Genomic DNA, 83,911 nt, shown 5'->3' with positions numbered 1-83,911 from the left:
GCAGCGTCAGATGTGTATAAGAGACAGATCCTGAAACTCGCGCCCGAGTGCAAGTTCAACAACTGCCTGCACCTTCGCGAACCTGGCTGCGCAGTGCTCGCCGCCGTGGCCGAGAACACTCTCTCGGCGCGTCGTTATGAAAGTTATAAACGCCTGCTCAACATCATGCGTGGGCTCGCGCCGGAATACGAACGCCGGCGCTAACCCGCTTCTGTCTCGGACGCTTACTGCCACGCGCTCGCTTTGGTGTCCCCGTTGAGGAACGGCAGTGCCGTGGTCACCAGCTCCGGCGCCAGGAAGATGTCGTAGTGCGTGTGATTGGGAAGAATCGCCAGACGATTCTGCGACAGGTTCTCCCGCATCCAGCCGGCATCCTTCAAACCACCGCCGAGCAGCTGATAGAACTTGATGACGTGCTCGGGGCGATACATGTCCGAGTCGCCGAACACCAGCATCACCGGCATCTTCAGCTTCGCGACATCGGCGGAATAGTCATAGTCCTTGCGCATGAAATCCCCGATCTCGGCGAGCAAGCGCGGGAAGTCATCCGGCTTCGGCGCGACCGCGACGTAACCCTTGTACATGGGCGTGTCCTTCATGAACTGGAAGGCGTCGGCGTTCATCTGCACCTGTTGCGCTTTGATCTCCGGATAGAAGCCGTCCGATGAATATCCCGCGGACACCAGCACCAAACGACGCACCCTTTCCGGATGCTGCACGGCCAGCTTGAAGCCGACGCCACCGCCGAAGGAGTAACCGAACACGTCGATCTGCTGGTACCCGAGCTTTTGCAGCAGCCCGTTCATGTCATCGCCCATGGCGTCGAGATTGAACTTGCGAGTGCCCAGCTCGGTGCGGCCATGACCCTGTAGATCAACCAGCACGACCTGTCGCTGCTTGGTGAGGGTCGGCAACAGCGGCGCGAACATGTCGCTGGAACCCAGTCCGCCGTGCAGGAGCAACACCGGCTCGCCCTTGCCGCGAATCTCGTAGTAATAGTTGATGCCATTGACGGCGATGCGGCCCGATTTGTCGGGCGCGGAGATCGCCTGCTGCGGGCTCGCAGGAGCCGGGCTGTCGGCCAGCGGGGCCGCGGCCGGGGCGATCAGTGCCGTGGCAGCGAGGGTCTTGGTCAGTAAGCGCTTCATTGCTCTTGCTCCAGGGATGTTGTGTGCGTTCTGACCCAAGGACGAGCGTCCCCGGGCGCACCCGACATCACTGAAGCAAGAATCTCGTGGCCGACTCAGGCGCCGCGATCACTGCGGGGAAAGTGCAACCTGTTCGCGTCGCTGCCACAGGCGCCAGACGCCATACGTCAGCAGCGGCAACACGTAGACCGCGATCAACAGATACGCGAGGCCGCGGTAGCCACGCGCGATCAGCGTGACGAGACCGAAGCGCTCGGCGAGCAGCATCGCGATCACGAGCAACACGCCGGCCGCGATGAATCGCGCCCTGGCCGACAAATCCCGCCCGAGCTTCGCGCGCCACACCTGCTCGATGCGCTGATTCACCGCATGCACGCTGCCCGTGCCGCTTTCGAGCAGCGCCGCGAAAATCATCAGCTGGAACGCGCCATGAAACACGGGTGCATCCAATCGCTGCAACAGGAAGTCCGACGGCAACGCCTGCTCGGCGATCTCCGGGTAGTAAGCGACCATGCAGACGAAAAACAGGAACGCCGGAATCATCGCAAGCGGCCCGGACAAGGCCCCGGCGATGATGGCGTCGCGATTGCTGGTCAGATGCCGCAGCACGGGCAAGATCACGACCGCACCGACGATGTTGTAACCGGCGTAAGTCACCCCCGCGAGCAGCCAACCATCCGTCGGCACGTCCAACGCGAAGTTGGCTGAGATTCGATCGCCGAATTTGCCCAGCGACAGCACGACGAACAACGCGTAGACGCCGTACAGGAAGAACGAAACCCACTTGAATAGTTGCTCGACCGAGGTGTTGCCAAACGCCACGAACAACGCGATGCCCAGCATCAAACAAAGCGTGCCCGCCAGCGGCGGCCAGCCGAACAACGCCGCCCCAATGGCGCCCGAGGCTGCGCCGAACACGGCCAGGATCAGGACGATGAATAAACAGTAGGCGACCTCGAAGACCATCCAGCCCCGGCCGAGCAGATGCCGGAAGAAGGTGCGATAGTCGGCGCTCTGCGTGGCTCGCGCGAACAGGAACGTCGCGATACACACGACGCTCCAGATCACGGCGGCGAACACCATCGCGAACAACCCGCCGCGCGGCCCGCTCGGCAGGAAGAACTCGACCAGCTCGCGGCCCGTCGCATAGCCGCCGCCGATGACGACCGCCTTGAAGGCGAAGCCAGGCAACAGATAGCGTTGAAACCAGGACGCTTGCATCAGGCGCGCAAACAGTGATCGAGCAGCCGTTCGAACTCGTCGCCGCCGCGCATCGGATCGGCGACCGGCACGCCCAGTCGCTTGCTCTCGGCGGCCATCAACTCGCGCGCCTCGCGCTCTGACAACTTCGAGGTATTGAGACTCACGCCGCCGCAGCGAATCGCGGGATTGGTGCGCCGACCGAGCCGCAGATTCAGATCGATGGTCTCTTCCAGACTGGGCAAGGGATAGTCGGGCATGCCCATCACATGGGTGCGGCCCGCCTCATGGCACACGATGATGACATCGGGCTGACTGCCATGTAACAAGCCGAGCGATACGGCGGCATAGGAAGGATGGAACAACGAGCCCTGCCCTTCGATCACATCCCAGTGATCCGGCGCTGCATCCGGTGAGAGCACCTCCGCGGCGCCCGCCTCGAAATCCGACACCACGGCATCCATCGGCATGCCGCTACCGGCGATCATGATTCCGGTCTGCCCCGTGGCACGAAAGTCAGCACTCACGCCGCGTCGCTTGAATTCTCTTGCGATCGCAAGCGCGGTGTATTTCTTGCCCAGGGCGCAATCCGTTCCGACCGCCAGTAGTCGCTTGCCACTGCGTTTGCGACCACTGGCGGTCGGAATCCCGGGCGGTGGCGTGCGGACGTCGATCAGACGACGCCCATGACGCTCGGCGGCTGCAACCAACGCCGGCGCGTCGACGAGTCGAGTGTGCATTCCCCCAATCAAATCCAGACCAGCCTCCAGCGCTTCGATCAGCGACGGCATCCAGCTGTCGAGAATGCGCCCGCCCATGTTGGCCACGCCGATGACCATCGAACGTGCGCCTTTGGCGCGGGCCTGCGCCGGGGTGAGCTTGGGCAGACCCAGCGTGACCGCGTCGGGCGAGCACGCCAGCTCGCCGACGCACTGCTCAGGCGCCCAGTCCCTGAGACCAAAGGCGGTTTTCGCGAAGCCCGCCTCGGTGGTATCGCCAAGAAACAGCAGATACGGTTGCGGCAGATCCAGGGAGGTCGAGAGGTTTGCTGTGGTCACGTTCGATCAACTTATCACTTAGAACTGGAAATCTATACTGAGGCCCACGGTTCGCGGCTGCAGCACGGCCAGATCCAGACGCACCGGCTGATTCAATCCGTCCGGGGTCACACCGCCGCCCGTGAACGCGCGCTCGTCGGTCAGATTCTTCACGAATAGCCGCAGCGTCAGCTTATCGAATTGCACGTCGGCGTTGAGGTCCAGCACGTCATAGGCGGGCAGCGCGTACGCAAGATTCTCTTCCGTCTTGACCACTTCGGAATAGCGCTCATCGACATAGCGCCAGCCGCCGCCAATGTTGGCCTCGTGGCCGCCGAACGCGGTGAACGAATAATTCGCGGTGATCGCGCCGCTCCACTTCGGCACGCCCGGCAGCTGCACGCCGAGCGCGTTCGGCAGATCCGGCGGGCTCGACTTCAAGGTTGCGTCCGTATACGACAGGTTGAATCCGAGCTGCAGACCCGGGGTGACCGAGAACAACGATTCGAGCTCGATGCCCTGGCTCTCCGCGTCGCCGGCATTGTCCAGGCCGCTCACGCCGCCGAAGGAACGGCTCTGCTGGATGTCCTGCCAATCGATGTAGAACACCGAAGCATTCAGCAGCGCGCGACCGTCCATGAAGATGCTCTTGAAGCCCAGCTCATAGTTGGTCAGCTCGTCGGCCTCCACCGCCGGCGGCATGCCAGGCACGATGGTGTTCGGACCGCCGGGGCGATAACCCGTTGCGACACGCGCATAGAGCATGGTGTTGTCGGTCAGATGCCAGCGCGGACTGACGGCATATGTGAACACGTCTTCATCGGACTCACCCGGCTGGTTCGCAGTCGCCACGATGGCGCCGCTGCTGATCTGCCGGAACTTCTGATCGTTCGCGGCCCAGCGCAGACCGGTGATGACGTCGAAGCGGTCGTTGATCTTGAAAGTCACATCGCCGAATACGGCGAGCTCCTTGTACTGCGAAGGCAGCTGCGCGAACGCAAAGTACGGCAGGAATCCCTGGATCGGCACGCCATTGATATCGGTCGCATCGACCACCTGCCGGTTCTTGCTGTCTTCCTCGGTATAGAACGCGCCGGCGCGCCACTGGATCGCCCCGTCGCCGCTGGATGCGATCCGGAATTCCTGCGTCCACTTCTCATGATCGAGCTGGATGTTGAACTTGCTCAAGCCTTCATCGAAGGGCGCACCGGGCAACTCAAACACCAGGCTCAGCAGAGGAAACAATGAGCCGTACGTGACGCTTCCGTCCTGCGTTTGCACCGTGTGCGTCTTGGAGTAGCTGGTTGCGGACACGAAGTCGCCCCAGCCCAGGTCCCAGTTGAGGGTCGCCGAGTAGTAATCCACTTCCTTGCTGAACGGCTGTGAGTTCGGCATCGAAGTCGTGAGATCGGGAAGGTCGCGACGGGCGCGTATCGGATCGGTACCGGCCAGCGACAGAGTCACCGTCGAATTCTCATCCGAATCCAGTCGCTGCCACAGACCGTTCACCTTGAGCGTGGCCGTATCGCTGATCTGCCACAGCAGCGAAGCGCGTCCGCCGCTCTGCTCCAGCCCGTTGACGTCTCGTTTGCCCGTGTAGGCGTTGGTGATGTAGCCCGGCGTATCTTGCTGGAAGTAGCTGGCGCGCAGCGCGACCGAGCTGCCCAATGGAACATTCACTCCCGCACGCGCGCCCCAACCCGGATCGTCGGCGCCGCTCACATTGGAGCCTTCCAGACCCGCACGGAATTCCAATGCGTCGGTGCTGGGTTCCTTCAAAACGTACTTGAGCAAGCCGCCCATCGAGCCGGCGCCATACAGCGTGCCTTGCGGGCCACGCAGCACTTCGACGCGTCCGATATCGTACGGCATCAGATCGAGCGCGAAGCTCGTGGCCCGAGCATAGTTGTTGCTTGCACCGAGCGGTGTTTCGTCCACATAGGTGCCAACGACCGAACCCGGTCCCACCGCGGCGACACCGCGCAGCGTAATGCTCGTCTGGCCGGGACTGCCGCCGCCCGTGATATTGATGCCGGGCATGTATGCCGCGTAATCCTGCAGCTGCGTGGCGTGCACGCGGGTCAGCTGCTCCTCAGCGAACGCGCTCACCGAGACCGGCACGTCCTGCACGCTCTCGTTGCGTTTCTGTGCGGTCACGATGATTTCATCGATGACGCCGCTCTGGCCTTCCGCCGCCCGTACGTTGGTCGCACTCATCAACAGCGCCAGTGCGCTGGTCGAAACGCCGATCGTCATCCCACGCGACAGATCAAAGACATCGCTCATGGTCGCTCCCCGTATTGTTGTTGATGACCGCGCCGTTGCGGATTCCTAGCCGTTGCCCCACACACTGCTTGCGCAATGCACGCTGCCATCCTGGTACGTGATGCTGGGGTGGCGGTCCTCTGCCAGAAAAATCGGTCCGTCGAGATCCACGTAATCGCACAGCTGCGCGACCACGAACGCCGGCGCCATGGCCAGGCTGGTGCCCACCATGTTGCCGACCATGACTTGCATGCCGAGGCGTCGCGCCTCATGCGCCATCGCGAGGGCTTCGGTCAGCCCGCCGCATTTATCGAGCTTGATGTTTACGACCTGGAAGCGACCCCGCAGGCCGCGCACGTCGGCCAGGCCCTGCACGCTTTCATCCGCTGCGAGCGGAATGGGACTCTTGAAGCCTTCCAGGTCAGCCTCGCGACCGCGGGGCAGCGGCTGCTCGACGAGCTGCACGCCGGACTCGACGAAGGCCGGCATGATGGCTTTGAGCTTTTCGATGGAATAACCCTGGTTGGCATCGACACCGATCCAGGCATCGGGACGCAGCCGGCGCACCGCACGCACTCGTTCCTTGTCCATCTGCAAATCGCCATCGAGCTTCAGTTTGAGCGCCTTGGCACGCGGCAGCGCTTCTGCCGCACTCACCACAGCAGGCGGACCATCGGCGCTCAACGTGAACGTCGTAACACACGGCCCGACGGCATCCAGACCGGCAAGCCGCCACACCGGCGCGCCAACATGCTTGGCTTCGAGGTCCCACAGCGCGCAATCCAACGCATTGCGAGCACCGCCCGGAGGCAGCAGCTCCAACAACTGCTCACGCGTGATGCCGCTTTCGATGATGGCCCGATGTTTCTCCAGCGCCTCGACGATGCTCTCGGGCGTATCCTTCAAGTAATAAACACCCGCCGCTTCGCCGCGACCTCGCCCCTGCTCGCTTTCCAACGTGACCACCGCAACGGGGACTTCGGTGAACGTGTAGCCCGAGATCCGGAATGGATTGCGCAAACGCAACCGCTCGATCTCGACCTGCATCTGCATGGGAACCGCCGTGCTCATCGTCGCCTCAGTAGTTCACATCGAACGCGATGAGATGGAAGGTCAGCGCGATGTACAGCAGCAGCAACAGCGACAACGCGAGCACGACTGCCCAGACCTTCGCGTACCACTTGCGCTGGCTGCGCACGACGATCCAGGCGTTCCAGCCACCGAAGACCGCGCCGCCGATGAACACGACCAGCGACAGCAACTGCATCAGCCACAGCCACGCATCGGAGCTTTCCGAGAGCAGGCTGAAATCACCCATCATCTTGCCGATCGCGATCGCCCAGCCAATGCAGATCGCGAGCGCTGCAAGTGCTGCGATTCGCACCCAGCGATGCGCCTTGGCATCATCACCGGTCAAACCGTAAGCAACACCGTAGTGCCGACGCACGAGCGCGGAGACCGGCCACGCAAGAGCGGTCAGCAGCAATGAGACCAGCCCAACGATGGCCATCGGCAACAACCAGCCTGGCGAGCGTGAGGCCGGCGTGCGCTCGAACATCATGAACGGCGATACACCGTCGAAGCTGAACCGCACGACCTGCCCATCCTTTACCTGCGCGGACAGCAGGTACTTGCCCTCGACGTCGCGGTAGACGAACGGCTCGATCTCGCGCCATTTGATCGGCACGCCGGCCAGGTTCTGGGCCATCGAGACGCTGATGGTGTGGTCCGGATTCGGGATGACTTTGATCGGGCCTGCGAGGCCCAGCAGGCTGAAGAAGCTCGAGTCCATGCGACGCGAGCTCTCATAAACGCCAGCCATCATGCCGGCGTGTTCAGCGGCAGTTTTCTCATCGACCTTGCCATCCAGGGTCTGGCCCGGCAGATAACGATCGGCGAACTGATCGAACAAGGTGCTGCGGATCTGGTGAGCGGCCGGCCCCTTGCCGCCGCTGTTCAAGGAAACGTACATGCCGACGCCGTCGTCGATGAACAGATGCAGATCGCTGTGGAACCAGTTGGTGTCGCCGCCATGGCCGAGTGCGCGATGACCGTTGTAGTTCTGCTCATAAAAACCCAGCAGCATGCGATGCACGCGCGGCAGGATGGTCAGCGCCGTCGAATGCATCTGTTTCGCGGTGTCCTCTTGAAGGATGCGCGTCGTGCCGAAGGCGCCGTTTTGCAGATGAGCGATCATGAACTTCGCCATGTCCGCACCGGATGCGGCGAGACTGCCCGCCGGCGACACGCCGACGATTTCGTAGGGCTTGGCTTCACCCGAGGACGCCAGCGCATAGCCGCTCGACATGAGCGGTTTCAGCGCCTCGGGCAGCGGCTGACGAAACGTCGAGTGCTGCATGCCCAGCGGCGCGAAGATGTTTTGATCGATGTAGTCGTCGAAGTGCACGCCCGAGACGCGCTGCACGATGTAGCCGGCGAGCGCGGTGGCGTAGTTGGAATAAGCCGGCGTCGTGCCCGGCGCGAAGATGCGCTCCGGCACCCAATTCTTCAGCCGCTCATCGAAGGACAGCACCGAGGCGCCGCCCTCCTCGCCCATCAGGCCCTTCACCTGCTCTTCGAAGCCCGCCGTGTGGGTCATGATGTTCCGTAGCGTCACGGGCTGCCCGTCGCGCGGCGGAATCTTGAAATCCAGATAGTTGTTGACGTCGGCGTCCAGATCGAGCTTGCCCTGCTCGACCTGTTGCATCACCGCCGTCCAGGTGAACAGCTTGGAGATCGACCCGGGACGAAACAACGTGAGCTCGGGATCGACCGGCTTGCGCGATTTGACGTCGGCGTAGCCGTAACCTTTCTGCACCAGGACCTGGCCGTCCTTCACGACCACCACGACGGCGCCGGCGATATCACCGGTCTGCAACGCGTACGGCAGATAACCGTCGAGCCAGGCTTCGACGTTCTCGCGCGTCAGTGGAGCCGCTCCTGGCGGTTCTGCCTGCGGCACGGTTGTTTCGGTCGCAGGGCCCGGTGGCGGCAGCTGCGCCCCTTCCTGTGCCCATCCTAGACTCACCCAGGAAAACAGGGCGGCCAACCACATCACTGCTACGCGTGTACGCATCGCATCCTCACCTGGCTCAGGGGCCGCTTCTTGGGCGGCGGTATTTTCTCCTATTGGCAATAATAGTCCTGATTAGAGAATCGTCAACCCAATCGTGCAAAACAGTGCCGGCGCGAGCCCGAGCCGGCTTCCGGTAGAATTGGCTCGATGAAACCCTCCAAACCCGCCGAAAAGTCCGCCGTACAGCAGCGCACCGAGCGTTCCGCCGACAAGCCGACCCTCGGCCGCGTGCTGCGCGCCCTGCGCTCCCGCAACGATTGGACACTCAAGGAGATGAGCGATCGCACCGGCATTCCGTTGTCGACGCTCGCGAAGGTGGAGCACGACCGGCTCACCCTCACCTACGACAAGCTGTTGCAGCTCAGTGAGCGCTTGAAGATCCGGATGTCGGATTTGTTTGCTGAGCCGAGCGAAGCGTCGGCCCAGCCCGTCACCGCCCGACGCAGCATCGGCAAAATGGAGCGCGCCATCCGCGTCAACACGCCGAACTACGATTATTTCTATTTATGCGCGGAGCTGCGGCGTAAACGGATGATTCCGATCCTGACGCGCATCCGCGCCAAGAGCGTCGAGGAGTTCGGCGAGCTGGTGCATCACTCGGGCGAGGAATATATCTACGTGCTCGAAGGCAAGGTCGAGATCCACACCGAGTTCTACGATCCCATCGTGCTGTCGGCGGGTGAATCCATCTATATCGATTCGAACATGGGTCACGCCTACGTCGCCGCCGAAGGTTGTGACGAGGCGACGGTGCTGGGCATCTGCTCCAGCGCCGAGGAAGAGGATTTGATGGAGTCGCTGATGGAGTTGCACGGCGACGATCAGGTTCGCCTGTCCCCGCCCGAAGAATCGCCGCATGCAGCGCCTGCCGCCAAACCCAAAGCACGCGCCAAAAAGACGGCGGCTTAGCTCTACTTTGAGCCCACTCGGGCGGCGTCCCCGGTAGCCACCGATTCGACTTTTTTCGTATTGCTGACGGGCGGTGCCGGAGGCCACTTGCCCTCCTGCATCATTCTGTACGTCCCCAGAATCTGCGTCTTGTAGAACACGGGAGCGGCCATCGCCACCACCAGTGGATCTTCGATGGACGTGTTGGGGCGAACGCGGTCGGCGATGAAACGATCGATAACCGCTCTGCCGTCGGCACTCAGCGCATCCAATGTCGCGCGATAGCGCGCCGCGGCGACCGCTTCGATACGACGGCTCGATTGCTTCAGCTCCGTGGCGATTTCGACGGCGCTCATCGGCTCGGCACGAGCAGCAACTTCCTGCCATTCGCGCAGTTGCCGATCTGCGTCCTGCTTTTGGAACGCACCATGAGCGCTCGCGTATCGTTGCAGCTGATCGAAGTCTGCCTTTATCAACTGTGACCGGAACTGTGGCGCGTAGTCAGAGAAACTCTCGAAAAAAGCCGCCATGCGCACGTGGTACGGAATCAGTTCCGGCGTTGCTCGCCCATTGATGCTGGTGTAGCTCGATTGCAGCAGCGCATCAACTTCCGCCGGGTTCGTTGGCTCCTGGGCGCGCGCGGTGACCGACGAGAGGGCCATCGCCATCGCTGCTGCGAGAATCAACTCAGCGGGTGCTGGCACGTTGCTTCCCTCCTCCTGGTTGCAGACCGGGCAGGACGAGGATCGATAGTTCCCTATCGAACGGGCGGACTCAAGTCAGCGTTCGTCGCCCGGCGAGTGCGTGAGCGAGCGTGCCGCCATCGACGTATTCGAGCTCGCCGCCGATGGGCACGCCGTGGGCGATGCGGCTCGATTTCACTTTGTGACGAGCGGCGATTTCGGCGATCACATGCGCAGTGGCATCGCCCTCGACGGTCGTGTTGGTCGCAAGAATGGCCTCGGTGACCGAGCCTTCGGCGAGCAGTGTTTCCAATTGGGCGAAGCCCAGCTCGTCAGGACCGATGCCGTCGAGCGGTGACAGATGGCCCATCAGCACGAAATACGTGCCTCGATAACTGCCCGATTGCTCGATCGCTGCGACATCGGCCGGCGACTCCACCACGCACAGCGTGCCGCGATCCCGTGAGGCATTGGCGCAGATCGGACACAGATCCGCATCGGCAAACATTCGGCAGCGCTGGCAGCGCCCTACGCCGACGACCGCCTTCTGCAAGGCGTCGGCCAGCAGGCCGGCGGCGTTGCGATCTTTTTCCAGCAAATGAAACGCCATGCGCTGCGCCGACTTCGGCCCGACGCCGGGCAGGCAACGCAGCGCCTCGATCAGGCGGATGAGAGAAGGTGGGTAGATCATTCGAAATCAAAGGCGCCGGCCAAACGCTGCGGCCGGCGCGCGGCAACAGTTCCGTTAGAACGGCATCTTGAACCCGGGCGGCAGATTCAGGCCACCCATCAGGCTCGACATTCTTTCCTGCGTGGTGCGATCGACTTTCTGCACGGCATCGTTGATGGCAGCGGCGATCAGGTCTTCCAGCATGTCCTTGTCGTCGCTGCTCACGATCGAAGCATCGAGCGTGACCCGGCGCACTTCATGCTTGCCAGTCATCACCACCTTGGCCATGCCGCCGCCCGCCTCGCCCGTGACTTCGAGCTGGGCGATCTCGGCTTGCGCGCGCTGCATGTTCGCTTGCAGCTGCTGCGCCTGTTTCATCATGTTGCCGATATTGCCTTTCATAACTGAACCACTCCGTCATTGATTGTCGGTCGGCCGGATCGACTCGGGCGTCACCGTCGCGCCGAACATTTCTTTCATGGCGCGAATATTGGGATCGTTCTCGATGGAAGAGCGGGCGTTCTGCAGACGATCGTCCGCCGCAGCCTTGAGCTGACGAGCCGGCGTATTCATCGTCGCACTGCCGCCGCCTGCGGTGAATTCCAGCACCACCGGCTCACCGAAGTAAGTGCTCAACGCCTGGCGGAGCTTGTCCTCCATCATGGCCGTGCGGTAATGCGCGCCCTCGGGATCGAGCGACAGGCGCACCTTGCTCCCTTCCTTGCCAAGGAGCGCACAGTTCACCGCGAGCTGACGCGTAATGCCGCCCAGATTCATCTGCGCGACGATCGCATTCCAATCGCTGTCGCCAGTGGCTGCAGCGGCCCGAGCCGGAGGCGCCGATGGCGCCGCATTCGTCGCAGGCGCGACGTTGGCAGCCGGCGCCGCTGAGGGCGCAGGAGCCATCGCAGCTGCACGCACCGCAGCCGGCACACCGCCACCGGCAGCCGATCGAGCCGGCGCAGGCGTCGGCGCACTGCCCGCAGACGCAGTCACGTCCTGGACGCTGAACGCCAACATGCGTAACAACACCATCTCGAAGCCGCCACGCACATCGGGCGCAAGCTCCAGGTCGCGACGACCGACGATGGCGATTTGATAAAACAGCTGCGCATCTTCGGGCGTGATCGCGGCCGCAAGATTCTTATAAGCCTCGACGTCATCCGCTTCGTCGATCTGCAAATCGGGAACGGCCTGCATCAGCGCGAGCTTCTGCAACAGCCCGGCGAGCTCAGCGAGCACTTCGCGATAGTCCGGCGCGTGCTCGTCCAATTCATTGACGCGATCGAGCACCTTGCGCGCATCGCGAGCGATCAACGCTTCGACGATGCCGAACACCTGCGCACGATCCAACGTGCCGAGCATGGTGCGGGTGTCATCGGCGGTCAGCTTGCCACCGCCGAAGGCGATGACTTGATCGAGCAGACTGAGCGCATCGCGCATGCTGCCTTCAGCGGCGCGTGCGACCATGCGCAGCGCGTCCGTTTCGAATTCGATGTTCTCCTGCTCGCAAATGAACTTGAGCCGATTGAGAATCATCGCCGGCGGAAAGCGCTTCAGGTTGAACTGCAAGCAGCGCGACAGCACCGTCACCGGCAGCTTCTGCGGATCGGTGGTCGCGAGCAGGAACTTCACGTGCGGCGGCGGCTCTTCGAGCGTCTTCAGCAACGCATTGAATGAATGCGTCGAGAGCATGTGCACTTCGTCGATCAGGTAGACCTTGTAGCGGCCGCGAGCGGGTGCGTACTGCACGTTGTCGAGCAGCTCGCGCGTGTCATCGACTTTGGTGCGCGAGGCAGCGTCGACTTCGATCAGGTCGACGAAGCGGCCTTCATCGATCTCACGACACGCGCTGCAAACGCCGCAGGGGGTCGGCGTCATGCCGGTTTCGCAATTCAGCGACTTGGCGAGAATGCGCGCGATGGTGGTTTTGCCTACACCGCGCGTGCCGGTGAACAGGAACGCGTGGTGCACTCGGCCGGTCTGCAGCGCGTTCACGAGCGCGCGCATGACGTGATCCTGGCCAGCCAGCTCAGTAAAACTGCGCGGCCGCCATTTGCGGGCGAGAGCTAGATAGGACATGCGGGAACCTTGATGGAGACGGCCCGCGCCGGCGCTTCTCCGGCGCCCGATATCACCGTTACCGTTGCTCCCTTCCGGGCCTGGCGGGGTTCGCGGCTGATCGTCGCGGAGAAACCGACGCGAGCCGCCATAGAAGCCCACGAGAATCGGCAGTTGAAGGCGGCGGAATATAGCAGAAGTATGTACGTACGTACGTACCTGAGCCGCTGAAAGTTTCAGCCTCTGCCCCGATACCCCGGAACGCCCTGATCCGGCAGCCAGAGCCCCTTGGGGGGCTCGCTCGTCTGCCAGAACACGTCTATGGGGATGCCGCCGCGCGGATACCAGTACCCGCCGATGCGCAGCCAGCGCGGTTTCAGCACGTCCACCAGGCGTGCGCCGATGGCGACAGTGCAATCCTCGTGAAAGGCACCATGGTTGCGGAACGAGCCCAGGTACAGCTTGAGCGACTTGCTCTCCACCAGCCACTGCTTGGGCACATAGTCGATCACGATGTGCGCGAAATCGGGCTGACCCGTCACCGGGCACAACGAGGTGAACTCCGGCGCCGTGAAGCGCGCCAGATACTGCTTGTCCGGATGCGGATTCGGCACGCGCTCGAGCTTCGCGTCCTCCGGCGACGTCGGCCAGACAACATTGGACCCGAGCTGCGAGACGTGCTGAGCAATATCAGCGCCGCGCTTCCCTTTTGATGCCTTCGCCAAATCCACTCCTCTCGCTCGAACTCGCCGGCCCGAAGGGCCCGGCAGGAGCTCATCAAAGAATCTCGGACGCGTAATCCGCCAGGCGCGAACGCTCACCGCGGATCAGCGTGATGTGGCCGGCGTGCGACCAATCGCGGAACCGGTTCACGACATAGGTGAGGCCCGAGGTGGTCTCCGTCAAGTACGGCGTATCGATCTGCGCAATGTTGCCGAGGCAGACCACTTTCGTACCCGGGCCGGAGCGCGTCACCAGCGCCTTCATCTGCTTCGCGGTCAGATTCTGCGCCTCGTCCAGAATCAAGAACCGATTGAGGAACGTGCGGCCGCGCATGAAATTCAGCGAGCGGATCTTGATGCGATTGCGCAGCAGATCGTTGGTCGCGGCGCGGCCCCAATTGCCGCCCTCCTGGCTCTGCGTCAGCACTTCGAGGTTGTCCATCAGCGCGCCCATCCACGGCTCCATCTTTTCCTCTTCCGTGCCGGGCAGGAAGCCGATGTCTTCGCCGAGCGGAATGGTCACGCGCGTCATGATGATCTCGCTGTAGCGATTGCTTTCCAGCGTCTGCGCCAGACCGGCCGCGAGCGTGAGCAGCGTCTTGCCGGTACCGGCCGGGCCGAGAATGGTCACGAAGTCGATCTCGGGATCGAGCAGCAGGTTCAACGCGAAATTCTGTTCACGATTGCGCGCGTTGATGCCCCAGATGCTGTGCCGCTCGTTGCGAAAGTCACGAATCAGCTCGAGCACCGCCTCATTGCCGTCGATCTTGCGCACGATGGCTTCGAGCGCGTTCGCATCCTGCTGATACAGGAACTGATTGACGTGCCAGTCGCGCACCATCGGCCCATGCACGCGATAGTAGGTGCGCGTCTGCTCCTGCCAGGAGTGCATGTTCTTGCCATGCTTCTCCCAGAAGTTGGCCGGCAGCTCCTGCAGGCCGGTGTACAGCAGGTCCGCATCTTCGATGGTCTTGTCGTTGTAATAGTCCTCGGCATACACGCCGATGATCGACGCCTTGATGCGCAGGTTGATGTCCTTGGACACCAGCGTGACGCGTGCTTCGGGAAATTCCTTTTGCAGCGCCAGCGCCTGACCGAGGATGGCGTTGTCGGCGCCGTGCCCGGGCAGGTTGTCGGGCAAACCGGCGCTGAGAATCTTGGTCTGGAAGAACAACCGGCCGGCGACTGCCTTCTTGTGGCCGTTGATGTATTTGCCGGTCGGCAGCTCGAGGCCCGCGTCGATCCCCGTCTTGTCCACCCCGACCATGAGCTCATCGAGAAAGCGGCTCACCTGCCGCACGTTGCGTGCCGCTTCCGACAAGCCCTTCTTACCGGCGTCGAGCTCTTCCAGCACGATCATCGGGATATAGATGTCGTGCTCGTCGAAGCGAAAAATCGCGGTCGGGTCGTGCATCAGGACGTTGGTGTCCAGCACGAAGATGCGTCGCTGACCGCGCTTGCCCGGACGACTGCGCTTGTCGCCAGCCTTGGATTCGCTCGTTTCGGCTCTGACCATATGAGGTGTCGTCACTCCTATGAAAGGGATGAGAGCAGAGTAAGGCGGCGCTGTTACAGTGCTTTGGCAGCGGCCAGCACCGCGTCGGCGTGACCCGGCACTTTCACCTTGCGCCATTCCTGACGCAGCACCCCGGCGGCGTCGATCAGGAACGTACTGCGCTCCACGCCCATGAACTTGCGGCCGTACATGCTTTTTTCCTTGATCACGTCGAACAGCTGGCACAGCGCCTGGCTCTCATCGGAGAGCAGCTCGAACGGGAACTGGTACTTGGCCTTGAACTTCTCGTGCGACGCGATGCTGTCGGTGGAGACACCGAGGATCATCGTGTTCGCCTTTTTGAAGGCCGGCGCAAGATCGCGGAACGCTTCGCCTTCGGCCGTGCACCCGGTGGTGTTGTCCCGAGGGTAGAAGTAAACGACCAGATTCTTGCCGGCCGCTTCGCTGGACTTCCACGAGCCGCCGCCAGTGATCGCACTGGAGAACGCGGGGACTTTCTTGCCTACCGCGAGCTTGCCCGAGCCGCCGCTGCTTTTGACCGGCGCGCTCTTGGCTACCGGTGCTGGCCTGGCGGGCGTTTTCTTGACGGTTTTTTTCGCGGCGGGAGACGCTTTTTTTGCCGGCATCAGGTCTCTCTTACCAACTTTAGTGTTGATCCTCGGCCAATACGGCTCGATCGAGTTGGTCTCGCGATCATCGGGATCATTTCGCTCAGGGTAGTCGACACGCTCGGTTGCAGGTTTATCGCCTAAGACTTCACGGGTTCGAGAATGGCGTCGAGGTTGAGCTGGTCGCACAAATCCATGAATTCCTCGCGCAATGCCGCGATGTGAATCTTGCCCGGGATATGGACGATCATCTGTACGGAAAACATTGGCGCTCCGGTGTGAGCGGCGGCGTAGCTGCGCGTGTTCAGCTCGGCGATGTCGATGCCGCGCGCGCTGAAGAAACCGGCCAGGTTGTGCACGATGCCCGGCTGGTCCAGGCACACCACGTCGACCGAATACGTGACCACATCCTTGCGCGGCGGACGCTGATCGGTGCGCCGCAGGCTGACGGTGATGCCGGAGGAATCGCTGAGCTTCTTCAGCTCCGTTTCCAGCTTGGCGAGCGTGTGCCAATTGCCGGAGACCAGCAACAGCATGGCGAACTCGCTGCCGAACGAGCTCATGCGGCTGTCGATGATGTTGCCGGCACAGTCGAGGACCACGCGCGTCAGATCGTAGACCAGACCGGTGCGATCGCTGCCGAGAGCGGAAATGACGATGAACTGCATCGAAAGCCTGACGGAAGGGGTGGGCCGTCAGTTTACACGCAACCTTGCGCCAGTCAGAACGCGAATTCCGCCGCTGGCGTCCGCCCGCTACCCGGCCCCGGCCTCACGTGCGTAACTGCCGTTAGGTTTGGTAGGATCTCGCCCCTCCCCCTTTGAGGATGACCATGTTTAGCGGCAGCATCGTGGCGCTCGTAACGCCGATGCAGGCGGATGGCACTGTGGACAACAGCGCCCTGGACCGTCTGGTCGACTTCCACGTCTCCAATGGCACCAACGCCATCGTCGCCGTCGGTACCACCGGCGAATCGCCGACGCTGAGCGTCGACGAGCACATCGGCGTGGTCAAACGCGTGGTCGAGCGCTCTGCCAAGCGCATCCCCGTGATGGCCGGCACCGGCGCCAACTCGACCCGCGAGGCCATCGAGCTGACCCGCCTGGCGAAGGACGCCGGCGTGGATGCCTGCCTCTCGGTCGTGCCCTACTACAACAAGCCGACCCAGGAAGGCCTGTACCAGCACTTCAAGGCCATCGCCCAGGCGGTGGACGTGCCGATCTTCTTGTACAACGTGCCCGGTCGCACCGTCGTCGACATGAAGCCGGAGACGGTGGCGCGGCTGACCGAATTTCCGAACATCGTCGGGCTGAAAGAGGCCTGCTCGCTGGAGCGCAATCGCGAGTTGCTGAACCGCGTCGGCGGCCGGCTGGCGCTGTTCTCCGGCGACGACGACCTGGCCTGCGAGGCAGTGCTGGCAGGCTTCAATGGGGTCATCTCGGTGACCGCCAACATCGCGCCGCGACAGGTGCGGGCAGTGATCGACGCCGCCCTGGCCGGCAAGCGCGATGAAGCGCGCAAGCTCGACATGAAGCTGCAGCCGCTACACAAGGCGATGTTCCTGGAAAGCAACCCCATCCCGGTGAAATGGGCCGCCGCCCGCCTCGGCCTGATCACGGACACCGTGCGCCTGCCGCTGGTGCCGCTGTCCCGCCAACACCAGGGCCCGATCCTGGAAGCCATGCAGTCGGCGGGAATTGCGTTCGCCTGAACAAGCGTTACTTGGGAACCGGCGCGACGTAGTGTAATCTTCGCGCCCTGACGGAGAGATGGCCGAGCGGTCGAAGGCGCTGGACTGGAATTCCAGTAACATCCTCACAGGTGTTCCAGGGTTCGAATCCCTGTCTCTCCGCCAATTCAACAGCTTGCGCTCGGTCCCCCGAGCGCGGCAATTCGACCTTCCCCTCCGCTGTTTCCATTTTGTTTCCACTCCGGGCATGAGTTTGGCCATCTGATCGCTCGTCCCTCGCCTGGTCTTCGGTATGGCGTGGGCATGGATCTTCAGCGTGATGTAGACGTTGGCGTGTCCCAGATCCCTGGAAACATCCGCGCTGTTGAGCAGATTGCTCGCCCACCGATGGACACGCGGGGTTGCTTTCGCTCTTAGGGCACACCTCGCGCCATCGCTTCTACTCAGCAATCAGCGGCGCCGGCAACTCGATCGTGCGCCGACCTGCCTTCGATCTCGGTTGAGAACGCCCCTCGCCTTTGCGTTCAGATGTTCTCTTCGATGACGCCATCTTCTCCAACCTCCGATGTGCAGCAGATGTACTCACGTGCACAACTTGGACGCCGATGACCGCGCGTGACGAGGCGTGTTACTGGCGAGTTTCGCAAGAAACAGTTGGTTCACCCGGGGGCACGCGCAAGCGATCGGGAGTCTTTGCCAGCACAACGGCAATCTGCAATGTTCAATGTCATCGTTCGTTGTCGTGTCCGGCGGTTTGACGCCTAGTCTTATATACGTTCGAGGCGCGCTTGTTGGAAACCGTCAGCACCGCTGCTTGCGAACATCGCCAGTGTCGGCGACCATCAACCCATTGTGCGTGGAAATTGGGTAGACGGAATGCGATCGACCTGGGCGGTTACGCTAGCGCTGCTGCTGCAATTCCTTCATGTCGACGCGACCGCGCAGTCGGCAAACTCAAATCTCTCCCGACTCCTCGAAGCCGAGCTGTCGCGACTTCCCACCCGATCTGGCATCTACGTCAAGCATCTGAGCACGGGCGAAACGGCCAGCGTTCGCGGCACCGATGAGTTCGAAAGCGCCAGCACCATCAAGCTCGCCACCATGGTGCTCGCCTACCGCCTGGCCGATGAGCGCAAGCTCGATCTGAATCAGCGCTACGTCATCAAACAGGCTGATTATCGCGGCGGCTCCGGCATCTTCAGGCACCACGATCCCGGCATGAATCCCACGCTCCGGGACCTCATTACTCAAATGGTCATCACCAGCGACAACACCGCTACCGACATCATGATCGCCAAGGTCGGCGGCAAGGAAGCCGTCAACCGATTTCTGCGCGATGCGGGTTATCAGGTCTTGCGCCAGAACAACACCACGCTCGAGTTCTTCCGGATGCGTTACGAAGCACTGGATCCCAAGTACAAAGCGCTGAAGCCCGAAGACATATTCGCACTCAACACCGACCTGCCATTGTTCGTCGAGCCGCGACGCGCGTTGCTCCAAGAAGTCACGCAGCGCTCTGCCGAGAAAGACGCCGCTCAGCGCATGCGCGCCGTGTGGAACGACAAAGCGAACTGGTTCGGCTGGGCCACGCCTCAGGAGATGGGCCGGCTGCTCGAAAGCATCGAGCTCGGTACCGCGGCGTCCGAACAAAGCTGCGAAGAAATGAAACGCATCCTGCTCGCGCAGCAGTCCGGCGTCATCAAACTCCCCCACTACCTGACGGTTCCCATCGCCCACAAAACCGGTGAGACCGGCACCGTGACCAACGATGTCGGCATGATCTACGCCCGGTCGGGCACCATCATCATTTCGTTCTACAACGTCGAACTGTCCGGCCCTCGCGCCGAAACAGAAGACGGCATGGGCCGCGTCGCGCGCACCGTGGTTGATTATTTCGATGGTGTGCAGCGCTGAGGCCGATACCAATTAGCTCGCGTCGTATCGAGGATCTGATCTTTGCAAGTTATGCCAAATCTTTGAGGATGCGGCAAACCGCACTCGATTTCGGGTCCAGAGCGGCGCTCTGGATGCTTGCGGATGCGTCGTGGACATGTAACGCTGGATAGCGCGTTATACGCAAGGTGGCAGGCGGCCACGCACACACACCTAACCGCTGATCCTTGACCCTCAGCCGCCGACGGGAACGCCACAAGGCGGAAAGCGGCATGAGCGAACTAGAGAACCGTCGGAAATTGCTGGTCGTTGACGACGATCGTGACCTGGCCCATCTGCTGTGCCAATCGCTGCGCGATCATGGTCATGAGGTAGTCGCGGCAGAGAACGCCGACGAAGCACTGGCGGCCGTGGTTGCGACCCTGCCTGACCTCGCGATCCTCGACATCAGGATGCAGGGCAAGTCCGGCTTGCAGTTGGCTCGGTTGCTACGGGAGCAGTTCCAAGTGCCGTTTGTATTCCTGACGGCAGTGGAGGATGACCACACGGTCCGAGAAGCAACCGCGACCGGCGCGCTCGCGTACTTGGTCAAGCGTCACGATGTGTCCGAATACTTTCCCACCATCGACGCCGCGCTCGCACGCGCAGCCGAGTTCACCCGACTGCGGCGGAGCGAGTCACAGCTATCTAGCGCGCTGCAACACAACCGGCACATCAGTCTGGCAACTGGGGTGCTGATGGAACGGCTGCGGTTGGATCGCGAATCCGCTTTTACTTTGCTTCGCGACGAAGCGCGCGCACGCCGACAGCGATTGCACGAGTTCGCAGAGGAGTTGCTGCGGGCCATAGAAACTATCAATGCACTGAAGCCGGGGAGCAACTCTCGTCACCCGCGTTGACCTGTGAAGCAGATCATTGCCTGGCAGTCCGTGCAGTGCCACCATATGCTGACCTGACGAACCCTATCCTCGTTCGTCCGGTCGGCCGCAAACAGCGCGGCCATCACCGCCTCACACCCGCGGCAATATCATTCGGGGCCCAGCATCTCGCCCTGTAGTACGGCTTCGTGCAATTTCGCGAAGCGCATGTGAGCGAGATTGAATCTTGGAAACCTCTCGTATCCGAAGGCTGCAGCACCCCAGGCGCGCGCACGCCTTGCTTGAATCGCTGTCGTACCGGGACGAACTGGCACCGCCACACGCCATCCGGATTAGCGATTCGACGAATCTGCCCGAGCCACTGCGCGCCCTGATCCTCAACCACCAGGAGCCAGAAACCGCCTGGCTAGCGCTGGCCGATGCGCCGCGAATCTGGTTCCTCACGGCGTCGCCATCGGTTGCACAGTCGCGCGAGCGTCAGAAGCCGGTGCTCAACGTTCGACTCTACAACGAGCGTGGTCTGTTCCTCGAGGCATCGCACTGGGTCTTCACCCAGGCTGCGGGTTGGCAGAGATGCGATTGAGCAAGCCTATGCATATGCACCCACAGCTGTACACAGTGCTCAGCCGGCGAGACGAACACGAGGAGGTGTTCGATGTACTGCCCGATATGCGCCTGACGGCGATCACCAAGACGGTCTTCGATCTGCGTCAGCAGTTGCGGCTATGGTCGATTGGCCTCGACGAACAGCGCGTGCGTGAGCGGATCGGCCTGTTGCGCGAGACGCTCCATCGGCTGCTCTGCGAAACGCGACTCGCCGGTTTCGAGGCCCATGGCAGCGCGGTGCTACTCGTCCTTGAGCAGTTGCCTCCGCTGCAACGCTTGGGATTTCTGCCCGGCGGCATGCTGCAAGCTCTCTATGAATGGTCGCGCCTGTTTCTCGCGTCATTGGCTGATCGCACGGATGCTCGACATGCCGCGATGTTGATCCGGCATCTGGGCGATCGTCGCTGGGATCGACCGGCAAGCCTGGCGGAGCGTCGGAACTTGCTGGCCAGCATGGTTCTCGAAGCGTTTGCCGATGAGCTTTAGCCAGCCCGCTTGAACCCGGTAGTCCAGCACCCTATTGAGGCCGCATGACGATTTCACCCCGAACCACGACACCGTGGCAGCGGCACGTACTCGATGCACTGGGCCCTGATCTGTTTGTCGGCCTCCTCTCGCCTACCGGCATCCTGCTCGAAGCCAATGAGCCGGTACTGTCAGCCACCGGTCTGGATTCGTGCACGGCGCTGGGCCGGCGCTTCGACGAACTGGAATGCTGGTCTTACTGCGTCGAAGTGCAACAGCAACTACGCGAGGCCTTGCAGCTTGCAGCTGCCGGCATCGCGAGCAGATACGACGTGCAACTGCGCGCCGCAGACGGCCAGTTGCTTTGGATCGATTTCTCGCTGCGGCCGGTCCGCGACGAGACTGGCGCTGTCGTTCACCTGGTACCCTCAGCAGTCCTCATCGACGAGCGCAAACGCGCGGAACAGGCGCTCCAAGAAAGCGAGTTTCGCTTTCGCCAACTCGCGGCGAGCGTCGAGGAAGTGTTCTTCCTGACCGATGTGACGTGTAGCGAAATCCTCTACATGAGCCCGGCCTATGAAACGATCTGGGGCCGGAAGTGCGAGGACCTGTACCGCTCACCACTGCAATGGCTTGAAGCGATACACGAGGACGACCGTCCACGCATGGCCGCGCGAGTTGCCGCAACGGTGATAGACGCTTTTCACGAAGAGTATCGCGTTATCCGCCCGGATGGATCGATGCGCTGGGTTCATGTGCATGCGTTCCCCATTCGCGATGATGCGGATCGCGTGTATCGAGTGGCCGGTGTCGCTCGCGATATCACCACGCAGAAGCTCGCTGCCGAAGAACAGGCGCGATTCGAAGCCCGCCTGCATCAGACCCAAAAGCTGCGCGCGTTAGGCACGCTCTCCGGCGGCATCGCGCACGATTTCAACAATATATTGGCCGTCGTGCACGGCTATAGCGGACTGGCCTCCCGCGAGCTGGCAGCCGAACACCCCGTCCAGGATCGATTGGCAACGATCGATCGGGCCGCCCGTCGTGGCACCGATCTCGTGCAACAGATCATGACATTCAGCCGTCCGGAGGAGCGCAACCGGCGCATCGTCGGCCAGCTGCGCTCGGTGCTGGAGGATGCATTGAAGCTGATTCGTTCGGCACTGCCGCCATTGATCGAGCTACACACCGAGTTCGACATCCCCGCGCCCACCGTGGAAATGGACGTAGGCCAGATCAACCAGATAGTGATGAATCTATGTACCAATGCGTCCCATGCCATTGGCAACCATTTCGGGCAGATCAAGCTCGCGCTCGAAACAATGGAACTGACTCAGCAGCAAGCCAGCGCCCTTGCGCCCGAGCTATCGGCGGGACCACACGTGCGGCTGTCGGTCAGCGACACCGGCTGCGGCATGGATGAGAGCACGCTCGCCCGCATCTTCGAACCATTTTTCAGCACCAAGCAACCCGACAAGGGCACGGGACTCGGACTGTCCGTCGTGTACGGCATCGTGAAGGGCCATCGGGGAGCCATCACCGTATGCAGCCGCCCCGACGAGGGAACGACATTTCATATTTACCTTCCGGCCACGCAACGCATTCCAGCCAAGAGCCCGATAACATCTGCCGCAACCGATGCGCCGCGCGGCTCAGGCGAGCATGTTCTATATGTGGACCCCGATGAGTCCATGCTGATGTTGATGAAAGAATTGCTCGAGGCACGCGGCTACCGTGTGTCCGCGTTCAACGATCCAACCCGGGCCCTCGCGTCGTTCCGTGAGCGGCACTCCAGGTATGACTTGGCCGTCACCGACCTGGCAACCCCGACCATGACGGGCATCGATTTCGCAACCGAGCTGCGCCGCATTCGTCCCGGATTTCCAGTGGTGATCACTTCCGGATTCCTGCAACAGGAGCAGGAGCAGGCGGCCCGCTCGGCGGGGCTGGAGGAGCTTCTTCAGAAACCAAGCAGCGTCGATGAGCTGGCCAATTCACTTCATCGCCTGTGCATGCAGCGCCGTCAGCTGATACATACGCGCCTTTCGAAGTCAAAGCCGACCGCGAGCCGAGACGGGTAGGCGCAAATCGGCAGCGTAGTCGCCGGCGATCATGGAATTCCAGTAGCACCCTCACAGGTGTTTTGCCCGTCAGTTCTCTTCCGCGGCCAACCGTCTATTCTCGCCAGTGATCACACTGCGCGCGCGGCCATAGATCAGATAACAGGCCACGCCGATCACATTCCACATCACGAAGCGGACCAGCGTGTGATTGGGAAGACTGATGAGCAGATACACGCAGCCCAGGATCGCAAGTGAGCCGACGACATAGGGCTGCGGGCACCGGAACACGCGAGGCAGCTCCGGCGAACGCTTTCTCAGGATCATCATGCAAGCGGCCACCGCGATGAATGCGATCAATGTGCCCGCATTGGCGAGCTCGGCGATTTCGTCCAGCCGGAAGAAACCGGCCACCGTCGCCACGCAGACGCCAGTGATCGCAGTGATGAGGACTGGAGCACCCGTGCGCGGCGAGACCGCACTGAGCTTGCGCGGCAGCAGGCCATCGCGTGCCATCACGAAAAAGATACGACTTTGGCCATACATCATGACCAGGATCACCGAAGGCAACGCGATGAGCGCGGCCATACCCACCGCCCACGCGGCCATCGGGTGCTGCAATGTACGCAGCACGAACGCGAGCGGCTCATCGGAACCGGCCACCTGCCTGTGATCGACCGCGCCGACGGCAGAGACGGCGACCAGCATGTAGATGAGCGTGCACACGGCCATCGAGCCGATGATGCCGATCTTGAGATCGCGGCCGGGATTCTTCGCCTCTTCCGCTGAAGTCGCCACCGCATCGAAGCCGTAGAACGCGAAGAAGACAATCGCAGCCGCAGCCATTACACCGCGCGTGACGCCGCTCTCATCGACCGAGCTGCCCAGTCCATACGGTGCGAACGGAGTCATGTTGTCCGCGTTGAAGAACGGCAGCGCCAGCAGCACGAACGCAGCCAGCGCGGTGAGCTTGATGACGACGAGCACGATGTTGAGCGTGGCGCTCTCGCGCGTGCCCGCCATGAGCAGCCCCGCAACGGCCAATGCCACGATCACCGCCGGCAGATTGATCAGGCCGCCGGCGTGCGGCCCAGATAACAAGGCTGCGGGCAATTCAACGCCGGCCGACTGAATCCAGCCGACGAGATAACCGGACCATCCCACCGCCACGGTACTGCACGCGAGCGAATATTCGAGAATCAGGCTCCAGCCCACGATCCACGCGGCGGCTTCACCAATGACTGAATATGTATAGGTGTACGCGCTGCCGGCAGTGGGAATGAGCGTTGCCAACTCGGCGTACGCCAGCGCGGCACAAGCACAGACTGCGCCGGCTATCGCGAACGCGAGAATGACGGCGGGCCCTGCTCGGTCCGCGCCAACACCAGTGAGCGTGTAGATACCAGTGCCGACGATGGCACCGACGCCTAGCGCGATCAGGTGAGGCCAACTCAGTGTTTTGCGCAGCGTGTGGCCGCGCTCCAGGGCGTGGCCGGTCGCGATCGGCTTACGCGGGCCAAGGATGTTTCGTGACACTAGACTCTTCTCCTCCCCTGACTGCATCCCTCAAAAACCCGCTGCGCCGCCATCGTCTAACGTTCGGCGGCTAATTGTCTGCGCAGGTCGTCGAGGGTCTGACTGATGTGTTTTGCCGTGAGCTCGGCCACTTTGCGGCCGTCCCGGGCCAACCATGCTTCAAGCAAGCGACGGTGTTCCTCGTTGGCGCGCTCATCGCGCCCCAACGGCTCCAGATGTTTCTTGACGTAGCGCTGCGACAGTACGTGCAGGCGCTCGAGAAAATTCGCGGTCAGCGTGAGCCCGCACGGATGGATGATTGCCAAATGGAATGCGCGATTGAACGCGCCGACATCCACGCTGTGCTGGTCGGTTACCACGTCGAGCTTCGCGAGTGAATCGACAGCGACCTTGCGCTCTTGCTCATTAGCGCGCTCCGCCGCGAGCGCAACCGCCTCGGGCTCGAGCTTCAGACGCAGGGCATATACTTCCTCCGCTTCCGTTGCGGTCAACGCGCGTACGAAGAAGCCGCGGTTGGCCTGCGAACGCAGCAGCCCTTCCTGCTCCAACCGTGTGAGTGCCTCGCGCAAAGGAATCTTGCTGACACCCAGTTCGGCTGCGAGCGCGTCCTGGCGGATCGGCTGGTCCGCGGGGACCAGGCCGGAGAGGATGCGCTCACGGACCAGCTCAACGAGCTGATCGGACAGGTTGCGGATGACTATGCTGCTCATGCGGCGATCATAGCGGTTTCTGATACACGGTCCTGATCGCAGTATAGAAGGTGCGTGCCGCCCGGCCCTGTTCGCGCGGCCCGTAGCTCGACGCCGCCGTCCCGCCGAATGGCGCATGATAATCCACGCCCGCCGTGGGCAGATTCACCATGAGCATGCCTGCGCGAGCGCGGCGCTTGAACTGTTCGGTATACAACAGCGAGCGCGTGCAAATCCCCGCGGACAGTCCAAAGCGGTTTCCATTCAGCGCCTGCAACGCCTCTTCGAATCCGCCGACACGATATACGCCGGCCACTGGCCCGAAGATCTCCTCGTGCGTGAGCTGGCTGTCCACAGGCACGTGATCGAACAAGGTAGGCGCGTAAAAACAGTGATCCAGCGGCTGAGCAGCGCCGCCAAACAGCGGCTTCATGCCATTGTTTTCGAGACCTGCCACTTGGCGGGCGATGAGTTCTTTCTGCCGAGGCGCAGCCAGCGGTCCGATGTGTACTGCCGGATCGCGCGGATCACCCACCTTCAGCGCGCTCACGCGTGCGCGCACGGCGTCGATGAAACGATCCGCGATCGAATGCTCGACGATGATTCTCGACGTGGCCGTGCAGCGCTGGCCGGCAGCGAAGAACGCGCCATTCACGGTGCACTCCACGGCATTGTCCAGGTCGGCATCACCCATCACGATCAAGCCGTTGACGCCACCCATCTCGAGCTGAACGCGACGCGAGCGAGCCGCCGCACCGGCGCGGATGAGATCACCCGTCGCCTGCGAGCCCGTGAAGCTGATCGCATCGATGTCGTCCGCGTCCAGCATGGCTTTGCCGGCCGGGCCGGCACCCAGCAGCATATTGACGGCGCCGTCCGGCAGACCGCTATCAGCGATGATTTCCATCAACGCCGCGGCTGTGGCCGATGAAATCTCGGAGGGCTTCCAGACAACCGCATTACCGAACGCCAGCGCAGGCGCGATCTTCCAGGCCGGAATGGCAATGGGGAAATTCCAAGGCGTAATGGCCGCAACGACGCCCACGGGCGCGTAGTCCACTTCCACCGTGGCGCCCGGGCGCGTGGAATCGTAGCGCTCGCCGACATTGCGCAGCGTCTCACCAGCGAAGAAGTCAAAGATGCGCGCGGCGCGCATCGTTTCACCCCTGGAATCACCCAGTGTCTTACCGGTCTCGCGCGCGATGAGCAGCGCCAAACGATCGACATTGGCGACCAGCGTTCGGCCAATGCGCGCCAGAGCATCTGCACGCGCTTCGATACCTGCAGCTTCAAGTGTAGCGACGGCGCCGCGCGCCGACGTAACAGCTTCGGCTGCGAGCGCGGTGTCGGCCTGTGGCCCGCGAATCAGCAGATCGTCCGGAGCGGCGGGATTGCGCTGCTCGAAGCCAACGGCACCGGCGCGTTCGCGACCGGCGATGTGATGCGTAAGAGTGATCGTTTCAGTCATCGACAAATGCTTCGCTTTCAAACGACGGTGAAACCGGCCCAGAACGGATCGCGGCGGTCGATCCAGAGCGTGTTGAAACCGGTGGAAATTGCCGAACCTTCGATGGACGGAATGATGGCCGGCTGACCTGCAATCGAGGTCAGTTCCTCGACACGTCCGATGAAGCGGCTGCCAATATAACTTTCGTGTACGAAGCGATCGCCCGCACCGAGCCGTCCTGTCGCGACCAGATGCGCAAGGCGCGCCGACGTGCCCGTGCCACACGGGCTGCGATCGATCGCGCGTTCGCCGTAGAACACAGCGTTGCGGCCATCCGCGCCCTCACCTTTCGGCTTGTCGGCCCACAGTACATGACTGACGCCGCGAATCGTTGCTTCGAGCGGATGCACAGGCTCGTATGCAGCACGCACCAGCTGGCGCACGGTGCGGCTCAACTCGACGATGCGCGCAGCACCGAGATCATCGAGTCCCTTGTAAGCGCCTTGCGGCTCGATGATCGCGTAATAATTGCCGCCATACGCGACGTCGATCGACAGCGGGCCGAAGCCGGGCACGTCGATGGCGATGTTACGTTGTGCCAGATACGCGGGGACGTTGCGGATCTTGACGCTCGTCACCTTGAAGCCAACGCCATCGGATGCGGTTTGGTACTCGATGTCGATGACGCCCGCAGGAACCTCGACGCGCAACCGCCCTGGCTTGCGCGGTGTGATGAGGCCGTTCTCCAGACCGAAGGTGAGGATGCCCATCGTTCCGTGACCACACATCGGCAGACAGCCGCTGGTCTCGATGAAAAGCACGCCGCAATCTGCATCCTCGCGCGTGGGCGGATACAGAAAGCCGCCGGACATCATGTCATGTCCGCGCGGCTCGAAGCACAGGCCCGTCCGGATCCAGTCGAAGCGCGCCATGAAATCCTGTCGACGCTGTTCCATCGTCGCCCCCCGCAGCAGAGGCGCTCCGCCCGCGACCAGTCGCACGGGGTTACCCGCGGTATGGCCGTCGATGCAGAAGAACGTATGGCGCATCATTCGACAGGATCCATTACATATATATAACGCTGCAGCTTCAGGCCTTCAGCGTAGGCTGCGTGGCGGCGCATTTCTCCACCATCGCAGTCACCTCTGCACGTCGCTGCCCGCTCAAGGGCAGTCGGGGCATGCGCACGCGCTCGGAACCGCGGCCCATGATCTGCTCGGCGAGCTTGATCGACTGCACGAGGTCATGCTCGGCATCCAAATGTAACAGCGGCATGAACCAGCGATAGATGCGTCGTGCCTGCTCCCAGTCGCCGCGATCCACCGCACGCACGAGCTCGACTGATTCGCGCGGGAAGGCGCTCGTCAAACCGGAGATCCAGCCGCTCGCACCGAGCAGCAATCCTTCCAGGGCAACGTCATCCAGACCGGCCAGCAGTTTGTAGCGGTCGCCAAGGCGGTTGATGATGTCGGTGAAACGGCGCGGATCGGGCGCGCTTTCCTTCACCGCCACGATGTTCTTCAGCGGCGCCAGGCGTTCGAGCGTGTCCAGATCGATCGTCACTCGATAGGCAGGCGGGTTGTTGTACAGCATGATGGGCAGCGAAGTCGCCTCGGCGATCGCCTTGAAGTGCGCGTACAGTTCTTCGGGCTTGGGCACATAGACCATGGCCGGCAGCACCATCAGCGCATCGACGCCGATCTTCTCGGCATCCTGCGCGAACTGGACGGCGCGATCCGTGCTCAGCTCGGACACGCCAGTCACCAGGACTGTGCGCCCTCGCAGGGCCTCGACAGCCGTGCGCAGCACGGCGCGCTTTTCATCGGGAAGCAGCGAGTTGTTCTCACCAACCGTTCCCAGCAAAACCAGACCATCCACGCCATCGTCGACCAGGGCGGTCTGCACTCGCTGGCAAGCCGGCAGATCCAGCGACAGATCTTCGGCAAACTGGGTCGTCACGGCCGGATACACGCCGTGCCACATCGGTTTAGACAAGCTCACTGAACTCCTCCGTTGAAGCTGCATACCGTATACTGTATATGGTCTTCATGACAACTGCAAAAAAGCCAACTCCGAAAACCGCAGTCGTAATCGGCGGAGGCATCGTTGGTCTGGCGTGCGCCGTGAATCTGCAGAATTCCGGTGTCCAGACGACTCTTATTGATCCGCAACGCCCTCACCCAGCCTCCTGGGGCAATGCCGGGCACATCGCGGTGGAACAGGTCGAACCACTGGCGAACCCCGCCACGCTGCGCACTTTTCACAAGCGTCTGTTCTGGCGCGGCGGCGCCCTGTCCCTACCCCCGGCCGACATCGGCACCTGGCTGCCCTTCGCTCTGCGCTTCGTCCAGGCGAGCCGGCCCGCGCAGCATCGAGCCGGTAAAGTGGCCCTCGGCGCAGCGCTATCGGCGGCCTGGCCTGCGTGGCGAAAGCTGGTCACTCTCGCCGATGTTCCTTCGCTCTTGCTGGAAGACGGACACTACGTCGTTTGGGAAACTCCGAAAGGAGCCGCTGCCGGACGTGCCGCGTGGGAGCGCGCCGATATCGGCAGTACAAGCATCCGGGATGTGACAACCCAAGAAATGGACAGCCTTGCTGCACGCATGGCTCGACCGCCCGCAGGCGCCATCCGCTTCAGCGGCTCCGGGCAAATTCTCGATCTGGGCGAACTCGCCAACTCGGTCAGGACACGCTTCAACACGCTCGGCGGTACGCTCTTGCGAGAGAAGGTGCATCAGATACAGACAAGCTCGAACGAGGCGGTGCTGGTTACCGAGACCGGACAGCGACATAGCGCCGATGCAGTCGTCGTATCCGCTGGTGTGGCCTCTGCACCGCTGCTTTCTGGGCTCGGTTATCGTGTTCCGATCATCGCGGAGCGCGGCTATCACATCCACTCGGCCCTGACCGACTGGCCGCTCGGCTCCCCACCCGTAGTGTTCGAGGAACGCTCGATGATCGTGACGCGATTTGCCAGCGGGCTACGCGCCGCCAGCTTCGTCGAGTTCGCGCGCGCCGACAGCTCGCCGGATCCTCGCAAATGGCGGCGACTACGCAAGCACGTCATCGAACTCGGGTTGTCGTTGCACGATCCGCTCTCCGAGTGGATGGGTGCGCGGCCGACGCTGCCGGACTATCTGCCCGCCATCGGCCGCAGTCGTCGCAGCTCAAATCTGTACTACGCGTTCGGCCATCAACACTTGGGGCTGACGCTGGCCGCAGCGACCGGCGAAGCCATGGGCGCGCTGGTACGCGGCGATCACCCTCAATTCGACCTTGCACCTTTCGACATCGAGCGCTTCAGCTGACGAACGGAGAAACATCCATGACACGCGGAATTGGTGGTTCGAACGCTGCGGCTCAATTGGCCGACCTGGCGCGCTGGTCGACACCGGCAGCGCCCATCACGCGCGAGGAGCGGCTCGCCCGCCTCGACCGTGCACGCGAACTGATGGCTGCAAACGCGGTCGATGCGTTGCTCGTCTGCGCTGGTGGCAGTCTGCGTTATTTCGCTGGCGTTCCCTGGGGCGCGAGCGAACGGCTCGTGGCCATGCTGCTCCCCCGCGAAGGCAATCCCATCGTTGTCTGCCCCACGTTCGAGCTGGGCACACTGCGCGCGGATCTTGCCGTGGACGCGGAGGTGCGTCTGTGGGAAGAGGATGAAAATCCTTCGCTGCTGATCGCCGATGCGCTTCGCCAACTCGGAGCGATGCGCCTTGCGGTCGACCCCGCGATGGCGTTCACGATGGTCGAGCATATCCGCAAGGTGGCGGGCTCAGTCCAGCTCGTCGACGGATCCGCGATCGTCGATGGCTGCCGCAGCATCAAATCGTCCGCCGAGCTGGCACTCATGAGGCAGGCAAAAGCGATGACGCTGGAAGTGCAGCGCCGCGCCGCACTCATCCTGCGCGAAGGGATCACAGCAACGGAAGTGCGACGGTTCATCGATGAAGCCCACCGCGCGCTGGGCGCGAGCGGCAGCAGCTTCTGCATCGTGCAATTTGGCCGCTCCACCGCGTTCCCGCACGGGCTTCCTGGCGAATGTTTCCTGCGTGAAGGTGATGTTGTCTTGATCGACACGGGCTGCACGGTTCAGGGATACAACAGCGACATCACGCGCACGTATATTTATGGCCACGCGAATGACGAACAGCGTCGGATCTGGGAGATCGAACACGCCGCGCAGCAGGCAGCATTCGACGCAGTGTCTCCGGGCGCGCCCTGCGAATCCGTCGACGCCGCCGCACGCAAGGTGCTGGAGCGGGCGGGCCTCGGACCGGACTACAAGCTGCCTGGCCTGCCCCATCGCACGGGGCACGGGATCGGGCTATCGGTCCACGAAGCGCCTTATCTAGTGCGCGGTGAGCGCACACCGCTGGCACCGGGGATGTGCTTCTCCAACGAGCCCATGATCGTCGTGCCCGACCGCTTCGGTGTACGACTGGAAGATCACTTCCACGTGACCGAGCACGGCGCGCAGTGGTTCACGCAGCCTTCGCCTTCCATCGATGCGCCTTTCGGCTGACTCAGGTGAGTGCTAAACCCATGTCCCAGACATTCACTACCCGCTCGCGGGTGACTCGTGCGGCACGCTTGGCGGGCATCGGACTCGCATTGCTGATGTTGGCCGCAATACCCACTCAAGCCGAGTCGCCCGCGCATGAAGCCAAGGCCGCTGCCGACGATAAGGCCGCGATCCTGCAAGTCATCGCGCGCATGGAAGATGCCTGGAATCGCGGCGACTTCCGCGGCTACATGGAAGGATTCGCCAACCCGGACGTTGTCTTTGTCTCTCGCGGAGAGTTTCAGAAGGATTGGCAAGGCACACTCGATCACTACATCCGTGACTACGGCGAGTCAGCCGACACGCGCGGCAAGCTGCACTTTTACGACATCAAGATCGAGATGCTCGCCCCCGATGCCGCGCAACTGATCAGCCGCTATCGGTTGGAACGGCCGCGCAACACGCTCGATGGGATCAACACGCGCCTGATGCGTAAGCGCGATGGTCGCTGGGTGATCGCGCTCAACCACGTGTCGGCCAAGCAGGATCGCTAACACGGAGCGGCGCGCAACGCGCGCCACCTCCTCAGCTCGTAGTCACTCTGTCCCCGACTCCGTACGACGAATCAGATCGACGAGGTCGTGCCGCCAGAACTTCGCCCACGTGTGCGTACTGTGGCCGCGAGTATCCGTGCTCGCTTTGATCAGCACGTAACGTCCTTTCGGCATGCGCGCAGCCGCACGCTCGGCAAAGCCATAGTCCGCAGGATTGATGAAATCGTCGCTGGAGTTGATCCAGGTCAGTGGCGTAACGATCTTCTCCAGATCGGGCGACGGATCATAGTTGCGCGATGAATCGATCTGATAGATGACGTCGTTGGCGTCGCGCGTCCCGATGTCCTTTGCGATCCGCTCCAGAATGTATGTATCCGCCTTCTCGCGCGTGTCGTACTGGTTGTGAAGATACAACGGCGCGAAGCCCGCAACCTGCAGCAGACTCACTGCAGTGCGCAGGCCCTGCACGGGCTGCTTCTTATACTTGCCACCCTGCCACGCCGGATCCTGCGTGATCCCCTCGATCGCCGCTCGACGCCACATGCGGTTGTGACCGGCGATCTGCATGGGCATGCAAGCCATCGGCAGCATCGCCTGCACGAAATCGGGATGCTTCACGCCCCAGACGAAGCCGTGCATGCAGCCCATCGAGGTGCCCATCAGCAAGCGCAAGCGATCGACCTTCAGCCCTTCGACGAGCATGCGACGCTGCGCTTCGACCATATCGTCGTAGTCGTACTTCGGGAAGCTCATGCGCATGCCATCGCTCGGCTTCGACGAGCCGCCATGGCCGATGTTGTCGGGAAGAATCACGAACCAGTGCGCGATGTCGAGCGGCTGGCCGGGCCCGAACAGTTCCTGAGCGAACTGCGGCTGCAGAAATTGCCGCCCGCTCCCGCCGGTGCCGTGCAGTACCATCACGGCATTGAGCACCTTGCCATCGGCACCACGCCGCGGCTTACCCAGCGTTGCGTAATGCATTCGCAGCTGTTCGAGCGTCTCGCCGGAGCCGAAGCGGAAATCGCGCAGCTCGACGTTACCTTCGGCGAGCTGAGCCGCATAGTCGATGTCCGCGCTCAACGCCGACGTCGAACACAGCGCCGTGGCCACGAAACCCAGGATCGCTTTCAGGCTCATCTTCATAGATACGCAAACCTCAGTCGAGCAGTGCCCGGATATCCTCGAACAGCTTCCGGGGCACACTGACCCCGTCTTTCAGGCTGCGCGGTCGCGCTTCGTAGCGCCGTTGCGAAGGCAACCTCGCTCCCTGGCGAATGACGCCATCGAACAGTTGCTCGGCTCGCCGCAGATGATCGGCAGCTGCCTCGCCCAGGAATCCGGCCGGATCGATGACGAGGATCAGCTCGCCACCCAGCGGAGAGCACTTCGCGCCGTCGTCCGCAGCCAACGATTCGGCACTCGTAAGATCGCCGATCAAGGGCCCGGCGATCAACTCCACCATCAACGACAATGCCGAGCCCTTGTGCCCGCCGAACGTCAGCATGGCGCCGGCCAGCGCTGCGGTGGCATCGGTCGTCGGCTCGCCGTCGGGACCGACCGCCCATCCCAGCGGAATTGGCTTGTCGGCGCGCCGGTGCAACTCAATCTCACCGCGGGCAACGGCGCTCGTGGCGAAATCGAACACGAACGGGTACGTGCCAGGCCGGGGCCAACCGAACGCAATGGGATTGGTCCCGAACAGCGGCGCCTTGCCACCTGCAGGCGCCACCCATGCGTGACTGGGCGTGAACGCAAAAGCCACCAGCCCCTCATTCGCCAACGCCTCGACTTCGGGCCACAGGGCCGAGAAGTGAACGCAGTTGTTGATGGCAAGGGCAGCAATACCGCTGCGACGTGCCTTCTGCACGAGCAGCGGCCGGCCACGCTCGAAGGCGAGCTGTGCAAAGCCGCCTCGTGCATCCACCCGCACGGTGGCGGGCGCGAAGTCGTGGACTTCGGGAACAGCATCGGGAACGACCTTGCCGAGCTGAATGCTGCGCACGGCGACGAGCAAGCGATAGACGCCATGCGAATCGCAGGCATCGCGCTGACCGGCCACGATCGTCTCGGCGACCACCTCGACGTGCGGTTCCGCCAGCCCGTGTCGACGCAGCACGGAGCGCGCCAGCTCGCGCACTTCATCCAGCGTCAATCTCACTTGATCACTCACGTTCTACACATCCCGTATTCAGTCGCCTATGACCCAGAACAATTGCAGGGCTCACCCTGCGGCGCATTCTCGCCACCATCGGCGATGAACTGCTTCATGCGCTCTTCGAGCACCGGCAACGGCACGGCGCCGATGGCGAGGATTGCATCATGGAACTTGCGCTGGTCGAACTTCGACCCGAGCGCCTCTTCTGCTTCGCGCCGGTGGCGTCGGATCTGCAACTCACCGAGCTTGTACGCCGCGGCCTGACCTGGCCAGGCGATATAGCGATCCACTTCCGTGGTGATCTCGTGCTCGGAGAGCGCCACGTGCTGCTTCATGTAGTCGAGCGCCTGATCGCGGTTCCAGCTGTAGTGATGAATGCCGGTGTCGACCACGAGGCGCACTGCGCGCCACATCTCATAGGTGAGGCGGCCGAAGTTCTCGTACGGCGTTTCATAGATGTCCATGACGGTGCCCAGCCATTCCGTGTACAACCCCCAGCCCTCGCCGTAACCGGAGAAATACACAGCATTGCGGAAGGCAGGACGCTTCGGTCCCTCCAGCGCGAGTGCGCCTTGAAAACTATGGCCGGGCGTACACTCGTGCAGTGCCAGCGACGGCAGCGTGTAGAGCGGCCGTGCAGGCAGGTTGTATGTATTGAACAGGCAGCTCTCGAGACCACCGCGTCCACCGGTGTAAATCGGCGCGAGCGCTTCAGGCACCGGCTGCACGCCATGGCGGAAGCGCGGCAGGAAGCCGATCGTATCCTTCAGCTTCATGTCCGCCTTCTTCACGATGTACGCCGCTCTGCCGAGCAACTCCGCAGGCGTCTTCGCATAGAACTGCGGGTCCGTGCGCAGGAACTCCATGAACTCAGGCAACGAGCCCTCGAAGCCCGTTTCCTTCATCGTAGCGATCATCTCCGCCTGGATGCGCGCGACTTCGCTCTGCCCGATCTGATGGATCTCTTCGGGCGTGAGCTTGAGCGTGGTGAACTTCTCGATCATCGCCTGGTAATAGGCCGATGCATTCGGCAGCTTGGATGCGCTGACCGAGGTGCGCGCTTTGGGAATGTAGTCCTCGCGGACGAACTTGAGCAGCTTGCCGTATGCAGGGGCGACCTGCGAGGAGATCACTTCACGAGCCTGTGCCTGCAACTGCGCCTTTTCGGCGGCTGGGATCGACACCGGCATCATCTTGAAGGGCGCATATAGCGGATTCGTTTCGTCCGCCTTCACGTACGGCTCGATGGTCTTGTCGCGTCCGGTCGCCGACACCTTCGGCACCGTGAATCCTCGCTTCAACCCCGCACGCATGTTCGCAATGTGCTCATCGAAGTACCGCGGCACATCCTTCAGACGACCCAGGTAACGCCGGTACTCGTCCGCCGAGGCATAGCCCTCACGAGGCGTGAACGCGGTCCAGAAGAACGTGTCGGCATTGAACGGCGCTTCATAGTTCTTGAAGCGGATGTCGACGACGAACTCCTCGATGACGGTGCGAAACACCTGCGCGTTGATCCGCTCTTCGGACGAGAGGTCCGCGAGCGGGATCTCCTCCAGCTGCGCAAGGACGTTCGTCCAGTACTTCAAGCGCTCCTGCTGGGTCGCTGCGTCTTCGCGCGGCAGATGATCGCCAGTCGCCTGCCGGCCGCTATCGCCCGGCTCGCGCGCGAACTGTTCCTGACGCCACTCCCATTCGGCGTTGTACAGCGCCTGCAATTTTGCGTCGGCGACACCGACGGCCGTGGAAGATTGTTCGCTGGCGCTAACAGATGTTACCGGCGCAGCAGACACCACGGCCAACGCAAGCGAAGCTGCAATGGCGCGCACGAGATCAATGTTCATGAGATTGCCCTCCGGCAGTGGGTTGTGACGCGTCGGCGGTCTCGATCTTCATGGGGCCGGGCGGAACCTTCCCCTCGGATTTCTGCCGCAAGACCATGTCGCGGATCTCTGCACGCAATGCGCGTGCATCGTAGATGATGCCGTCTTTGACCGTGTATTTGATCCCGCCTACCCGCTCGACCGCGCCGGTCTGATCGTTCAGCCGGATCGTTCCGGTGCCGAACAGCAGCTTGAGGTTGGCGATTGGATTGCCGTCGACGATCACCAGATCCGCCTTGCGCCCGACGCGGACCACGCCGAGCTCCTTGTCACGTCCCAATACCTTGGCGCCCGACTGCGTGGCAGCGCGAATCACTTCGAGCGCGTCGAAGCCAGCCTCGCGCAGCAACTCCATCTCCTGGGCATAGCCGAAGCCGTAGAGATTGTAGATGTAGCCACTGTCGCTACCCACCGTGACCAGTCCGCCGCGATTCTTGTACTCGTTCACGAACTGCATCCACAGGCGGTAATTCTCTTTCCACGCCATCTCTTTCTCGGTGGTCCAGTCGAACCAGTACGAGCCGTGATTGACTCGGCTCGGCCGATACCAGTCCCACAGCGACGGCAGCGTATATTCCTCGTGCCAGCTCGCGCGGCTCATCCGCATGAAGTCGCGGCTGGTGAGGTAGGCGGTGAACGTGGGGCTGAGCGCAAAATTGCGCTCGAGCAGCGTGTCCATCACTTCGTTCCACTTCTTCGAGCCCGGCGGCGAGGTCTGCTGCCACAGGCGCCCCGACTCGGCGAAGCGCATCTGCTCGTCCGTGTTCACATAGTCGACCGGCCAGCGCTGCAAGGCTCGGTCAGGGAACATGGCTTCGGGCAGACCATACCAATGCTCCATGGAGTCCAGTCCATGAGCGGAGGTCTGCAACACATTGGCGTAAGCAACCATGTGCTGGGCGTGATGCATCGTCGTGGGCAGGCCGATCTTCTCGGCCTCATCGAGCGCTGCGTACAGCACGTCCTCTTCGGCCGAGATGAACTTGACCCCGTCCGCGCCGCGACGCTTGGCATCTCGTATCGCACGCCGCGCAGTCTCCACATCGTTCACGGGTTGATCGAGGATTTTGTGGAAGAACGGATACACATCGATTCGCGGTGCGACGATCTCGTTGCGCGCACTGCGCTTCTTGATATCCACGAGCCATTCGATCGGACGGTCGCTGCCGAGGTCGCGGATCTGCGTGATGCCACTGGACAGCCACAGCTTCAGCACGTAGTCGGAGGGTACGTTCTGTCCATCGTTCAGGCTGTGCAGATGACCGTGGGTGTCGACGAATCCGGGCAGCACGTAGTGCCCGGTGAGATCCAGCTCGTAATCGCCCGGTGCGGCGCGCAGCTTCGGATCGATGGCACCGGGCGCACCGATGGAACGGATCTCAGCGATGCGATCGCCGGAGAGCACCAGGTCGAAGGGGCCCTGAGCAGGAGCGCCCGTTCCGTTGACGATTGTGACATTGCGCAGAACGATGCGCGGGTGTGGCCCCGCTCCCTGGGTACGCGGCGGAATCGGATCCGCGACGAGCTCCTTTTTTACATCCGCCGCACCCCATGCAGCGGAAAACAAAACTGTAGACAGAATCAGGCCGCTCAAGGCGGCGAAGGTTTTTTTCATTCCGGCGTTCTCGAGGGATTCTGATAGAAGGGCCGCGCGGAACCAGTCCGCGCGGCCCTGCATGCGCTACGGATTAGAACTTCATCCTCGCGCCGATGAAGTAGCGTCGACCGATGACGTCGTACAAGGACGGATCCGTGTTCGTGTCGCCGGCCAATGCCGTGCCCAGGATCGGCGGCTGATTGTCCAGCACGTTATTCACGCCGCCGATCAGCTCGACACCGCCAGGCATCTCGACCGCGCTGGTGAGATCCACGTACCACTCTTCCGATGCCTTGCGGACCGGCGAGTTCACGCCCGGATACAGCTGCATGCCACCCAACATGCGAGTGTTCATGCGCACCATCAGAGGACCGCTGGCGTAAGTCGCACTCAGGTTGAGCTTGAAGTCCGGCGTGCCGAACACGCCGTTGCCCGTACAACCGCCGCCGAAACGGCCCGCGCAATCCACCGGCTGCTGCCCGGCGAACAATGCGGTGGACCGCTCGAACAGCCAGCCCGCAAGAGCGCTCACATTGAGCCGCGCGGGAGAGCCGCCGAGATGAGCGAACGGCAGATCGAAACCATAGTCGACCTGGGCATCGACACCCTCGACCTTCAGCAGGCCGATGTTGTTGAGCTGCGTGGAGATGAAGCTGATCTGACCGTTCGAGAAGCGGTCGATCGAACGGCACGTCGCCGCGTTCGGGTCCAGACGCGCGAAGCAATCGTTCAGCGTCTGATCGGCGTTGATGCGCGCAATCGCGTCCTCCACCTTCACGGAGAAATAGTCCACGGCGATGTTCAAGCCAGGCACGAAGTGCGGCGTGAGCACGACACCGAAAGTGAAAGTCTCGGACTCCTCCTCTTTCAGGTTCGGGTTGCCGCCCGTGAATGCTTCGAAGCCGACGTTGGCTTGCGTGAAGGTCGGCAGATCCGCCGCTGGCACGCCCTGCGCGATACAAAGCTGCTGCTGCGCCGGCGTCGGATTACGCGAGGCAATACACGGATCCACACCCGTGGCGAAGCCCGTGTTCACGGGGCTCTTCAGCTCGTTGATCGTAGGCGCACGGATCGCCTGGTTCAAAGCGGTGCGGAAGCGCACCCAATCGACGGGAGCGTACTCGAGCCCCGCCTTCCAGGTGACCACGCCGCCAACGGTGCTGTTGTCGCCACCGTAATCGGAGTAACGCGCCGCACCTTCGAATGCCAGCGTATCGGCCCACGGCATGCGCGAGAGAATCGGCACGCGGAACTCAGTGAACACTTCGGCGACATCGAAAGAACCCGCCATCCCGGCAAGCGACACGGAGCCATACTCGTTGGCTACATCGAGCGGGCTTGGATTGAACTCGAAGCCATCCTCACGGTACTCAACGCCAACGGCCACGGCGACCGGGCCCGCAGGCAGATTGAACAGCTCGCCGCTCAACGTCGCACCCGCCACTTTGCGAGTGAACTCTTCATCGCTCGCACGCACCGGCGCGATGAACCCCGCCGCTTCCGCAGAGATCGAGCCGAGGCCGAAGATATTGACGGGAACGCAACCGAGCACCTGCGAACGGCACACCACATTGCCGTTGCCATCGAACGTGGTGTCGAGGCCCAGGCTGAGCCGGGAGCCGGAGATCATGTTAGTGGTGCGGTTGTCGGCACGATTGCGCTGGTACTGGAAGAACGAGTCCCAGTTCCAGTTCGTGCTCAACATCTCGAAGTCGCCACGCAGGCCCGTGGTAAAGCTGAGCGAGTTGCGCTCGTAGGAGTGCACGCGGGGGCCCAACTCGTCATAGCGCCGGCCGGCGCCCTGGATCGAGGCTGTTCCCGTGCCATTGGGATCGAAGATGTTGGCGTTGTTCACGAAGAAGTCGCGCACGCCCGGCAGCAAGCCGGGATTGGTCGCGTAGTTGGGTACGAGCAGGATGCCCGCGCCTGCGCCCGGCGTCACTGGCGTGGCCGAATCCGGCGCTTGCTGGAAGGCGTTGCGCGAGTTGACGAGAAAAGCCTCGCCGTACATCTCGACGCGATCGTTCAGTTGATAACGACCCAGCGCCGTGGCCTGCGTGCGCTCGAGGGGCCGCAGCAAATAGTTCAGATCGGCGTAGTTGTATGCGTCCTGCGGATTGCAGTAAGGCTCGACCATGCCGTTCTCACCGAAGCGCACACCGTTGACGCTGGTGCACGCGCCGCCGGGTGTGAGATCCACGCCGACGAGTTGACCGAGCTGCGAACTGCTCAGACCGATGCGCGTCCCCGGAATGGCGCTCGAGCCGCCGGGCAGCAACTCGTTGCCGACAGTGTCCAACGGCACGCGGGAGAATCTGCGAGCGGACTGATAAACCGGATCGCGCTTGGTGTACGACAGCGAGAACGCTGCGTTGCCCCGCCCTTCGGCAAAATTACCGCCGAACGTCAGGTCGACCTTCTGCGACCCACCGTCACCCTCGAATGTCTCACCGAACTGGTAGTTGACCTCCACACCCTCGAAGTCATTGCGCAGCATGAAGTTCACCGCGCCGGCAATCGCATCCGAACCGTACACCGCCGATGCACCGCCCGTGATGACCTCGACACGCTCGACCAGCGCATCGGGAATGGACGCGAGATCGACCTGACCGTCGGAGTTCGCGGGAATGAAACGCCGGCCGTTGACCAGCGTCAGCGTGCGCGTCGCGCCGAGACCGCGCAGATTGGCTGTGAGCACGCCCGAGCCGCCACCGCTGTTGACGCTGGAGGTATTGCCCGAGGCGAGCTGAGGAAATTCGTTGAGAGTGTTCTCCATCGTCACGTTGCCGGACAGCTTGACTACGTCCTCGCCGATGACGGTGAGCGGGCTCGGTGCGGCCAGATCGCTGCGGATCAGGCGCGAGCCGGTCACGAGAACTTGTTCCACTTCGGCAACCGCCGTATTGGTGGTTTGCGCTTCCTGTCCTATCGCCGCAAGCGGCGCCACCAGACTCGCTCCACACAATACGCTGACGCCAATGGGCAAGATGCGTCGCTTCGAAATCGCTTTGGGTCGTGTGTTTGGCACGAAGATCACCCCTTTCTTGTTGGTCCCCAGGTTCGCTGACGTTTGGGTGCACTCCCCCGTGTCAGCCCGTGGGCGCGCTGAAAGAAACGGTGCAAGGGAACCCCTGCCCCATCAAGTATACGGAATACGATATACTGACTATGACCCGGGCTTGTCAAACGGATTGGCGCAAATGCGCGACCAGTGATCCGCTTGCCGCCAAAACGAAAAAGCCCCCTGGCGGGGGCTTTTCTGGTGTGGGTGTGGGTGACGGATCGCGGTCAGCTCGGCTCCTCCACGAAGTACCCTGCCGCGCGCAAACTCGACACCACGCCGTTGTCTCGCCAGACGAGGTGAATTGGCAGCACCACGAGTGTCGTCTCATTTCGGTTCAGCGCCCGTTCGAGTGCGCTGAGCAGTTTGTTCTCGGCCTCCCGCTGCAGTCGTACGACGTCCTCTGGCCCGAGGAACGGCCAGCTGTAAGCCAACGACTGGGCGTAGGAAGCATCCGCCTCCACCAATGTTTGCAACACGGGCATGTCGCCGGTGGCCCACGCGTTCGCGCGAGCCCGCGCCTGCGTCATGTCGACCTCCAGGCGGTCCATCGTTTCGACCAGATACTTGACCGCATTCTCGCGAGAGCGGCGCGAACTGCTCTTGTCTGGCGCCACAGGTCCCATTTCATACTCCAGCCGCCGAATCGGCACTGTATGGGAGCCTGCAACTTGATAGATCCTGCGCCACACGTCGTCTGCATAGCTCAGGCCAATCCGCTCATAGGCTCGGGCGCGCAACAACAACGCCGCCGCCGTTGGCAGCAGCTTCTCCGTCTCCGGATCCTCGCCGATATATTTGTCTCGCAGCGATAGCCACCGGGCATGGACTCGCCGCGGCAGCACGTCTTTCAATTTGGCTCGCTGAGACTGATAGGGCTTATCGTCCTTGACCCGCAACGAAGCCGAGTACGGCCCGAGCACTTCGTTCGATGCTGCGATCACCGCCTCCACCTGCTTCGATCGCCACACCATGCCCTGTGGGGTAGGCACATACGTGCCAAGAATCCATAACGTATGCGCCCCCTTTGAAACTTTCCAAAGCCCCGGCCCGGGCTGCTCGCCCAGCACCAGCACTTCTTCGGGCACCCCGACGGCAGTACGCGCGTCATCGCCCTCGACCGCATACGCATTTAACAGCACCGTCTGCAGCAAACAGACGAATGCGATGTAGCGAACTGCGATCCTTACGATCCTTCTCTCGGTGCGCATGCAGGACACCATCCAGCCGTTCCTGCGGAAATGATAGCCGAGCTCGTGAGGTGCCGCTCCAGCCATTCTACGATCAGATGCAACCGCGCGATTCTCTGACGCGGCGTGCCATCCCGACTCATGCCGTGATTGGAATCGGGAAAGACAGCGAGCTTGGCCGGCTTGTTCAGCATCCGTAATGCCGTGTAGTACGCGAGCCCCTGCCCAAGCGGTGTGCGATAGTCCTGTTCGTTGTGAATGACGAGCACAGGCGTAGTCACATTGCCAACCAGCGACAGCGGTGAGCGCGAGTGGAACGCTGCCGGATCCAGCCAGGGCATGGTCGAGAACTGCGTGCTCAGCAGGGTCGACGCGTAGTCACTCGTCACGTTCAATGAATACCAGTCGGTGACTGCGCGCTCGACGATGGCTGCTGCGAACCGATCGGTGTGACCGATAGCCCAGCCAGCCAGTAGACCGCCGCCACTACCGCCTGCGATGGCAAGGCGCTGTGGATCGGCGTACCCGGCCGCGACCAAGTCATCGACGATGGCCATCAGATCGCGATGGTCCTCGCCTGGATACGCGTTCTGAATCGAGTTACCGAACTTCGCGCCATAGCCGGTGCTGCCGCGGGGATTGCCGAACGCAACCGCAAAGCCGCGCGATGCGAGCACCTGGAACTCATGGAAGAAACCGGTGCCGTACATCGCATGCGGTCCGCCATGCACATAGAGCACCGTCGGGTAGCGACGACCGGGTTCGAAGCCCGGCGGCATCATCAGCCAGTACTGAATCTTCTGCCCGTCGGGCGACACACTCTCACGCTCCATCAACCCCGCAAACGGCAACGATGGCGCCAACGTGTTCTCATGCGAGGTTACGATCCGCGGCAACGATTGCGCCTTGCCTCGTTCGGCAATGAGAGCAATCTGAGCCGGCTGCGTGGGCGTGGCGAACGTCGCCGCCACGAGGCCAGAACGACCCACCGTAAACTCCGACAGATCCCCCATCGTGTGCGCCGAGCGCCGCTCCACTTGTCGACGCTGTGGGTTGACCCGATACAAATGCGTGGCACCGCGGTCCGCTGAAATGAAATACAACCAGCGACTGTCGGCCGACCAGGCCAAGCGCTCGCCAAGAACGCCGGGCGCGGCGCTGTCGCTGATCATGCCCTCAGTCACACCGCGTGGATGCTCGATTCGAATCGGCTGCGCATCAGGCTCGACCAAAGAAAGCAGATACAGCGAGTAAGGCGTGTAGCTGCGCGGCGTGTCTCCTTCGTCGTAACCGACATAGGCAAGCCAGCGCCCATCGGGTGAGACTCGCGGCGATGTCGCAGGCCCGCGTCGTTCGACGACAGCAACAGGCGGTGCCGATCCGTCGACAGCGACGCTGTAGATATCGGTATCGTCCGGGCGTGCGTCGGCGTCGGGTCGATTGTTCGCCACGAAGTACAGCCGACTGCCATCCGGCGACCAGACCGGCGAGGCGTGATCGTAATCACCTTGGGTGATTCGGCGGCCGCGATGTGGCGTGCTGCTCGTGGCATCGGCGGTCCACAGTTGCACTGCGCGATCCGGACGAAAGCCGAACTCGCCTTCCCGGCGATATAACAATCTCTCGGAGACTCGAACGACTGGCTCTGAGGCTTCCGCTCTCGCCTCGCGTGCGGTGTAAGCAATGCGCGACCCATCGGGCGACCATTCGAAACTGCTGACGCTCTCGTCGCTGGCGGTCAGTTGGCGCGGCTCGCCACCCGACATGTCGAGCGCGAAGACCTGAAAAGCACCGTTGCGATTCGACAGAAACCCGAGACGCTTGCCATCCGGAGACCATCTCGGCGAGCGATCCGCAGCAGTGTGCGCAGTCAACGCGCGATCCTCGCCGGTCGGCGTCACGACGTGGACGTTGTAATCGTAGCCCCGGCCCTCGGCGTTCGCCCGAGCGAGCACATAGGCGATCGAGCGCTCATCCGGTGCAATGCGCGGATCAGCGACGAAGGACCATTGCATCAGGCTGTCCGCGCCCAAGCCGGGAACTCGCGACACTTGCGGCGGTACATCCGCCGCTGCCGTCCACGCTCCGCCGACCAGCAGCACCAGCGCTGCCAGTCGTGCACAAGATCGACTCATAGTTTTCTATTCTCGATGAAGATCGACCGCGACGGCCTCAGTCGAAGCGGAATTGCACTTCGACACCGTAGGTACGCGGCGCACCGAAGGCGGCCACGCCCGATCCAACCAGCGCCCGCAGGTTGTAACCGGCAGTGATATAGCGCTCATCCGTGAGATTCTTGCCGTAGAGCGACACTTCCATACGATCAAATGCGGTGGCGTACGTCACTCGGCCGCTCAGCAACCCGAAGCCGCCCTGCGCCAGATCGGCGTGGTTGGTGACATCGAGGAAATGCTTGGAGCGATAGTCGTAGCCGCTGGCAAACCTGAGCGTACCCTCGCCCACATCATGCGAGTACTGCGCGGCCAGGCTGTATGTGGTCTCCGGTGTCTGCGCAAATTTTCGGCCGGCAAGATCGTTGCCTGACACGTCGTGATACTCGGTGAACTCGGCATCGACCAATCCAAGGGTTGCCTGCAGCGTGAGATTTCTGAGCGGCTGTGCGATCAGCTCCAGCTCCACGCCGCGCACCTCGCCTCGCGGCGCATTGCTCGAGATGAAGTCGATGTTGTTGGGCTGCGCCACGAATGTTTGCAACTGGATGTCTTTGTAGTCGGAGAAGAACGCCGAGCCGTTCAACTGCAGTCGATCCTCCAACCAGCGGCTTTTGACACCGAGCTCGTAGGCCCAGACGGTTTCCGGCTCCAGCGCGCGAAACTCCGGCAGCCGCGAGGCACGCGCATTGAACTGCCCGGACTTGAAGCCCTGCGAGGCGGTCGCATACGCCAGCAGCGAATCGGTCGCCTGGAATGCCAACGACAGCCGCGGCGTCAGCTTGCTCCAGCTATTGTCGATGGCGGGCGGCACAAAGGTGCCGTTGACCAAGGTCATCTCACGCTCGTCGTAGGTGTACCGCAGTCCCGCAGTCGCCGTCAGCCGCGGCGTCAGCTGGTAATCGAACTGACCGAAAGCAGCATAGGAGGCGTTCTTCGGCGCCGTGCCGAAGTCCAGCACCAGGGTGCCGTCGAACACGTCAGTCACCTCGGTGTAACGAGCACGCTCGCGAAAGCCATAGAGGCCGACGATCCATTTCAAGCGCTCATCCGCGGTCTCTCCGAGGAGCTGGAACTCCTGCGACAGCTGCTGCTGATGAAAGGATGAGCTCTGTACGACCAGCCGCGTCGGCCCACCGTCCAGATCGGTGATGAGCTCCTCGTCGATCTCTCGATAAGCCGAGATCGACACGAACGTGAAATTGTCCGTGGTGTAGCGTACATGCCCTGCGATGCCCACGCCGTCGCTGTCGGCACGCCCTTGCAGATCGTACGCACCGGTGAACGGATTGCTGCTGCCTTCGACGAGGGTCGGCCCAGGTCCTACCCGCCGCAATCCCGGCTGACCATCGCGCACGCGATAACCATCGACGCTGAGCTGCAGATCCAGCGAGTCCGTCGGCGTATAGCGCAACTGCAGCCTGCCCGTCGCCGTCTCATGATCGTCGATCTCGCCGCCGGTCAGGGTGTTCCTGGTATAGCCATCGCGCTTCGTACCCGAAGCGGACGTGCGCAGGAATACGTCAGAGCTCAGCGGCACGTTGAGATACGCACCCGCAGAACGCTCGTTGTAGTTACCGACGCTCGCCTTGCCACCCGCGGCGAACTCATCGCTCGGGCGCTTCGAGACGACGCTGATGGCGCCGCCGATCGTGTTCTCTTTCCATACAGCGTGCCTTGCGGTCCACGCAGCACCTCGACGCGCTCGATGTCCAACAGATCGAACTGGCTGCCGTTCATGCGACCGAGATACACGCCGTCGACATAGACGCCGACGCCCGGATCGGCGCTGACGAGCCCATCGTTCTGACCGATGCCGCGAATGAAGATCGGGCCGCCCGGGCGCGTGCCAGAGCGAGTCATGCGCACGTTCGGAGAGAAGCCGCCCACTTCCTGCAGGTTGACGACCTGACGCTGTTCGAGCGCGCGCGAATCGAGCGCGGTGATGGAGATCGGGACGCGTTGCTGCGACTCTTCGCGCCGCTGCGCCGTCACGACAATCTCATGGATGACCGGTTCGGACGTCGTCTGTTGTGCCTGCGCTGGCAACGAGACGCTGAGACCTGTAACAACGGCGCCTGCAATCATCGAATGTCTGGCAGCAGGGTGGAGAATGTGGCCGATGGTCATGAAAGCTCCTGGCAATGGACAGCTTGCTTCGTGTTTGTTTTGGTTGGGGTCGCCGTCGCTCACGGCAGGCTGAGGCGCAGCGTCTGACTGCCCGCCCACAACACCTCGTGACCGATCTTCGCCAGCGACTGCCCATCGTCGATCAACGTAATGACGTGGTTACCGGCGAGCGCGCCGGCCTTGCTGGCGAATGCAGCCGCCCCATAGGGCACGAGAATCTCCGGCTCGCTGACGCCACCGCCGTAAATCAGGATCTGTCCTGGGCGCGGATAGCAGGTGCAATTCTCCGGCGGCAGTGTCTGCGTCGATGGAAACGGCGACCACATGGCCTCGCCGCTCCAGCGCGCGTGGATGATCGGTCGTTCCAGCGGCAACAAACTTTCGAGAAAAGCGACGCTGCGAGGCGCTGCGTCTCGCTCCAGCCGGCCGAGGAATCGACGCGTGCCGATCTGCACGTGAATGGTCATGGGACTCTCTATTGTTTTCTGGGGGTCAACTCGGCGCAGCCGAAGCGGCGCGATGCCAGCTTGCGGTACTCGATCCAATCCGCGAGCAGCTCGAAGTAGCCGGGCGAGTGCTGATCCAGCTCCTTCGGGCCCTGAGGCGTGCTCTCCACTTCGATCATTCCGTGATCGGCATGCGGAAACACAGCGAGATCGATCGGCGCGCCCTGCGACTGCAAGTCGCGGATGATCTGCTGCGTCGACTCGCTCGGCGCCTCGGTATCGTTGCCCGCCAGCACCCACATCAGCGGCACGTTCACCTGGCGCAGCGTCGGCAGCGGGTCGTAATCAAGGTCATAGTCGAAGCTGAACATCGCCTTGACTGCAGGCATGTCCGCGTCGGAGGTATTGGCGAGCTCCTTGGTGTAGTCGCCCGTCAGCGAGTCGAGACTTAAGTCCCGGTACCACTGTTCATGGCCGTAGGCTTCGCGTAGTCGTCGCAGATCATCGAGGCCATCCTCGAACCGCGAGACCATGATGCGGTCCGTTGCCGCCACAACCTCTTGCGCCCGCGCCTGCACGTCTGCACCGTAACCGCGCATTTGCAGCCCCTGCATCACTTCCATGCGATTCTCTTCGCGCAGACTGACTGCCAGTCCGTAGCTGACGATGACGAAGTCGACAGGTGTTCGAGTCGCGGCGAGCGGCACCACCCAGCCCCCTTGGCTCTCCCCCATCAGGCCCAACGGCAGATCAGCCATCTTGGGCATGGAACGAACCTGGCGTACTGCTGCGCCGACATCGTCCGCCAGCGCACCAAATTCGACGGTGAAACGACCGGTCGAGCGTCCGGTGCCACGCTTGTCGAATACAAATACCGCGATATCGCTCAGCGGCAGCAGATGCTGGACATAGTTGTAAACCACCGCGGATCGCGCGCTGCCGCCTGCCTGAAGGACTACGACCGCATGCGGCTTTCGCGATGCCGGCAAATGTAATTCGCCGTACAGCTGCGCATCGCCGCTTGCGAAATGCACTGGCAACACGGAGTGGTCGATCCGCTTCGCCTTCTCATGCGGCCGCGTTCCCCGCTGCACCAGCAGCGACTTCGCGCGGCAGCCAGCGACAGTCACTCGCATTGGCGGCGGCTCGTCCTGCGACCAACCTGGAGCGGACTGGAACTGCGTCGCGCTGATCGCTTTTAGATAACCCGTGCGCCCATCGCGAAGCCGATAGCGCAAACCCGATTCGTCACTCGGCGTGAGGATGAACTGCGTTCCATCCGCAAGCGCATACGCTCCGGCATGACACGCATTGGATGGAATGGTGGGCGCGGCACCGGCGGTTGCGATGCCGAGCGTGAGCATCACGCCGACGGCAACGAGGAATCTCGACATCAGACCTGCGCCCCATTTGCACTATTTGCATTGCTTTTAGGCTAACAGCTGCACTAGCCTTTTTCCGGCGCAGTTGAATCCTCAAACGCCGGATTCAGGCGTGATGCTGGTTGAAATTGCGATTCACTGTGCCGCCGACGCTCAATTATTTCGAACGAGACCCTCGATGACAGACGCAACGCTCGACAACCTCGATCGACGGATCCTGATCGCGCTCCAGGAAAACAATCAACTCTCTGCAGACGAGCTCGGCGAGCGCGTCGGTTTGTCCGCCTCGGCCGCGCAGCGACGGGCCAAACGATTGCGCAGCGAGAAAGTCATTCTGAACGACGTAGCGATCGTCGATCCCAAGGCGGTGGGACAAAGCGCCACCTTCATCGTGGAAGTGTGCCTGGAACGCGAGAACACTGAGGTGGTGGCGAATTTCAACCAACGAATGCGGCGCGCGCCGGAAGTGCAGCAGTGCTACTACACTACCGGCGATGCCGATTTCATCGTGGTCGTGGTGGGCAGAACGCTGGAGGACTACAGCGAGCTCATCGACCAGCTGTTCGTGCGCGATGAGAACATTCGCAAATTCAAGACCAGCGTGGTGCTCTCGCGCGTGAAGGCGACGCTGGCGGTCCCGATCGCGGAGAGTTGATCGGGACCGCGCGCAGCGAGTACGGACATGCGCCGGACTCGCTGCTCAACGTTTGAACAGGATGTTCAAACGTTGACATCGGATCATTAGCGACGACGCTTGCCCGGACCGGCCAGCTCCTTGAGCATGCGATCCCAGTGATCCAGGTTCGAGTAGAACGCGTCTACTGACATGCGCTCGTCCTTGCCGTGCAGTCGCAGATCATCCGGCACGACCACCCAAGTGCCATCCACGCCGTAGGTCGGAATGCCCACTGCGCGAAACTCGGCGCCGTCGGTCATTCCGCTGAGCATGCGAGGAATGATGGGCGAACCCGGAAACCGCGCACGAACGGCATTCGTATATGCGTTCAGCACATCCTTGCGCAGCGGCGATCCTGGCGCGACGGTCTTCACATCGGTGGCGACGATTTCCACTTCCGGATCGTTGACGACGGAAGTGAGGATGCTCCGTACCTCTTCGGCCGACGTGCCAGGAAAGACGCGACAGTTGATGGTCGCCGTGGCCGTCTGCGGAAGCGCGTTGAATGCATGCCCACCCGTGAGCATGGTGGCAACGCAAGTGGTTCGGGTCGTTCCAAGCTCACCCATCTGCGTCTCGATCAGATCCGCCGCGGCCCGATCGGATGAATCGCGCGAGAAGCGACGCATCGCCTCGGCCACTTCACCCGAGTACTGCTTCGAGACTTCGGCGAAGTAAGCGCTGGTAGTCTCGGTGACCAACGGCTCGAACTTGTACGCGCCCACCTTCTGCAACGCCGCCGCGAGCTGATAAATGGCATTGTCCGGTCGCGGCCGTGCCGAATGGCCGCCGATATTGCGCACCGTCATCTCATACGTCATGGACGTCTTTTCGGCGGTCTGGAACGCGAAGCCCAGATTGCGACCGCTGGTATCGAAAGCGCCGTAGCCCGCATCGGTGTTGAGCGCGAATTCAGCGTCGATGAGCTCTCGATGCTGGGTTGCCAGCATGTGCGCCGTGCCGAGCGTGGTCTCCTCATCGCCGGTGAATGCGATGATGAGATCGCGATTGGGGACGAACCCTTCCGCCTTGAATCTCAGGAACGCCGTCGCCAGTGCCGCGACGCCGGCCTTGTTGTCATTGGTGCCGCGACCGTAGAAGTAACCATCCTCTTCGATGAGTTTGAACGGGTCCTTGCTCCAATCCTCGGGGCGCGCGCCGACCACATCCATGTGCGCGATCAGCAGAATGGGCTTCTTGCCGGAGGAGCCATCGCCGCGATAGCGAACCACCAGCGTCACGGTTTCGCCCAGCGGCAGCACGTGCAGGTCCGACTGCGGGAAACCGGCTTGCTTGAAGCGCTCCTCGAGGTACGACGCCAGCACCGGCACCTGCCCCTCACCCGCCACCGACTTCACGCCGACCACGCGCGCATATATTTCTCGAGCTTCGGCGCGATGATCGAAAGCCGCAGCGGCCTTCTTGCCAGCGGCGCTTGCCTGCTCAGGTGCACCGATCAGCACACTGCCCATCGCCAGCGCCGTCGCTGCCAGCGCGATTGTTCGGAAATTCGATTTCAAAGAGTTTCTCCCGTTCTTCTACTGCGCCGGCGGTCCGGCTTCGGTCGCGAGCACCAATACACGAGCGCTGGCATCGAGGCCCAGTTTGCCCGCAACTGCTGGCTGCCGCCGCATCAACTCGAGCAGTCCCGCAAATCCCGCAACACCCGTCGCGCTGATGTCCAATGCCGCACCCTGTGGCGCTGGCAATTTCAAACGAGCGACGGCCGCGAGCGCCGCATCGTCATCGACGGTCATGAATGCATCGACTCGGTGCGCAAGGGCCGGCCAGGCGGCGAGCGACGCTTCACCTACCGCGAGCATCTGCATCCTCGTCTGCAAGTCGCCCGTGATCTTCGCAGCTTCGAAGCGTAGCGCGCTTTCCAGCAAACATCCGGCCGTGTCGGGCTCGACCACGACGAACACCGGCCGTCGCTCGCCGAGCACATCGCTGAAAGCTCCCACCAGACCCGCCGCCAATCCGCCGACGCCGCCTTGTATGAAAACATGAGTCGGCAGCGACTGCGCATCGAGTTGTTCGAGCAACTCGAGCACCATCACGCCGTAGCCCTGCATGACATGCAGCACCGTGTTGTCCAGCGGATCGCTGGTATCGGACACCAGAAGCCAGCCGTTGCTCTGAGCGGCCGCGCGTGCGATGCGCACTGAGTCGTCGTAGTTACCCGGCGTGCGCACCACCTTGGCACCGAGCGCTTCGATCGCCTTCACTTTGTGCTCGAGCGCACGCTCGTGCATGTAGATGACGCTCGAACAGCCGATCTGGGCGGCTGCGAAGGCGACGGAGCGGCCGTGATTGCCCTCAGTGGCACAACATAGCGTCACCGCTTTTGGATCGGGCAGCTGCCGCACTCGGAGAATCGCGGCATATGCGCCGCCTAACGCCTTGAAGCTGCCCTGGTTGAGCCGCTTCGATTCATCCTTGAGCAACAGCCGCCCGAGACCTAGCTCGCTCGCGATACCCGGCAGCGACACTACCGGCGTCGGCGCATATTCGCGCCAGCGGGCGATCTCACCACGAGCCTGCTCGGCGGCGGCCCTGGACGTGATTCTGATCTCGGCGGAGGTACGCTCGCCACGCGAGGCCAATGGATTTAGCGCAAAACGCATTCGGATCGGTCGTCTCTTCTGTGCCAGGAAGAGCGTCAGAATAGACAAGCCCCGCGCGGATCAACGTCGTTATGCCCCCGTCCGCCGCCGGATTTCCGCGTTCACACCATCGCTTGCACGGATTGCCGTTGACGTCGCCACCGCGAGCTTCATCTTCCTTCTCGGCCTACTGCCAGTGGCTAACAATTCTCATCTTCTGTACCTGCCCGCGCCAAACCTTACTTAGAGTGATACAGTCGCCCGCATCGCAGTCGAAAACGATAATTCTCCAGCGGGTAACGGACTAATCATGATGATGCGTTATGTTGGATTGGCTGCATGCCTGTTGCTAGGCGCGTGTGGCGGCGGCGGCGGCGGCGGTAGTGGCGGCGGCACGCCCCCACCGACGGGATCGGAACCTCCGCCTTCGACTTCCGCCTCTGTCAGCGGTGCCGTGCAGAAAGGGCCTTTTCTGGTGGGCTCCACGGTGCTGGTGAACAAACTGGACACCCAAGGCCGCCCCACCGATTCCACAACAGTTACCGAGATCGCCGACAGCATCGGCTCCTTCTCTTTCAGGTCGACCGGCACGGGCCCGGTGCAGATCATCGCGTCCGGTTATTACTTCAACGAGCTTACTGGCAACGTCTCGGGCGGCACGCTGACCCTCAAGGCGTTGTACGACGTCGGTAGCGCCTCCACCCAGACTGCGTACGTCAATATCCTGACGCACTTGATCAACAATCGCGTGCTGCACCTCATGTCAGGCTCTCAGCTCACCTTGAGCAATGCCATTGCGCAGGCCGAGCGCGAGTTCATCGATGCGTTTTCTCCCGCACTCCCGGTCAGCAGTTTGGGGAGCTTCTCGGCGCTCAGTGTTTACAACGTGACGGGCACCAGCGAGGTCGGCAACGCCTATTTGCTGGCGCTGTCCACCGGGTTCTACAAGTACGCCGCACTTCGCTCCGAGGAGTTCGGAACCGCGGTCGAGGCCGAGCTGACTTTGATTCTGAACCAGATCGCCGACGACCTCCGCGACGATGGCGTAGTTCAGCGCGCCGGCTTCATCGATGACTTCACCGATGCCATTCGCAGCCTGAGCCCGACGGAAATTGCCGCGAACCTGCGCCGCCGCAGCATCGCGGATTACCCGTCTGGGCTGGACGTGCCCAACATCTCACGTTTCTTGAATCAATGCGCCGGTTCCGCTGAATGCGCCTGGAGCAACGGTGCACCCATGCCCGCTCCATCCAGGGGCCACGCAGCTGTGCGCTTCGGAAACAAGATGTATGTATTCGGCGGCGTGACGGCCGCCGATGGAAGTGGCGACCCCACCGCGTATTCGTGGACACGCATGTATGATCCCGTGGCCAACAGCTGGGTAGCCAAGACTCCCATGCCCGTCGGCGGTTACGACGTGAAAGCTCACCTGGTCGGCGACAAGATCTATGTCTTGCCCGCCTACGGCGTGAACGGCTTCAGAAACGAAGTCCTGGAATACGATCCGGTCAACGATTCCTGGGCTGTCAAGACGCCGAGCCCCACGTATCGCTACACGTTCTCCAGCCAGGTCGTGAATGGCAAGATCTATCTCATCGCTGGTGAGGGCACTCTCAACGACGGGCCATGGGCCCCCGGCGCGGAATGGGCCTTCAAGGATCATGTCGCCATTTATGATCCCGCGACGGACACCTGGTCCGCCGGTCCCCCCTCGCCAACCACGTTCGCCTCGGCGGGAACTTGCGCCCTCGACGACAATATCTACATCTTCGGCGGCAGAAGTAGCTCCAACGCCGCGCTAGCGACGACCTGGGTGTACAACGTCAGCACCGAGACCTGGTCGGCGAAATCCCCGCTGGCCGCCACGCGACAGGACGCGAAATGCGTCCGTGTAGGCGATTTGTTCTACGTGCTCGGCGGCAGCAATTCCGGCGGACCACTGGAGTCGGTCGAGCGCTACGATCCCGCAACCGATTCGTGGACGTCGCCAACGCGCATACCGACACCGCGTTACTTCATCGAGGCCGAAGCGATCGGCAGCAAGATCTTCATTCCTGGCGGCAGGTCTTGGACAGGCGATCTGCTGGATGCGCTGGAGATTCTCGATACCGCGATTTGATCCCTTGGGATGGGGGGCCGCGCCGGTCGCGGCCCCTGATTTCCTCGCCTCACGCCTCAGCCCCGGCGGCATATCACCGCCGGCGGCTTCTGCTCGATGCGTCGATAGTCGCTGCCCTTTTGCATGCGCTGAATCAGGCGCCGGTCGATCAGGGAATATCCCCTCCATAGGAGATTGAAAAGCTCAGGCGCGCTGTCCGCAATCTCTCTGACTCCAGCCCGCTTCTCGATGGATCGCGACCCCAGTCTCGCTTCCTCACACGACCCCTTGATTCAAAACTCCACATATGTAGACTTATGGCCATGCCACGAGTCCGCCGCCCCTCTGGTCAAACGCTCAGCCTGCTGCGCAGTCTCATCGAAGAGCCGCGCCAGTGGCGTCACGGCTATGAGCTTTCCAAAGCGACGGACCTCATGTCCGGCACGCTGTATCCGATTTTGATGCGCCTGTCCGAGCGCGGTTTGCTCGAGCACAAATGGGTGCCACCAGAAGACGGTGGGCGGCTACCACGACACGTTTATCGTTTGACTGCGAAGGGCTTGGCGCACGCCAAGGAGCAAATCGAGCTGTGCGAAGAAACAACGCCAGCTGCGCGCCGCCCGCTCCGCCACGCATGAGTCGACTGATCTCATTGTGCATGCGCTTGGCGGCCTCGTTGCTCGGCAAGGATGGCAACGAGTGGCTGCAGGCAATGTATGCGGAACTGGACCATGTGCCCGCCAATGAACGGCTCATATGGTCGCTGGGTTGTGTGATGGCAGCGTTGAAAAGGAGATTTCAAAGCATGCGGACCGGAAATTTGCAGATCTCTCGCGGGGTGTTGCTCCTGGAACTGCTGATGTGTTTCCTGCCGATCACGCTCGGCTGGTGGGACGCGGTGTTTGGGCAATCGGGCGTGCTGGGTTTGAATCAGAGCGTCATCGAGCAGCATTTCCTGGCAACGCCGCTCGACCGGATCGTTCTGGGCATGATGATCGGTGCCGCCATCGTCGGCCTGGCGGGACCGATCGGATTGTTTCTAACATCACGCGCAGCGATCACCGGCGCCGGCCTGAAAAATCGCCCGCTCGGCATCGCGATGATCGGCGGCGTGACGATCTTCATCGTGGCATCGATCCTGCTGCGCACGCTCTTCGGGCCCGGCGCCTACGCCGCGACGCCGAGCTTCATCCTGCTGATTGGCCTGCTGCCCGCGCTGGGCATCGCTCATCTCATGTATCTATCACGCGCTGAGACCCAAGCGAGTTAGGCAACCGAGCGATCAACGGCCGCAGCTCCGCTGGCGGCTTCTGCTCGATGCGTCGATATTCGCTGCCATCCGGCGTGCGTTGAACCAGGCGCCAACCGATCAACGCACGTCGCAACAGCGCATGATCGCCGAACACGTGCCAGCGCTTGAGCAGCTCGCTGATCTGCTTCTCGGTGAGCGCCTTGCGACTGGCGAGACGCGACCACAACACCCACAGGCACAGATCCTGAAGCGCAGGCCGCGTCGGCCAACGCAGCAGTCGACCTTGTTCGTCGAACAGACGCGCGGCTCTCTCGACCAGCGCGTAGTCAACGGGAGCCACCGCTGGCGTAGGCATCGTCAAGCGTTGCCTCGCTTCGAGGACTCCCTTGCAGTGCTGATAGTTTCTGAAGCCCGCTGAGCGGGACAGCAGGTTGAGCATTTCGACGTGACTGGGCGGCTCGGCGAGCTTGCCGAGCTGTTCACGGACCGATCTGGCGAACCCCGACAGGTCGGGAATTTGTAAAGACAAGGCGACTTTGGACATGACTCATCCTGTTCGCGCCGTTCTCGTTGAGCGTCGATGGTCGCCGGCTTTCGACAACGGCACGGGATAAGTGCGTGTCTGATGGGAATCGGGCAGGTTTAGCTCCCCTGGACGGGGCGGCGACGCCTCGGTGAACTGCAGACCGTGCGGCGATGATAGCCAGATCGCCGCCCGAACGCGAGGATTCGCCCTACCCTCGCGCCAGACTCAGCCCGCGTATCTCACCGAGCGATGTTGGGTGAGGTCCAAAAACGCCGCGTGCCCGGCATTTCGGGAGCGCGCCCGTCGAGGCGGAAATCGGTTCAATGCTTCGCTCACCCGCCGTGGCGTCCCGAGATCGCTCCAACCACACGGCGGCACGGTGAGGACGCGTAGCAATTCCGGCGAGTGTTGCAGGATGTCGCGCGAGAAATCCAGGGTGGGGGCGCGCTCATAGAGCCCTGCCAAATCAGCAGGATGTGCCAGCAAGCCAGGCGCGCTGGTGATCTCCCACAACTGCGCCACGAGCTCGGGACAACGCTGTTCAAAGGCGCGCAGCAGCGTCTTGCCATGAACGGCGAAGATAAACGAGTTCCACACGCCGCCGCGGGCGATCAGTGCATGCGCCAGTGCCGCAGTGGGTTTCTCGACAAACTCGCTGACCGAACGCAGCTCCTGCGCGCCCTCGCAGTCCGAGACGATATAGCCGAGTTCCGGATCCGCCTCCTCAGGAGAGATGCCGAGCATCACGATCTGCTCGGGCCGGTGGCGGATCTGATCCATTGCCTCCTTCAGACTCTCCCCCAGCACCGCCTCATCGCACACGAAATGATCCGAGGGCAGGACCAGCAAGCCGGCTTCCGGATCGCGGTGAAGAATCTGTAACAGCGGCAACAGGATGCCGATGGCCGTGCCCCGGTTGAAGGGCTGACGAATGATGTTGTTGCTGGGAATGTGCAGATCCATCGCCTGCCACCACAGCCGGTGATGCTCGGATACAACGGCGCAGGTGTGCGCTGCTGTGGTCACGGTTTGCGCCCGGCGCAGGGCGTCGTGCAGTAACGACGCTTCACAGCCAAACGAGCAGAACTGCTTGGGTATCGCTATGCCGGACGGCGTCGTGGTGAGCGATTGCAATCTGCTGCCCTCGCCGCCGGCAAGAATCAGGGCCCAGCGATGGCCCGATGACAATCTCTGACGATACTGCTCGTGAGGCATGGCCCGACTTCTCCGACCGCTGAGTGCTGTCTGGATAGCCTCTCACTTTGCAATTTCGGAAACAGCTGGGACTCACACCGTAGAGTTACGTAAATAAACGGAGACCGACCGTCACAGGCGCGCCGGTCTTCGCGATCACTTCATCGGCACTCACCCCGGGCGCAAGCTCGACCAACGTCAGCCCGCCGCTGCCCTTCTTGTCGCAACGAATGACACCGAGATCGGAGATGATCAAATCGACGCAGCGCACGCCTGTCAGCGGCAACGTGCAACGCTCGAGAATCTTCGCCTGACCCGACTTGGAGGTGTGCTCCATCAAGACGATGACGCGTTTGACGTTGGCGGCCAGGTCCATCGCGCCCCCCATGCCCTTCACCATCTTGCCGGGAATGGTCCAGTTCGCGAGGTCACCGTTCGCCGCAACTTCCATGGCACCGAGCACCGCCAGATCGATGTGGCCGCCGCGAATCATGGCGAAGCTCTCGGCGCTGGAGAAAAAGCTCGACGTGGGCAACTGCGTAATCGTTTGCTTTCCCGCATTGACAAGATCGGGGTCTTCGTCACCTTCGAACGGGAAAGGGCCCATGCCGAGCATGCCGTTCTCGCTCTGGAGCGTCACATCGACGCCGTCGGGAATGTAGTTCGCGACCAGCGTCGGAATGCCAATGCCCAGATTCACATAAAAGCCGTCGCGCAACTCGGCAGCCGCGCGTTGCGCCATTTGCTCACGAGACCAACTCATGCGTCCGCCCTCACCTGCTCCGATCGCGGCCGCGTGGTTCGTTTCTCGATGCGCTTTTCGTAGTTGATACCCTGATAAATGCGATCGACGTAAATGCCCGGCGTATGGATGGCGTCGGCATCGATCTCGCCGGGCTGCACGAGCTGTTCGACTTCAGCGATAGTGACGGCCGCGGCCGTCGCCATGACCGCATTGAAGTTGCGAGCAGTCTTGCGAAACACCAGATTGCCTGCGGTATCGCCCTTCCAGGCTTTGACGATGGCCAGATCGGCACGCAGACCGCGCTCCATCACGTACAGCTCACCGTCGAATTCCTGTACTGGCTTGCCTTCAGCGACGACGGTGCCAACGCCGGTGCGCGTGAAGAATGCAGCGATACCGGCACCGCCTGCGCGAATGCGCTCGGCAAGCGTGCCCTGCGGATTCAATTCCAGCTGCAACTTGCCGGTGAGATACAGCTGCTCGAACAACCGGTTCTCGCCCACGTACGAGCTGATCATCTTCGCGATCTGTCCATTGTTGAGCAGCGTCCACAGACCGAAGCCATCGGCGCCGCAGTTGTTGGAGATCACGGTGAGATGCTTCACCGGCGCTCGCGCCAGCGCCGCAATGGAATTCTCCGGATTGCCCGACAGGCCGAAGCCGCCGGACATGATGCTCATGCCGTCGAACAGCACACCGTCGAGTGCCGCCGTGGCGTCTGGGTAGACCTTGGTGCTCATACGCCATCAGTACGTACGAGCGCACGTTGCGTAGACAAATTAGTCGGGTGCGATAACTTGCAGCTCAGGCTGCAACCGCGCGACGCGCTTTCAACAAGCGATCCTGGCACAGCTCCTGCGCACCGCTCATATCGCGCTCCACGGTCTTGGTGCTGATGCCCAGCTGACGCGCAATGGCCCGATAGCTCATCTCCTCGTCCACATGCAGCGAGAACACCTGACGGTAGCGCGGCGGCAACGAGGAAAGCGCACTGGAGATGACTTCCAGCGCGATGCATCGATCGACGATTTCATCGGGCTGCTGCTCCTCGCCGACCAGATCCAGCGAGTCATGCGGCAAATGCATGCCATGGCAGCGAGCCCGGCGACGACGCAGCTCATCGCGTGCCAGATTGGTCGCGATCTTGAAAAGGAACGCACGCACTTCGCGTTCGCCGCGCCACAAATCGCGCACACGCATCAGTCGCACGCATGTTTCCTGCACGACGTCTTCTGCGTCCTCGGCGCAGTTGAGGATGCGATTCACATATTTGAGCAGCGCCGCGCGATGCATATCGACCAGCTGTACCAGACGCTGGGCCTGGGCCCGCTCCTCGACCGCCACTGGCTCGAAGAATGAGTTGTTCACTTGCTTCCCCCGTGCGGCCGCTGGCGCGCCGTGCTCATTTTGTTGTTCTAGTTTATGATGCAATTGACCGCTGATTATTCGCGTTACGCGAATACAGCCTTGGCCTGAACAACGCGAGCATCACGCCGTCGGAGCTGGGGAATGGATAAGTTCGAATGTATTCAAGCGTTCGTGCGCGTCGCCGAAACTCACAGTTTCGTCGAGGCCGCGCGCCAGCTGAATGTGACTCCGTCGGTAATCACGAGCCGGGTGAAGAAACTGGAGTCTTACATCCAGTCGCCGTTGTTTCATCGCTCGACGCGAGCGGTGACCTTGTCCGAGGCCGGCGCGAATTTCTTCGAGGAATGCGCCGACCTGGTCTCACATGTCGATTCCGCACTCGAGCGAATGCGCGTGATGAAAACCACGCCGACCGGCGTGTTACGACTGCAGGTACTGCCAGGCTTCGCACTCGGACACTTGGGTTCGGCGCTCAAGGACTTCAGCAGCAAATATCCCCAGATCGGGCTCGACATCACGGTCAGCGACGTGCCGGTCAATCCGGTCGACAAGGGCTATGACGTCGCCCTGCAGGTCTTCAAGCCTGCCGCCGAGACGCTGATCGAACGGTCGTTGTTTCCGGTGCAGCGAGTGTTCTGTGCAGCCCCCGTTTATCTGCAGCGCGCTGGCGTGCCGTTGCATCCCTCCGACCTGCTGCGCTTCCGGCTCGGGTTGTACTCGGCGTATCCGACGCGGGATCGCTGGACGTTCAAGCGCGGCGCGGAGGAAGTGTCATTGGTGCTGCCTGCCGCGATCCGGACAAACTCCGTACATATGCTGCGAGACTTCGCGCTCAGCGGCGGCGGCATTACTTGCCTACCGACGCTGGTGTGCGGTGAGGATCTCCTGCGAGGCAATCTGGTCCGCGTGCTGGATGAATATCACATCCCGCCACTCGATCTGCTCGCCATCTACCCGGCCACTCACCGCCGCGCGTTGAAGGTTCGTCTGTTCGTCGAGTTCATCACCGAACGTTTCTCGGGCGAACCCGTTTGGGACAAGGCGCTGCGCGACCAGGCACGCGCCGCGGCCAAACCGTCAAAGCGTGCCGGTGCCGGCGAACGCAATAAAGCGACCCGCCGTGATCACGCCGACCCACAAAAGTAGCGAGGCCATCGAGATCCTTTTCGCCAGCGGCGAGGCATCCTGGCCCGCCCCCCAGTCGTCCACCTTCGGCAGCACGCTCATCCAGAACCAGATCGCGTTCAGGCCTGCGAGCAGGATCAGCAACATCTTGAAGCGGAATGCCGGCACCACCCAGTAGGACATCGGATCGGAGGCGACGAAGCCGATGCCGGTGACCACATTCAGTGCGAAGCCGCCGAAAGCCAGCGGCAGCAACCGATGCAACGGCCCGATCGGCAGCCCCTTCACGAATCCCAGCACGCGCAGATCGATCAAGGCGATCGAGCCGAACAGCAGCGCCATCCCGACGAAGTGCAGTCCCTCGAAGGTCGGGAACAGCCACGGCACATCGCGCATGATCTGCCCATACCAGGACGCTTCCAACCAACGCAGCAAGTCGACGATCATGGGGCCGGCCTCTCATTCGTATGCCATGTAGCGACCGAAGCCGATCGCCGAGATCCACATCAGGATTGAAATCACCGCCAGTGCTCTAGCGGTCACAGGCGCCGCGCCCTGCTGCGCATCGAGCTGCGGTGCCTGGCGCAACACGGTGTTCTTGATGACCACCGCCAGCACGATGCCGATGACGATGCTGGCGAACTTGAAACGAAACGCGGTGCTGTTGAAGAACTTCACGCCGTCGGCCACGAACAGAGCGACGCCGGAGCTGAGATTGACGGCGAACGCGCCCCAGATCAGCGCCATCAAACGATTGAACGGCAGGAACGGCAGCAGCCGAGGCACGCCGAGCACGCGCAGATCGACGATGATCAGCAGCCCGACGAGCAGCGCAAGACCGATGGAATGCAAGGTGAGCAGAATGGGATAGCCCCACACCGACACCAGCACCCATTGCGAGAACTCGGAGTTCTGTAATGTTTCGAGAAGGCTGATCATTGGGCTCCTGACGCAGCGTTTGCTGTGGTCCGCGATACGCTGGTATCAACGGCGCAGGCCGGCGACTGCGGACAAAATAATTTTCTGGTCATGAGGCGCCCGATTGTGCACGCGCCCGGCTCCGCTGTTGGCCGCGCTACTGAGCGGCGGCCGCCGCTTGCGGCATATATTTCTTATGGCAGCCCTCGCACGCTTCGTAGATCGCATTCCCGGCATCCGCAACGCCGTCGATATCCTTCGCCTGTGCCGCCGAGTACGCTCGAGCGGCGGTATCGATCAGCATATGTGAGAAGCGTGCCCACTCGCCGTCGTCGACGGCGCGACCCGGTATCAGCAACAGATTTCCTGACTCAGCGAGCGCCAGCGCCGCTCTCTCCACCGTCACCCACTGCTCATCGGTCGTTGGCGGCTCGGCCGCGGCGTTGAATACCGCGTCGGACGCGGGAATGGTGACAGCAAGCATGATCTGACGATTCGGCCCTATCACTTTGAATGTCGACGCTGCCGACGGCTCGGGTACCGCGTCGTGCCGAACGGGCGCAGGTTTCGAGCAACCCGCCGCGAGCGCGCCCATAACCATCACCAAAGCCGTCGTCCAGCGTCGTGTCGATGAGGGCCGCGTGACCATGACGATCCCCTCAGCTCGCCGGTGTATTTTCCGGTGTGACTTTACGTTCGACGTCGTGATACAGAATCTGCCCCGACGCAGTCTTCGCATACCGCAACGACGCGCCCTTGCTGCCGTCGAGCTTGGGGTTGCCGACGACCGTGATCTTGTCGCCCGGCTTGAACGTGGTGCGCGTCCAGCCTTGCCGCGCGCCAATATTCGGCCCGGAGCTCTCGAAATCCCAAGTGCCCGCCAGCTTCGAGTTCTGCTTGTCCTCGGGCACCAGCACGATGATGTGCACATGGGGCTGACGCCAGTTGTACTCGACTACCGTGCCTTCCCAGGTCCACACCTGCTTCTGATCGAACATTGCAAACGAATGATGGGCCAGCGTTGCCGACGCCGTGAGCAGGGAGGCGATGCCAAGGGCCAGATGCACTTTCATGATGACACTCCAATACAGGAATCTATGCTGTCAGCGTCCAGCCCAACGGGCGCAGATGCTCCAGGCTACGTCGCGCCTCGCGCGTCAGGTCCACACCGGGCCCGCCTTCGCACTCCACGTTGAAGATGGGACGCTCGATGCGCGCAGCGGCGCGATAGATACCGGCGAAGTCGATGGCGCCGTCACCGACGGTCACCGCCTTGCCGGCCTTGTTCCAATCCTTCAGATGAAAGCTCACGATGCGAGATGCGTGTTTCTCGATCAACGCCACGGGATCGGCGCCACCAGCGGCAACCCACGCGACATCGAGCTCGTAACGAATCGTCGGATCGGTATGCGCGAGCATGAACTCGAATACGTTCTGGCCTTCCAGCGACCGATACTCCGGGCCATGCCCGTGGTAGGACAGCCCGATACCCGCCTTACGTGCGATGTCGTTCGCAGCATTGATCGCGTCACACATGCGACGCACGTGGTCCAGCGACTGCACATTGGTTGGTCCTGAGGCCGCGACAACCGCCCATTCGCATCCCAGATCTCGCGCCAGCGGCACATTAACGCGCGTCAGTTGAACGATGCCGGCCGGCGTATATACGGCGTCCTGCGCTTCGCTGATCGGACCGCCCGGGGCACGAAACGCGCGCACCTGATCATTGCCGATGTGCAGGGTTCGTAGCGCCAACCCCAACTCCGCGGCACGCTTGCGAATCAGCTCGGGCGAGTGCCCCATCAAACCCGCGAACTGAATGGCCTCGTACCCCAGCCTGCGTGCGATGCCCATCGCTTCGGAGAATTTGTCCCAGCCTTGCGTCGCCAGTGCATTGAACGTGAAAAACTGAATGCCCAGTTCATAACGACGCGTAGCGGACTTCGACACGCCCGAGTACGTCAGCATCGCAGCGCCCAACCCGCCAATCGCCGTCGCGGCGGCGCTCGCTCCGCCCAAGGCCGCGGCGCCCGTGCAACGCAGAAAGTCGCGTCGTTGCATGCTCATTCTTTACTCTGGACTTGCGTCGGCTCTTCGGCCGTCTTCGCACGCTCCGGATCGCTGGAATCGCAGAAGTACTCCAGCGCATAAGTCTCGGCCGGCGCCTTGTAGTAGGTGAACGAATAGGTGTGCGGCTTCACGAAAATCTTCGGATCGGTCCACGTGAACGTCACTTTCAGTCGCTCGCCGCCGTCGATGAGCTCGTAACGCTCGACCAGGTGCGAGCTCTCGCCGCGCACGCCACCACCCGGCACCATGGGATTGCCACGATCGTTAAAGCCAACGGTGTCCACCACCAGCACGCTGCCTTCCCAGCGTCCGATCGAGTGGCCGTTGGTGGTCGGATCGAACGCATCCATATCGGGATGCGCTCGGCCGTCCAGATAGATGTGACGCGCCGAGGACTGCACCTCAGCCGTGATCGCCAGCTCTTTCTTGGATTGAACCAGATCCAGCGGCGCGGAATCGCCCATGATGAAGGGCGTGCCGAGCGGGTGACACCAGCGCGAGGCGTACGTCATGATCATGCCGTCCTCAACCTTCGGCCGGCTCGCCTCGGACAGACGTTTTCCTTCGGCGGTCAACTCGGCCGGGCCCACCTTCTTGCTATCGTGCTTCAGTTCCCAGAAGCCGGACAGGTCGGGGATCGCGCCTGCCGCGAATGCGTTCGATGCGATGCCGGCTGTACCGATTGCGGCCAATGCCAGCGCCTGCACCAGCGAGCGGGACCGTGCTTTGTTCTTGACGATCATGGTGTCCTCGATGACTGGGGTAGCCGGCTGGAAAGCTGGATATCGCGCGACGATGATCCGACGACGATGCCTCTTGCGCCCTCAGCTTTGCGCCAGCCTCGATCCGCTTCGGACCAGTACGATTGCTGCCGCAGTGTCACGTGCACGGTCACCGTCTTCTGCTCGGCCGGTGCCAGCGTCACCCGCTCGAATCCGACCAGCGTCTTCGGTGCCATGGGCACCGGTGCTTTCACCGGGCGCTCCAGGTACACCTGCGGTACATCGGCCCCGGCAAGCTTGCCCGTGTTGCGCACGGTGAAGCTCACATCGAAGCCATCGCCACGCGGCGTGACGTTCAAGTTCGAGTAGGCAAACGTCGTGTACGAAAGACCGAAGCCGAATGGATGCAGCGGCGCGATCTTGTGCTCATCGAAGTGACGGTAGCCAGTGAAGATGCCTTCGGAGTACACAACCTGCTTGTTCACACCGGTGTAGCGTTCGGGATGCTTGGGATCGAACGCCGCGACATCGGAGAACTTCTTCGGGAACGTCATCGCCAATCGGCCGCCGGGATTGGTTTTGCCCAACAGCACATCCGCCGTTGCCCACCCGCCTTCCTGGCCCGGATACCACAGATACACGATGCCCTTGACCCGATCGCGCCAGGGCATGTCATGCGGACTGCCGCTGTTGAATACGACGATGGTTCGCGAGTTCACTCGTGCCACGGCCGAGATCAGCTCGTCCTGATCGTTTGGCAATCGCAGCGCCTGATCCGGATCGTCGAACTCTCCACTGCGTGCCCACGCGAAAATCACAGCAGTGCGCGCTTCCTTCGCAGCTGCGACAGCCTCGGCGATGTTCTGCCTGCGCATTGCCGGTGTGACCCAGGCGAGGCGGACCTGCAGTTTCGATTCGGGCTCGGCCTGACCTTCGACCTCGATGGCGTAGGCCTTGCCCGCGACCAGATCGACGCTGTACTGCGCGTTATCCAAGCCATCCTTGGTCGGCACGACGCTCGAATATTTGCGAGGAATACCATGGCCGAAGCGCACGGCCGCCGAGTAGGCGCGCGGCTGCCCATCGATCTTGAGCACGCCCGTGCCGCCCCAGGTGTGAACTTGCAGTGCATATGTACCGCTCTCAGTCACCTTGAGCGTGCCGCGCCATGAATAACCCTGCCCGATTGGCAAAGCCTGGTTGCCGATGAAGTTGACGCCTGCATCGACCCCCATCGGCGTCGAGTCGGACGCACGACGCATCAACCCGGCCCCCTGTCCGCCCTCCGGTGTGAGGGCCGCTGCTGGAATCGCAACGCCTGTCAATTCGTCGCCCACGACGTGTTTCATCGGCGCGCTCGAGCCCAACGAGCGCTGCAACGCCTCGCGCGGAGATATAAAACGTGACTCGAAGCCGGAGATGCCCGGCCCAATCGCCAACTGATCTGCCGTTGGCCCGATCAGCAGCACGTCACCCGCAGCCTCACCGCTCAGCGGCAGAATGTTTCCTTGATTCTTCAGCAGCACGGCGCCCTCACCCGCCAGCTTGCGAGCGAATGCCGCGTGACCTTCAACATCGATCTCGGTGGGCCCGGGCACTCTCGTCCCGTCGAGGAAGCCAAACTTCTCCATTTGCGTGAGCACGCGTCCGACTGCCCGATCCAACGCATCGCCACTGACCTGTTTGCCTTCGATGGCCGCCTTCAGTCGCGGGCCCCACTTCGCGCCTTCACGACCGGTGGGATATTGGGGACCGACGCCGGGCATCTCCATATCCAAGCCTGCGACGATGGACGGGGTGCTCCGATTCGCATGCCAATCGGACACGACGAAGCCATCCCATCGCAGCTCATCGCGCAACAAGCCGATGAGATTGCCCTCGTTCTCCGCATTCCAGAATCCATTGGTCTTGTTGTACGAGGCCATCACCGAGGCCACACCCGCTTGCAGCGACGCTTCGAATCCCGGCAAATAAATCTCGTGCAGCGTGCGCGGGTCGACGATGAAATCGAAGCCGTCGGCACCAAAGATGCCGCCGCCCTGATTGAGCGATTGATTGTTCGCGAGAAAATGTTTGGCATTTGCCAGGGTGCCGGTGGACTGAATGCCCCCGATCTCGGCCGCCGCCATCTGACCGATGACGAATGGATCCTCGCCGAAGCTCGTGACATTCCGGCCCCAGTTCGGCAACCGGGACAGATTGACCATCGGACCGAGCAGCACATCGTTGCGAGTGGCGCGCGATTCACGCCCGAGGATCGCACCGTACTGCTTCGCGTAATCTCGACTGAACGTCGCGGCCAACGTGATGGGCTGAGGCAGCGCCGTCGTTTCGTATCTCACATAGACGTTGGCGGGACCATCGGCCATCCGTAGCGGCGGAACGCCAAGACGCGGTACGCCGGCGATGTAACCCGCGCCGCCGTTGTAAGCGGGATCGCGTGATCCCTGCACCATCGTCAACTTCTCATCGAGCGTCATCTTCGACACCAGTGCCTGCACCACCGGTGAGAAGACAGCACTCGCGTCCGGGGTGCTCGCATTCGCCGTCGCGGCCACTGACAGCGTTGCCAAAACAAGTCGCAGCGCGTTCGCTCGCATCGACACTCCGTTTGAGAAAATTGGCGGTCCATGCCGGGCGCATACACGCCCGGCACGAACCACCCAGGGGAACTCGTTACTCGAAGCGGAAGCCGAAGGTCAGGCCCCACTCGCGCGGCCGGCCGAGCGTGCCGTTGTCCATCTGATCCGTCGGAATGTAGAAACCGTTGATGCGGTAATACTCATTCGTCAGGTTCGAGCCGAACAGCGACACATCCCACTTGCCATTGGGCGGCGCATACATGATGCGTGCGCTGAGCAGGCCGTACGCAGGGATCACCGACTTCTGGATGTCAGCCGCCGTATCCACCTCATCCTGCCAACCGTAGTCGGTGCGGAACGTCAGCGCGCCCGACGTGAGCTGCATGTCGTACTGAGCGCCGATGCTGTATGACTTCTCCGGCGCATACGGGAAGCGCGCGCCGAGCGGAATCGCCGTCGACGTACCCAGATCGGTGTACTCCGAGTCGAGCCAGCCCGCGCCGTAGTTGATGGTGAAGTTGTCAGTGACCAGCACCACACCCTCGATCTCGATGCCCCTCACTTTCGCCTCGCCGGCGTTGGTCGTGGTCGGGAAGCGAGGAATGATTTCTTCGCTGACCTGGATGTCCTGGTACTGGCCATAGAACACCGAAGCATTGAGACGCAGCCGTCGATCGAACAGATCCGAGCGCAAGCCGATCTCGTAGTTCTTCAGCGTTTCCGGATCGAAGCCGATCGCCAGCCCATTGACGTTGTTGACGCCGCCCTGGTTGAACCCTTCGGAGTACGTCAGGTAGGTCATGATGTCCGAGGTCCACTGATACTGGAACGACAGACGCGGCGCGATGTTGGTCCACTTGTCACCCAGCGCCGTGCCCGCGCGAGCCGGACCGCCATCGGTTTCCACACTCAGCACGGGTGAACAGCAAGCAACCGGCACAGGACTGCGCGGGGTGTACTGCGCGTTCGTGACTTCGTCCTCGTTGTAGCGCGCACCGGCCGTGATCGAGAACTTGTCGGTCACGTCATAGGTCCACTCGGCGAACACCGCCCAACCTTCGGTCTTGGTGTACGACAGCTGATCGATCACCGGCGCGAAGAAGAACCCACCGATGTATGCCGACGCCAGCGCGTTGCGAACCGGATCGACTTCGCGCTTCAGATCGTTCGCCAGCCAGTTGATGCGGCGGCCGTAGTTCTCGTTGTTGTAGTAGTACAGGCCGTTGGTGCCGTGCAGGCGCTCGCCGCTGAACAGGAACTGCAGCTCGGCGGTCGTCTCTTCAGGCTCGCTGTAATTGGCACCGTCGAAGATGCGATAAGGCGTACCGTCGAAGTCCGCGTAAGCTGTGGTCTTGAGCTCGCGACGGCTGCCGATGCCCTTCAACGCCCAGGTATCGCTCATCTCGTAGTTGATCTCGGTGGAGAACGACTTGACCTTCGTGTACAGCTCGGGGCCGTTGTAATCGCTGGCCGTCTTGCGCTGCCCACGGGCGCCATAGACGTAGTCCTGATTGATCGGCAGGCCCGCAGCTTCATACAGACACGGGAAATTCGGCGCGCCGCCCGGGAAGTTCGCCGGCGGATTCGGATCGCCGACGCACACAGGATTCAGCGCCCACACCGTCGAGGGATTGCCGTTGGTGCGCTGATCGTCGTAACCCGCGGCCACCCGCCAGTTGAACGAGTCCGACGGCTTCCACAGCAGGTCCAGCCGGCCGGTCGTGTCGTTCTGGCTGCCAAAGCGCTTGTCGATGGTCGTGCTCGGCACGAAACCGTCGCGCGACAGCTTGGCTGCGGTGATCTTGGTGAGGAACGTCTCGCTCAACGGAATATCGATGTTGGCGGACACATCGAAGCGATCGTACGAGCCGATCGACGACTTTACGCGACCGCCGAATGTATCCTGCGGGCGCTTGGTGATGTATTGAATCGCGCCGCCGATGACGTTCTTGCCGAACAGCGTGCCTTGCGGGCCTCGCAGCACTTCGACGCGATCCACCTCGACGATGTTCATCAGTGTGCCGGCGCTGGCGTTCGATGCGATGCCGTCCACGTAGACGCCGACGTTCGGCAGACCACGCATGCGGAAGCTGCCGCCCTGCCGACCGAAGAAATTGGTGCTGGCGATCACGACGTTGGGCACCATACGATTCAAGCCTTCCGTCGTATCGATGCCACGCACCTCGAGGTCTTTCGTGCCCATCGCAGTGATGGAGAGCGGCACTTCCTGCAAGCTCTCCTCACGGCGGCGGGCCATGACCATCACCTCTTCCAGGCCGCTACCGGACACGCCAGTGTCCGTCACCGGAGCAGCGGCATCCTGCGGTGCGGCGGCCAGACCCGACGATGCGGACAGCAGCGCCAGGCCATACAGGCTCATCGATTTTCTTGGCAAGCGAAGCATAGTTTCCCCCATGATCAGCAGATGTTTTAGGAGCGACTGAAAACAAAACGTATGGCTCGCTCCGCCACCGACATTCTGGTCGGCGATGTTTTTATGCTTCAGCCAGTGCAGCCTCGATCTTGCGAGGTGCGGTCTCACGCAGAAACAAACTGACCACGACGCCAGCGCACAGGCCAATCAGCGCCATCGTGAGCACGTGCTGAATTCCATAGGTTTGCGCGACATTGCCGGCGATCGCAGGCGCGATGCCGCCGCCGAAAATCTCACCTGTGCCGATGATGATGCCGGCGGTTGAAGAGATCAGACCGCGTGGTGCCGCTTCAGCTGCGATCGGGCCGGTGATCAACCCCAGCAATCCGAAACAGAAAAAGCAGCAGATGAACAGCAGTGCAAACAACAGCGCCGGATTCGGACCGACGTGCATGAAGGCATATAGGAATGCGGCACCCAGCACGAAGCCGGAAACCGCGACGAGCTTTCGGCCCAGCAGATCCGAAGCCCCCGGCAACACGACTTGCCCCAGGAACCCGCCGAAGCCGATCGCCGAAGTCACAAAGCCCATCTGCACCGTCGTGAGCTTCAGATAATCGACCAGATAGTTGGGCACCATGGCGCTCAACACGAAGATGCCGCTCATCGCGCACATCAGCGCGACCATGCCAAGCTTCACGTTCGGATGTTTCAGCAGATCGCCGAGCGGCGCGCGCTCCGCTTTCGCATTCACACCGACCGTCGCCGGCTCACGAATCAAGCGCCACATCAGCACGCCCAGGATCAAGCCGGGGATCGCGACCAGCACGAACACCCACCGCCAGTTCACGACCTGCAGCAGCTGCGTGGCAATGATGGGACCAAGCGCAAGGCCCAGCAGCGGAAACGCACTCTGTTGTACGCCAAGATTGAAACCGCGCCGGGTCGGCAATGACGCATCGGCGGTCGCGGCGAAGCTGGTGGGACAGAACGAGCCTTCCGTGATGCCCATCAGCGCGCGAATGACGATCAAGCTGGTCAGACCTTGCGCGAATCCGCTCAGGCCCGACAGCAGCGAGAAGCCGATGATGGCTGGCACCAGGATCTTGCGACGACCCAGCCGATCGGACAGACCGCCCGCAACGATCGCGAATACGCCCCACGCCAGACCCAGCGCGCCGATCAGATTGCCGAGCGCCTGATAGTCGAGGCCTAGGTCCTGCATCATCGAAGGAAACAGGGGTGCGATGATCCATCGGTCCAGCCCGACCAGACCGAAGGCCAGCGTCAACAGCGTGACGGCCTTCCATTCATACGACGTATCCCACTGCGCTTGCGAATTGGTCATCGCTCTCCCCCCGAAGCTGATTGGTATGGAGGGCGGCATGACCTGCGCCGCCCTGCTCTATTCGTTGTCGGCGCAACCGCGATGCGCGGTTATTCGAAGCTGCCGCCCCACTTCCAACCGTCGGCGGGCCGCTCGATCTGGTTCAGGCGGATCTTGTGATCGGTCTCTTGCCGGCCGGGCGCGCCAGTGACGATCACGAAATCGCCAGGCTTCAAAGACTCGCGCGACGCCTGGCCGTCTTTGGCGAGCGCGCCGGCCGCAGCCCATTCCACCGCGTAGCGCACGTCCTTACCGTCGGGGCCGGGCGCGAGGATGATGATCATCGAGTGCGGATTGCGGAACATGAACTGCACCACCTTGCCTTTGATGGTGACCGACTTGTCGATGTAGTAAGTCGCCGGGAAAGAGTGATGAGCCAGCGAGGGCCCGGCGGCCGAGAGCAACGCGGCGGCAATACAGCCGCTCACAATGCGTGCGAACGAAACCATGGTGTTTCCTTTTCGAAGCGATCTGCTTTCGGATAAACGAAACACGGGCACGCCTGTCGACAATTCTTGTCCGGGCGCAGGCGGCTGGCACGTATTAACAGCGGGCAATCGCGCCCCTACCCGGAGATCGACGATGAAATATTTGTTCGCAGGCGCGGCCGGCCTGCTGCTGGCCGCCAGCGTCGGCCTGGCCGGCAGCGCCAATGACCTGCCCGCCAACAAGATGCTGGTGGAGCAGTTCTTCCGCGCCGTCGAGTCGCGCGATAAGCAAACCGTGATGAAAATCGTGCGCGAAGACTACATTCAGCACATGCCGAACATCCCGTCCGGGCGGGCTGCGATTCTCAACTACATCGATATGATGGCGCCCAAGGGCCAGGGGGTGATGCCCGAGTTCGCGCGCGTCATTGCCGAGGGCGATCTGGTCGCCGTGCACTTCCGCCGCGAAGATCCCAACGGTCCCGTAGCAACCATCGAGATCTTCCGCATCCAGGACGGCCAGATCGCCGAGCACTGGGCCGTGACCGAAGCCATTCCGCCGCAGGAGAAGTCTCGTAACAAGAACGGCATGATCTGACCTTGCAACACGGGGCAGCAGCAACGCTGCCCCGTGTCAGCCCGATCAATACCGATTGCTGACGATGGGGCACCCTGGGAAGTAATTGCCCTTCGCAAGCTCGGCCGCGCAACGCTCGCGAGCCCGCTGTACACCGCCCTTCACCATCTCGACCACTTCGGCCGGCTTCATGATGCCCATGTGCACGGTCGAGAGCGTCTCCACCTCGAGCTTGTAGTGCTCGACATTGTCCATGTAATTGTCGCCCCAGAACTGATAGTCGCGGGCCGCGGTGGCCATGTCACCTTCCACGAACACCTTGGACGCCGGCACATATGCGAACACCGCGTCGGCCATGTGCGTGTTGCCTCGACCCCAATACAGATCGACTGTAGCCTTAGAGTCAGACAGACGCAGATGATCGTCGAAGCCGCGGAACTTGAAGGGCTTGCGGTTCTTCTCCTGTGCATCCGGATAGTCCGGCGCACGACGCTCGGCCATCTCGCGGAAAATCCCTTCGTTGCCATAGCGCGAAACGACGGTCAGCCCTTCGGCCACGCCGACACGGAATCCCGCTGTGTGATCGAAGTGATGATGCGAAGGAATGTACTCGGTGAGCGGCTTACCTGGCACCAGCGTGCGCGCCTTGTCGATCGCTGCTTTCGCAGCGGCGTGGCTGCCGCCGAGCTCGTAGATCGCCAGATGATCGGCGAACTCGAACACCGTATTGCCGTAGGGCGTCAGACGCCAGACACCGGGAGCCACCTGCGTCGCTTCGGAGGTGACCACGGGATCCGCATCAGAGGCTGAGCGCACCGCCTCCGGCGCAGCGAGATCGGCAATCTGCGTGTCGACCACATAGTCGTCGACATACATCTTGAAGTAGTCGACGTTGCGCCAGTCGATGCGAGTGACGTATCCCAGCGGCATCAGCAAGCCGCCATACGGCGCGTACCCATTGAGATAGGTCGTCAGGGTCACTTGCCCGAGGTTGCTGTGCGGATTCTTCCAGCGCACCCACGTGGGCAGCTTGGAACGAGCGTCGATGGCGAAGCTCAGCGTGTCGCCCTGCTTCAAGGTCAGGTCGAGCACGGTGACACCGCCTTCCTTGCGGGGCGCGCCGAGTTTGTTGGCGGGATCAAGTGCCGCACGCACCAGTGCAACCGGATTGTTCAACATCCACATGCGGCGCATGTGCACGCCGTCGATGTGCAGCGGGCTTTCGATCCACTTGCGCGAACGGGTGACCTTGCCATCGGGCGCCGTCTCGTAGCCGATATCGCCATCGAGCACCAGATTGGCCTGCGCGAACGAGTGACCGAACACCGCCGCGAACGGGAACAGGAAATTGCGGCGCTCGAGCTGCTGGAAACGACCGTGTTCCAGATCGTAGACGCGCTTCAAATCGTTGGCCGCCTGATACTTCTGCGGGGCTTCGGGCGAGCCGGTGATATTGCCGCCGCCAAACATATAGGCGTACTGGCCATAGCCGGACAGCGTAATGTTCTTGACCGAGCGCACTCTCTCTAGCCCGCCCAACGCCTCGGCCGCTGCAGTGNCGATTGCTCTATCGTCACTGGATGCTTGCGCGTGCCCCGCGCCGAGCGTCAGCGCGCCCGAGAGCAGTGTCGCGAGTACATGGACCCATCGTGTTCTCATTGTTCCCCCGGATGTCATGCGTCTACCGTCATGCTGGTTTCGTAGTCGACCACGCGACGCTCGATGCGCAGCGGCCCGATCAAAACGTTTTTTGAGTTTTGTTTCATTGCAGCGGATGGGTTTTTCGTACGCCTTGCAGCGCCGCCCAGCTGTCGAACTCGCAATACAGGACCAGGTCGGCCGAATCGCTCACCTGCGATTGGTCGCGTCCCAGCTCGACCCGCTGCAATCCATGAATGCCGTTGCGCATGGCTTCGATAGCCAGCGCGATCGATGCTAGTTGCTCGGCACGCTCGCCATTCTCGGCGGCACGCAAGCGCCACATCACCAGGTGCTTTACCATCGCGGAACTCTGTTCGTGCGTTCTGTTCATAGGCTCGACCCGCGACCCGTTCGCTGTCGGCTGCTGCGGCCGCCGTGCAGGCGCGCAGCGAGCTGCCTCACCATGGCTTCGCCGAGTTCTTGGGGCTCGGTAACAGTAAACGCATTGGCATAGTAAGAGCCGACATCGTGGCCGATGCCGATGGCCAGCAGCTGCACCGTCCCGCTGCTTTCCAGAGATTCGATGACCGCGCGCAGATGCCGGTCCAGATAGCCGAAATCGTTTGCTGACAGCGTCGCGTCGTCGAGCGGCGCACCGTCGGAGATGACCATCAGAATCTTGCGGCGCTCGGGACGGCGACGCAGTCGCTCGTGGGCCCACAGTAACGCCTCGCCGTCGACGTTTTCTTTGAGCAGGGATTCATCGAGCATGGCGACGAGGTTGCGGCGGGCACGACGCCAGGGAACGTCGGCGGGTTTATAGACGATGTGATGCAGGTCGGTGAGGCGCCCCGGGCTCGATGGCCGATGGGCGGCAATCCATCGTTCCCGGCTGCGCCCACCTCGCCATCGCTGTGTCGTGAAGCCGAGGATCTCTGTCGTTACTCCACAGCGTTCCAGTACCGCACCGAGCAGCTCGACACAGGCCGCAGCGATCACGATGGGCTGGCCTCGCATCGAGCCGGAGCTGTCGATCAGGATCGTGACGGCAGTTTCGGGCCAGTCCGTCTCGGCTTCCTGCTTGAACAACAGCGGTTGCAGTGGATCGCACACGACACGCGTCAGACGACCTGAGTCGAGCAAGCCCTCTTCGCAGTCGAAGGCCCAGGATCGACGCTGCCGTGAGAGCAAGTAGCGCTGCAGACGATGGGCCCAGCGGGCGACGTTTTTGCGGCAGGCCGCTGAGAGTTCTTCGAATCGGCGAGAGAGCTCGCGACGCTTTTCGTCGGTCAGCAGAGCGCCGGCATCGACGACGGCATCGAATTGTCGGGTGAAGACGCGATAGTTCGTCACCTCGCCCGCATCCTTGACCGCCGCCCTTGGCACCACACGGCCCCGAGGCTCGTTGCTCACTCGACGCAGAATGTCGACGTGTGCGCTCTGCGCCTGCTCTGTCGAGTCCGCGAGCTGCGGCCGCTGATTGTCTGCGTCTTCGTCAGATCTGCGGCTCGCCTCGTTCAACAGCGCTTCGGCATCGCTTTGCTCGCCGCGCATGATCGTCATCGCGAGCTTAGCCGCCTCGATCCCGAATGCCCGTTGATCCTCAATCAGGGGCATCAGGCGAATCATTGCTGCGTCGAGCACCGCCTGATCCCGGGAGTCGATCCGACGGGATTCGTGGAACGCTCGAAGATTCTCACGAGCGCCTGGAAACAACCGCACGCCAAGCGCCTCGACCCGGCATTGCTCGAGCGCATCGAACAGCGGCGCGGCAGCGCCAGCAGGCCGCAGTTCGCCGTGAAGCGCTTCATCGCTGAACCTCACTTGCAAGGCATGCGCGTCGACGCGGCCACGCCAGATCGCGAACGCGTGCGAATCGTTCGGCAGCTGTCGTATCGCTCCAATCAATGCCGTCGCCCCCGGCGGATCGACGCTATCGCTGATCGCCTTGAGCGTCGTCAGTGACGCCTGCTTGAGCCGCCCCAGCCGATCCTCACTGCTGGGAACGGCACGCATCACGCGCCCCCAAAGCAGCGTTGATGCAGCTCCATCACCGCCGCCCGCTCGGACTCATCGCACTTATTGAGAAAGCTCAACTCGAATGCGCGCCCGAGGTCGCCGAAGATCACCGCATTCTCGGCCCACGAAAGCACCGCCCGGGGCGACATCACCGTCGAAATATCTCCCGCGACGAACGCACTCCGAATCAGCCCGGCGAGCGTCACCATCGCCTCGACCGCATGCGGCCACCGATCCATCAGCGCCGGCACTCGCGCCCGAACGATCGCCATCTCCTCGCCCGGCTTCAGGTAGTTCAACACCGCAACGATATGCCACCGATCCAAATGTCCCTGATTGATCAGTTGCGTGCCGTGGTACAGCCCACTCGCATCTCCCAAGCCAATCGTGTTCGACGTGGCAAACAGCCTGAAGCACGCATGCGGCGCAATGACTCGATTCTGATCGAGCAATGTCAGCGCCCCCTCCGCCTCCAGCACCCGCTGCAACACAAACATCACATCCGGCCGCCCTGCGTCGTACTCATCGAAGATCAACGCGACGTTCCGGCGCAGCGCCCAAGGCAGAATTCCTTCCTGAAACTCCGTCACCTGCTGCTGATTGCGAAGCACGATGGCATCACGGCCAATCAAATCGATGCGACTGACATGCCCGTCGAGATTGATCCGAACGCATGGCCAGTTGAGCCGCGCCGCCACCTGTTCGATGTGCGTCGACTTGCCGGTGCCGTGATAGCCCTGCACCAACACCCGGCGGTTGTGCGCAAAGCCGGCGAGGATCGCGAGCGTGGTTTGCGGATCGAACCGATAGGAGGAATCGACCGCCGGCACGTGATCGTTGCTGCGACTGAACGCCGGCACGACACCGTCGCGATCGATCCCGAACGCCGCTCGAAGCGACACGGACGTGTCTGGCAGCGCGAACAGTTCGGCATCGTCACTCATGTCGCAATCCGCACGACACCGTCGACAATCGTCACAGGCACTGCTTCTAGACTTCGATCCTTCGCGGGCCCATCCACGCACAGCCCATCATGGAAACGAAACAACGCGCAGTGATACGCGCACATGAGGTGCTGGTCCTCCGTCACGAGAAACTCGCCCGGCCGCGAGTTCAGCGGCAGCGAGAAATGCGGGCAGACATTCACGTAAGCCCACGCATCCGCGCCACGTCGCAACACGATCAGCCGCAACGCTTCGACATCCACGCCGAAGCTCACTTCGATACAGCCGCCGTCGGGAACCGCAGCGAGCGGACACACTTCCGTATCCGCTTCCGGCGCATGCGGATGTGACTTCCAACTCACACTCAGCGCGGATAGTGAGGGGGAATCTGCGCGTCTACGTTGACCCACACCGATTTCGCTTCGGTGTAGTCGTGCATGGCTTCAAAGCCCATCTCCCGCCCGTAGCCGGAGCTGCCAACGCCGCCGAATGGCGAGCCCGGATTGACGCGCTTGTAACTATTGATCCACACCATGCCGGCTCGCATGGCGCCCGCCATGCGGTGCGCGCGCTGCAGATTCGTCGTCCACAAGCCGCCACCCAGGCCGTACTCGGTCGAGTTGGCGATCGCGATCGCCTCCGCCTCGTCCTTGAACGTAGTGACGGAAACAAACGGCCCGAACACCTCTTCCTGACAGACACGATCCTGCGGCTGCGCCTTCACGATCGTGGGCTCGACAAAGAATCCTTTCGACAGCGCCGCAGCTTCCGGCTTGCGACCGCCGGTGATGATCTCAGCGCCCTGCTGTTTGGCCACCTCGCAGTACGTGAGCACGCTCTGCTGTTGTTTCTGCGAAGTCAGCGGCCCCATCTCGGTCGTCGGATCCAACGGATTGCCCAGCTTGATGGACCGGGCCAGCTTGACGAAGCCTTCGAGGAACGGTGCCGCGATCTCCTCCTGCAACAACAGTCGCGAGCCTGCAATACAAGCCTGGCCTTGGTTGTGAAAGATCGCGAACGCGCTGCCGTTGATGGCCGCCGGCAGGTTGGCATCGGCGAACACCATGTTGGCCCCCTTGCCGCCCAGCTCGAGTTGCACGCGCTTCAGGTTGCCTGCCGACGCCTGCACGATGCGACGACCAACCGCAGTCGAGCCAGTGAACGCAATCTTCTGCACGCCCGGGTGCTCGGCCAGATGCTGACCGGCCGTGTGACCAAAACCAGGAATGATGTTGACGACGCCCGGCGGGAAACCCACCTCCGCCATCAACTGCGCGATCTTCAACGTCGACAGCGGCGTGATCTCGGCCGGCTTCAGCACCACGGTATTACCCGCCGCGAGCGCCGGCCCCATCTTCCAGCTCGTGAACATCAGCGGAAAATTCCAGGGCACGATCTGACCGACCACGCCCACCGGCTCACGCTGCACGTAGTTAAGGAATCCTACTTCGACAGGCACCACGCTGCCTTGATGCTTGTCTGCCATGCCAGCGAAGTATCGAAACGTCACCGCCGTGCGCGGCACATCGAGACCCTTGGTGTCGCGAATCGGATGTCCCGTGTCGATCGATTCCAGCTCGGCGAGCTCATCCGCATGCGCTTCGATGGCGTCAGCGAGCTTGCCGAGCAAGCGGCCACGCTGCATGGCCGGCATCGCGCGCCACGCAGGGAACGCGCGAGTCGCCGCGGCGACCGCTCTATCAACGTCGGCGGCCTTTGCCTCGGCCACGCTGGTGATAACCGAGCCGTCGAACGGATTGATGACGTCCAGAGTCGCGCCATCGAGCGCGTCGACGAACTCGCCACCGATGAACAGTTTGGTCTGCAATGTCATGATCCACTCGTTTCGACAGGCAACAGTGCGCTACTGCCGTTGTCGCTCGACAACGGCGCTCGACGCTCGACTCAAAGGGAACGGTCTTTAGAACTCGACCGGATACGGCTTCAGCTTGCCGCTTTCGTACAGCTGCGGCAGCTCGGGCGTGGCGTTCTCCCACACCAGCAGCATGGAGCGCTTCTTGGAGAAGCCCTGATGGCGAATGTCCGCCGGCATGGCGGCGACATCTCCAGCCTTCATGATGACCTTGGCGCGCGGTGCGCCCGTGTTCTTGTCTTCGATCTGCCATTCCAGCTCATCGCTCAGCTGGATGAACCACTCGACCCGATCGTTGCCGTGCTTGATCGGCAGGATGTATTCCTCGGTGGTCGGGCAGCACAGGCTGCGCTCGAGCACCGATGACACCGACGGGTTCCACGTCACGTCCGACCGGGACAGGTAGGCAAACAAGCTGAAGGCATGCAGCTCGTTCTCGAAACCGGGCTCGGCATGAATCTCCGGCTCGTCCTGGGAAACGTCGGCGAATGCGCGATTCACCGGATAGCCGTTCTCGTCGGTGCGCAGCTCCGCATCGCCTGGCAAGCCTGGCATGCGCTTGCACGCCTGCCGCTCACGCTCGATGGCACCGCGATTGTGACCGCGCTTCTTGCCCAGCCAGCTCTTGCTGGTTTCATCCGGTGCGGCGAACGGATCGAAGCCTTCGTTGGTCCAGTCATCCAGCATGGCTTTGAAGGTCGCCATGATCTGGCGCGAATCGAACGTCTCCATGTGATCGAGGCCACGCTCCTTGTACGCCGGGTTGTAAGTGCCGGCGTAGAACTCCACTTTGCCGTAGAGATTGCGCGTGCCGATCATCGCATCGAAATTGACCCAGCCGTAGAAGAACCCCCAGGCCACGTCGCGCATGACGGCGCGCAGGAATGCATCGGCCGACATCTTGTGAGACAGCTGCTGGCCATTCGCTTCCCAGCCGACACGCACGAAATATTCGTCGCGGCTGAACGAGAAGCTGCCGAGCTGGAAACTGCGGTAACCCGTTTCGTTGCTCGCGGGTGAAGCCACCACGTCCAATGCATTCATTCCGCAATCCTCGTTCGTCAGGTGTAACAGATCTCTCGCCACTTCTGCTTCGACAGCTCGCCTTCGATGGTCTGCAGCAGAATCACGCCTGGACGCGCCGCCTTGAAGCGGTAGGCCGCGCCCTGCGGCAACAACACCTGGTGGCCACGCTTGCACTTGACGTATCCCATCCGGCGCCCTACAGGCGAGCCGTCGAGCTGGACGGTCCCCTTCTTCGACGCCGGCACCGCTGGAGCATCGAGCTTCAGCAGCTCCACCTCCACCTCGCCGTCCATCACGATCGCGAACTCGTCATGCGCAGCCGCGAACCAGGGCGATGTGCCTTCGGCACGCAGCGTCTCGAGCACGTAGCCCAGGTTGATTGCCACCACTACCTTCTCATACGCAGCGGAGCGCGAGGCAACGTCAAAGACGTTCGAGAACGCGTAGTTCTTCGGGCTGTCGTTGATGATCTCCAGCTCGCCCTTGGCGTAGTCCTGCAGCGAGCCGAACACCGTTTGGAATTCCACCGTCATCGAACGTCCCCTCTATCTTTCGTATCCTGTGCCTGCAGCAGCAGCGTGTCGCCCTGGTCGATCAGCTTCAGACCCAGCGACTCCTGCAACAGAAACCGCAGCGAGCTCATATCGCCAATCTGCAGCACGCCGCTGACCGGCCGGCTACCGATGGCCGCGGAGCCCACCTGCACCTTGCGTGGCGAGTAGCGGTTGAATTCGGCGATGGCATCGGCCAGAGGCACCTGGTCGAACACCAGCTTGCCCTCTCGCCACGCGGTGATGCGTCTCACATCGGCCGTCTGCATCTCACCAATCGCGCCGCCGCCTCGATAGCTCACTGCCATGTTGGCCGTGAGACGCGGCACGTCGCCGACGGGATCGGATTGCTTGGGCAGCACCACGACCGCGCCTTCGAGCACTGAAACGGTCACCTCGCCCCGCTGCATCTCCACACCGAACTCGGTCCCCACGGCGCGCACCAATCCGCCCGCCGCTATCACCTCAAACGGACGCGAGGCGTCATGTGCGACAGAAAAGAATGCTTCCCCGCGCTGCATCTCGATGTGGCGCGACTCATCGGAGAGCGTCACGGCCAGCACCGTGTCGGTGTTCAGCGTGACGGTCGAGTGATCGGCCAGCACGACACGGCGCTGCTCGCCCACCTGCGTTTGATAGATCTGCGTTTCGACCCGGTGCGTGAAGAAATATGCGCCGGTCGCAATCATGAACAGGACGGTCGCCGCGGCGCTCATCCAGATGGAACGCTTCTCTTTGAAGCGGCGAGAACGCTCCTGTGCCGCCGCCTCTTTGGCAGCGATCGCCGCGCAGACGTCGATGTCCGCTTGCAACTCCGCCTCGGTGGTCAGTCCGCGCGTCATGGCCATCACCAGCTCGCATCGCATGTAGCACTCGCGATGCTCGGCAGCCTGATCCAGCCACGCGTCGAACTCGGCCTCGGTCTCGCGGCTGACCGGATGATCGTGCAGCCGCACGAACCAACGGGCCGCCGCGGCTTCCACCGCGCGGATGTCCATCGAGTCACCGCTTTTGAGATCCCGGTCGCTCATCGATCCGTCCTCAAGCGGCTCTGACACAGTTCCAACACCATGGCGATATCGCGCTCCACTGTTTTCGTGCTGACCCCCAGATGACGACTGATCGTCCGATAACTCATATTTTGTGTGACGTGCAGCAGGAACACTTGCCGGTGCCGCGGCGGTAGATCCAGCAGCACCTGCTTCACGACCTGCATGCCGTGATCCCAATCGATGATCTCGTCGGGCGACTCCTGCTCGCCGACCAGATCCACCAGCTCGTAGGGAATGTGCGTCGCATAGGAACGCGACTTGCGCTGGCGAAAGCGATCTCGCGCCAGGTTGGTGGCAATCTTGAACAGAAACCGGCGCACCTGATCGTCGAGGTGATCCAGATGCTCGACTCGCAACAGTCGAACGTAGGTTTCCTGCAGCACCTCTTCGGCATCGTCGCTGTTGGACAGCAGGCGCGTGAGGTACTGAAGCAAGGCGCTGCGGTGATGACTGAACAGGCGCTCGACCAGCGCGGCCCGCTCCGCATCGCTCATGGCCGCCGCTTCGGCGTCGGTCTCAGGGCCCGCAACGGGGGCCCCAACCCGCTCGTTCGAGTCGGGCTTGAGCGCGCGCACCAGCTGCAGCTTGACCTTGGCAAAACTCATTGGACGGACGCTTGTGCCCCTGACTCGGCTCGGTATTTCGACGCAGACACAGGTACATACGTAGCAGTGGGTCGAGTGCCGACAATTTTTCCCACGCTACGGTTCGCGCAGCCCGGCGTCGGCGGACAGGCGCACCAGATCGATGCTGGCCAGGCAGTCGGCTCGGCTGCGGTAGCCCCGGCCGGAGTTGGCGATCTTGCGTCGCTGGCCATCCAGGAGGAACCAGCGCCAGCGCTGGCCGCCGTCCTCGTACACGAAGTAAGTCGGCTGCCCGGCGGGACCGCGATCATCCGCGTCCTGATCGTGAGACATAGACGGCTAACCTGCCGACGGACCCGCTAGCACGAAATCGTGGTCGAGCACCCAGTCGACCGCCAGCGAGCGATCGGTATTGCGCTGGTAGTCGATGAGCAGCGAGTCCTTGACGCCGAACACAGCATCCGAATCGATGAATTCGTCGCCCCGGGTGAACAGTTGCGTCGTGACGGACTGATAGCCTGGGGCGCTCACGATGAAATGGATGTGAGCCGGGCGCATCGGATGCCGCCCCCCCTTGTTCAGCAGCTGGCCCACCGGACCATCCACGGGCACCGGATAGGCGATCGGTTTGATCGTGTGGAACGCAAAGCTGCCGTCCGTGCGCGTTCGCAACTTGCCGCGGAAATTCATCTCCGGCTGGTTCTTGTCTTGCACCGCGTACAGCTGATTCGGCGAGGTGTGCCAGATGTCCAGCTCGGCTGCAGAGATCGGATGGCCTGCGGTGTCGAGCACGCGGCCACGAATCAGAACGGTCTCACCCTCGCCCGCCAGCGCGATGCTGCCGCCGTTTTCGATGTGCGGCGAATGTGGCACGTAGAACGGCCCGGTCACCGCGGACTCGGTCGCGCCCGCGAGGGACGCATTGTTGAGGTTATCGACTGCCGAGCTCAAACCCAGCGCGTCGGATAACAGAATGAACTCCTGTCGCGGACCGACGCACGCTTGACCGGTGCGCGTCAGAAAGTCGATGGCCGTCCACCACTCCTCCGGACGCAGCTCGACTTCGTTCACGAAGCCATGCAGGTGACGCAACAGACTTTCGATCACGACGTTCCAGCGCGCGTTGTCGGTGCGGCTGTACGCGGCGATGACCTGATTGAGCAGCAATGCATTCGCTGCCTGTGCTGAGTTGATTTGAGTCATGGGCTGGGCACGACTCCGTTGTAAGCATCCTCGAGCAATTGCCGGATGGCATCGCGCGTAACAGGACGCGGGTTGAAATAAGGCGTGCGCGTCGCGATCTCGGCGGCACGGTCCAGATCCGCTTGGCTCAGCCCCAACTCACGCAGCGAGCGCGGTGCTCCCACCGCTGCCCCCAACGCATGAATCGTGCTGGCAATCGCCTCCGTGCCCAACGCAACCGTCAATCGATTGCGGGCATCCAACGCGGCGGGCAAATTGAACGCCGTTGCATACGGAAGGACGACCGCATGCGTCTCGGCATGCGGCGTGTTGAACGTTCCACCGAGCGTGTGACACAACTTGTGATGCAACGACATGCCGGTTGAGCCCAGCAGAATGCCCGCGAGGCAGGCGCCGTAGAGCATTTCTTCCTGCGCATCCAAATCGGCCGGACTCGCGCAGACTCTGGGCAAGGCTCGTGCAATCGCTCGAACGCCCTCTTGCGCAAGCGTCGACATCATTGGATTGGCGTTCTGCGCATACAACCCTTCGACCAGATGCGCCAAGGCGTTCAGCCCGCTCGGGCCGGCGATCTTCGCTGGCAACGTCGCGGTCAGCTCGGCGTCATAGACGACGGAGCGCGGCAACACCTTCTCATCCTTCCCCGTGCGCTTCACGCCGTCCGTCGTGATACCCCACACCGCCGTCATCTCCGAGCCGGAATACGTGGTGGGGACTGCGATGATGGGCAGCCCGGTCTCGAGTGCAATGGCCTTCGCCAGGCCGATCGCCGATCCGCCACCGAGAGCGATGCAAGCGTCCGCTTCAACCGTTCGTGCGTGCGCAACCCCTGCAGCCGCGACCGGCGCAGGCACATGCTGGACGACCTTGTCGTAAATGCCGACGCAGCGATCACCGAGCAACGCCGCGACCTCGGCCGCGGTTGCTGCATGACTCGGGCTGACGATGATGAGCACGCGCCGCCGATCGAGCACACTGACCTCTTCACCAAGGCGTGCGCGACTGCCTCGACCGGACACCACCCTCAGCCGGGCGATTTCAAATACGAATGGCGGCACTCGACCTCCAGCTAAAGCTCACTGAAGCTAATACTTTCGCGGTCAGGCACTGTCGACATTTCAGTGGGTGGCATAACGCACCGACAGCCCCCACTCCCGCGGTCGCGCCGGGGTGCCCGTATCGATCTGATCCGCGGGCAGAAAGAACCCGTTGATCCGATAGAACTCGTTGAACAGATTGCTGCCGAACAGGGAGAGTTCCCAGCGATTGCGCGCATCCCGATAGGACAGTCGAGCATTACCGACGCCATAAGCCCGCTGCAGCGATCGCGTATTGATGTCCGATTGCGTGAACACTCGATCCTGCCAGCCGTAATCGAAGCGCGCGCTCAATGCATTACCCGCTGACAAGCTCCAGTCATACTGCGCGCCAATGGAATAGGCGAACCCTGGCGCGTATGCGAACTCGGAGCCGATCTCCAGATTCTTCGCACGCCCCACTTTGGTGAATTCGGTGTGCAACCAACTTGCGCCATACTGCAACGTGAGTTGTTGGGTGACATTCCAGGCCCCTTCCAGCTCGACACCCCGAATGCGCCCCTCGCCCGCATTGGTCGTGACTGGAAATCCCGGCGCTTCCTGCAACTCCTCCGCGATCTGCACGTCGTCGTACTCGCCATCGAACCAAGTCGCGTTCAGACGCAGGCGCCGCCCGAGCAGATCGGCGCGCACACCCACTTCATTCGTGACCAGCGTTTCGGGGCCGAATGGAGCGAATCCGCCATTCGGCAGAAATGGCACATTGCCGCCGCTGAATCCGCCGGCACTGAAGCCGGACGCGCGCGTGAAATAGGTCATCACATCCGGCGACCACCGATACTGAATGGAAAGCCGCGGTGAGACTTCATCGAACGTCGCACTCCCGGAATTGCCCGCGAGCTTCGGACCATCGGGACTGAATACACGCGTCGGCGCACAGCACAACTCGGCCAGCGGCTGACGCGGTCGATAATTGGATTGCGCAATATCGTCGCGCGTATAGCGTGCGCCGAGGCTGACGGACAGTTTGCCGGTCAGTCGCGCGGTCCATTCGGTGAACACCGCCCACCCCTCGCTGCGCGCCTCGGTCAGTGAATCGATGATTAGCGGATCGTACGCAGC

The 83,911-nt window shown here is 62.2% G+C and carries 76 protein-coding genes, 1 tRNA gene, 1 other RNA gene and 1 pseudogene (1 of these 79 only partly in view); 18 read left to right on the top strand and 61 right to left on the bottom strand.

Features of this window, described 5'->3' with window-relative positions; genetic code table 11:
- Nucleotides 1-204 (top strand): annotated as a pseudogene (locus D0550_RS13600) (ribosome small subunit-dependent GTPase A); the annotation flags it as partial.
- A 20-nt stretch (nt 205-224) separates the two neighbouring features.
- Here the strand turns inward: D0550_RS13600 and D0550_RS13595 are convergent.
- The 6 genes from D0550_RS13595 to D0550_RS13570 form a co-directional block, all read right to left on the bottom strand.
- Nucleotides 225-1,148 carry an alpha/beta fold hydrolase gene (locus tag D0550_RS13595; RefSeq protein WP_116809722.1) on the bottom strand — a complete coding sequence of 308 codons (924 nt, stop codon included), beginning with the start codon at nt 1,146-1,148 and terminating at the stop codon, nt 225-227.
- Nucleotides 1,149-1,256: 108 nt separating this feature from the next.
- A complete protein-coding gene (locus D0550_RS13590; protein ID WP_116809721.1) occupies nt 1,257-2,369 on the bottom strand; it encodes a YkvI family membrane protein in 1,113 nt (370 codons plus the stop codon).
- A complete protein-coding gene (locus D0550_RS13585; protein WP_116809720.1) occupies nt 2,369-3,406 on the bottom strand; it encodes an N-acetyltransferase DgcN family protein in 1,038 nt (345 codons plus the stop codon). Before D0550_RS13585 ends, D0550_RS13590 begins: the two co-directional genes overlap by 1 nt.
- A gap of 18 nt (nt 3,407-3,424) precedes the next feature.
- The gene (locus tag D0550_RS13580; protein ID WP_116809719.1) at nt 3,425-5,671 is read right to left on the bottom strand and encodes a TonB-dependent receptor; all 2,247 of its coding nucleotides are present in this window, start codon (nt 5,669-5,671) and stop codon (nt 3,425-3,427) included.
- A gap of 45 nt (nt 5,672-5,716) precedes the next feature.
- Nucleotides 5,717-6,721: a dipeptide epimerase gene (locus D0550_RS13575; protein WP_206606263.1), complete on the bottom strand. Its 1,005-nt coding sequence runs from the start codon at nt 6,719-6,721 to the stop codon at nt 5,717-5,719.
- A gap of 7 nt (nt 6,722-6,728) precedes the next feature.
- Complete coding sequence (locus D0550_RS13570) at nt 6,729-8,726, bottom strand: serine hydrolase domain-containing protein (RefSeq protein ID WP_116809718.1); 1,998 nt, start codon at nt 8,724-8,726, stop codon at nt 6,729-6,731.
- Between the two features lie 147 nt (nt 8,727-8,873).
- On the opposite strand from D0550_RS13570, the gene D0550_RS13565 reads away from it, so the two are divergent.
- Complete coding sequence (locus tag D0550_RS13565; RefSeq protein ID WP_116809717.1) at nt 8,874-9,635, top strand: helix-turn-helix domain-containing protein; 762 nt, start codon at nt 8,874-8,876, stop codon at nt 9,633-9,635.
- 2 nt (nt 9,636-9,637) lie between these two features.
- Here D0550_RS13565 and D0550_RS13560 read toward each other — a convergent pair whose 3' ends face one another.
- The 9 genes from D0550_RS13560 to D0550_RS13520 form a co-directional block, all read right to left on the bottom strand.
- Nucleotides 9,638-10,318 (bottom strand): hypothetical protein, encoded by a 681-nt coding sequence (locus tag D0550_RS13560; RefSeq protein WP_153067155.1) that lies wholly within the window; start codon nt 10,316-10,318, stop codon nt 9,638-9,640.
- Nucleotides 10,319-10,388: 70 nt separating this feature from the next.
- The gene (recR, locus tag D0550_RS13555; RefSeq protein WP_174842494.1) at nt 10,389-10,988 is read right to left on the bottom strand and encodes a recombination mediator RecR; all 600 of its coding nucleotides are present in this window, start codon (nt 10,986-10,988) and stop codon (nt 10,389-10,391) included.
- Nucleotides 10,989-11,042: 54 nt separating this feature from the next.
- Nucleotides 11,043-11,369: a YbaB/EbfC family nucleoid-associated protein gene (locus D0550_RS13550; RefSeq protein ID WP_116809715.1), complete on the bottom strand. Its 327-nt coding sequence runs from the start codon at nt 11,367-11,369 to the stop codon at nt 11,043-11,045.
- A 15-nt stretch (nt 11,370-11,384) separates the two neighbouring features.
- Nucleotides 11,385-13,049, bottom strand: coding sequence for a DNA polymerase III subunit gamma/tau (gene dnaX, locus D0550_RS13545; RefSeq protein WP_116809714.1), 1,665 nt, complete (start codon nt 13,047-13,049; stop codon nt 11,385-11,387).
- A gap of 23 nt (nt 13,050-13,072) precedes the next feature.
- Nucleotides 13,073-13,169, bottom strand: an RNA gene (ffs, locus tag D0550_RS13540) — signal recognition particle sRNA small type.
- Between the two features lie 95 nt (nt 13,170-13,264).
- Nucleotides 13,265-13,717 carry a preQ(1) synthase gene (queF, locus tag D0550_RS36370; RefSeq protein ID WP_116809743.1) on the bottom strand — a complete coding sequence of 151 codons (453 nt, stop codon included), beginning with the start codon at nt 13,715-13,717 and terminating at the stop codon, nt 13,265-13,267.
- A gap of 88 nt (nt 13,718-13,805) precedes the next feature.
- On the bottom strand, nt 13,806-15,164 hold the full coding sequence (locus D0550_RS13530; RefSeq protein ID WP_349770717.1) for a PhoH family protein: 1,359 nt from the start codon (nt 15,162-15,164) through the stop codon (nt 13,806-13,808).
- A 155-nt stretch (nt 15,165-15,319) separates the two neighbouring features.
- Entirely contained in the window at nt 15,320-15,892 is a 573-nt protein-coding gene (locus D0550_RS13525) for a peroxiredoxin (RefSeq protein WP_116809712.1), read from the bottom strand.
- 122 nt (nt 15,893-16,014) lie between these two features.
- On the bottom strand, nt 16,015-16,542 hold the full coding sequence (locus D0550_RS13520; RefSeq protein WP_116809711.1) for a glycine cleavage system transcriptional repressor: 528 nt from the start codon (nt 16,540-16,542) through the stop codon (nt 16,015-16,017).
- 164 nt (nt 16,543-16,706) lie between these two features.
- Between D0550_RS13520 and dapA the strand changes: the two genes are divergently transcribed.
- The 7 genes from dapA to D0550_RS13485 all read left to right on the top strand — a co-directional run bounded on the left by dapA (nt 16,707) and on the right by D0550_RS13485 (nt 23,487).
- Nucleotides 16,707-17,585 carry a 4-hydroxy-tetrahydrodipicolinate synthase gene (gene dapA, locus D0550_RS13515; protein ID WP_116809742.1) on the top strand — a complete coding sequence of 293 codons (879 nt, stop codon included), beginning with the start codon at nt 16,707-16,709 and terminating at the stop codon, nt 17,583-17,585.
- Nucleotides 17,586-17,637: 52 nt separating this feature from the next.
- Nucleotides 17,638-17,729 (top strand) — tRNA-Ser (locus D0550_RS13510).
- Nucleotides 17,730-18,440: 711 nt separating this feature from the next.
- Entirely contained in the window at nt 18,441-19,478 is a 1,038-nt protein-coding gene (locus tag D0550_RS13505) for a serine hydrolase (protein ID WP_116809710.1), read from the top strand.
- A gap of 251 nt (nt 19,479-19,729) precedes the next feature.
- Complete coding sequence (locus D0550_RS13500) at nt 19,730-20,356, top strand: ANTAR domain-containing response regulator (protein ID WP_116809709.1); 627 nt, start codon at nt 19,730-19,732, stop codon at nt 20,354-20,356.
- Nucleotides 20,357-20,612: 256 nt separating this feature from the next.
- Nucleotides 20,613-20,918, top strand: coding sequence for a hypothetical protein (locus tag D0550_RS13495; RefSeq protein WP_153067154.1), 306 nt, complete (start codon nt 20,613-20,615; stop codon nt 20,916-20,918).
- Between the two features lie 8 nt (nt 20,919-20,926).
- Nucleotides 20,927-21,427 (top strand): hypothetical protein, encoded by a 501-nt coding sequence (locus D0550_RS13490; protein ID WP_153067153.1) that lies wholly within the window; start codon nt 20,927-20,929, stop codon nt 21,425-21,427.
- Nucleotides 21,428-21,471: 44 nt separating this feature from the next.
- Nucleotides 21,472-23,487, top strand: a complete 2,016-nt coding sequence (locus D0550_RS13485) for a hybrid sensor histidine kinase/response regulator (protein WP_116809706.1) — start codon at nt 21,472-21,474, stop codon at nt 23,485-23,487.
- 69 nt (nt 23,488-23,556) lie between these two features.
- On the opposite strand, the gene D0550_RS13480 is transcribed toward D0550_RS13485, so the two are convergent.
- The 5 genes from D0550_RS13480 to D0550_RS13460 are packed head-to-tail and all read right to left on the bottom strand — an operon-like array spanning nt 23,557 to nt 29,121.
- A complete protein-coding gene (locus D0550_RS13480; RefSeq protein ID WP_241520796.1) occupies nt 23,557-25,002 on the bottom strand; it encodes an amino acid permease in 1,446 nt (481 codons plus the stop codon).
- 56 nt (nt 25,003-25,058) lie between these two features.
- Nucleotides 25,059-25,712, bottom strand: a complete 654-nt coding sequence (locus D0550_RS13475) for a GntR family transcriptional regulator (protein WP_116809704.1) — start codon at nt 25,710-25,712, stop codon at nt 25,059-25,061.
- Nucleotides 25,713-25,719: 7 nt separating this feature from the next.
- Nucleotides 25,720-27,159, bottom strand: coding sequence for an aldehyde dehydrogenase family protein (locus D0550_RS13470; RefSeq protein ID WP_116809703.1), 1,440 nt, complete (start codon nt 27,157-27,159; stop codon nt 25,720-25,722).
- 17 nt (nt 27,160-27,176) lie between these two features.
- Nucleotides 27,177-28,187 (bottom strand): 4-hydroxyproline epimerase, encoded by a 1,011-nt coding sequence (locus D0550_RS13465; protein ID WP_116809702.1) that lies wholly within the window; start codon nt 28,185-28,187, stop codon nt 27,177-27,179.
- 40 nt (nt 28,188-28,227) lie between these two features.
- Complete coding sequence (locus D0550_RS13460) at nt 28,228-29,121, bottom strand: dihydrodipicolinate synthase family protein (RefSeq protein ID WP_174842495.1); 894 nt, start codon at nt 29,119-29,121, stop codon at nt 28,228-28,230.
- Nucleotides 29,122-29,177: 56 nt separating this feature from the next.
- On the opposite strand from D0550_RS13460, the gene D0550_RS13455 reads away from it, so the two are divergent.
- The 3 genes from D0550_RS13455 to D0550_RS13445 are packed head-to-tail and all read left to right on the top strand — an operon-like array spanning nt 29,178 to nt 32,196.
- Nucleotides 29,178-30,446 carry an NAD(P)/FAD-dependent oxidoreductase gene (locus tag D0550_RS13455; protein ID WP_322109587.1) on the top strand — a complete coding sequence of 423 codons (1,269 nt, stop codon included), beginning with the start codon at nt 29,178-29,180 and terminating at the stop codon, nt 30,444-30,446.
- Between the two features lie 17 nt (nt 30,447-30,463).
- Entirely contained in the window at nt 30,464-31,663 is a 1,200-nt protein-coding gene (locus D0550_RS13450) for a M24 family metallopeptidase (protein WP_116809700.1), read from the top strand.
- Between the two features lie 20 nt (nt 31,664-31,683).
- Nucleotides 31,684-32,196, top strand: coding sequence for a nuclear transport factor 2 family protein (locus D0550_RS13445; RefSeq protein ID WP_206606260.1), 513 nt, complete (start codon nt 31,684-31,686; stop codon nt 32,194-32,196).
- A 42-nt stretch (nt 32,197-32,238) separates the two neighbouring features.
- On the opposite strand, the gene D0550_RS13440 is transcribed toward D0550_RS13445, so the two are convergent.
- The 11 genes from D0550_RS13440 to D0550_RS13390 all read right to left on the bottom strand — a co-directional run bounded on the left by D0550_RS13440 (nt 32,239) and on the right by D0550_RS13390 (nt 48,223).
- Complete coding sequence (locus D0550_RS13440) at nt 32,239-33,339, bottom strand: alpha/beta fold hydrolase (protein WP_116809699.1); 1,101 nt, start codon at nt 33,337-33,339, stop codon at nt 32,239-32,241.
- A 13-nt stretch (nt 33,340-33,352) separates the two neighbouring features.
- Nucleotides 33,353-34,348 (bottom strand): Ldh family oxidoreductase, encoded by a 996-nt coding sequence (locus D0550_RS13435; RefSeq protein ID WP_116809698.1) that lies wholly within the window; start codon nt 34,346-34,348, stop codon nt 33,353-33,355.
- 44 nt (nt 34,349-34,392) lie between these two features.
- Nucleotides 34,393-36,195, bottom strand: coding sequence for a DUF885 domain-containing protein (locus tag D0550_RS13430; RefSeq protein ID WP_116809697.1), 1,803 nt, complete (start codon nt 36,193-36,195; stop codon nt 34,393-34,395).
- A complete protein-coding gene (locus tag D0550_RS13425; protein WP_116809696.1) occupies nt 36,185-37,849 on the bottom strand; it encodes an amidohydrolase family protein in 1,665 nt (554 codons plus the stop codon). The genes D0550_RS13430 and D0550_RS13425 overlap by 11 nt, the downstream gene beginning before the upstream one ends.
- A gap of 73 nt (nt 37,850-37,922) precedes the next feature.
- A complete protein-coding gene (locus tag D0550_RS13420) occupies nt 37,923-40,859 on the bottom strand; it encodes a TonB-dependent receptor plug domain-containing protein (protein WP_206606258.1) in 2,937 nt (978 codons plus the stop codon).
- Between the two features lie 260 nt (nt 40,860-41,119).
- Complete coding sequence (locus D0550_RS13415; RefSeq protein ID WP_161965813.1) at nt 41,120-42,103, bottom strand: TraB/GumN family protein; 984 nt, start codon at nt 42,101-42,103, stop codon at nt 41,120-41,122.
- The gene (locus D0550_RS13410) at nt 42,079-44,217 is read right to left on the bottom strand and encodes a S9 family peptidase (RefSeq protein ID WP_116809694.1); all 2,139 of its coding nucleotides are present in this window, start codon (nt 44,215-44,217) and stop codon (nt 42,079-42,081) included. Before D0550_RS13410 ends, D0550_RS13415 begins: the two co-directional genes overlap by 25 nt.
- A 37-nt stretch (nt 44,218-44,254) precedes the next feature.
- A complete protein-coding gene (locus D0550_RS13405; RefSeq protein WP_161965812.1) occupies nt 44,255-45,793 on the bottom strand; it encodes a TonB-dependent receptor in 1,539 nt (512 codons plus the stop codon).
- Complete coding sequence (locus D0550_RS13400; protein ID WP_116809692.1) at nt 45,784-46,383, bottom strand: TonB-dependent receptor plug domain-containing protein; 600 nt, start codon at nt 46,381-46,383, stop codon at nt 45,784-45,786. The genes D0550_RS13405 and D0550_RS13400 overlap by 10 nt, the downstream gene beginning before the upstream one ends.
- Nucleotides 46,384-46,442: 59 nt before the next feature.
- A complete protein-coding gene (locus tag D0550_RS13395; protein ID WP_116809691.1) occupies nt 46,443-46,850 on the bottom strand; it encodes a DUF3830 family protein in 408 nt (135 codons plus the stop codon).
- Nucleotides 46,851-46,858: 8 nt separating this feature from the next.
- Nucleotides 46,859-48,223, bottom strand: coding sequence for an alpha/beta hydrolase family protein (locus D0550_RS13390; protein WP_116809690.1), 1,365 nt, complete (start codon nt 48,221-48,223; stop codon nt 46,859-46,861).
- 166 nt (nt 48,224-48,389) lie between these two features.
- Between D0550_RS13390 and D0550_RS13385 the strand changes: the two genes are divergently transcribed.
- The gene (locus D0550_RS13385) at nt 48,390-48,866 is read left to right on the top strand and encodes an Lrp/AsnC family transcriptional regulator (RefSeq protein WP_161965811.1); all 477 of its coding nucleotides are present in this window, start codon (nt 48,390-48,392) and stop codon (nt 48,864-48,866) included.
- An 86-nt stretch (nt 48,867-48,952) separates the two neighbouring features.
- On the opposite strand, the gene D0550_RS13380 is transcribed toward D0550_RS13385, so the two are convergent.
- Both D0550_RS13380 and D0550_RS13375 read right to left on the bottom strand, forming a co-directional pair.
- A complete protein-coding gene (locus D0550_RS13380; RefSeq protein ID WP_206606257.1) occupies nt 48,953-50,407 on the bottom strand; it encodes a M20/M25/M40 family metallo-hydrolase in 1,455 nt (484 codons plus the stop codon).
- A gap of 18 nt (nt 50,408-50,425) precedes the next feature.
- On the bottom strand, nt 50,426-51,514 hold the full coding sequence (locus tag D0550_RS13375) for a diaminopropionate ammonia-lyase (RefSeq protein WP_116809687.1): 1,089 nt from the start codon (nt 51,512-51,514) through the stop codon (nt 50,426-50,428).
- Nucleotides 51,515-51,803: 289 nt separating this feature from the next.
- On the opposite strand from D0550_RS13375, the gene D0550_RS13370 reads away from it, so the two are divergent.
- The 3 genes from D0550_RS13370 to D0550_RS13360 all read left to right on the top strand — a co-directional run bounded on the left by D0550_RS13370 (nt 51,804) and on the right by D0550_RS13360 (nt 54,861).
- The gene (locus D0550_RS13370; protein ID WP_116809686.1) at nt 51,804-53,612 is read left to right on the top strand and encodes a Kelch repeat-containing protein; all 1,809 of its coding nucleotides are present in this window, start codon (nt 51,804-51,806) and stop codon (nt 53,610-53,612) included.
- A gap of 302 nt (nt 53,613-53,914) precedes the next feature.
- Nucleotides 53,915-54,229 carry a PadR family transcriptional regulator gene (locus tag D0550_RS13365; protein ID WP_116809738.1) on the top strand — a complete coding sequence of 105 codons (315 nt, stop codon included), beginning with the start codon at nt 53,915-53,917 and terminating at the stop codon, nt 54,227-54,229.
- Nucleotides 54,226-54,861 (top strand): hypothetical protein, encoded by a 636-nt coding sequence (locus D0550_RS13360; protein ID WP_153067151.1) that lies wholly within the window; start codon nt 54,226-54,228, stop codon nt 54,859-54,861. Before D0550_RS13365 ends, D0550_RS13360 begins: the two co-directional genes overlap by 4 nt.
- On the opposite strand, the gene D0550_RS13355 is transcribed toward D0550_RS13360, so the two are convergent.
- From D0550_RS13355 to D0550_RS13335, 5 genes are all read right to left on the bottom strand, one after another.
- Nucleotides 54,824-55,387, bottom strand: a complete 564-nt coding sequence (locus D0550_RS13355) for a DUF2087 domain-containing protein (protein WP_116809684.1) — start codon at nt 55,385-55,387, stop codon at nt 54,824-54,826. The two genes, D0550_RS13360 and D0550_RS13355, sit on opposite strands and share 38 nt — an antisense overlap.
- 207 nt (nt 55,388-55,594) lie before the next feature.
- The gene (locus D0550_RS13350; protein ID WP_116809683.1) at nt 55,595-56,584 is read right to left on the bottom strand and encodes a sugar phosphate nucleotidyltransferase; all 990 of its coding nucleotides are present in this window, start codon (nt 56,582-56,584) and stop codon (nt 55,595-55,597) included.
- Between the two features lie 85 nt (nt 56,585-56,669).
- Entirely contained in the window at nt 56,670-57,326 is a 657-nt protein-coding gene (locus tag D0550_RS13345; RefSeq protein ID WP_116809682.1) for a 3-oxoacid CoA-transferase subunit B, read from the bottom strand.
- A complete protein-coding gene (locus D0550_RS13340; protein WP_116809681.1) occupies nt 57,323-58,048 on the bottom strand; it encodes a CoA transferase subunit A in 726 nt (241 codons plus the stop codon). The genes D0550_RS13345 and D0550_RS13340 overlap by 4 nt, the downstream gene beginning before the upstream one ends.
- A gap of 64 nt (nt 58,049-58,112) precedes the next feature.
- Nucleotides 58,113-58,676, bottom strand: a complete 564-nt coding sequence (locus tag D0550_RS13335; RefSeq protein WP_116809680.1) for an RNA polymerase sigma factor — start codon at nt 58,674-58,676, stop codon at nt 58,113-58,115.
- Nucleotides 58,677-58,817: 141 nt separating this feature from the next.
- Here D0550_RS13335 and D0550_RS13330 point away from each other — a divergent pair, with 141 nt between their 5' ends.
- On the top strand, nt 58,818-59,822 hold the full coding sequence (locus tag D0550_RS13330) for a LysR family transcriptional regulator (RefSeq protein ID WP_116809679.1): 1,005 nt from the start codon (nt 58,818-58,820) through the stop codon (nt 59,820-59,822).
- Here the strand turns inward: D0550_RS13330 and D0550_RS13325 are convergent.
- The 10 genes from D0550_RS13325 to D0550_RS13280 all read right to left on the bottom strand — a co-directional run bounded on the left by D0550_RS13325 (nt 59,754) and on the right by D0550_RS13280 (nt 70,303).
- Complete coding sequence (locus D0550_RS13325; RefSeq protein ID WP_153067150.1) at nt 59,754-60,197, bottom strand: hypothetical protein; 444 nt, start codon at nt 60,195-60,197, stop codon at nt 59,754-59,756. The two genes, D0550_RS13330 and D0550_RS13325, sit on opposite strands and share 69 nt — an antisense overlap.
- Nucleotides 60,198-60,260: 63 nt before the next feature.
- A complete protein-coding gene (locus tag D0550_RS13320) occupies nt 60,261-60,740 on the bottom strand; it encodes a DUF6644 family protein (protein ID WP_116809677.1) in 480 nt (159 codons plus the stop codon).
- Between the two features lie 136 nt (nt 60,741-60,876).
- Nucleotides 60,877-61,368, bottom strand: coding sequence for a hypothetical protein (locus D0550_RS13315; protein ID WP_153067149.1), 492 nt, complete (start codon nt 61,366-61,368; stop codon nt 60,877-60,879).
- Nucleotides 61,369-61,378: 10 nt separating this feature from the next.
- Nucleotides 61,379-61,792, bottom strand: coding sequence for a DUF6152 family protein (locus D0550_RS13310; protein ID WP_116809675.1), 414 nt, complete (start codon nt 61,790-61,792; stop codon nt 61,379-61,381).
- Nucleotides 61,793-61,814: 22 nt separating this feature from the next.
- Complete coding sequence (locus tag D0550_RS13305; protein WP_116809674.1) at nt 61,815-62,786, bottom strand: sugar phosphate isomerase/epimerase family protein; 972 nt, start codon at nt 62,784-62,786, stop codon at nt 61,815-61,817.
- Nucleotides 62,783-63,532, bottom strand: coding sequence for a hypothetical protein (locus tag D0550_RS13300; RefSeq protein WP_116809673.1), 750 nt, complete (start codon nt 63,530-63,532; stop codon nt 62,783-62,785). The genes D0550_RS13305 and D0550_RS13300 overlap by 4 nt, the downstream gene beginning before the upstream one ends.
- Entirely contained in the window at nt 63,529-66,111 is a 2,583-nt protein-coding gene (locus D0550_RS13295) for a beta-glucosidase (protein WP_116809672.1), read from the bottom strand. The genes D0550_RS13300 and D0550_RS13295 overlap by 4 nt, the downstream gene beginning before the upstream one ends.
- A gap of 76 nt (nt 66,112-66,187) precedes the next feature.
- Nucleotides 66,188-68,473, bottom strand: a complete 2,286-nt coding sequence (locus tag D0550_RS13290; protein ID WP_161965810.1) for a TonB-dependent receptor — start codon at nt 68,471-68,473, stop codon at nt 66,188-66,190.
- Between the two features lie 115 nt (nt 68,474-68,588).
- On the bottom strand, nt 68,589-69,815 hold the full coding sequence (locus D0550_RS13285; RefSeq protein WP_116809670.1) for an MFS transporter: 1,227 nt from the start codon (nt 69,813-69,815) through the stop codon (nt 68,589-68,591).
- A gap of 89 nt (nt 69,816-69,904) precedes the next feature.
- On the bottom strand, nt 69,905-70,303 hold the full coding sequence (locus D0550_RS13280; protein ID WP_153067148.1) for a DUF6152 family protein: 399 nt from the start codon (nt 70,301-70,303) through the stop codon (nt 69,905-69,907).
- Nucleotides 70,304-70,436: 133 nt separating this feature from the next.
- Here D0550_RS13280 and D0550_RS13275 point away from each other — a divergent pair, with 133 nt between their 5' ends.
- Nucleotides 70,437-70,880 (top strand): nuclear transport factor 2 family protein, encoded by a 444-nt coding sequence (locus tag D0550_RS13275; protein ID WP_161965809.1) that lies wholly within the window; start codon nt 70,437-70,439, stop codon nt 70,878-70,880.
- A gap of 1,741 nt (nt 70,881-72,621) precedes the next feature.
- Here D0550_RS13275 and D0550_RS13265 read toward each other — a convergent pair.
- The 13 genes from D0550_RS13265 to D0550_RS13205 all read right to left on the bottom strand — a co-directional run.
- Nucleotides 72,622-72,861 carry a Dabb family protein gene (locus D0550_RS13265; RefSeq protein WP_161965808.1) on the bottom strand — a complete coding sequence of 80 codons (240 nt, stop codon included), beginning with the start codon at nt 72,859-72,861 and terminating at the stop codon, nt 72,622-72,624.
- A gap of 26 nt (nt 72,862-72,887) precedes the next feature.
- On the bottom strand, nt 72,888-74,516 hold the full coding sequence (locus D0550_RS13260; RefSeq protein WP_116809665.1) for a cobaltochelatase CobT-related protein: 1,629 nt from the start codon (nt 74,514-74,516) through the stop codon (nt 72,888-72,890).
- Nucleotides 74,516-75,463 carry an AAA family ATPase gene (locus D0550_RS13255; protein WP_116809664.1) on the bottom strand — a complete coding sequence of 316 codons (948 nt, stop codon included), beginning with the start codon at nt 75,461-75,463 and terminating at the stop codon, nt 74,516-74,518. Before D0550_RS13255 ends, D0550_RS13260 begins: the two co-directional genes overlap by 1 nt.
- Nucleotides 75,460-75,825 (bottom strand): Rieske (2Fe-2S) protein, encoded by a 366-nt coding sequence (locus D0550_RS13250; protein ID WP_206606256.1) that lies wholly within the window; start codon nt 75,823-75,825, stop codon nt 75,460-75,462. The genes D0550_RS13255 and D0550_RS13250 overlap by 4 nt, the downstream gene beginning before the upstream one ends.
- A gap of 2 nt (nt 75,826-75,827) precedes the next feature.
- The gene (locus D0550_RS13245) at nt 75,828-77,291 is read right to left on the bottom strand and encodes an aldehyde dehydrogenase family protein (protein WP_116809736.1); all 1,464 of its coding nucleotides are present in this window, start codon (nt 77,289-77,291) and stop codon (nt 75,828-75,830) included.
- Between the two features lie 93 nt (nt 77,292-77,384).
- Nucleotides 77,385-78,380 (bottom strand): hydroxyquinol 1,2-dioxygenase, encoded by a 996-nt coding sequence (locus tag D0550_RS13240; RefSeq protein ID WP_116809663.1) that lies wholly within the window; start codon nt 78,378-78,380, stop codon nt 77,385-77,387.
- A gap of 17 nt (nt 78,381-78,397) precedes the next feature.
- Complete coding sequence (locus tag D0550_RS13235) at nt 78,398-78,895, bottom strand: cupin domain-containing protein (RefSeq protein ID WP_116809662.1); 498 nt, start codon at nt 78,893-78,895, stop codon at nt 78,398-78,400.
- Nucleotides 78,892-79,944: a FecR family protein gene (locus D0550_RS13230; protein ID WP_116809661.1), complete on the bottom strand. Its 1,053-nt coding sequence runs from the start codon at nt 79,942-79,944 to the stop codon at nt 78,892-78,894. Before D0550_RS13230 ends, D0550_RS13235 begins: the two co-directional genes overlap by 4 nt.
- Nucleotides 79,941-80,570 carry an RNA polymerase sigma factor gene (locus D0550_RS13225; protein ID WP_116809660.1) on the bottom strand — a complete coding sequence of 210 codons (630 nt, stop codon included), beginning with the start codon at nt 80,568-80,570 and terminating at the stop codon, nt 79,941-79,943. The genes D0550_RS13230 and D0550_RS13225 overlap by 4 nt, the downstream gene beginning before the upstream one ends.
- Before the next feature lie 96 nt (nt 80,571-80,666).
- Complete coding sequence (locus tag D0550_RS13220) at nt 80,667-80,882, bottom strand: DUF1508 domain-containing protein (RefSeq protein ID WP_116809659.1); 216 nt, start codon at nt 80,880-80,882, stop codon at nt 80,667-80,669.
- A gap of 6 nt (nt 80,883-80,888) precedes the next feature.
- A complete protein-coding gene (locus D0550_RS13215) occupies nt 80,889-81,752 on the bottom strand; it encodes a dioxygenase family protein (RefSeq protein WP_116809658.1) in 864 nt (287 codons plus the stop codon).
- Entirely contained in the window at nt 81,749-82,810 is a 1,062-nt protein-coding gene (locus D0550_RS13210) for a maleylacetate reductase (protein ID WP_116809657.1), read from the bottom strand. The genes D0550_RS13215 and D0550_RS13210 overlap by 4 nt, the downstream gene beginning before the upstream one ends.
- Nucleotides 82,811-82,870: 60 nt before the next feature.
- Nucleotides 82,871-83,911: the end of a TonB-dependent receptor domain-containing protein gene (locus tag D0550_RS13205; protein WP_116809656.1), read on the bottom strand. 1,554 nt of this gene lie beyond the right edge of the window; the window shows 1,041 of its 2,595 coding nt (coding positions 1,555-2,595); its start codon lies off the right edge, out of view — the gene reads right to left on this strand; it ends in the stop codon at nt 82,871-82,873.

It is taken from the genome of Steroidobacter cummioxidans (assembly GCF_003104955.1).
Note: the sequence above shows the minus strand (reverse complement) of the source record. Positions and strands in the feature narration are given on the sequence as shown.

Excerpts from the sequence above, each read along its gene's own strand:
- D0550_RS13465 (WP_116809702.1), bottom strand. The coding sequence starts at position 28,187 with ATGCGCCATACGTTCTTCTGCATCGACGGCCATACCGCGGGTAACCCC.
- D0550_RS13505 (WP_116809710.1), top strand. The coding sequence starts at position 18,441 with ATGCGATCGACCTGGGCGGTTACGCTAGCGCTGCTGCTGCAATTCCTT.
- D0550_RS13280 (WP_153067148.1), bottom strand. The coding sequence starts at position 70,303 with ATGGTTTCGTTCGCACGCATTGTGAGCGGCTGTATTGCCGCCGCGTTG.
- D0550_RS13475 (WP_116809704.1), bottom strand. The coding sequence starts at position 25,712 with ATGAGCAGCATAGTCATCCGCAACCTGTCCGATCAGCTCGTTGAGCTG.
- D0550_RS13325 (WP_153067150.1), bottom strand. The coding sequence starts at position 60,197 with ATGCGCGATGTGCCGTGGCTGTTCCCGACCTTCGAGGGACTGCACTTC.
- D0550_RS13360 (WP_153067151.1), top strand. The coding sequence starts at position 54,226 with ATGAGTCGACTGATCTCATTGTGCATGCGCTTGGCGGCCTCGTTGCTC.
- D0550_RS13260 (WP_116809665.1), bottom strand. The coding sequence starts at position 74,516 with ATGCGTGCCGTTCCCAGCAGTGAGGATCGGCTGGGGCGGCTCAAGCAG.
- D0550_RS13355 (WP_116809684.1), bottom strand. The coding sequence starts at position 55,387 with ATGTCCAAAGTCGCCTTGTCTTTACAAATTCCCGACCTGTCGGGGTTC.
- D0550_RS13320 (WP_116809677.1), bottom strand. The coding sequence starts at position 60,740 with ATGATCAGCCTTCTCGAAACATTACAGAACTCCGAGTTCTCGCAATGG.
- D0550_RS13305 (WP_116809674.1), bottom strand. The coding sequence starts at position 62,786 with ATGAGCATGCAACGACGCGACTTTCTGCGTTGCACGGGCGCCGCGGCC.
- D0550_RS13530 (WP_349770717.1), bottom strand. The coding sequence starts at position 15,164 with ATGCACGACCCGACCGCGATTTTTCGCTTCGACGAGCACGACATCTAT.
- D0550_RS13570 (WP_116809718.1), bottom strand. The coding sequence starts at position 8,726 with ATGCGTACACGCGTAGCAGTGATGTGGTTGGCCGCCCTGTTTTCCTGG.
- D0550_RS13300 (WP_116809673.1), bottom strand. The coding sequence starts at position 63,532 with ATGATCGTCAAGAACAAAGCACGGTCCCGCTCGCTGGTGCAGGCGCTG.
- D0550_RS13425 (WP_116809696.1), bottom strand. The coding sequence starts at position 37,849 with ATGAAAAAAACCTTCGCCGCCTTGAGCGGCCTGATTCTGTCTACAGTT.
- D0550_RS13565 (WP_116809717.1), top strand. The coding sequence starts at position 8,874 with ATGAAACCCTCCAAACCCGCCGAAAAGTCCGCCGTACAGCAGCGCACC.
- D0550_RS13455 (WP_322109587.1), top strand. The coding sequence starts at position 29,178 with ATGGTCTTCATGACAACTGCAAAAAAGCCAACTCCGAAAACCGCAGTC.
- D0550_RS13310 (WP_116809675.1), bottom strand. The coding sequence starts at position 61,792 with ATGAAAGTGCATCTGGCCCTTGGCATCGCCTCCCTGCTCACGGCGTCG.
- D0550_RS13460 (WP_174842495.1), bottom strand. The coding sequence starts at position 29,121 with ATGTGGCACGGCGTGTATCCGGCCGTGACGACCCAGTTTGCCGAAGAT.
- D0550_RS13235 (WP_116809662.1), bottom strand. The coding sequence starts at position 78,895 with ATGACGGTGGAATTCCAAACGGTGTTCGGCTCGCTGCAGGACTACGCC.
- D0550_RS13230 (WP_116809661.1), bottom strand. The coding sequence starts at position 79,944 with ATGAGCGACCGGGATCTCAAAAGCGGTGACTCGATGGACATCCGCGCG.
- D0550_RS13450 (WP_116809700.1), top strand. The coding sequence starts at position 30,464 with ATGACACGCGGAATTGGTGGTTCGAACGCTGCGGCTCAATTGGCCGAC.
- D0550_RS13295 (WP_116809672.1), bottom strand. The coding sequence starts at position 66,111 with ATGCGAGCGAACGCGCTGCGACTTGTTTTGGCAACGCTGTCAGTGGCC.
- D0550_RS13340 (WP_116809681.1), bottom strand. The coding sequence starts at position 58,048 with ATGAGCACCAAGGTCTACCCAGACGCCACGGCGGCACTCGACGGTGTG.
- D0550_RS13240 (WP_116809663.1), bottom strand. The coding sequence starts at position 78,380 with ATGAATGCATTGGACGTGGTGGCTTCACCCGCGAGCAACGAAACGGGT.
- D0550_RS13330 (WP_116809679.1), top strand. The coding sequence starts at position 58,818 with ATGGATAAGTTCGAATGTATTCAAGCGTTCGTGCGCGTCGCCGAAACT.
- D0550_RS13275 (WP_161965809.1), top strand. The coding sequence starts at position 70,437 with ATGAAATATTTGTTCGCAGGCGCGGCCGGCCTGCTGCTGGCCGCCAGC.
- D0550_RS13410 (WP_116809694.1), bottom strand. The coding sequence starts at position 44,217 with ATGAGTCGATCTTGTGCACGACTGGCAGCGCTGGTGCTGCTGGTCGGC.
- D0550_RS13385 (WP_161965811.1), top strand. The coding sequence starts at position 48,390 with ATGACAGACGCAACGCTCGACAACCTCGATCGACGGATCCTGATCGCG.
- D0550_RS13365 (WP_116809738.1), top strand. The coding sequence starts at position 53,915 with ATGCCACGAGTCCGCCGCCCCTCTGGTCAAACGCTCAGCCTGCTGCGC.
- D0550_RS13255 (WP_116809664.1), bottom strand. The coding sequence starts at position 75,463 with ATGAGTGACGATGCCGAACTGTTCGCGCTGCCAGACACGTCCGTGTCG.
- D0550_RS13390 (WP_116809690.1), bottom strand. The coding sequence starts at position 48,223 with ATGTCGAGATTCCTCGTTGCCGTCGGCGTGATGCTCACGCTCGGCATC.
- D0550_RS13580 (WP_116809719.1), bottom strand. The coding sequence starts at position 5,671 with ATGAGCGATGTCTTTGATCTGTCGCGTGGGATGACGATCGGCGTTTCG.
- D0550_RS13290 (WP_161965810.1), bottom strand. The coding sequence starts at position 68,473 with ATGAGCCTGTATGGCCTGGCGCTGCTGTCCGCATCGTCGGGTCTGGCC.
- D0550_RS13520 (WP_116809711.1), bottom strand. The coding sequence starts at position 16,542 with ATGCAGTTCATCGTCATTTCCGCTCTCGGCAGCGATCGCACCGGTCTG.
- D0550_RS13285 (WP_116809670.1), bottom strand. The coding sequence starts at position 69,815 with ATGACCAATTCGCAAGCGCAGTGGGATACGTCGTATGAATGGAAGGCC.
- D0550_RS13485 (WP_116809706.1), top strand. The coding sequence starts at position 21,472 with ATGACGATTTCACCCCGAACCACGACACCGTGGCAGCGGCACGTACTC.
- D0550_RS13490 (WP_153067153.1), top strand. The coding sequence starts at position 20,927 with ATGCATATGCACCCACAGCTGTACACAGTGCTCAGCCGGCGAGACGAA.
- dnaX (WP_116809714.1), bottom strand. The coding sequence starts at position 13,049 with ATGTCCTATCTAGCTCTCGCCCGCAAATGGCGGCCGCGCAGTTTTACT.
- D0550_RS13215 (WP_116809658.1), bottom strand. The coding sequence starts at position 81,752 with ATGACTCAAATCAACTCAGCACAGGCAGCGAATGCATTGCTGCTCAAT.
- D0550_RS13225 (WP_116809660.1), bottom strand. The coding sequence starts at position 80,570 with ATGAGTTTTGCCAAGGTCAAGCTGCAGCTGGTGCGCGCGCTCAAGCCC.
- D0550_RS13550 (WP_116809715.1), bottom strand. The coding sequence starts at position 11,369 with ATGAAAGGCAATATCGGCAACATGATGAAACAGGCGCAGCAGCTGCAA.
- D0550_RS13575 (WP_206606263.1), bottom strand. The coding sequence starts at position 6,721 with ATGAGCACGGCGGTTCCCATGCAGATGCAGGTCGAGATCGAGCGGTTG.
- D0550_RS13400 (WP_116809692.1), bottom strand. The coding sequence starts at position 46,383 with ATGACCATCGGCCACATTCTCCACCCTGCTGCCAGACATTCGATGATT.
- D0550_RS13445 (WP_206606260.1), top strand. The coding sequence starts at position 31,684 with ATGTCCCAGACATTCACTACCCGCTCGCGGGTGACTCGTGCGGCACGC.
- D0550_RS13370 (WP_116809686.1), top strand. The coding sequence starts at position 51,804 with ATGATGATGCGTTATGTTGGATTGGCTGCATGCCTGTTGCTAGGCGCG.
- D0550_RS13590 (WP_116809721.1), bottom strand. The coding sequence starts at position 2,369 with ATGCAAGCGTCCTGGTTTCAACGCTATCTGTTGCCTGGCTTCGCCTTC.
- D0550_RS13500 (WP_116809709.1), top strand. The coding sequence starts at position 19,730 with ATGAGCGAACTAGAGAACCGTCGGAAATTGCTGGTCGTTGACGACGAT.
- D0550_RS13430 (WP_116809697.1), bottom strand. The coding sequence starts at position 36,195 with ATGAACATTGATCTCGTGCGCGCCATTGCAGCTTCGCTTGCGTTGGCC.
- D0550_RS13350 (WP_116809683.1), bottom strand. The coding sequence starts at position 56,584 with ATGCCTCACGAGCAGTATCGTCAGAGATTGTCATCGGGCCATCGCTGG.
- D0550_RS13265 (WP_161965808.1), bottom strand. The coding sequence starts at position 72,861 with ATGGTAAAGCACCTGGTGATGTGGCGCTTGCGTGCCGCCGAGAATGGC.
- D0550_RS13415 (WP_161965813.1), bottom strand. The coding sequence starts at position 42,103 with ATGCGCACCGAGAGAAGGATCGTAAGGATCGCAGTTCGCTACATCGCA.
- D0550_RS13395 (WP_116809691.1), bottom strand. The coding sequence starts at position 46,850 with ATGACCATTCACGTGCAGATCGGCACGCGTCGATTCCTCGGCCGGCTG.
- D0550_RS13315 (WP_153067149.1), bottom strand. The coding sequence starts at position 61,368 with ATGGTCACGCGGCCCTCATCGACACGACGCTGGACGACGGCTTTGGTG.
- D0550_RS13525 (WP_116809712.1), bottom strand. The coding sequence starts at position 15,892 with ATGCCGGCAAAAAAAGCGTCTCCCGCCGCGAAAAAAACCGTCAAGAAA.
- D0550_RS13440 (WP_116809699.1), bottom strand. The coding sequence starts at position 33,339 with ATGAAGATGAGCCTGAAAGCGATCCTGGGTTTCGTGGCCACGGCGCTG.
- D0550_RS13375 (WP_116809687.1), bottom strand. The coding sequence starts at position 51,514 with ATGCGTTTTGCGCTAAATCCATTGGCCTCGCGTGGCGAGCGTACCTCC.
- D0550_RS13220 (WP_116809659.1), bottom strand. The coding sequence starts at position 80,882 with ATGTCTCACGATCAGGACGCGGATGATCGCGGTCCCGCCGGGCAGCCG.
- D0550_RS13595 (WP_116809722.1), bottom strand. The coding sequence starts at position 1,148 with ATGAAGCGCTTACTGACCAAGACCCTCGCTGCCACGGCACTGATCGCC.
- D0550_RS13345 (WP_116809682.1), bottom strand. The coding sequence starts at position 57,326 with ATGAGTTGGTCTCGTGAGCAAATGGCGCAACGCGCGGCTGCCGAGTTG.
- dapA (WP_116809742.1), top strand. The coding sequence starts at position 16,707 with ATGTTTAGCGGCAGCATCGTGGCGCTCGTAACGCCGATGCAGGCGGAT.
- D0550_RS13470 (WP_116809703.1), bottom strand. The coding sequence starts at position 27,159 with ATGACTGAAACGATCACTCTTACGCATCACATCGCCGGTCGCGAACGC.
- recR (WP_174842494.1), bottom strand. The coding sequence starts at position 10,988 with ATGATCTACCCACCTTCTCTCATCCGCCTGATCGAGGCGCTGCGTTGC.